At 45.3% G+C, this 115,343-nt stretch carries 90 protein-coding genes (2 of these 90 running past the window's edge); 17 read left to right on the top strand and 73 right to left on the bottom strand.

Annotated elements, in window-relative coordinates:
* On the bottom strand, window positions 1-1,559 hold the 5' portion of the coding sequence (locus BP97_RS35530; protein ID WP_051620421.1) for a glycoside hydrolase family 97 protein. It extends 271 nt beyond the left edge of the window; the window shows 1,559 of its 1,830 coding nt (coding positions 1-1,559); it begins with the start codon at window positions 1,557-1,559; its stop codon lies beyond the left edge, outside the window.
* Window positions 1,560-1,670: 111 nt separating this feature from the next.
* Entirely contained in the window at window positions 1,671-3,035 is a 1,365-nt protein-coding gene (locus BP97_RS0106785) for an MATE family efflux transporter (protein ID WP_028548419.1), read from the bottom strand.
* Window positions 3,036-3,242: 207 nt separating this feature from the next.
* Between BP97_RS0106785 and BP97_RS0106780 the strand changes: the two genes are divergently transcribed.
* Both BP97_RS0106780 and BP97_RS0106775 read left to right on the top strand, forming a co-directional pair.
* On the top strand, window positions 3,243-4,157 hold the full coding sequence (locus BP97_RS0106780; protein ID WP_028548418.1) for an aldo/keto reductase: 915 nt from the start codon (window positions 3,243-3,245) through the stop codon (window positions 4,155-4,157).
* 236 nt (window positions 4,158-4,393) lie between these two features.
* The gene (locus BP97_RS0106775; protein ID WP_028548417.1) at window positions 4,394-5,284 is read left to right on the top strand and encodes a cation diffusion facilitator family transporter; all 891 of its coding nucleotides are present in this window, start codon (window positions 4,394-4,396) and stop codon (window positions 5,282-5,284) included.
* 72 nt (window positions 5,285-5,356) lie between these two features.
* Here the strand turns inward: BP97_RS0106775 and BP97_RS0106770 are convergent, their stop codons facing one another.
* From BP97_RS0106770 to BP97_RS35515, 17 genes are all read right to left on the bottom strand, one after another.
* Window positions 5,357-6,490, bottom strand: a complete 1,134-nt coding sequence (locus BP97_RS0106770; RefSeq protein ID WP_028548416.1) for a glycoside hydrolase family 88 protein — start codon at window positions 6,488-6,490, stop codon at window positions 5,357-5,359.
* Window positions 6,491-6,502: 12 nt separating this feature from the next.
* The gene (locus tag BP97_RS0106765) at window positions 6,503-8,365 is read right to left on the bottom strand and encodes a heparinase II/III family protein (RefSeq protein WP_028548415.1); all 1,863 of its coding nucleotides are present in this window, start codon (window positions 8,363-8,365) and stop codon (window positions 6,503-6,505) included.
* Window positions 8,366-8,445: 80 nt separating this feature from the next.
* Entirely contained in the window at window positions 8,446-10,059 is a 1,614-nt protein-coding gene (locus BP97_RS0106760; RefSeq protein ID WP_028548414.1) for a response regulator transcription factor, read from the bottom strand.
* Window positions 10,059-11,882, bottom strand: coding sequence for a sensor histidine kinase (locus BP97_RS0106755; protein ID WP_028548413.1), 1,824 nt, complete (start codon window positions 11,880-11,882; stop codon window positions 10,059-10,061). The genes BP97_RS0106760 and BP97_RS0106755 overlap by 1 nt, the downstream gene beginning before the upstream one ends.
* A 112-nt stretch (window positions 11,883-11,994) precedes the next feature.
* Entirely contained in the window at window positions 11,995-13,362 is a 1,368-nt protein-coding gene (locus BP97_RS0106750; RefSeq protein WP_028548412.1) for an ABC transporter substrate-binding protein, read from the bottom strand.
* A gap of 136 nt (window positions 13,363-13,498) precedes the next feature.
* Window positions 13,499-14,332: a carbohydrate ABC transporter permease gene (locus tag BP97_RS0106745; RefSeq protein ID WP_028548411.1), complete on the bottom strand. Its 834-nt coding sequence runs from the start codon at window positions 14,330-14,332 to the stop codon at window positions 13,499-13,501.
* Between the two features lie 39 nt (window positions 14,333-14,371).
* Entirely contained in the window at window positions 14,372-15,304 is a 933-nt protein-coding gene (locus BP97_RS0106740; protein WP_028548410.1) for a carbohydrate ABC transporter permease, read from the bottom strand.
* Window positions 15,305-15,475: 171 nt separating this feature from the next.
* Window positions 15,476-16,162: a class I SAM-dependent methyltransferase gene (locus BP97_RS0106735; protein WP_028548409.1), complete on the bottom strand. Its 687-nt coding sequence runs from the start codon at window positions 16,160-16,162 to the stop codon at window positions 15,476-15,478.
* Window positions 16,163-16,331: 169 nt separating this feature from the next.
* Complete coding sequence (locus BP97_RS0106730) at window positions 16,332-17,681, bottom strand: Nramp family divalent metal transporter (protein WP_028548408.1); 1,350 nt, start codon at window positions 17,679-17,681, stop codon at window positions 16,332-16,334.
* A gap of 255 nt (window positions 17,682-17,936) precedes the next feature.
* Complete coding sequence (locus BP97_RS0106720) at window positions 17,937-18,209, bottom strand: hypothetical protein (RefSeq protein ID WP_331281302.1); 273 nt, start codon at window positions 18,207-18,209, stop codon at window positions 17,937-17,939.
* A gap of 86 nt (window positions 18,210-18,295) precedes the next feature.
* Window positions 18,296-19,612, bottom strand: coding sequence for an MFS transporter (locus BP97_RS35525; protein WP_036745591.1), 1,317 nt, complete (start codon window positions 19,610-19,612; stop codon window positions 18,296-18,298).
* Complete coding sequence (locus BP97_RS35520) at window positions 19,609-20,721, bottom strand: DUF58 domain-containing protein (protein WP_036745590.1); 1,113 nt, start codon at window positions 20,719-20,721, stop codon at window positions 19,609-19,611. The genes BP97_RS35525 and BP97_RS35520 overlap by 4 nt, the downstream gene beginning before the upstream one ends.
* Window positions 20,718-21,683: an AAA family ATPase gene (locus BP97_RS0106705; RefSeq protein ID WP_028548406.1), complete on the bottom strand. Its 966-nt coding sequence runs from the start codon at window positions 21,681-21,683 to the stop codon at window positions 20,718-20,720. The genes BP97_RS35520 and BP97_RS0106705 overlap by 4 nt, the downstream gene beginning before the upstream one ends.
* A gap of 125 nt (window positions 21,684-21,808) precedes the next feature.
* Window positions 21,809-22,627 (bottom strand): tryptophan synthase subunit alpha, encoded by an 819-nt coding sequence (trpA, locus tag BP97_RS0106700; protein ID WP_231506234.1) that lies wholly within the window; start codon window positions 22,625-22,627, stop codon window positions 21,809-21,811.
* Window positions 22,569-23,804 carry a tryptophan synthase subunit beta gene (gene trpB / locus BP97_RS0106695; protein ID WP_028548404.1) on the bottom strand — a complete coding sequence of 412 codons (1,236 nt, stop codon included), beginning with the start codon at window positions 23,802-23,804 and terminating at the stop codon, window positions 22,569-22,571. Before trpB ends, trpA begins: the two co-directional genes overlap by 59 nt.
* A gap of 22 nt (window positions 23,805-23,826) precedes the next feature.
* The gene (locus BP97_RS0106690; RefSeq protein WP_028548403.1) at window positions 23,827-24,789 is read right to left on the bottom strand and encodes a sugar-binding transcriptional regulator; all 963 of its coding nucleotides are present in this window, start codon (window positions 24,787-24,789) and stop codon (window positions 23,827-23,829) included.
* A 168-nt stretch (window positions 24,790-24,957) separates the two neighbouring features.
* A complete protein-coding gene (locus BP97_RS35515; protein ID WP_051620419.1) occupies window positions 24,958-25,458 on the bottom strand; it encodes a YhcN/YlaJ family sporulation lipoprotein in 501 nt (166 codons plus the stop codon).
* Between the two features lie 179 nt (window positions 25,459-25,637).
* Here BP97_RS35515 and xerS point away from each other — a divergent pair, with 179 nt between their 5' ends.
* Window positions 25,638-26,723, top strand: a complete 1,086-nt coding sequence (xerS, locus tag BP97_RS0106680; RefSeq protein WP_028548402.1) for a tyrosine recombinase XerS — start codon at window positions 25,638-25,640, stop codon at window positions 26,721-26,723.
* A gap of 65 nt (window positions 26,724-26,788) precedes the next feature.
* Here xerS and BP97_RS0106675 read toward each other — a convergent pair whose 3' ends face one another.
* On the bottom strand, window positions 26,789-27,871 hold the full coding sequence (locus tag BP97_RS0106675; protein WP_028548401.1) for a rod shape-determining protein: 1,083 nt from the start codon (window positions 27,869-27,871) through the stop codon (window positions 26,789-26,791).
* Window positions 27,872-28,202: 331 nt separating this feature from the next.
* Between BP97_RS0106675 and BP97_RS35510 the strand changes: the two genes are divergently transcribed.
* Both BP97_RS35510 and BP97_RS0106665 read left to right on the top strand, forming a co-directional pair.
* Entirely contained in the window at window positions 28,203-28,538 is a 336-nt protein-coding gene (locus BP97_RS35510) for a hypothetical protein (RefSeq protein WP_051620418.1), read from the top strand.
* Entirely contained in the window at window positions 28,525-28,992 is a 468-nt protein-coding gene (locus tag BP97_RS0106665; protein ID WP_028548400.1) for a type II toxin-antitoxin system VapC family toxin, read from the top strand. The genes BP97_RS35510 and BP97_RS0106665 overlap by 14 nt, the downstream gene beginning before the upstream one ends.
* A gap of 71 nt (window positions 28,993-29,063) precedes the next feature.
* On the opposite strand, the gene BP97_RS0106660 is transcribed toward BP97_RS0106665, so the two are convergent.
* From BP97_RS0106660 to BP97_RS0106630, 6 genes are all read right to left on the bottom strand, one after another.
* Window positions 29,064-31,130 carry an acyltransferase family protein gene (locus BP97_RS0106660; protein ID WP_028548399.1) on the bottom strand — a complete coding sequence of 689 codons (2,067 nt, stop codon included), beginning with the start codon at window positions 31,128-31,130 and terminating at the stop codon, window positions 29,064-29,066.
* Window positions 31,131-31,488: 358 nt separating this feature from the next.
* Window positions 31,489-33,168, bottom strand: a complete 1,680-nt coding sequence (locus tag BP97_RS0106650; RefSeq protein ID WP_028548397.1) for an ABC transporter substrate-binding protein — start codon at window positions 33,166-33,168, stop codon at window positions 31,489-31,491.
* Between the two features lie 52 nt (window positions 33,169-33,220).
* Window positions 33,221-34,117 (bottom strand): carbohydrate ABC transporter permease, encoded by an 897-nt coding sequence (locus tag BP97_RS0106645; RefSeq protein ID WP_028548396.1) that lies wholly within the window; start codon window positions 34,115-34,117, stop codon window positions 33,221-33,223.
* 19 nt (window positions 34,118-34,136) lie between these two features.
* Window positions 34,137-35,060: an ABC transporter permease gene (locus tag BP97_RS0106640; protein ID WP_231506244.1), complete on the bottom strand. Its 924-nt coding sequence runs from the start codon at window positions 35,058-35,060 to the stop codon at window positions 34,137-34,139.
* Window positions 35,061-35,302: 242 nt separating this feature from the next.
* On the bottom strand, window positions 35,303-37,615 hold the full coding sequence (locus BP97_RS0106635; RefSeq protein WP_028548394.1) for a helix-turn-helix domain-containing protein: 2,313 nt from the start codon (window positions 37,613-37,615) through the stop codon (window positions 35,303-35,305).
* Between the two features lie 177 nt (window positions 37,616-37,792).
* Window positions 37,793-38,362: an FAD-dependent oxidoreductase gene (locus BP97_RS0106630; protein ID WP_028548393.1), complete on the bottom strand. Its 570-nt coding sequence runs from the start codon at window positions 38,360-38,362 to the stop codon at window positions 37,793-37,795.
* 178 nt (window positions 38,363-38,540) lie between these two features.
* Here BP97_RS0106630 and BP97_RS35505 point away from each other — a divergent pair, with 178 nt between their 5' ends.
* Window positions 38,541-39,026 (top strand): hypothetical protein, encoded by a 486-nt coding sequence (locus tag BP97_RS35505; RefSeq protein ID WP_051620417.1) that lies wholly within the window; start codon window positions 38,541-38,543, stop codon window positions 39,024-39,026.
* A gap of 122 nt (window positions 39,027-39,148) precedes the next feature.
* Here the strand turns inward: BP97_RS35505 and BP97_RS0106620 are convergent, their stop codons facing one another.
* The 9 genes from BP97_RS0106620 to BP97_RS0106575 all read right to left on the bottom strand — a co-directional run bounded on the left by BP97_RS0106620 (window position 39,149) and on the right by BP97_RS0106575 (window position 50,314).
* A complete protein-coding gene (locus BP97_RS0106620) occupies window positions 39,149-40,165 on the bottom strand; it encodes a zinc-dependent alcohol dehydrogenase family protein (protein ID WP_028548392.1) in 1,017 nt (338 codons plus the stop codon).
* 91 nt (window positions 40,166-40,256) lie between these two features.
* Window positions 40,257-40,523, bottom strand: a complete 267-nt coding sequence (locus BP97_RS0106615) for a YciI family protein (protein WP_028548391.1) — start codon at window positions 40,521-40,523, stop codon at window positions 40,257-40,259.
* 87 nt (window positions 40,524-40,610) lie between these two features.
* Window positions 40,611-41,489 carry a helix-turn-helix transcriptional regulator gene (locus BP97_RS0106605; protein WP_028548390.1) on the bottom strand — a complete coding sequence of 293 codons (879 nt, stop codon included), beginning with the start codon at window positions 41,487-41,489 and terminating at the stop codon, window positions 40,611-40,613.
* A gap of 235 nt (window positions 41,490-41,724) precedes the next feature.
* A complete protein-coding gene (locus BP97_RS0106600) occupies window positions 41,725-42,951 on the bottom strand; it encodes an MFS transporter (protein ID WP_231506233.1) in 1,227 nt (408 codons plus the stop codon).
* A gap of 133 nt (window positions 42,952-43,084) precedes the next feature.
* Window positions 43,085-44,251: an iron-containing alcohol dehydrogenase gene (locus BP97_RS0106595; protein ID WP_028548388.1), complete on the bottom strand. Its 1,167-nt coding sequence runs from the start codon at window positions 44,249-44,251 to the stop codon at window positions 43,085-43,087.
* 212 nt (window positions 44,252-44,463) lie between these two features.
* A complete protein-coding gene (locus BP97_RS35500) occupies window positions 44,464-46,317 on the bottom strand; it encodes a family 8 glycosyl hydrolase (RefSeq protein WP_064745672.1) in 1,854 nt (617 codons plus the stop codon).
* Between the two features lie 263 nt (window positions 46,318-46,580).
* Window positions 46,581-47,765, bottom strand: coding sequence for an acyl-CoA dehydrogenase family protein (locus BP97_RS0106585; protein WP_028548387.1), 1,185 nt, complete (start codon window positions 47,763-47,765; stop codon window positions 46,581-46,583).
* Window positions 47,766-47,978: 213 nt separating this feature from the next.
* Window positions 47,979-48,746 carry a metal-dependent hydrolase gene (locus tag BP97_RS35495; protein WP_051620416.1) on the bottom strand — a complete coding sequence of 256 codons (768 nt, stop codon included), beginning with the start codon at window positions 48,744-48,746 and terminating at the stop codon, window positions 47,979-47,981.
* A gap of 176 nt (window positions 48,747-48,922) precedes the next feature.
* Window positions 48,923-50,314 (bottom strand): MATE family efflux transporter, encoded by a 1,392-nt coding sequence (locus BP97_RS0106575; RefSeq protein ID WP_028548386.1) that lies wholly within the window; start codon window positions 50,312-50,314, stop codon window positions 48,923-48,925.
* 242 nt (window positions 50,315-50,556) lie between these two features.
* Here BP97_RS0106575 and uraA point away from each other — a divergent pair, with 242 nt between their 5' ends.
* A complete protein-coding gene (gene uraA, locus BP97_RS0106570; RefSeq protein ID WP_028548385.1) occupies window positions 50,557-51,825 on the top strand; it encodes a uracil permease in 1,269 nt (422 codons plus the stop codon).
* A 59-nt stretch (window positions 51,826-51,884) separates the two neighbouring features.
* Here uraA and BP97_RS0106565 read toward each other — a convergent pair whose 3' ends face one another.
* A complete protein-coding gene (locus BP97_RS0106565) occupies window positions 51,885-53,231 on the bottom strand; it encodes an MFS transporter (RefSeq protein WP_051620415.1) in 1,347 nt (448 codons plus the stop codon).
* Between the two features lie 194 nt (window positions 53,232-53,425).
* A complete protein-coding gene (locus BP97_RS0106560; protein ID WP_028548383.1) occupies window positions 53,426-54,661 on the bottom strand; it encodes an S-layer homology domain-containing protein in 1,236 nt (411 codons plus the stop codon).
* 398 nt (window positions 54,662-55,059) lie between these two features.
* On the opposite strand from BP97_RS0106560, the gene BP97_RS0106555 reads away from it, so the two are divergent.
* Window positions 55,060-56,046, top strand: a complete 987-nt coding sequence (locus tag BP97_RS0106555) for a metallophosphoesterase family protein (protein WP_028548382.1) — start codon at window positions 55,060-55,062, stop codon at window positions 56,044-56,046.
* Window positions 56,047-56,065: 19 nt separating this feature from the next.
* Here BP97_RS0106555 and BP97_RS0106550 read toward each other — a convergent pair whose 3' ends face one another.
* A complete protein-coding gene (locus tag BP97_RS0106550) occupies window positions 56,066-56,458 on the bottom strand; it encodes a hypothetical protein (protein ID WP_028548381.1) in 393 nt (130 codons plus the stop codon).
* A gap of 213 nt (window positions 56,459-56,671) precedes the next feature.
* On the opposite strand from BP97_RS0106550, the gene BP97_RS0106545 reads away from it, so the two are divergent.
* Window positions 56,672-59,971 (top strand): DEAD/DEAH box helicase, encoded by a 3,300-nt coding sequence (locus BP97_RS0106545; RefSeq protein WP_028548380.1) that lies wholly within the window; start codon window positions 56,672-56,674, stop codon window positions 59,969-59,971.
* A 52-nt stretch (window positions 59,972-60,023) separates the two neighbouring features.
* Here the strand turns inward: BP97_RS0106545 and BP97_RS0106540 are convergent, their stop codons facing one another.
* The gene (locus tag BP97_RS0106540) at window positions 60,024-60,839 is read right to left on the bottom strand and encodes an SDR family oxidoreductase (protein WP_051620414.1); all 816 of its coding nucleotides are present in this window, start codon (window positions 60,837-60,839) and stop codon (window positions 60,024-60,026) included.
* Window positions 60,840-61,095: 256 nt separating this feature from the next.
* On the opposite strand from BP97_RS0106540, the gene udk reads away from it, so the two are divergent.
* The gene (gene udk, locus BP97_RS0106535; protein ID WP_269321903.1) at window positions 61,096-61,791 is read left to right on the top strand and encodes a uridine kinase; all 696 of its coding nucleotides are present in this window, start codon (window positions 61,096-61,098) and stop codon (window positions 61,789-61,791) included.
* Between the two features lie 334 nt (window positions 61,792-62,125).
* On the opposite strand, the gene BP97_RS0106530 is transcribed toward udk, so the two are convergent.
* The 6 genes from BP97_RS0106530 to BP97_RS0106505 form a co-directional block, all read right to left on the bottom strand.
* Window positions 62,126-64,432, bottom strand: a complete 2,307-nt coding sequence (locus tag BP97_RS0106530) for a thiamine pyrophosphate-dependent enzyme (RefSeq protein ID WP_028548377.1) — start codon at window positions 64,430-64,432, stop codon at window positions 62,126-62,128.
* Between the two features lie 47 nt (window positions 64,433-64,479).
* Window positions 64,480-65,490 (bottom strand): 2-oxoacid:acceptor oxidoreductase family protein, encoded by a 1,011-nt coding sequence (locus tag BP97_RS0106525; protein WP_028548376.1) that lies wholly within the window; start codon window positions 65,488-65,490, stop codon window positions 64,480-64,482.
* Window positions 65,491-65,595: 105 nt separating this feature from the next.
* Window positions 65,596-66,153 carry an NUDIX hydrolase gene (locus tag BP97_RS0106520; protein WP_028548375.1) on the bottom strand — a complete coding sequence of 186 codons (558 nt, stop codon included), beginning with the start codon at window positions 66,151-66,153 and terminating at the stop codon, window positions 65,596-65,598.
* A 138-nt stretch (window positions 66,154-66,291) separates the two neighbouring features.
* Window positions 66,292-67,815, bottom strand: a complete 1,524-nt coding sequence (locus tag BP97_RS0106515) for a flotillin family protein (protein ID WP_028548374.1) — start codon at window positions 67,813-67,815, stop codon at window positions 66,292-66,294.
* A 14-nt stretch (window positions 67,816-67,829) separates the two neighbouring features.
* Window positions 67,830-68,363 (bottom strand): NfeD family membrane protein, encoded by a 534-nt coding sequence (locus BP97_RS0106510; RefSeq protein ID WP_028548373.1) that lies wholly within the window; start codon window positions 68,361-68,363, stop codon window positions 67,830-67,832.
* Window positions 68,364-68,432: 69 nt separating this feature from the next.
* On the bottom strand, window positions 68,433-69,326 hold the full coding sequence (locus BP97_RS0106505; RefSeq protein WP_028548372.1) for a LysR family transcriptional regulator: 894 nt from the start codon (window positions 69,324-69,326) through the stop codon (window positions 68,433-68,435).
* 123 nt (window positions 69,327-69,449) lie between these two features.
* Here BP97_RS0106505 and BP97_RS0106500 point away from each other — a divergent pair, with 123 nt between their 5' ends.
* Window positions 69,450-70,166 carry an ankyrin repeat domain-containing protein gene (locus BP97_RS0106500; protein WP_028548371.1) on the top strand — a complete coding sequence of 239 codons (717 nt, stop codon included), beginning with the start codon at window positions 69,450-69,452 and terminating at the stop codon, window positions 70,164-70,166.
* Window positions 70,167-70,206: 40 nt separating this feature from the next.
* Window positions 70,207-70,668 carry a nucleoside deaminase gene (locus BP97_RS0106495; protein WP_028548370.1) on the top strand — a complete coding sequence of 154 codons (462 nt, stop codon included), beginning with the start codon at window positions 70,207-70,209 and terminating at the stop codon, window positions 70,666-70,668.
* Window positions 70,669-70,690: 22 nt separating this feature from the next.
* Here BP97_RS0106495 and BP97_RS0106490 read toward each other — a convergent pair whose 3' ends face one another.
* On the bottom strand, window positions 70,691-71,584 hold the full coding sequence (locus BP97_RS0106490; protein ID WP_028548369.1) for a LysR family transcriptional regulator: 894 nt from the start codon (window positions 71,582-71,584) through the stop codon (window positions 70,691-70,693).
* 116 nt (window positions 71,585-71,700) lie between these two features.
* Between BP97_RS0106490 and tkt the strand changes: the two genes are divergently transcribed.
* Window positions 71,701-73,719 carry a transketolase gene (gene tkt / locus BP97_RS0106485; RefSeq protein WP_028548368.1) on the top strand — a complete coding sequence of 673 codons (2,019 nt, stop codon included), beginning with the start codon at window positions 71,701-71,703 and terminating at the stop codon, window positions 73,717-73,719.
* Window positions 73,720-73,797: 78 nt separating this feature from the next.
* Here the strand turns inward: tkt and BP97_RS0106480 are convergent, their stop codons facing one another.
* The 4 genes from BP97_RS0106480 to BP97_RS0106465 all read right to left on the bottom strand — a co-directional run bounded on the left by BP97_RS0106480 (window position 73,798) and on the right by BP97_RS0106465 (window position 75,924).
* Window positions 73,798-74,607: a hypothetical protein gene (locus tag BP97_RS0106480; RefSeq protein ID WP_197035417.1), complete on the bottom strand. Its 810-nt coding sequence runs from the start codon at window positions 74,605-74,607 to the stop codon at window positions 73,798-73,800.
* An 85-nt stretch (window positions 74,608-74,692) separates the two neighbouring features.
* A complete protein-coding gene (gene fucU, locus BP97_RS0106475) occupies window positions 74,693-75,127 on the bottom strand; it encodes an L-fucose mutarotase (protein ID WP_028548366.1) in 435 nt (144 codons plus the stop codon).
* Between the two features lie 135 nt (window positions 75,128-75,262).
* A complete protein-coding gene (locus BP97_RS0106470; RefSeq protein ID WP_231506232.1) occupies window positions 75,263-75,685 on the bottom strand; it encodes a spore coat protein in 423 nt (140 codons plus the stop codon).
* A gap of 11 nt (window positions 75,686-75,696) precedes the next feature.
* Window positions 75,697-75,924 carry a hypothetical protein gene (locus BP97_RS0106465; RefSeq protein ID WP_028548364.1) on the bottom strand — a complete coding sequence of 76 codons (228 nt, stop codon included), beginning with the start codon at window positions 75,922-75,924 and terminating at the stop codon, window positions 75,697-75,699.
* Between the two features lie 147 nt (window positions 75,925-76,071).
* On the opposite strand from BP97_RS0106465, the gene BP97_RS0106460 reads away from it, so the two are divergent.
* The 3 genes from BP97_RS0106460 to BP97_RS0106450 all read left to right on the top strand — a co-directional run bounded on the left by BP97_RS0106460 (window position 76,072) and on the right by BP97_RS0106450 (window position 79,035).
* Window positions 76,072-77,304, top strand: a complete 1,233-nt coding sequence (locus tag BP97_RS0106460) for an NAD(P)/FAD-dependent oxidoreductase (RefSeq protein WP_028548363.1) — start codon at window positions 76,072-76,074, stop codon at window positions 77,302-77,304.
* Between the two features lie 78 nt (window positions 77,305-77,382).
* Complete coding sequence (locus tag BP97_RS0106455; RefSeq protein WP_051620413.1) at window positions 77,383-77,964, top strand: class I SAM-dependent methyltransferase; 582 nt, start codon at window positions 77,383-77,385, stop codon at window positions 77,962-77,964.
* Window positions 77,965-78,048: 84 nt separating this feature from the next.
* A complete protein-coding gene (locus BP97_RS0106450) occupies window positions 78,049-79,035 on the top strand; it encodes a YpdA family putative bacillithiol disulfide reductase (protein ID WP_028548361.1) in 987 nt (328 codons plus the stop codon).
* A gap of 136 nt (window positions 79,036-79,171) precedes the next feature.
* On the opposite strand, the gene BP97_RS0106445 is transcribed toward BP97_RS0106450, so the two are convergent.
* The 8 genes from BP97_RS0106445 to BP97_RS0106410 form a co-directional block, all read right to left on the bottom strand.
* Complete coding sequence (locus tag BP97_RS0106445; RefSeq protein WP_028548360.1) at window positions 79,172-80,485, bottom strand: ABC transporter substrate-binding protein; 1,314 nt, start codon at window positions 80,483-80,485, stop codon at window positions 79,172-79,174.
* Between the two features lie 17 nt (window positions 80,486-80,502).
* A complete protein-coding gene (locus BP97_RS35490) occupies window positions 80,503-81,339 on the bottom strand; it encodes a glycerophosphodiester phosphodiesterase family protein (protein ID WP_231506231.1) in 837 nt (278 codons plus the stop codon).
* A 195-nt stretch (window positions 81,340-81,534) separates the two neighbouring features.
* Window positions 81,535-82,335 carry a hypothetical protein gene (locus BP97_RS0106435; RefSeq protein ID WP_028548359.1) on the bottom strand — a complete coding sequence of 267 codons (801 nt, stop codon included), beginning with the start codon at window positions 82,333-82,335 and terminating at the stop codon, window positions 81,535-81,537.
* A gap of 161 nt (window positions 82,336-82,496) precedes the next feature.
* Window positions 82,497-83,483, bottom strand: coding sequence for a LacI family DNA-binding transcriptional regulator (locus tag BP97_RS0106430; RefSeq protein WP_028548358.1), 987 nt, complete (start codon window positions 83,481-83,483; stop codon window positions 82,497-82,499).
* A gap of 152 nt (window positions 83,484-83,635) precedes the next feature.
* Window positions 83,636-84,364: a phosphonate ABC transporter ATP-binding protein gene (locus BP97_RS0106425; protein WP_028548357.1), complete on the bottom strand. Its 729-nt coding sequence runs from the start codon at window positions 84,362-84,364 to the stop codon at window positions 83,636-83,638.
* A gap of 78 nt (window positions 84,365-84,442) precedes the next feature.
* Window positions 84,443-86,242, bottom strand: coding sequence for a copper amine oxidase N-terminal domain-containing protein (locus tag BP97_RS0106420; protein ID WP_028548356.1), 1,800 nt, complete (start codon window positions 86,240-86,242; stop codon window positions 84,443-84,445).
* Between the two features lie 49 nt (window positions 86,243-86,291).
* On the bottom strand, window positions 86,292-88,073 hold the full coding sequence (locus tag BP97_RS0106415; protein WP_028548355.1) for a stalk domain-containing protein: 1,782 nt from the start codon (window positions 88,071-88,073) through the stop codon (window positions 86,292-86,294).
* A gap of 60 nt (window positions 88,074-88,133) precedes the next feature.
* Window positions 88,134-89,270 carry a glycerate kinase gene (locus BP97_RS0106410; protein ID WP_028548354.1) on the bottom strand — a complete coding sequence of 379 codons (1,137 nt, stop codon included), beginning with the start codon at window positions 89,268-89,270 and terminating at the stop codon, window positions 88,134-88,136.
* A gap of 268 nt (window positions 89,271-89,538) precedes the next feature.
* On the opposite strand from BP97_RS0106410, the gene BP97_RS0106405 reads away from it, so the two are divergent.
* Window positions 89,539-93,405 carry a hypothetical protein gene (locus tag BP97_RS0106405; RefSeq protein ID WP_231506230.1) on the top strand — a complete coding sequence of 1,289 codons (3,867 nt, stop codon included), beginning with the start codon at window positions 89,539-89,541 and terminating at the stop codon, window positions 93,403-93,405.
* A gap of 239 nt (window positions 93,406-93,644) precedes the next feature.
* On the opposite strand, the gene BP97_RS0106395 is transcribed toward BP97_RS0106405, so the two are convergent.
* The 15 genes from BP97_RS0106395 to BP97_RS0106325 all read right to left on the bottom strand — a co-directional run.
* Window positions 93,645-94,754, bottom strand: a complete 1,110-nt coding sequence (locus tag BP97_RS0106395) for a Gfo/Idh/MocA family protein (protein WP_051620411.1) — start codon at window positions 94,752-94,754, stop codon at window positions 93,645-93,647.
* A gap of 21 nt (window positions 94,755-94,775) precedes the next feature.
* Window positions 94,776-96,029: an extracellular solute-binding protein gene (locus BP97_RS0106390; protein WP_028548351.1), complete on the bottom strand. Its 1,254-nt coding sequence runs from the start codon at window positions 96,027-96,029 to the stop codon at window positions 94,776-94,778.
* A complete protein-coding gene (locus tag BP97_RS0106385) occupies window positions 96,026-96,481 on the bottom strand; it encodes a MaoC family dehydratase (protein ID WP_028548350.1) in 456 nt (151 codons plus the stop codon). The genes BP97_RS0106390 and BP97_RS0106385 overlap by 4 nt, the downstream gene beginning before the upstream one ends.
* Window positions 96,482-96,485: 4 nt before the next feature.
* Window positions 96,486-97,643: a CaiB/BaiF CoA transferase family protein gene (locus BP97_RS0106380; protein WP_028548349.1), complete on the bottom strand. Its 1,158-nt coding sequence runs from the start codon at window positions 97,641-97,643 to the stop codon at window positions 96,486-96,488.
* Entirely contained in the window at window positions 97,640-98,806 is a 1,167-nt protein-coding gene (locus tag BP97_RS0106375) for an extracellular solute-binding protein (protein ID WP_028548348.1), read from the bottom strand. Before BP97_RS0106375 ends, BP97_RS0106380 begins: the two co-directional genes overlap by 4 nt.
* A 106-nt stretch (window positions 98,807-98,912) precedes the next feature.
* Window positions 98,913-100,262 carry a four-carbon acid sugar kinase family protein gene (locus tag BP97_RS0106370; protein WP_028548347.1) on the bottom strand — a complete coding sequence of 450 codons (1,350 nt, stop codon included), beginning with the start codon at window positions 100,260-100,262 and terminating at the stop codon, window positions 98,913-98,915.
* A 51-nt stretch (window positions 100,263-100,313) separates the two neighbouring features.
* Window positions 100,314-101,567: a ribulose-bisphosphate carboxylase large subunit family protein gene (locus BP97_RS0106365; RefSeq protein WP_028548346.1), complete on the bottom strand. Its 1,254-nt coding sequence runs from the start codon at window positions 101,565-101,567 to the stop codon at window positions 100,314-100,316.
* The gene (locus BP97_RS0106360; protein WP_028548345.1) at window positions 101,564-102,241 is read right to left on the bottom strand and encodes an aspartate/glutamate racemase family protein; all 678 of its coding nucleotides are present in this window, start codon (window positions 102,239-102,241) and stop codon (window positions 101,564-101,566) included. Before BP97_RS0106360 ends, BP97_RS0106365 begins: the two co-directional genes overlap by 4 nt.
* Window positions 102,242-102,261: 20 nt before the next feature.
* Window positions 102,262-104,253: an alpha/beta hydrolase family protein gene (locus BP97_RS0106355; protein WP_028548344.1), complete on the bottom strand. Its 1,992-nt coding sequence runs from the start codon at window positions 104,251-104,253 to the stop codon at window positions 102,262-102,264.
* A 20-nt stretch (window positions 104,254-104,273) separates the two neighbouring features.
* Window positions 104,274-105,584 (bottom strand): Gfo/Idh/MocA family protein, encoded by a 1,311-nt coding sequence (locus tag BP97_RS0106350; RefSeq protein WP_028548343.1) that lies wholly within the window; start codon window positions 105,582-105,584, stop codon window positions 104,274-104,276.
* A gap of 147 nt (window positions 105,585-105,731) precedes the next feature.
* Window positions 105,732-108,914 (bottom strand): hypothetical protein, encoded by a 3,183-nt coding sequence (locus BP97_RS0106345; protein ID WP_028548342.1) that lies wholly within the window; start codon window positions 108,912-108,914, stop codon window positions 105,732-105,734.
* A 285-nt stretch (window positions 108,915-109,199) separates the two neighbouring features.
* Entirely contained in the window at window positions 109,200-110,933 is a 1,734-nt protein-coding gene (locus BP97_RS0106340; RefSeq protein ID WP_028548341.1) for a glycoside hydrolase family protein, read from the bottom strand.
* Between the two features lie 50 nt (window positions 110,934-110,983).
* Window positions 110,984-113,893, bottom strand: coding sequence for an ABC transporter permease (locus BP97_RS0106335; protein WP_028548340.1), 2,910 nt, complete (start codon window positions 113,891-113,893; stop codon window positions 110,984-110,986).
* Window positions 113,894-113,905: 12 nt separating this feature from the next.
* Window positions 113,906-114,940: an efflux RND transporter periplasmic adaptor subunit gene (locus tag BP97_RS0106330; protein WP_051620410.1), complete on the bottom strand. Its 1,035-nt coding sequence runs from the start codon at window positions 114,938-114,940 to the stop codon at window positions 113,906-113,908.
* A 195-nt stretch (window positions 114,941-115,135) separates the two neighbouring features.
* Window positions 115,136-115,343, bottom strand: the final stretch of a protein-coding gene (locus BP97_RS0106325; RefSeq protein WP_028548338.1) for an S-layer homology domain-containing protein. 1,193 nt of this gene lie beyond the right edge of the window; 208 of the gene's 1,401 nt are visible here — the last part of the coding sequence; its start codon lies beyond the right edge, outside the window — the gene reads right to left on this strand; the stop codon is at window positions 115,136-115,138.

Here is a 115,343-nt window from a genome sequence, read left to right as displayed (position 1 = left end):
ACATAACGCCCCGGATACCCTTCCAGCAGAAGTGTTTGATCCCAAGCAGCGGGTACCTGTGACAAGAACGGCTTGCCAGCACTCTCGCGATAAGCTTCTATCGAATCAGCAAAGTTTTGCACGGCGGATTCAAAAATGACCGATAAGGCGATTTGATGGCAATGCCCTGTACGAGTTACCCTTGATAGCGTGACTGGCGTATAATCCATCGCACCAATGACATTGCGAGTAAATGGAACCGTGCAGTTATGAACCGCGTTCGGACCCTCGTTCAAATCGTTCTTCCAATACTCGGCACCGAGAATACCTTCCCTCGTCATAACATGAGGCCAATGTCTTTGTTCTCCCGAAGGCTTGGTTGAGCCGTGATAGTTAATCATCAGCTTATTGTCCATTGCAACCTTTGCAATCATATCATATACCTGAATTCGCTCTTGTGAATCGCTGTCGAAGAAATCGACTTTGATCCCCTTAACTCCCCAGTCCGCCCATAATGCAAGCTTGCTTCGGCATTCCTCTTCATCCTTAATACGCTTATAGTGCGTCCACAGCCAGATGCCTACTCCTTTGGATTCGGCATAGCGGACTAACTCAGGCACATTCGTCGTGCTTTCCTCCCTGTCCCAACCGCCATCCACGAGTGAGTATTCCCACCCCATCTCTGCTGCAAAATCAACGAATTGAACCTGCTTCGCATGGTCCTTACATGATTGACTGTCGGAGTGCCACGACCAAGCGGAGCGGCCAGGGCGAACCCATGACGTATCTTCCAACTCTGATGCTGGATTGAGATTGAAGACAAGCGTAGATTCAACTATTGAAGCAAGCGTTGATCCTATAATCGCCGTTCTCCAAGGGGTCGCAAAAGGCGCATTTGTCAGATTAGGCCCCGTCTGATCTGGTGCGAAAGCAAGCTCGAGCGTACGCGATTTTGTACTGCTTACCTTCAAGTGAGATGCACAGTAAGTACCGTACACAGACGCTTCTGTCAACAATACCCATCCGTCATTTCCTAATTGAAACAGCATCGGGAAAGCATAATCGACCTCATCCATTGTCTCTAACATACCAAGGTCATATGTACGCTCGTAACATTCCATCCATTTTTGCGACCAGACATTGACTAATGGCTCTTGCGGGAAAACGAATTCGGTTGGTTCTGCTGCGATTTCCAACACACCGTCCCCGGGGAGCTGGTAACGAAAAGCTATTCCATCATTGTAAGCACGGCAAATGAGTTGAAGCACATGCCCGTTTTTTATAAAGAAAAGCGTCAATTCGTTAGCATGATTCACATAATCTCTAGTCTTGCCATGCGGAAGGGTATAAGACTCGTTAATGACAGCTGATAGTTTCCGACTAAATGTCAGTCCTTCCGTAAAGTCCTCCTGCTGTGTAACTATCCCTAATGAAGAACGATCCAGAATGACTTGTCCCTGTCTAAGTACACGATACTGCACCGTTCCCAACTCAGTCATCTCCACATGGAACTGGATGCTTGAATCCGGTGAACTTAGTGCCCAGTTTAGTTTGGAATTCGTTTCAATCGATTGTTTCATGATGAGCTAACTCTCCCCTTTTCAATTAGATCAATCCAATAACCATAAGCAAAGGAATGCAGCCTATCTCATTAGTTCTCATCCTATGCCAAATCACAAACCATCTCAATGCTACAAACTCACTTGTTTTTGTACCAAACTAACCTCATCTTCCTGCATTTTAAGACGCCCTCTTTTCTTCCAGCGAATAGCTACCAGAATGCCTCGAATACTTTCATCCATAATCATAGCCATATAGATGCCGACGATTCCCCATCCCAAAGCAATTCCAAAATAATATGAGCATGCTGCAGCAACCAGCCACATGGAGCTCATATTGGTTACCGCGGTGAAACGGGTATCGCCGACTGCGTTTAGTGAGAATGCAAATGCTTGATTAATCATTTTCAAGGGCTGAAGAATGACGTTCACCGCAAGCAAGGGTACTGCAATCTTTAGCACTTCGGCATCCGACGTAAACCAACCAAGCGCAGTCCGGCCGACAAGCCACAATAACAGTGAGGTAACAAGTACATAAGCCAATCCGGACCATAGTGCAGCGAAAGCGCTGCGGTAGCACGCTTCAAAGTTTCCCGCACCATATAAATGCCCGACACGAATTTGCGATGCCATGGCAACGGACATGCCTACAAGCCAAGGCAGCGATTGAATGGTGTTCATATAAGTAAAAGAAGCTAACGAAGCTGCTCCCATGGACGCCACCATCGCGAATATTATGGCTTGTGAATAGTTCCACGATGCGGCATTAATGGACATAGGCCATCCAATACGCCACACTTCCTTCACAAGCTTCATGTCGAATCCCTGCCAATCTCTTTTAACAAATCCCGGATTGAACGCTCTGTACAGAACTATAAGACTGAAAACAAGCGCTATCGTGCGGCTGATGACCGTGGAAATGGACACCCCGAAGATACCCCACTCCGGAAATCCGAAAGCCCCGTAAATGAAGACATAATTCAACAGTAGATGGATTATATTCATTCCCATAACGATAAGCATAGGCGCTCGTGTATTCCCCGTATTACGAATAATGGCTGATGTCGCCGTATACAAAGAAATCACAATCGTATTCGATCCTACAATGCTCAAGTAAGTCGCCGCCAAAGGAAGCACTTGCTCTGGCGCTTGCATGAAGCCTAGCATCCACTCGGCGTAAACAAATAAAAACAGACTTAATATGGCTCCTACTACCAAATTAGCTTTCACCGTTATAGCTGCTGTGCGACGCGCTTGTTCTACCAGCCCTGCCCCCAGCTTTTGGGCGATAACGATACCTGCTCCAGAGTTAATCAGGGTAAACATTACACTGGTCGCATTCAATATTTGATTAGACAACCCGACTGCTGAAGATGCGTAATCTGAAATATGGCTAACCATCAGTGTATCAACACTACCCATTAGAAACTGCAGCAGCATCTCGACAGCTATTGGCCATGCCAAATACCATAAAGACAATTGTTTCTTTTCTGCCATTTCTCCGCGCTCCTTTTGTCTTTAACAAACCTCTCCAGTATAAAGAGGTCCAGATTGATTATACATAGCGATTATTCACCTTTTTTTGTCGTATACTCGGCTTGATATTGCCGCTTTAATGCAGTAATGTGAGATTGATGTATAATAAAGATGTCTGTGAAGCAAAACTACAGCTGCAAAATTGGAATCCTAAAGGAGTGGTGATCGATGATTTATCGCAGTTTTGGTCGTACAGGATGGCAAATATCCGCAGTAGGGCTTGGCACTTGGAATATTGGCAACCAATGGGGTGACGTTGACGATGCAACCGCCTTCGCTACAGTACGTGCGTCGATAGATCAAGGAGTTAATCTGTTTGATACCGCAGAATCCTACGGAATACCTAATGGATTGTCTGAACAGCGTCTTGGTAAAGCGTTAAGCGGAGAAAGGCATCAATCCTATATTGTTTCTAAAATAGGCAACTTCGGTAAAAGAACCGGACAAGGGGTACCATTAACAACCCCTGATATGATCCGTCTGTGCGCCCATGCATCACTTCATCGGCTGAGAACGGATTGGATCGATGTCATGCTCTGCCATATCGGGGACATTCAGGACCCATCTGTCTTCTTGGAAGGCTTCGAAATCTTAAAGCAAAGCGGAGAAATCCGGGAGTACGGAATATCGACTAACAATCTGGAGGTTCTCAAGCGCTTCAATGTCAATGGAACTTGCCGGGTTGTTGAAGCAGACTATTCATTAATTAACCGTGAACCGGAAAAAGAGTTTCTCCCTTACTGCGAGGAGAACGGTATCGCTGTACTTGTACGCGGGCCTTTGGCTATGGGACTCTTGTCGGGCAATTATACTGAGGAATCTGTATTTACAGATAGCGTTCGCAGCGCATGGAATGTTGATGGAGCCGGTCGTAAGCAGTTCGAGGAACGGATTCGTAAAGTCAGCGGGATCAGGAGTGTATTAGAACATGGTGAAGACATGGCGGAAGCTGCACTGCGCTTCGTCATTTCACGTCCTTCGGTTGTCGCGATTCCAGGTGCTAAATCTCCGGAGCAAGCCGTTCAAAATGCGCAAGTCGGGAATCAATTGTTTACTAGAGAACAGATGATGAGATTTGCTTAAATAAACACTTATTAATGACAAGTATAATTAACTATATTAACTATTTTCTTAACCGACCAGGTTACCTGCCTTTGCATATTCCTTCGCTCTAATGGTATAATTGGAAAAAAATGATAGATCAAGAGCGGAGCTAAGCAAGGAAGTTAGTTATTTCAAAAAAATATCCAACCCTTGCCCGGAAACGGTCAAGGGTTTTTGTTTCCTTCGGGAAAAAGTTCTGGTGGGGGTCATAAATGATGAGTAAAGGTAACCGTTCTTCAATCGTTGCTGCATGGATTAGCTTGGTTAGTAACGTCGCCTTGACGATGATCAAAATCATAGTCGGTCTATTGACCAACAGTCAAGTGCTCTTGGCTGACGGAATCCACAATGCGGGAGATGTTATAGCAACCGCCGCATCGCTGACCTCGATGAATATATCGAAGCGTCCTGCAGATGAGGATCACCCTTACGGTCACGGCAAGGCGGAAGTATTAAGCTCTGCTTTTGTCTCCATCATTCTGGCTATCGCCGCTCTGTACATTGCCTATGAGGCGGTAATGGCTTTCTTCGAGGAGCCGAGGAAAGCGAGCTATATCGCCTTAATTGCAGCACTGGTCTCCTTGATATGGAAGCAGGTACTTTATGCTTATACCATTCGAATCGGCAAAAGAGTGAACAGCAAAGGCTTGATGGCAACGGCTTACGATCACCTTGCCGACGTCTATGCTTCTATAGCTGCAGTGGCCGGGATCGGGCTCGCATTGATCGGAGAAAGGTTCGGACTTCATTATTTAGCTTACGGCGATCCCCTCGCGGGTATCATCGTCTCTATCCTCGTGATGAAGCTGGCCTATCACATGGGACAGGAATCGTTCGACGTACTGATGGAAAAAGCAGTAGATCACGCACAACTGGATGAATACGCATCTTTGATTCGCTCGGTCCCTGAGGTCAAGAGAATTGACCGTATTAGAGCCAGAGAGCACGGACATTATGTCCTAGTCGACGTTCGGCTCAGTATTCCCGGGCAAATGACCATTCAAGAAGGACATGATATTTCCCGCAAAATCAAACAAACGATTATGGATAAGCACCCTAACGTTGATGAAGTGCTTATTCATATCAATCCTTGGTACGAAGCCTAAATCAAAGGAAAAAGCCATCCTCAGGATAACTTCCCATGGATGGCTCTATTTTTTTCAGAAGCTAGACTGTTCTTACCAGAACTGCTTGGTATGCCCCTTTAATCTGCTTAACCCCTCGACGTAAAAATAATCGCCGTAGATCAGCGGCACATCCATATTTTTTTGCTCCGGATAATGGCTTGTTCCGTGCAAAATCAAGCCCTCTTCGTTCTCATTATCCCAAGCTCCATAATTGGTGTATAAGGAATTTAGAATCGCTTCGCCCGCTTTAAAGTAAGAAGCTCCCTCCAACGGAGAAACCAGATCGGCAAGCAATAGAAGTCCGCAAGCCGCGCAAGCTCCTGCTGAGGAGTCACGGTACTTGGCAATGCCTTCAGGAAGTCTGAAATCCCACAACGGTACATGATCTTCAGGAAGCTGGGAGATAAAATAATGAGCAACCTGCTTCGCCGCATTCAAGTATTTCTCTTCCCCTGTATGCTGGTAGCTCAATGCCATTCCATACAGTGCCCAGGACGTTCCACGGGACCACCCTGACTCCGGCGCAAAGCCTTGTCCTCCCAAGGCTTCTACTCGTTCGCCAGTGTGTTCATCGAATCTGACAATATGATAGACGGATCCGTCAGGGCGAATGAAATGCTTCAACACGGTGTCGGCATGCTCTTGAGCCAAATGCTTGTATCTTGGGTCACCTGTGACTTCAGATGCCCAATATAGAAGCGGCAAGTTCATCATGCAGTCGATAATGACCCAGCCCGCATTGTTCTCCCCTTCTTTCCAAGGATTCCATGCGCGAATAAAATTCCCTTTCACATTAAACCTCGCAGCTAGCAGATTCGCAGCAAGAAGTCCGCGACGTTTGGAATCATCCGCTTGCAGCAGCTTATAGCGAGCTACACTGGTTAATGTCCACATAAAACCGATGTCATGATCTAGCTTGTAGTAGTCTGTTATAACGGAATCCAGTTGATCTTCACATTGCTCTGCCAATGCTTTAAAGTTATCATTCTTCGTATCGCGGTATAGCAACCACAACAAGCCTGGCCAAAATCCTGCGGTCCACCAAGAAGCAGGTTCAAGAACATACGTTCCATTTACACTAGCGTGCGGAAACTGTGCTCCAATACGTTGGCTCGTTTTGCTCACTTTATCAACAGTATCCTGCCATGCTTGATCTACCCAAGGACCTTTTACAATTACACTCATTATTGAGTCCTCCTACACTGTTTTAAATTCAAAAATAAATTGTGCCGAGCATTGCTGTTCCAGCTGCAGCAGCTTGAAGTCAATAGCATATACGACCTTTACAGCACCGAAGTGATCGGTGTATTCCAGCTTCTCAATGTGCGGCTGTAGAAGAGCCGAGTCAAAGCGAATATGCAAACGCTGCTCCGCACCCGCTATATACAGATCATCTCCAGAGAAGGTAGGCTCGATCATTGTTATAAATCTCTCCACAATCTCTGTTGGGGCTTCCGTAAAATCAAATGTATCTAACAGCAGTAATTGCGGCAGTTCCTTCTTAGTCCATGTGAAGCTGCGAACCAAATGTCGAAGCTGAGGTTCATCATAAGCGCCTGATAAATCCAACTGCATTTTCTCCATGTTCGCTTCCGTTGTAACCTGCAAATCCGTAGCCCGGTGATCTGATCCTGGCTGCTGCAGCCTTCCGTTCAAGATAGGCACTGAGTGCCCGCGGGAGCTGTTGCACAAATACGTATAACGCTCAGGTCCGAAGTACTCCTTCGTATACATCCCGCAGCCAAGATCGGCGAGAAACGTTTGGCCTTGTGAGTGAACTATAAATTGACCAACATCATTATGATTATGCGGCTCGTTATTATGCCCACCCTTGGCCGCGAAGCAGTAAGTGCCATTCTCGTTAACATATCTTGAAACGAGCCATTGTGCATCCTTTAGATAATAAGAGGCAGTGTCCCACGGCCCTCCGGTAATTGCTTTTTCCTCACGAAACCATAGAATATTGCGTAGTGCAGTGGCCCAGCGGTTACAATGATCTTCCGTGTAGCTCGTCCGCAACGAGAAATCAGGAATAACTACATCCGGATAAATCCGGTTCAAATAATGGGTCAATCCCATGTGAATGCGCGCTTCCGGAGTAGAATCAGAGAAGTTGACGACGGCTGTTCCACTCATGAAGCATTTTTGTTGGAACAAGGCAATGCGATGGATCTTCTCATCCGAGAATAAATTGATGGACCCCGCCGTTCTTTTCTTTAGCAAATCAGCGAAGAAGACGAAAAATCCAAAACCGTAGTACCAATAGCCATAGCCTTCCGTCGTCGCCCCGTCTTCTTCAAAGCCCTTCAGGTAGCAGTTCATCGTCCCGAGAACCTTTTCCAGAATGGCAGCCAAATCTTCTTCGTTTTTCATAAGGTGAAGAGCAGCGGCCCCGATCGAGCCTGCACAGACTGCAGCCCAGTTGTGAGTCGCCTTTTCCCAATGGAAAGGTCCTTGATGAATATAAGGCCAAAAAATTCGTCTATACAGTTCATGAATGATTCGATTACGCAGCAGACGCGGCAGCTTATGCTCCGTCAAACGCAGCACTTCGCTTAGAGCAAATCCGGTCTCAGCCGAAAACAAATCAATAATATGTGCGTTCCCCTGTAGATCGGCGGACGGAACTTGCAGTGAATACGAGCTTTCCCCGGTAGTTTCGGGTGTGTTCCCTACATGAGCAGGCAGACACCACGTATATTCATTACAAATAGACCAGATTGTTTCCTCGAGCGCTTGCAGATAATCGGAACGTTCAGGTTCCAATAGCGTCATAATAGCAAACGTGTTCAGTCTTTTTCTCATTTCAAAGTACACACGTTCATACTCGAGTCTCGTACCGCTTTCCGCGAATATGCGGAATAATGTGAACGATCGCTCTGGATCTTGCTGTCGAAGCAGCTTTTCCGCTTCTTCACGAACTTCGTCTACCATCGGTCGGTAGGACTCCGACTGCCTCACCATGCTCCACCATGCCTGTTGATCTTCTTCATGCAGCAATAACAAGGATGCGTCTAATGATGGATTGTCCAACAATAGCTTTATTTCATTACGGTTCATAATGCGCCTCCGTAGTGTATAGATTACTTTCTCTATCATACTACTGAATGGCCGTGGGAAATGATACTATTTTGACTTATTCAAGAGGTTTTTTGACCTCTGTACTCCATGGGTGTGACACCTGCTAAATTTTTAAATATTTTTATAAAATAGCTTTGATTGTCATAACCGAGCATCTCGCATATTTTGCCTACCGGATGGTTGGTTTGATCTAACAGCTCCTTGGCTCGATTCATTTTCATACGGGTTACGTATTCTATAAAGGTTTCCCCAGTTTCTTTCTTAAATAGACGGCTGAAATAGCTGCTGTTCAAAAATAAGTGGTCTGCAACCTCCTCCAGACTGATCCGCTTGTCCAAATGAAGTGATACGTAATGGCAGGCCTGGACCACTTCCGAACGTTTTCCCTGTTCTCCTATTTCACCGGCAAGAGCGATCACGGATTGAAAATGCTCGACCAGCCAGTTCTCCAGCTCGAATAAGGAATCGATCTCCAATATTTCTTTATGTAAAATATCGACTTCATACGTGGAGCGAAAATATTGGAGTGATTGCAGCTTAAGCTTCAGATCAAGCAGCAACTTCAAAACCCAGTCCTTGACCTTCTCAGGTTCAAATGCATGCTCCTTCAAAAATTCCATCCAATGTTTAACCGTTGGCACAATGATCCCTGTGTTTTTCTCCAGAATCATTTCCTTCAGCTCGGTACTTGCTTGATCGTACCATGAGAATAAATCCATATTTCCTTGAGGCAGAGGGCGTTTCTTAGCAATACTGCTTTCCTCCATATAGAACCTTTGAACGGAGCTAGCCCTCAAGCTAATCAGTGCCGCTTTGATATCTTCCGGATGATGGCAGACCTCTCCTATAATGAAAGACATCGATATTTTCAAAAATTTGCGGAGCGCATTTTGAATCTGCTTCATTCTTGCCGCGACTTCGTCGAACGGATTCATTTTCAATGTCGAATGAAAAGGGAACAGAAAGAACGATTCCTTACTCCCATAGGCAAAATGGACAGCACGCAGCGGCTCGCGCGCACTCACTTCCCCAATCACATTATCGACAGCAAACCGGAGGATATCGTCGGACATGAAACGCTGCTTCGCTGATCGGTATCCATCGATAATCCCGAGTATCGGCAAGCAGGCCATTCCCTCTAATGAAAGATCGAAGGATCTCGCTTCCTCCAGCCAATCTTTTGGATCCAGAATGGGCTGCTGCAGCGTTCTGCGGATGAATTTTTCCTTGAGCAGCTCCTTATTGCGGTCTACCATATGCTGAAGCTGATGCTGATGCGTCTGTACACGTTCCTCCTGATCAAGACTAGCTTTGAATTGCAGCAGAAGCTTTTCTAAATCCTCGGGATCAAGCGTGTCCTTCAGGACATAATCCTGCACGTTCAGCTTGACGGCTTGTTGCGCGTAATAGAATTCGTCATGACACGATAAAATAGCAACGCGGAGATTCGGCTTGCGTTCTCTCAGCATACTGATCAGATCAAGTCCGTTCATTTTGGGCATACCTATATCTGTAATTAATATATCCGGCATTTCCTGCTCCGCATGCTCTAGGGCTACTGCTCCATTCTCGTAGCACCCTTGAAGCTCTAGATCGAAATCATTCCAATGAATAGCCTCTGATAAAAATTCAAGGACTGGGTAATCATCGTCCACTAGCATAACTTTATACATCAATCCTTCACCTCCAGTCTTGGAATGATCATTGTAATTCTCGTCCCTCTATCCAATTCGCTCTCCATCTGCATGACAAAATCATCTCCATACGTCATACGCATCCGTTCATTCACATTTGACAATCCGATACTGGAAAAACCGCGATGCTTCGCCATTTCGGGATGCTCATGGTCTATATTTTTTCTTAATCTATCTCGGATCTTGTTCAGGGTTTCCAATTCCATTCCCGCTCCATTATCCTCTACATAAACGATAAGCTTGTCTTCCTCCACCCATGCCTTCACTCTAATCATGCCTCCGGATTGACTTAATCCATGTATCAGAGCATTCTCAATTATGGGCTGAAGAAAAAACCGCGGCACCTTCTCCAAGAGGGCATTAGCTGAAATGTCCGTTTGCAGCAGCACTTTTTCTTTTTGACGCATATTCATCAACTGAGTGTAGTCCATCACGATTTCAATCTCTTCATGCAGTGTGATGAGACCTTTGTCTTGATTAATCGTCATTCGCAGCAGCTTAGAGAGTGAGCCGATCATTTCAGCGCTTTCCTTATCCCCCCGGAACATGACCTTCATTCGGATAGAATTCAATACGTTGAACAGAAAATGAGGATTGATCTGTGCTTGCAGCATATCCAGCTCCGCTTTACGCTTACGTGTCTGGGTGAGGGAAACCTCCTCGATCATTTCATTAATCCGATCAAGCATCTGGTCGAACAAATAACCTAGCCGTCCGATTTCGTCTCCTCCGCGGATTCGCGAACGGATATCGAGATTGCCTTTCTGCACGGTCATCGCTACTTTTCCTAATCCTACAAGAGGCTTGGTGAACGTTCGCAGCAAGTAAAGCAGCAGCAGTAAGAACACTATAAAAGATATGAGCTGGAACACAATTACATTGGTAAAGATGGATTTAATCTTATCGATGGCTGTCTGGTAAGGAGTTAATGAGACCAGCTTCCATCCTGTAAATAATGATTCCTGAGTCAGTAAATAATCCTCTTTCTCTCCATGTACGATTTGAGATGATATCTGCTTGCTCGTTGAGCTGCCGGTTGGAAAACGAAAGGTTTGTCCAATTTGGTTAACATCGTTATGCGACATGATCACATTATTAGAATCGAGAATCATAAATTCCTGGCTGTCTGACAGCTTTTCGAAATTTTGGTTCATCTGATTCTCCATAATGGTGACAATCACGTAACCATAGATTTGAAACCCTTCCTTCTCTCTCAAGGTTCTTACTACGGAGAGCTGGTAAGCATTTTTTTCTTTTTCGGACAAAAATACTGTTGGAGACGCCCCTACCCAATAAGAATTGAAGCCATACAATTGATTTAACTGAGCAAACCAAGGTTCTCTCGTCATATCGATCGGGTTATAATCATAAACGGAATAACTGGAATAATACGCCCCATTGGATAAAATTATGGTGACATAGCACTGTTCCCCGCCAATAGTAATATTTTCAATAGTATTCCTAATTTTACTTTGGTCGTTGAACTCTTCATACTCCGCATTAGGACCAGTGTAGGTCTGACCCGTTGCTTTACGTTTCATAATGGAGCTCAGCTCTGAGTCCATCTGAATTAAGTTGGCTACATTGAGCATATATTTGAGCGAGTTGGTAACATAGTTGTTCACCAATAGCATGGATTCCTGAGAGTTGGAAATAGCCTGCTGCTTAACCGCATCCTGGGTTAAGTAATTATACATAATGAGTGTAAAGCAACCGGGTATAAGAATACAGATAATAGACGTAATCATGAGCTTAAAACGGAACGAGCGGGACGATAACCATTGACGAATCTTTTTGTTCATAAAAGCGGCCTCCCGCCCTTTCTTCTATGTATTGAATCTGATTTATGTACAACGAACAAAAGAAGAGGTAGGCTTGGAGCCACCCCTCCTTTTATTAATATGACCGGATTGCTTACTTTTTATTGGACGCGATAATGCTATTTACCCGTTCTTGAGAAGCTTTAACTGTAGTATCGATATCTTGTTTACCCAAGATCAGCTTCTCGAATTCTTCGTTAACTGCTTTGTACACCTCAGCTTGGTAAGATACCGGTGGTACGATTGCCGAGGACTTGGCATTGGAAAGCACGCTAACCAAAGATGCTTTGTCGACTTTCTCAGGGTTTTTCGTTGCACTCAAAATGGTTTCAATAATTTTACCAAGGTCTTCTTGTTTCACTTTGCTCCAAGATGGAACGTTCTTTCCTTGAACCAATTGACCGTCTGTAGTCATCCAACGAATGAATTTGTAAGCTTCATCTTTATGTTGGGAAGCAGCCGCTACGGACATATAGTCAGTAGTAACGGTAGCGTAACCGCTTGGATCGCTTGCGTTATTTTTAGGGAATGGAGCAACAGCCACATTAAAGTTCAATGGAACTTGATCGGTACCACCCAATTCAGTATTCATCCAGCTGCCTGTTACGATCATAGCCGCTTTTTGATTAAAGAATTGAGTACGGTAGTTTAATTTCTGAGAAAGCATATCTGCGTAAGGAGTAGCCGATTTATCTTCCTTCTCCATTTTCACACGAATCTCAAGCGATTTTTTGAACAACGGGCTATCCATGTTGGAAGATCCGTCCGCTTTAATAAACTCTGGATTTTCCGGTTGGTTTTCCATAGCTAACTTAGCGTAGTCGAGCCAGCCACCATTTTGCGGTCCGTGGAAGTACGTTCCGTAAACTTTGTTAGCTCCTTCGCCTTGCGTCATTTTCTTAGCATAATCCATGAAGTCATCCCATGTCCAATCCGTAGGGACTTTCAAGCCTGCTGCATCCAGCATGTTTTTATTAAGCAGTACGTACCAAGGGTTGAATTTACCTGGCAATGCATAATACTTGCCGTTCAGCTTCGTATCTACTTTATATTCATCATTGACCTTATAGCCGTCTTTATTGATATAATCATCGATCGGAGCAACCATTCCAAGAGCTACACGCTGTGCATAGCTGGCAGCGTCACTGAACATAAGAACGTCCATGGCTTCGCCGGATGCTGCTGCCAAGTCAAGCTTTTTCAAAGCCTCTTGCGTATCGCCTTTTTCGCTCAAACCGATCAGGTTGATTTTAATTCCTGGATTTTTCTCTTCATAAGCTGCGATAGTTTTTTTCCAGTTGTAGTTGCCTTCCGTACCGAATGTATAAAATCTTAGCTCGGTTGTTTTACCCGCACCGCCTTGGGCATCTTTTTGGTCTCCGGTACTACCGCCGCCGCAGCCTGCCAGTACGCCTAGAGCCATTACACTGGTCAATACGCCAGCGCCTATTTTCTTGTTCATCTTTAAGTACCCTCCTTGTTTTGAAACTCGCTATGTTGGTTTCATCAAGCTTACTCTGAGATTGTACCAATTACTGCATGTCGATCCATACGCGGATTTTGACTTTTTTACAATTTTTTTGACTTTCCAAGTCGAATTATCCTTTAACTCCGCCCATTGCAATGCCTTCAATAACACTTTTTTGACCAATGATGAAAATAATAAGCAATGGAAGAATCGCCGATACCGCAGCAGCCATGATTAGGGAGTAGAACTCACCGCTCAAGGATGTAAACTTCTGCATAGCTAATTGGATCGTGAACAGCTTGTCCGTACGCAAGAAAATCAAAGCGTTCTGATAATCGTTCCAAGTCCAGATAAAACGAAGGATAGCATATGTTGCTACTGCAGGACGAACCAATGGTAATGCAATGTTCCAGAAAATTTTCCAGTGGCCCGCACCATCAATCTTTGCAGACTCAATAAAATCATTATGAAGACCCATAAAAAATTGTCGGAGCATAAAGGTTCCTAGAACGCTAAAGCTTCCAATAAGGATAAGCCCGATATGATTGTCAAACAATCCGATGAAGCGGTACAAAATAAACTGTGGAACCAGTACAGCTTGAGACGGGACCATATAGGTTGTAAGAACGATAAGGAACAGCCATTTGCTTGCTGCAAACTGCACTTTGGAGAATCCATAGGCAGCCAATGCTGATACAGTAACCGAAATAATCGTTGTCACGACAGTAATCTTAATAGAGTTCCAGTAATACAGATAAAACGGATATTGTCCGAACCAAACTTCCTTATAGTTATTGATTGCGTTCCAATGCTTAGGGATCCAATCGATAGGAAAGTTAAATACGTCGGATTCCATTTTGAAGGATGCAGAAAGCATCCAGAAGAACGGCATTAGAAACAATAAACTGACTGCAAACATGATGATCGTAACGATCAATTTTTTGAGGCTCAGCGGCTCCCTCATATTATTCCCACCTTCTCTTCGTTCAGTAGCTTATGTCGATTAATAATTTACCCATTTTTTCTGACCGATCCATTGAAGGAACGTGATAATTAATACGCAGAAGAACAGTACGGTCGCCATAGACGATGCATATCCAATTTTCAAATTCGTAAATGCCGTATCATACAAGTACCATACAATCATGCTTGTGGATTGAATAGGTCCACCTTGCGTCAATACTGCGATCAAGTCAAACACTTTAAATGTAGAGATGATTCCTGTAATAAGCAGGAAGAATGTAGTTGGCGATAGCATAGGCAGTGTAATGCTTTTGAATTTAACCCACCCGGATGCGCCATCAATATCAGCAGCTTCATACAAATCCTTAGGAATCGATTGCAAACCTGCAATATATACAATCAAATTAAATCCGATGGAAATCCAAACCGATATCATCATCACGGAAATAAGCGCATAGTTAGGATCTGCAATCCATTTCGGAGGATTCGAAATCCCGATCGACATTAAAAATTGATTCACAGGACCAGCCGAAGGATGGAACAACACTTGCCACACGATGGCTACAGCAACAACACTGGAAATATAAGGCATGAAGTAAGCGACTTTGAAAAAGCCTTTCCAGTACACTTTTTTATCAATCAGTATGGCTAGCACCAAGGAAACAATTAAATAAATGGGGACCGTCAGCAAAAATATTGCGTTATTTCGGAAAGACTTTAAAAAAGTCATATCTGTAACTAATTTCTGGTAATTATCCATACCAGCCCATTTGAAGCCTTTAAAGCCCATAATAAAATTCCAATCCGAAAAGCTAAGTACGAATGTTGCAAGAATCGGAAGCAGTACCAAGATCGTTACCCCGATCAACATTGGACTTACGAATAAAAATCCCGCTAGCGTTTCCCGATTCTGAAGCCCTCTCTTGCGTCGTTTATTCTTCTCCACCGCAGCAGAAGCCGAATTAGTATTCATGATGCAATCACCTCAACTTCAATAATGTTGAGTTTATTATAATCAAAGCGACTGGGATATATTTAACGGTATTTTGATTACCTTGTCGACAATTTTGACTTTTTGCACAAATAAACGTTATTTTCAGCAAAAAAAACCGCGAGGCTCCCCTCACGGTATTCTTGCTTCATATTAATCCTCCACAGGCTTTCTTGCATGGAAAATGGCAAAATCATTGTATTTATAAACACAGTCAACGTCTAAGAACCCCGTTTCTCCTAGCCAAAGGATTTGATCCTCAACTGTAGCATTAATATCCAGCTTCCTTCTTTCAATGGACGCCTCTACCGCTTCTACTGAGAGACCATTGGAACGAATCCACGCTTCCCACTGCTTTTTGTATGAGAGATCGATGAATGGAGTAAGTCCCATCGCTTGATCCGCATTGATAAAAACTCCACCCTCTTCCAGTAGAGTGTAAAGTTTATGGAAAAGTGCTTTCTTATCCTGATGCCTTAAGTGATGAATGGATAAGGATGACACGATAATGTCATATCGTCCATCAAATTCGTACTGTGAATAGTCAGCAACAATGTACTCTATTCTGCGGTTATCAGCAAAACGCTGTCGTGCGGTTTCAAGCATTTTGTCACTCAAGTCAACCAGCGTTAATTGCGCATGAGGAAATTTGTGAAGGATACCTGCTGATAATAGTCCTGTACCCGCCCCTAAATCCAATATCCGCGGTGATTCTTTGGTCGAGTAAGTCCATCTTATAGCCGTTTCGTAAAAATCATCAAAGCATGGAATTAATTGCTTTCGCTGCTGATCGTACTGCTGGGCCACTTCGTTAAATAAGATTCTCACATTCTCATTCATCGTATCCCCCTCAATTCCTCATGGTTATTTTCTTCATTATAGAGCAGGACTTTTAATTACAATAATATATAAATTCTATGGTCTTTATAATGCTTACCTATAAGATCTAATAAAAAAGAACCAAGCCATTTATCGGACTTGATTCCAAAACTTTATGATTGCTCAACCATTAAAGAAAAAAGGTTTGAATTAGTAAATAAGCATTCAGTATGGCAATAATTCCAGCTACGAACCAGGATAACCATTTCAGCCATTTCGGATTTACGAATTCTCCCATTTTCTTTTTATCATTCGTAAATTTCACCAAAGGAATGACTGCAAAAGATAATTGAAGCGATAAAATGACTTGGCTTAAAATCAGCAGTTGAGCTGTACCTTTCTCTCCTGCAATTGCGGTTACGATCACCGCTGGGATGATGGCAATAAGACGGGTAATGAGACGACGTAACCAACCAGGCAGCCTGATGTTAAGGAACCCTTCCATTACGATCTGTCCTGCTAAGGTACCGGTCAATGTAGAGTTTTGCCCGGAAGCAAGCAGCGCCACCCCAAACAAGATACTTCCAATCGTTGTTCCAAGCAGAGGTGTAAGCAATTGGTACGCATCCTCAATATCCGCTACTTCTGTCATTCCAGCTCTGTGAAACGTTGCGGCAGACAAGATCAGAATCGCTGCGTTGATGAATAATGCGAAAAATAGGGCAATGGATGAATCCCATGTCGCGAATTTAATCGCTTGACGTTTGCCTTCCCTTGTTTGTTCAAACTGCCGCGTTTGTACAATAGATGAATGCAAATATAAATTATGCGGCATGACGGTTGCACCTAAAATACTTATGGCGATATATAGCATCATCGGATTGCTTATAATTTCGGCTGATGGGATGAACCCTTTAGCAATCCCGCCGATTTCCGGCTTGGATAAGAACATTTCTGTTAAGAAACAGCCGCCGATGGTTACTATAAGAACAATGACTAAGGATTCAATGAAACGAAAGCCTTTATTCTGAAGCAGCAGCACTACAAGAACGTCCACTGCCGTGATCATAACACCGTATAAAAGCGGAATACCGAACAATAGCTTTAACGCTATAGCTGACCCGATGACTTCAGCCAGATCACAGGCTGCAATTGCCAGCTCACACAAGATCCATAATGTAAAAGCGATCGGTTTATTATAATGATCTCCACAGGCTTGAGCCAAATCTCTGCCGGTCACTATGCCCAGCTTGCCAGCCAGAGCTTGCAGCAAAATAGCCATTAGATTGGAAATTAGAATGACGGATAGCAAGGAATAACCGAACATCGATCCGCCCGCAATATCCGTAGCCCAGTTCCCCGGGTCCATATAACCAACGGCAACCAAGTAGCCAGGTCCTGCAAAAGCCAAAAACTTCTTTAGCCAGCTTCCAGTCTTCGGTATTTTCAATGAACGGTACGCTTCTGGAAGTGAAGGTCGTCCTCCGGTTAATCTCCAGCCACTTTCAGCAACATTTTTTATTTGCGCTTTTTCACTCATACAGTATCACCTCATCTATTATAACGGCATAATGCGCCAAGCTAACTTTTTTGTCCCAGGGCAACATTTATCGTGCAATACCCCACATCTCTTTCTCAAGTATATGATGCCACAAAATAAATGTTCCTATGTTAGTGATTGTACTCGGCAAAATATTTTTGTCAAGGGAAACATTTTGAGCCTCCGGAAAGAACAAAAAAACTGCCGCCTTATTAAGGACAGCAGTTTCAAAAACTTCCAATGATAAATACTCATTTACTTTTGCAGCTTGCTCTTGGCCGCTTCTACAAGAAAGTCGTACCATTCATCATTTTCTTCGAGCAAATCCTCTACGGCTAATATCTCATCCTCGCTTCCGGATTCATTCAGAAAAAATAATCCGTAGCTCCATTCTTTCCCGTTCTTACTGTAAAGTGTTATCTCATAAGGCAGCTTATGATCCTGGACCTCAAATTCCACCTTGCCGACATACCCGTCTTCCTTGCTGTATGTCATTGATGCTGCTAGTACATTAATCAGCGGACTCACCCTTCCATCTATCGATCGTGCTCCAGAAATTATAATGGATAAGTCCCATATTTATCAACATTCCATTTCATTAATGAAAGAGTGCTTTATTTCTTCTTGTCGAGATTTAGTTTCTCACTCTGTATTTCGTGATCCTCAATGTCTTTGTCACCGTATCGAACTCGATCATATAAGGTTACCAATGAATCCAAAGAAAAATTAGATTTCTTCTCCCATTGTTCGATTTCCGAACCTGTTTCTTTCGGAGTTAGGAAGCTTTTAAACGTGTATCCCCGCTGCATGGATTGGTGGAGCCAGCTTCGATAGAGGAATCGAATCCGCTGTTTATTGTCGTGAAGCTCTTCCCATTTCTCCCGAGGACCGTTCTTTGAGAATAATCGCTTCCACTTGGAAAAGAGCTTATCATTCAGAGTATCCCAGTCCATTAAGCTTTCGACGTCGTCCTCGTAGCCGATTTTGCCTATTCGTTTATCCTCGGAGTACAGCTTGCTAGCCAGCCAAGCGAACAATCGTTTAGCCAAACGCGGCACCCTTCTCGCGATGAGATAAATCGCCAGCAAGAAGGCTGCAACTATTAAGGCCCCAACGAAGTAATATAACAATTTCTCCAACCAGACTAGCCACCATGCAGGCTCTTCATTACCTGAAAGATTCATAGGCATTGGCGGCGGCGACTTCGCTGGCTCCTTAGCAGGGGGAGGAGACGATCCGCTAAACAAGGCCTGCAGTAAGTAGATCAGCAGGTTTTTCAACCAAATCAGTGCCTCCCCCAGCTTGCGGACAGATACGACAAGAACGATGACTAACAGCAGCAGGATGACTAGCAGCCGATTTTTCCACATCATCTCAGATGCGATGACCGGTTCCTTCTCTCCCGATAATGACTCCTGCTTCATATTGGATTCATTAGACATAAGGAGAGTGATGACCAGAGCGACAAGTCCTCCCCACGTCAACAGTGTCATATATGGCTGAAACGATTCCACAAAGTGAAGCACAACAGATGCTACAAAATACAGTATCATTCCGAATACATAAAAATTAACCGGGAAAAAGACATCCCAAGGGATCCATACGAGACGTATCCCGCGGTATACTACGATGAAGCTGATGATAGCCGGAACCATTGCAGCGTATGTGCTGCCGAACATCCAATAGGAATACAATACACTGATGCACAACGAGACCAGCAACTGCTGATACGATTGTCTTAGGGGCATTAGGCTATTAAGTATGAATCCGATTGCATAGCCTAACGGGAGAAAGACAATCCATAGCATCCTATGGGATTCAGGCAAGATATACACTGCGGCTGCCAACAGGAGTGGAAATGCCAGCAGCAGCTCGATACAGCCCTTCAGTATAACGATCCCTGTCCGAAAGCTTAAATGTGGGGCTCTCATGCCGGCTCACCTGCCTGTTCTTCCGGTTGATCGAGCGCCTTTTCAAGAAGAAAAGTATCCACCGCGTTACCCTGATAACGAAGCTGCTCCATAGGTGCTCTCATTTTATCGCTTACATATGCAGAAATAATAAGAATATCCTGGTTCGTGAAGCCGTTAACCGCTTCTTCATCAAGAAGCGTATCGAATGGAATGCTTCTTGCCACAACGACCTTGGCCATCGTTTCCAGCAGGTAGGTCATGTGCCCTGCCCCATTCCTTGGCTCGACTCTGACAGGCTCCTTGGAGTCTACAGAGTATGCGTTGGTGCTGAAGCCAACTTCCATCCCCAGTTCAATCGCACGCTGAGCTATGGCCGCCGCAATGGACAACCCTTTTTCGAATAATGCTTCGTCATTAACCTGGTTCCACATCTTCTCATGATCCTCGACATTCAAATAAATCATAAGTCGATGGTCCGCAGTATAATCTCTCTGATGTACCTGCAGACGTCCGCTTCTTGCTGTTGCTTTCCAGTTGACCCCGTTAAGCGGATCGCCGTAGCGGTACTCTCTTGCCCCTGAGATCATGAATGGATCCTCAACGATCCACCGGCGCACACTCCAATCCCCTTGCCAGCTGTGGGACGGCAGCGTCATTTCATCAAGTGACGCAAGCTTGGGATAGACCAGGAGTTCCGTATCCAGTGAGAGCCTTAATGTATTGCGGTACAGACCGACCAAATCCCCATACGTGAGTGACGCGGTATTCAGCCGGTAACAGCCGCGTTTACTGCAATAAATTCGATGCCGCCTTGTTATTTGCGTGTAAGGCATAAGACTGAACAGGCTTTTATGGTTTTGAAATAATTGACCATTGTTAATATCTAGATTAGCTTGACTATAAAAACGCAATCCGGCATGAATTAACGACTCTAGCCTAAGCCAAGGAACCGGAATGAGATTACGGTTCGCAATTCGTTCAACCATCTCGGCTTCTTCACCTTCGAAGCAGCCCTTGGCACTAAAGTATCTTTCATAAGTCAAGCCTTTATGACCAAGGGCCTTAAACACAATTACCTGAATAACCAGAACGAGAAGTGTAATAAAGAGCAGCCCATGCACGCTCATTCGTAGTTCACCAGCTCCGGTTCGGTTGGTACAGTAACCTCCTGTAAAATCGAGTCAATAATCGATTCCGCCGCTTCATACCGTGCACGATAGGAGCCTTTAACCATAATCCGATGGGCTAAAACCGGCTTGGCCATTCGTTTCACATCATCCGGCGTTACAAAATCGCGCCCTCTCAAAATCGCATGAACTTGTGACGCCTTCAGGAGCGCTTGACTGCCACGAGGACTGACTCCTGTAGCTACCTCGCTATGCGTTCTTGTTCTCTCAACGATCTTAAGCAAGTAAAACAATACCTCATCACTAATTGCTACTTTGGAATAATGCTGCTGAGCAGCGATGATTGTGTCCGCCTCGGCAACGCTTGTAATTTGGTCGAGCGGGTTGCCATCTTTGAAACGCTTCAGAATATGCAACCCCTCTTCAGTCGTTGGGTACCCCATCTTCACCTTGAACAGAAACCGATCCAGCTGGGCCTCAGGGAGCGGGAACGTTCCTTGATTTTCAACCGGATTTTGCGTGGCGATCACAAGAAACGGACCCTCCAGAACTCTCGTCTCCCCGTCGATACTAACCTGTCTTTCCTCCATACACTCCAATAAGCTCGATTGCGTTCTTGGCGTAGCTCGGTTTATTTCGTCAGCAAGTAAAATATTAGTAAACAACGGTCCCGGACGAAACTCGAATTCAGATTGCTTCTGATTATAATAATTGATACCGCTTAGATCTGAAGGAAGCAGATCAGGGGTGAATTGTATGCGCTTAAAGCTGCAATGTAACGATTTGGCCATCGCTTTAGCCAGAAGTGTTTTACCCGTTCCTGGAACATCCTCGAGCAGAATATGACCGGATGCAATGATTGCGATAAGCAGCTTCTCGATGACGTCTTCTTTACCTACAATAACATTGCTGACATTGGCGCTTAAGGTCTGTGCCAACGTTTGAATTTGTGTTAACTGCATAGTGTCATCCTCCTACTACTCTAACTTGATGGTGAGTGGAATCATTTTCAAGTTTACTCTACCATATTAGGAGCAGGTTGGATATTCGCTTTTATAAAAATAATACCTACGGAAGCGGCAAAACTCTATTCAATTCGTGATATGGACTGCAGAAAGCTCTTGACCCCTTGCAAACCTTCCGATTCAAGCACCTTAAGGAGTTGGCTTCCTACTATAGCAATATCGGTTTTGCCGACTAAATAACGTATATCATCTGGATGTTGAATACCGAAGCCCACGCCTATCGGGGTCTGTGCATATTGTCTGCATCGAGCTAAGAATACAGAGGTAGCGTCATCAAATTCCGTCTTGGAGCCTGTCAAACCTTTTCTGGCGACACAATACAAAAATCCATCTGTCTCGTTAGCTACGTAAGATAGTCGTTCATTGGAGGTATATGGAGTTGCAAGCAAAATAGGTGCTATCCCATGATCACGACATGACCTTAAATAATCTTCACTTTCCTCCGGATAAGCGTCCGGAACGATTAAGCCTGATATGCCAATAGAAGCGCAATCTTCTGTAAATCGCTCAATGCCATATTGATATACAATATTAAAGTAGGTCATAAATAAAAACGGCATGTCAAAATCTGCTGCAACCCTACGTGCAAACTCCATGCATTGTTCCACCGTAGTGCCTCGCTCCAACGACTGCTGATTCGCTTTCAGAAATACGGGACCATCTGCAATTGGCTCAGTAAATGGAATTTGTAGCTCCACCAGATCAACTCCGCATTCATGAAACAATCGGATCATCTCGTAGTTCGTTTCGAAGTCCGGATAACCTAATATTTGATGAGCCATTAGCAGGATGGGTTTGTTCTGTCGTTTACGCTGAATATGTTCAGCGAGCACGTTCATATTGCGCTTGCTTCCGTCCGATAAAAGCGGTCCATTCGTCATCCTTCAATCCCTCCGCAATGTTAAATATATCTTTGTCTCCGCGTCCCGACATATTGATGATAATACTGTCTTTAGCAGCATTGCTGCTCATCTCGCGAAACGCTCCGGCAAAAGCATGCGTCGATTCAAGTGCCGGTACCAAGCCTTCCTTCGTCATAACAAGCTTCAGCGCCTCAATCACTTCCTCGTCCGTTACTGCTTCGATTCTAACCTTCCTTGTCTCCGACAAGTTGGCGAGAATCGGTGAGATCCCCGTATAGTCCAACCCCGCGGCAATACTGAAAGTATCTAACATTTGACCTTCATCATTTTGCAAAAACAGTGTTTTATAGCCTTGCGCGATGCCTATCTTTCCCTGCCCATAAGCTATTCTGGAGGCATGAGCGCCCTGTTCGGGGCCTCGTCCCCCCGCTTCCACCCCAACAAGCTCCACTTCCGTATGGTTCATGAACTCTTGAAACATGCCAAGCGCATTGGAGCCTCCACCTACACAAGCATAGACTCGACTTGGCAGACTGCCTTCAAGCTCCAAAATTTGTTCCTTTGCCTCTTTGCCGATGATGGATTGAAAGTAGGCTACAAGTGCAGGAAACGGATGCGGTCCCGAAGCCGTCCCCATTAAGTAATGGGTCGTCTCAAAGCTGGATACCCAATCGCGAAGCGCTTCATTAATCGCGTCTTTCAAGGTTCGGGAACCGAAATCGACCGGCACCACCTGAGCACCGTATCGCTTCATCCAGAACACGTTAGCATACTGTCGCTCCATATCCTCGCGACCCATGTAAATGGTGGCATCTAACCCAAGCTTGGCAGCTACGATAGCGGTCGCGACTCCGTGCTGGCCCGCGCCAGTCTCGGCTATGACACGGGTCTTCTTCATTTGCTTCGCCAAGAGCGCCTGCCCTAGCGCATTATTTATTTTGTGAGCGCCGGAATGATTTAAATCCTCACGCTTAATATAGATTTTGCCGTGTCCAAAATACTCTGTGAGCCCTGCTGCAAAAGTAAGCGGTGTAGGCCGACCTGAGAAATTACCAAGAATTTCATTATATCGATTCCAAAACCCAGGATCAGATTGAATTTGCTCAAAGTGCTTTTTCAGCTCGCTTATGGCTGGATACAGTATTTCCGGAATAAATGTACCCCCGAACGTTCCGTAATACCCTTCGGTGTTCATCATGCATCCCTCTCATTTCTACTTAGTTATTCTTATGAAACTCAATTACTGCTTGAGCGGTAGCTAAATCCGTAACAAGCATATCCACCCATTTGCCGCGAAGCGTAGCTGTAATGGCCTGCACCTTCTCTAGACCTCCAGCAATTGCAATAACATTCGGAATTCCTCGAAGCTCGGGAGCTGTAGTGCCGATCATTCTGTTCTTGGCGGGAAAATCAATCACATTCCCCTGAATGTCTAGAAAAGAAGCGCATAGATTCGCCGCAGCATGACCGTTCTGCACACTGGTCAGATCTTCTTCTGAGAAATATCCCGACTCCATGATGGTCGCTTTGTCGGATACTTGGCCAATGCCCACAATCGCAATGCTGCTTCGCTGAGCCAATTGCAGCACACGCGATATTTCAGGCTCATTGACAAGCAGTTCCTTGGTTTCTGGTGAAGCTACTACTGCTGGGGCATGAAGAAGCCAATATTTGGCCTTCAGCTTCTCAGCGAGCTTACTCACATTCGAATTCGCATGCCAATCTGCTCCTTCAGAGCCCCAACCGCCTACAAGCGGGACAAGCTGGAGGCCGGTTCTCGGAAAGTAATTCAGCTCTTCGCCAAGCGAAGCAATTGCACGACCTGCCATTACTCCGACGATGTCTTGATCCTTCAATACCGACTCCAGAAGAGCGGCACAAGTGCGACCCAGCTGAAGGTAGCTGCTCCGCTCATCCGCTTCACTTGTATTAACCACCAAAGCATCATGGATGCCGAATAACTTGATCAGCTGCCGCTCCACCTCCTGCTCCGCGGAGAATGGATTTTTAATGGAAATGTGCACAATACCTTCACTTCTTGCTGAGGTCAGCATTCGGCTGACATGAGGACGCGAAATACCGAATCTCTGCGCGATATCCTGCTGATTCAATCCATCCTCGTAGTATAATTGACTAATCTTAACAAGCAGCCTCATTCTTTCCAGATTTATATCTGACATTAAGATCCCTCCATTCGTGTACATATGTACTTATATAGCACTTTTGTACATAGATTATATAACCCTTCAATGCTTTTTACAATCATCGTTTTTACAACAACCAAAAAAAGCCCGAATGACAAGGGAATTGCACCTTGCCGTTCGGGCTTAACAATGCTTAAGGACTCATTAGTGAGCGTTAGGAAAAATTCGTTTGATCATTTCGCCAAACTCCTGTACAAAGCCAGTAACCGGTCTACCTTGACTAACGTCCATAACATAGTTGTTAGCACGTTGAACAAAGTCAGGGTTGGTCGATACATAAACATTATGAATATTATTATCGGTGGATTTTACCTGCTGCGCTATTTGTGATTCCATGTCCTGTGACAAATGACCGCTGCGGTCCTTCAAAATAGCCGCTACGTACGCATTGTGACGAGATACAAGCACCGTTGCGCTGCTTACACCTGGCAGTTGTGTTATCTTTTGCGCCGACTGATTAGCAACCTCGATACGATCTCCTGGAATAGCAGACGGCGTTGGATTGACTGCTTGCTGCCGCACCATGTTATTCGTGTGAGGCGCCGGCTGAGCGGCTTGATTATTTTTGCTGCAGCCTGCTGCCGCCCCTACAAGCAAACAAGCAGACAAAGCATAAATCATTTTTTTACTGTGATTATGTGTCATAAGTCTGTCCCCCTTTTTTATTATCAAAGGTTAGTATGGATTACAGACTCTTTATTCATTCAATGTTGCTAGTGTAGGACTACACTTCATTCTGGATCTGTTCTATACTAAGGTTCTAGGATGAAATGGTTTCTTTTTCTAATTACATAATCATGATTACGTGATGGAGGTACGCTAACGTGAACATATTGAAGGTAAAAGACCGCCAAGAGCTGGATAAACGAGTACCTTCCATGCCTTGGTATGTGGAAAAATTTATTAATTATAAGCTTCCGGACTTATCACCGTCCTCCCTGCTAGAGTATGTAAGGGATTACGAAACGTTTCTTTCATGGCTTCTGGCTGAAGGCCTGGCTCAAGGAAATTCGATCAGAGAAGTACCTATAGAAGCTTTGGAAAAACTTCATATGGAAAGCATCGACAATTTTCGTATGTTTCTTTCCACGAGGACTGAGAATACTAACAGCAAAACCACCATTTCACGCAAACTCTCTTCTCTGCGATCGTTGTTCCACTATTTGAGCCAAATTGCTGAGGACGAAGAATTTTACCCCCTCTTGAAGCGGAATGTCATGGCGAAAGTCGAAATTAAACGGACGCATAAACCAAAGGATACAGCTGCCAAGCTGGAAGGTAAATTGCTTCAGGAGGAAGAAATCCACGAATTTATTGCGTATGTTCACCGCGGTTATGAACAGGATGTATGCAACAATAAACAGGCACTCTATTCTTACCATCAAAATAAAGTTAGGGATGCCTGCATCGTAACATTAATACTGAATTCCGGCCTGCGTGTGTCTGAAGTCGTGAATTTGAATGTAGAAGATATAGACCTTAAGAAAAAGCTAACTCACGTGTATCGAAAAGGTAAGAACGATGATACCTTCAAAACACCTGTCTATTTCCGACAAGAAGCGATTGATGATCTTACCTCTTATTTGGAGCTGCGCCAAACTCAATATAAAGCTCCTAAGAAAGAAAAAGCCCTCTTTCTGGCTGTAGCCAACGGAAAAAAAGAAGGCGAGCGCATGACGAAGCGCGCGATCCAGGCGATGATTATCAAGTATGCCAAATATTTTGGAAAGCCGTACTTATCTGTGCACAAGCTTCGCCATTCCTTCGCGACGGACTATTATTTACGGAATGACTTGTACAAAACCCAGGAGCAATTAGGCCATGCTTCTCCTGAGACAACACAAATTTATGCTCACCTTACGGATAAGACGATGGCTGAAGCGATCGATTTCCGTAAAGCACAGGATTAACCCTATATAGGATCCTTAAATTAATAAAGAGCAGTATCCTTATAAGGATGACTGCTCTTGTATATTTATTCGGCTGCCTGTTGATTCACAGCTTCCTGATCTTGATAGTTCACGTTCGAAGCAGCTTTCCAACTGCTGGAGTTACGGTTGCTCCGCGGAGTTCTTACATCGAATTCAAGCATTTTCCCTGCTCCCAATGCAGTGCATTCCTGGGGGCGATCGGCAAGATGAATCGGGATGCTCGTTTCCTTTTGTAATCGTGGAGCAAGTCCACTCAGCAAGGAACCTCCCCCACACAATATGATTCCCTGCTCTATAACATCACCTGCAAGCTCTGGAGGGCAATCCTCAAGCGTGGATCGAATCGTTTCCACCATCGTGACGATGAAGCTATCGAGCAATGTGTATATTTCAGTCGCGGTAACGGTTACCGTTTTGGGTAAGCCTTCAATCAGATCCCTGCCGCGAATATCCATCCGGAGTTCCGGGTCTGGCTTCTCAACGCTGCCAAGACGTATTTTAACATCCTCTGCAGTTCGCTCCCCGATCTCAAGATTATAGGCCTTCTTCACATATTCGATAATATCCCGATCAATGGACAGCCCACCTCTGCGAGTTGTTCTGCTCGATACGATACCGCCGAGAGACAGGATTGCAACCTGTGCCGTGCCGCCCCCGATATTGAGAATCATATTCCCCATCGGCTCGTCTACCGGAAGACCGGCGCCTAGCGCAGCTGCGAGAGGTTCTTCTATGGTAATGGCTCTATTGGAGCCTTTATGCAATACCGTTTCTTCCACTGCTCTTTTCTGCACACTAGTAATACCGCATGGAATAGAGATAAACACCTTCGATTTGCGCATCCAAGAACGGGCTTGAATTTTTTTCATAAAATGCTGAAGCATGGCCGTAGACCAATTGTAGTTGGAAATAACTCCTTCCTGCAAAGGGTAAATGATTTCGAGACTTCCTGGCGCACGACCTATCATCGCTTGCGCTTCAGCCCCGATAGCTTGAATTTCCCCCGTTTCATGTCTTACGGCAATAACAGAAGGCTCCTGAAGCACGATGCCTTTTCCATGCTGATAAATAATTGTATTCGATGTCCCCAAATCGATCCCGAATTGAAGCTCAAGTCCATTAAACATTATGTATCCTCCGTTTCAAACAGGTTATCGAAGCGTAGGATTAGGAATCCCAACTATACTTTCTGCGGATGGTGCTGCTGTGGTCACTTAGCATGATTTGTTAATCTATGGTCATGACCTGACGCCGCTAGCTCCGAGTGTTATACTCTTCGTCCTTGTATCCGATCTTTCGGGGGTTTTTTAGTGGTATATATTTACAACTAGAATCCATCTGTAGAAAATTGGCGAATCTTGCCTTCAGCCCCATTAAAATGTCGGTTCCTCTCGAATACTATAAGATGGCGACGAAAAATACATAAGCCGTAACCAATTACAACGGAGGTGCAAGTCCATGGGCAATTCCAAAAGACTGCTGCAGCGCCGGCTGGAACAATGGAAAAGTGCGGCGACACAGTTTATTGCCGGGCCGGAAGAGACTGAAGATGAACTATCCCTAGAGCTAGACCCGGTCTTATTAGAAAAATGTCAGCAAATGGCTGATACGCAGCAAGTTTCTGTCAACGAAATCGTCAATCAAATTGTGGAGCAGTACTGGACTCTTAAAAGCAGCGAGCTTCTCGTTCCTATATCTAGAGAGCAATTAGATCGTAATCCACTTCTCTATTTGGATGCCTTGTCGGAGCGAAACATTAACCTTTATGGAGATACGAAATATGAACAACCATGAACAAACCAACCTCACACAAGCGGTATTTTTAGATCAAACAGCATTCATGTCTTTTATGAATCCACAAGACCCTTATTACACCAAAGCACGCACTTTATTTCTTGATCTTGATGATATGGACAGAACCCTCATAACAACGAACTATGTATTGTTTGACACGCATCAATGGTTAAGAAACAAATACGGATTTCAGCAGGCTCAGTTTTTCCTCGAAACCGTGGAGCAGGCTGTGCAAAAAGGAACCTTAACCATCATTTCAGGCTGTTCCGAGTTCGAGCAAGAGTCTAAACGACTGCTTGTTGATTGTCCTGATTTACAGCTCTCATTGAATGAAGCTATAACTGCCGTCGTCATGATTACTTATCAAATCAAGCGGATTTTCACTTTTAATCCGAGCCACACCTTTCTTCCCAAGCTGGATTCATCGATTAAAGTGATGCCTAGCGTGTGGTAAATCCTCACTATAACGCAAGAAAAAACCTGCATCCCTCTTCATTTTGAAGTCGGATGCAGGTTTTATTTATATTATGAATGCGATTTAAGTGCACCAGCAACGAGTGATGCATAGTACTCGGAGCCTTCCGCTTCAAGATGGACACCATCGGGTGCAAAGAAGCTGCTTTTCCCTTCGCTTGCCGTATACCAATCAACTAAGGTGACCTTGGAATTAGAGCGGGCAACCTCGGCCAGAACCGAGTTCACCTCGTCCTCCCATTTACGTGGAACTCGAGTGTTCACCAAAATAATTTGTTTCGCTCCATCGAGAGAATCAAGCAAAGCTTCCAGCTGTTTTTGGTTAAAGGGGCCGTTGGTGCCAAGCTCTATAATGACTCTGCTTCCCAGAGTCCCCTCTTTTCTATGCTGGTCTAAAATATCTGCGGCTTCGTTGAATTGTCGTCCGATTTTACCATCCACTACAATGCCGGGGAGAAGCTTCTCCAAATACGGCGCAATATCCAGCATAACCGAATCGCCAATAGCTGTGATACCTTTGCCGGTTTTCACTGTCGGAACTATAGGGATAACAGGCTCTTCTTTCTGTTTCGTATCATCTGTGAGACTATCTGTCTTAGTCGTCTCGGTTGTACCGTTATCATCCTTATGATTCACAGTTTCATCTTGTTCCTCGGACTGGCTTCTATGTTCGTTTGACGAAGGATCACTATCTGTAAGTACGCCTCGTTCATTCCCGGCGGTGGAACTTAGTGGGGGCACCACAGCGTCCGGTTGTTTATTAGAGACCGTTGGTGACGGTGTATAAGTTAAATCGGGCACAACATTACCGATAACGACTGCACTGTAAACCGCACTGACTGCCGTCTCTGACGGTAATATCGGATCGGTTGGTCCTGCCACCTCAGACCCTGGTGTTGCATCCGTTACACGTTGTAACAAACCAACGAATAGAAATCCAATTAATAACACTGCACAAGCAAATGGAGTCCAGCGCACCATAGACAATCGTTGCCGCATGCGTCTGCTGACACTCGCTTGAGACACCAGGCGATTCCACGAGCCTCGACGGATCGGTTCTTCCACATACCGCCATGACAAGGCGGAAATTAAGATCGTTGCAACTACTTGTATGGCGGCGCGAACCAGATCCACCTTACCACTGCTTGCAATAGGAGTGCTCATGACTATAATCGGATAATGCCATAAATAGATTCCATATGATCTAACACCAAACCAACGAAGCGGCTTGCTTCCTAACACCTTACCCAATAGACTGACCGGGTGAGCGAGCACCGCTACAACCACTGCCGCCGCAAAAGACAGCAGAACGAAGCCGCCAGGGTACAGAAACTCATCATATTCATTCGTATTCCAAATCATAAAGCCTATGAGCAGCAAGGCAGCAAATCCCATTGAATCAAGTACAATTTGCGCACGGAGCGTCACACGAGATGTTAACTTGCGGCTTTGCCAAACCATTGCAAGGGCTGCGCCGATAAGCAAAGCAAATACCCTCGTATCCGTTCCATAGTACACTCTACTCGGATCCGTACCTGGATCATACAGCCATACCATTACTAGCACGGAAACTAAGGCTCCGAACAGCGTGACTCCAACCAATGGTCCTCTTCTCGGCAAGCAACGAATGGCAAACAGCAGCACCACCGGCCATAACAAGTAGAATTGCTCCTCTACAGCTAACGACCATAGATGGCCTAAGGGAGATGGCAGGCCAAAGCTTTCAAAATACGAAACCTCATGAAATATCAGCCACCAGTTGCTCACATACAATAAACCTGCCCCTACCTCTTCTCGCAATGTTAGAAGACGCGACTTGTCAAAAATCGCTAGCCAGGCAACGATTGCTACTAACATGAGCAGCAGTGCAGGGAGAAGCCTCCGTGCACGCCTCAACCAAAAGTCCTTCAAGTCCACAGTACCCTTATTTCTCCACTGGGCAATAAGTTGATCTGTAATCAAATAACCGGAAAGAACGAAAAAAACACCTACGCCCAAGAGACCACCCTGAGCCCATTTCATATTCAGATGGTAAGCTATGACGGCGAATACGGATATTGCACGGAGACCATCCAGCCCTGCCATATATCTTCCTTGACCAATAACCGGTTTAGGCATTTCGAGCGCCCCCTTTAGTTAATGGGGCTAAATGTTCAAATTCAAAGCATTTAATGTCATCAATCCTGCTACTCCGCATCTTCAACATAACGATTCGGCTCATCTGTCTTCTGTCCTTTCGATCGCACAAGGGGCGCAATTCATCTCAGCTGTACCTTTACTATACACAGTCGCGAAATGGAAAACGTTACGAAAGGATTACATCTTTTCTTTCACATTCTACAGACTCCGAATTCAGGCTCATTTATCTTATTACGCTGTTGGAAAGGAATCAATTGGAACTTTTGTTCGCAATTTTTGCTAAAAAAACTCGCCCGCCAAACACCGAAATTCAGTGCTTGTGGGCGAGCTTAATCCATTATTTTTTCTTCTTAAAGTTTGCGTCATATGCAGTTTGGTAAATTTCCAGGTATCTCTTCAGATTCATATTATCCAAGTTCTTCACATAGGCGTCCCAGTTCTTATCAATATCCGAATCACCTGTAATGAAGCGTGCCATCATCTCCTTCGCATGATCGAGAATTGTCTTTTCGAGATCCGCTAGTTCCGAGGCTTGATCTGCAGTGAAGAATACTGGAGGCATGACTTTATCGATTGGCATTTGCTTCGGTTCCATCTTCGTTTTGGTTTCGTTATACAAGATGACCTCAAGTGGCTGTTCTGGGTTAGCAACCTCTCCCAAGCGGAAATCGTTAGAACGATAGTTCGGGCCGGTTTGGCTCCAGTTCACATTTTGCACTCCGCCCCATGGGGTCAGCTGTTTCCAAATGGCTGGCTTGCCGTTAATGCCGATTTCCCCTTTTTCCGCATAACGCCATTCGACACCTTCTCGACCTGCATACCATCTTAGCGTAGTATCCGGAGTGTTATATAAGAAGTCAGCTAAGCGGAAGGCCGCTTCAGGATTCTTAGCATTTTTAGTAATGACATATTGACCATTACCTACAACATAAGGATGGTAGGCTGCGTTCTGGAAGCCATTCGGCCCTTTCAACGGTGGCACCGCGACATAAGTTAGCCATCTGCCGCTGCTTCCTCCTAATGTCGTGAGGGAGCCCATGTTATGTCCAGAGGAAGCACCTAAGATAACGGTATCAGGATTCTCACCCAATTTTTTCAATTGGTTGTTATCTTGTGTTAAAGCTTGTGGATCGATTAATCCTTCGGCATATAGCTTACGAATATATTTCAAGCCTTCCTTCCACTCCGGCTTGTTATACGGTACAGTAACTTTTCCATTCTCGAGATAGAGCTTTTTATCACCGTGATCGTAAATAAATGCGTTCATGATGAACGAATCCAGCATTTGCGTCGAGAACAAGTTGCTGCTGGATGCTTGGATCGATCCGGAGAGTGGAATTTCGTCTGCTTTCCCGTTGCCGTTCGGATCTTTTGTTTTGAATGCTTTCAATACTTCATAGAACTCATCCGTTGTGGTCGGCATTTGGAGGCCCAACTTATCGAGCCACGGCTTTTCAATCCACATTCTTTGCTGGTACATACAGTGATAGCACTCGTTAACCTGCGGAAGCGCGTAGATTTTGCCGTCCGGCGCCGTGATCAAATCCTTATAAAAAGCGTTCTCCTGAAACATCTCTTTCATCTCGACGCCATACTTATCGATCAAATCATTAAGGGGAAGAAACACACCTTGAGTGCCGTAAATCATCATTTGTGTCGGAGAAACACCAAAGCCCATGATAACGTCCGGATAGTCGCCGCTGGAGAGAACCAAATTGAGCTTCTCCGTCGCCGATTTCTCTGGAGCTACTTCCCACTCGATGTGAATATTTGTTTTTTGCTCGAGCCATTTCGTAAATTCATTGGTTGCAAAATCTTCAACCGACGAACTGCCTTTAACCAATACCTTTAGGGTCGTTTTTTCGTTAGTGATAGGAAATTGTCCTGCTGGAGTAACAGCGACTTGAGATGGTTTGGAGGTATCCGGCGGTGAGGCATCGTCCTTACCGGAACAAGCGCTTAATACAATCCCCATACTTAAAATCAGCGAGAGCGTGATGAGTGTTATTTTTCTCAAATTAACCCCTCCTAAGAGTTTTGCCTTTTGGCAAAACTGGTGTCGTAAGTATCTATCCCTTCAACGATCCAATCATAATCCCCTTTACGAAATACTTTTGCACAAATGGATAAACAACCAATAGAGGCACCGTTGCAACAACAATCAACGAATATTTCAGCAGCTCCCGCAAACCTTCCCGCTTCGCTTGTTCGGCAACGTCGACAAGCATATTCATATCCACATCATTTTGGACAAGAATGTCCCTCAGAACAAGCTGTAGCGGGTACAAGCTTTGCTTTTTCAAATAAATTAATGCGTTAAAATATGAATTCCAGTGCCCTACCGCATAGAACAGAGCGATAACCGCTATGATAGGACCTGAGAGCGGCAGCACGATTTTCCAAATAAATTGAAAGTCCGTACACCCGTCAAGCTGCGAAGCCTCCAACAACTCGTCAGGAATCGTCGTTTGAAAATATGTCCTAGTAATAATCATGTTCCACACACCCAAGGCTCCAGGTAAAAGCATCGACCAAGTCGTATTAAGCAAGCCCAAATCCTTGACCAGCATGTAGGTTGGAATTAAGCCTCCGGAAAACATCATGGTGAAGACGAACAGAAACATAAACACATTTTTGCCGTAGAAATCTTTTCTCGATAAAGGATACGCTGCCAAAATCGTCATAACCACGTTAATAAGTGTCCCTGCTACAGTATAGTAGATCGAGTTCATAAACCCGCTCCAGATCAGCTTGTGCTTGAACACAGCGCTATAGCCATCCAATGACGGATTAACAGGCCAGAGCCACACTTTACCGGATATGACGGCTTCCGAGCTGCTTATTGAAGCGCTTACAACATAAATTAACGGATAAAGGATCGTAATCAAAAACAACGATAGTATCGTGTAGTTAATAAAAGTGAACAACTGATCGCTTTTCGTCTCTTTAATCGTCGTATGTTCCAATGCATGCTCCTTTCCCCGCTTACCATAAGCTGGCCTGTTTTGTTTTTTGGGCAATTTTATTAACCATAATAAGTAAAATCAGATTGATGACCGATTTAAACAATCCTATAGCCGTTGGATAAGAGTAATTCAGCGCCTGGGACGTCAACCCCACCTTATACACATAGGTATCAATCACTTCAGATGTTCGAAGGTTAAGCGGGTTTTGCATTAAGAGCACTTTCTCAAAGCCTACATCTAGCATATGCCCGGTATTCATTATCAGCATTATGATCGCTATGGGCATAATCCCTGGGATATCGATATGCCACATCCTCTGCATCTTGGTAGCGCCGTCCACAACTGCCGCCTCATGTAGGGATGTGTCGATGCTTGAGAGAGCGGCCAAATAAATAATGCAGCCAAAGCCTACACTTTGCCATATACCTGACCACACATAAATCGATTTGAAATACTCAGGAACTCCCATAAAATTAATTGGGTCCAGCCCTATTAACTTTATAACATTGTTGACAATCCCATTCCTCGGTTCCAGAAGCTCCAAGATGATACCAACCATAACGACCACAGAAATAAAATGCGGAGCGTAGGTGATCATTTGGACGGATTTTTTAAAAAACTGATTTTTTACGTAATTCAAACTTAACGCAAGGATAATAGGAAATGGAAACCCAGCAATCAAGCTATATAAGCTCAATACAATGGTGTTGCTCATCAGCCTCCAAAACTCATAAGAGTTAAAAAAACGGATGAAATGCTTGAACCCGACCCATTCGCTTGCCCAGATCCCCTTCGTTACGATAAAGTTTTTAAAAGCAATTTGAGCGCCGTACATCGGAACATACTTAAAAATAATAATGTAAATCAGCGGGATTGCTATTAATGCATACAGCCTCCATACTTTTCGAACTTTGGTCAAAGGTGTTCGAGTTTTTGTCCTCACGCTAACGCCGGATTGTGCTCCTGATGTTTGCTTAAGCGCTTCCAATTGCTCACCTCCCTCATTGGTTGCTTCTTTCACTTACTGGCATCTTTATTCGAGCTCGGCCCTAACAACTGCCTTGGTTTCACAATAAAGAGTGCAGCTCAAGAAGTAAATGGGATTGTGTGCTGCTCGATGTGCAGCTCTTAAGAATCGCTCATGTGCATTTCTCTTTATGATTTGCATTTTTGCAGAATGCGCTTTCAAATGGCTTTGGAGCCGCGAAATGCTGATGTACTGACACCATTGATACGTTTGAACGCACGGCAAAAGGTGTTCGAAGAGCTATATCCGACCCTCACAGCAATTTCAAATACGGGTAAGTCTGTCTCAGCTAGCAGCTCCTTGGCCAATGTCATCCGAAGATCCTCTAAATAATCAGAGAAGTTGATTCCCATCTGCTCTTTGAAGAATTGGGATAAATACCCCTTGGAAATCCCCATCTGCTCCGCTACTGAATCTAGACAAATATCCGGATCAGCAAATGCCTCTTGAAGCAAGGAAACGATATTCTCCAGCAGCTGTACATTTTGACTTTTTTTATGATCGTTCACGAAGCTGCACACTTGGTGATATATCTGTCCCAGCGACTTATAATTTTTCTCCAATCCTTCATAAGAGGTCATTTCCGTTGATAATTGCTTCAATCGTTCGACCAGTCTCGCGTCGTTAAGTGATACCTGCGGCAGAAGCTTGACCACAGTCCCTACCATCTCGTTCATAAACAATTGCAGCATCGGAACGGATAAACGTCTCTCTTCAAAATTGATTTGATGCAATTCGTGCAGCACGGTTTCTATAGCCTCGAGTTCCCCGGCCATAGCCAGATTACTCAATCGCATCTCCAGGTCTGATGGATAGAAATAGCCGTTGTTTTCCCTAGGCAGCTCTTCATAATGCGCAATTCCATTCTGATTTCTCCACGTTAAATACTGGAGTGTCAGCCGCGATTCTTCATAAGAACGGGAGATATGTAGCAGTTCCTCATAAATGCCTCCAACGGCAAATCGCGTCAAAACATTTATCTGCGTATGAATGAATTCGCTTATACTTGGCAGCGCTTCTCTCAAATAGGAGAGGCCCGACTCAGAACTAATCGATTCAAATGCAAATAGAAGCGCAATCTGATCTTCAGCAACATCATGCCAGTAAAGGTTGACCTGCAGCTCTTTTCTCAATATTTCCTTTATCATGACCCGTTTCATATCGAGCTCCTCCAGAGAAGAAGGGTCAAATCCTCCCTCGTATCCCCGAAGTTGGACAATCGCTACTGCATAAAAACTCCCCTGAGCCTTAATACCGACATGCTGCAGCAGCACGGACGTATCTTTAGCGGACAAGAAATCCCCCTTCAGTAATCTCTCGAACAAGGCCGCCTGCAAATAAGGTGCGTGCTTCTTCATCTTATCCTGCAGCTCATGATTATTATCTATAAGTCTTGAAACCGATTCTTTTATAAACCGATAGGCGTCGGGCCCGGTGTCCGGTTTGCCATCCATCCGTTCCATAATGGTTTCCATGATCGTTCTTAGCGGACGGCTGTTCCGATAAGCAATGAGATAAGCTATCAATAGACCGAGCGCCAGAAAAATAAGGGCTAATGTAAAAATGATGTTTTTGATATAGAGCACTTTTTTCAGTACAATATGCTCCGGTTGTGCAACCAAATAGGTCCAACCGTTGTATGAGGATGTTGTATAGGTGACCCTCATTTGCTGCTGATCCATCTGCTGTAGCATGCTTCCTTGTTTGCCTTTAAGGTTGGCGTTCTGAATCCAGCTTATTGGGGCGTCCGATGCCGTAGAGCTAATGATTTTGCCATTCTCATCGATAATGTAGGCCCAGCCCCCACCAGACAAGTCCAAGCCTCCCATTAGCTTTTGTACCTCTCTGTTGTCTACAGTAATGACTACCGCTCCTTGCGGATAGCCTGGGTAGCCCAAAGAATGAATGTAAGTGAGAAGCGAATATACATTGGCGTTGACAAGCACCTGCTGTGAAGGCAGCATTTTACGCTGCTGGTATGCACCCAGGATCATATGCTTCCAACTATCAGTATCTAGACCTATGTATCGGAATGTATTATAAAATTCAAGCAGCTCATATGTGGTGTTCTCCGTAAATACGAGCTCGCTATTCTTGAAAATGACAAAATAATTAAAAATAAAATTATTAGTCAGACTATAGTTTTGAATACTCTTGCGAGTATCCCAAATACGGTTAATATTTGAGCCTTGAAACGGTTCCCTTATATGCTGAAATTGCATAATTCTCGTATCGTTCACAAGCTGGATAGCGATGGATGAAATTTCAGACAATCGGCGGTCCAATATATCTCTGCTTTGCTGGAGCACATTCATATTGCTTGCGGTAACTTCCTTCTCCATCTCATGAAGCGTCTTATAGTAAATAACCCCTCCAACAAGAAGCGGCAGTAGAAGGAATAACAGGTTTGGTATTAATAGACGCACAAATACGCGGTGACTTCCGCCTCTGCAGCGTTTCAACCTCCACATTTCGAATCTCCTCCATGCCCGAGACTTGACTCCATTGTAAAGTACTTTACACGGGCCGACAACGAAAGATAACGTCGAATGCTGGTTGGAGTTTTGTCGAATAACTATAAAAAGGCTGCTCGAAAGTAGTTAAAAACTACGGACGAACAGCCTTTGTGATGTTTTGTACTAAATTATTTAAGAACCTTTTTTCACGACATCATGATCGACATAACGCTCACCGTTCAACTCGCTGATGACATTAATCGCTACTTTAGCTCCATCGCCCGCTGTAACGATCGTATGCACACTGACACCTGCAGCAGTACCTGCAGCCCAAATGCCTGGAATGGAAGTTTTCCCTTCAGGAGACGCATCAATCACTGTTTTGATTCGCGGTTCGGTGCCGTCTTTCGTTTGCAGCCCGATTTGCTGAGCTAAATCTACTAACACACCCGTAGCCAGGATCACATGCTTGCCTTCATAACGATCGTTTTCCGTCTCAATTTGAAAGCCTTCCCCTGACTTCGTCACATTAGATACCTTGGCCTGAACCAATTCAGCTCCGAATTTGACCGCTTGTTTCTGACCGATATCAACAAGCTCAGCACCTGTCAGTTCCATAACACCATAATGGTTCTCCAACCAAGCGCGTTTGGTCATGCTCTGATCGCTGTCAATTAAAAGCGTTTTCTTACCTGACTTTGCTGCGAACAATGCAGCGCTGCCACCTGCCGGTCCTGCTCCGATTATAACGATATCATACATATTCGATACTCTCCCTTCGTTTTATCAATTGAATGGTAAGGTACTTGTCCATCATTTATAATGCTACACAAGTTGGAATGGATTGTCAAAACGAATGGCTTCATCTCTTTAAATCCCAGCAATAATATGCTAAATTAGTGACAATCTACCCTATTCTATTAAGAGGAGATCGAATTCGATGAACCGGAATCATTGGCAGCATTTAGAGAACGGGATATCTGAAGAAGAACTTGTTTTATTTAAACAATCGATAGACGAAGGCGGTTACTCTGCCTTTCACATGCTGTTGGAAGGTTTTAAGCACAAGCTCAAGCAGTTTCAAGAAAGAGATGAAAAGTCCACATTCTCATGGATTGCCAAAGCGCGCCAGTTGTTTCCTAACCCAGAACATTTCAGTCCCTCTTGGTCTAATGTTTGGGATGAAATGCAGGAAATAGCCTCGATCAAAACAAAGCTTCTTCGTACCATTTCACCCGAAGAGCGTGACGGGGAATGGCAGCTGATTCTGGATAATCCCCACACGATTCAAGAGGTTGTATGCCACCCCGGATTAACGTTTGACGAAGCTTCTTACTTATATAGCTATTTCCGACCGGGTCTGCAGAAAAATGAATACATACGGCTGCAGAAAATTAAAAGCATGGTCATGGAGGTTGGCTCTTAGCTGCCCAATACTGAACGTTGAAGTTATAAAAAAGCGCATTTCTCTCGACAGCATCCGTGAAGTCCTTATTGGAATTCAACACGAAATGTCGAAGGAAATGCGCTTTTTATCGAGTCCTGCGCTTACCCGGGAAATGAAGAATCATTGGGGAAATAATTCTGAAAAGTCAGTGAAGTCTTACCCGATTTCCCATTTGCCGTTGCGGCAATTACAGCCTCACGAATATTGCTTAATTCAAATCTTAACCTAGGTGGATCCAGCTGTAATTGGCTATTTTGGATAAGCTCTACGATGTGTCTGAACGGTTCATGCCATTCCTGGGCTGACACACGTGCTACCCAATGGCGCAGCCAGTATAGGGCAGGCTTAACTCCGGTTTGTCTAGCAATACGTGTCCAATCGACCGGTTTTCCCGATAACAAACCGATGCTCAGTACAGTGCCTCCGATCTGTACACACTGCGCCAGCTCTTCAGCCGCTGAACCTCCGATCGAGTCAATGCCAACCTTAACCCCTCTTCCCTGCGTTATTTCCATTACAGCCTCTTGCAAAGAAGTTGTTGATGTATTAATAACATGTGACGCTCCTAATAGAAGCAAATCTTCTGTTTGCAGCTGGTTACGAGTAACCGCAATGACTTGGAAACCAATCACTTTGGATAATTGAGTAAAGATTCGACCAATTGATGACCCACAGGCATTGATCAAGACGATATCATCGGAAGCTAGATATTGCTTACTTATGAGCCAAGCGGTAACCGGGTTGATGTATAGCTGGGATGCCGTGTCGTTATGAATCGTTTCAGGCACAGGAATAGCCAGCTCCGCAGGCACACGAACAAATTCCTGCCAGGTTCCTTCTCCTCTCAGAGCGAGCACACGCTGTCCCAGCCAAGTTGATGAAACGTTCTTACCGACTTCAGTAACGATGCCGACACCCTCATACCCCGGGATCATCGGCAATGCAATCCGATGCGCATAGGCACCGCTTACTGGAATCAAATCGGAAGGATTAATTGGACTAGTCAACATTTGAACCAGGAGCTCGCCGGGCTCGGGCCGCACTACTTCTTTGTACTGAACCTGAAGAACATCCTTTGGATTTCCGAAGCGAGTGCAGGTTATATATCGAGCGATCATGCTGTTCATTCTCCTCATAGGTAGATCGATATAACATAAGCCGACTTCTCTGCGCACAGAAAAATCGGCCATAAGGAATTTCTCAAAAGTTTTAGTCGGCAAGCACCATGTCCCACTCATGAATTTCATAGCCTCTGGCTTTATTCACAACATAGGGATCCTTTAAAGCAAAAGCTTCTACTGCCTCAAACGACTCCGCTCTGTAAATGACCATTCCTCCGGCTCCGTCAACAAAACGGCCATTGGCAAAGATATGGCCTTGATTCCGCATGTCCGCCAAATAATCGAGATGCTGCGCTCGATACGTTTGGCTTTTCTCTTCATCAAGCATTGGCAAGAATACAACAAAGTGCTTCATCATTCCAGCTTCCCCTCACAACTCTTATAATAAATGCTTATCATACCATTATAAGACAATCCTTGGTGAATTTCTAATGTCTGCTCATCACTGTCCCGCCGCAGCATGATCAGCCTCCAGCCAAACGTCCGATCTTAATGAATACACCGCCTTTTTGCGGAACTGGGACGGAGAAATGCCTTTCTTTTGATGGAACAAACGAGAGAAATAGGACGTAGTCCAGCCCAGCTTTTCGCTGATTTCTGTTACGGTCCAATCCGTATCCTCCAAGTATTCCATAGCTTTTTCCAGTCGCTTTTCTTGTAAATACTGCATGGGGCTCATGCCGATATGGTCATTGCATATTTTGATAATATAATGAGGGTGAAAACCGAAATGATTGGCTATATCAATCAATGACAGCTTATCCGATAAATGCTCGCCAATATAAGCGGCAATAGGGAAATCCGAATAGGTGCCCAGCTTGGACCTTGTGGTGCCTCTGCTTTGAACAGTTCGCAACCGGCTTTTTTGCAATAGCGAAAGCAGCGTCCCTTTGAAGCCAGAATCGATTCGGTACAACGTTAAGGGCTCGGGCATCTTTCTATATTCCATTGAGAGCTGAAACCAATGCTTCAAATCAGCTAAATCATCACTACTGCAGGGTCCATAAGTCGGATAACCCGCAATGGCGTGATTCAGACCTTCATCATAGAGCTTGAATTTATAATCAACTGCGGTAGATTCTTCGTTGAAATAAAACGCATGCCTGGATTGCGGTGGAATCAAGTAAAAGTAACGGCCTTCTACCGGATACAGATGATCATTCAACTGCATCTCGCCGCTTCCTTTATGTACGATGACCAACTGGTGGTAATGTTCATGCACATGAGGTGAAATTCTTTGCTGTTCCGAATAATCATTTCGAGCAATCTGCAGCACCGTTAACTGAGCATCTCTCAATAATTGTTTCGCTTCAATGGTCATCTTCATGTCTCCTTCTACCCGTGTGGTCTGAATTGTTCGATGACTTAGTGCATTATGAATTTTGAAAAGGGTTTCAAAAATTATCAATTTGGGAGTTGTTCTTAAACTAATGATAGGACGACTGGACACATTTGGAAATTGGGAAACTTATTGTAATGTTATGCTTTCTTATGGTCATGAACTTAAAAAAAGACATCTACCCCGAAGAGCAAATGTCCCACTTGAGTCTATTCAGTTACATTTGAGCGGATGCATCTCTTCCTTTTGAATTCCTATTAGATACGGATGATTTCACCTCTGCACGGCTCCAAATCAAGGTTAATACAGCGGCGACTAGTCCTATTAGTCCAGCGAAATAAAATCCGCTTTTCAGACCACCCCATTCATTAATCCATCCTGCAAGGAAAGGCCCTGCGAACATCCCTACGGCATATACAGCCTGATAAAACCCCATCGCCGTCGCCCGTTTCTCCGGATGGATCTTTTGAATTGCCAAAGTCAGCAGCAACGGGAAATAGATTCCTTGAAAAAAGCCGTTAAGCATTTGGGTGTACACAAGCCCTGAAAAGCTGCTCACCATTGATATCGCCGTAGTACAGGCTGCGCTGCATAGAAAAGCTATAAGCACAAGATTCCATGAACCGAACTTAGGCACCAGCCATCTCCCGGAAATATAATTACTGAAAGCATGCGGCACCATGAATGCAAATACCAGAAGTGTCAAATCCATCTGACTGGCTCCTAATGCAAGTGCATGTGATGGAGTAAAGCCAAACATCGTAATGAACAGGATACTATGAGCTAATATGGATAATGTCGACACTTTTAAAAGGAGCGGCTCTCTCATGACCTGAACCAGATCCTTCAGTTCAATTGGTTTTCGCGATATGCCCTGTTTGGGCTCATAAATGAAGAAGCTTACAATAAGGCCAAGCATACCAATGATGCTGCCAAGCCAGAAGGTAGAGCTCCAACCCCACTCCTTAACCAAGTATCCGCTAACGCTCATCCCGATTAACTGCCCGCTTGCCGTCAAAAGGCTGATTAAGCTCATGGCCCGAGTCGCCTGCTCTTGACTGAAGTAGCTGGCATACAATACCGTGAACGCTGCCCAAGTAGATGCCCCGATTCCGGAAATAATGCGTCCGGTTAACATCCAACCGAGATGTCCCCCAAGTGCGAAGCATAAGCAGCTTAATGTAGTCCCAATCATACCTATCATAATATAAGGCTTTCGTACTTTCATCCTGTCTGAAGCAATGCCAAGAGGCAGTCTCAGCACAATTTGAACGAAACCATAGCTTCCGAGCACTAATCCAGCAAAGCTATATGTCGCGCCTAAATGATCCAGATAGGGAGATAAAATCGGAATATACGTATACAACGAAGCCCAGTAAAATAAAGTCACCAAAATAAAAATAAAATGATGCCAGCGAGTTGGCATAGCTTGGTTTGCGTTCATGCCGAATTCTCCTCTATGTTTTGCTATCCAAACTATAGTACGGTTCCCTTTGATTGTAAACCGTGTTTATTGCAATCTCGAATAGGTTGAAAAAGCCGGCATCCCTAAGGATCACCGGCTATCTCTATTAATCCTATAAGCTCATTTCCAGAATACTGCGGACATCGGATTCATGCAAAGGCTTGAACGAGCCGACAGGTCCGAATCGCACCGTTTCTTTGGCCATCCGTTCCACTTCTGCTGCGTCAATGTTAAGATCGCTCAAGCGGCTGGGCGATCCGATTCTTGTAAAGTAATCACGAGTAGCCTGGATACCTTCTAGAGCTATCTCATCATCGGACTTGCCTGACGGATCAACCTGCCATACCCGAACGGCATACTGGACGAACCGATCAATTCTTTCTTTATACACATACTTCATCCAATTCGGAAACAGGATGGATAGCCCTTCCGCATGCGCGATGTCGTACACAGCGCTGACCTCATGTTCAATCATATGAGTTGCCCAATCGTTCTGCATCCCGACACTTATCATGCCGCCGTTTAGCGCGTAGGTTCCGCAAAGCATAAGATTAGCTCTTGCTTCATAATGGTTAGGATTATGTATCGCGTTCTCTCCGTTTTCAATAACGGTTTGCAAAATGGATTCGCAGAAGCGTTCCTGAAGAGGTGTCTCCGTTGTTTGGCTGAAATACTGTTCGAAGACATGCGACATCATATCGACAATTCCGTTGACGGTCTGATTTTTAGGAACCGTATAGGTCAGGGTAGGATCCAATATGCTGAACTTCGGATAAATGTGAATGCTTCCAATTGCTTTCTTCAGCTGATCCTCCCAGTGGGTAATAACTGAGCTCCCGTTCATCTCCGAACCCGTTGCCGATAAAGTTAGGACGGTTCCTAACGGGATAGCCGATTGAATAGCCGCTTTCCTCATGAAAAAGTCCCACACATCGCCATCGTACGGTACTCCGACAGCAATCGCTTTTGCTGCATCAATGACACTGCCTCCGCCGACAGCAAGAATAAACGGGATGTCGTATTCCCGACAAAGTGAGATCCCTTTTCTAACTGTACTTACACGAGGATTAGGCTCTACTCCCGGCAGCTCATGCACCTCAATATTTACTTGCTGTAACTGCTTCACAATTCGCTCGTAGAGGCCGGTCGATTTGATGCTTCCCCCACCGTATACTAGCAACACTTTGGTTCCGTATGAAGATATGGCACTGCCTAGCTGCTCCAGCATACCATTGCCAAACATGATTTTAGTCGGATTCAGGAATTGAAAATTATTCATTGTTGTCCTCCTTCATTTGGTACCAACCCATTTGATCTTGAGTGATCATGACTGGCTTCAGACCTATTATATCTCCATGTTAGATTGTTGAAAATAACTGACGACAAGCCCCCTTACTAACCCACTCGTAACTTACTAACGAAAACGTTTGTATCGTTATCCATATAAAAAACCACCGAACCCATAGAAAAGTCCGGTGTTTTGTCGTCGTATTATGGAGTCGTTATATTGACATCATCAATGTACATCGTACCTGTTCCTGTAGAATGTGTGATCAGCTCAACACTGTCGATCGCAGTTACGCTGTTTCGGAAGGTTCCGCCGGTAACAACGGAAGTTCCATTTACATACACATTAGACTTGTTCGTTGCCACATCCGCTTCGATTTTAATGGTCAACCATGTATTCGGAGAATAGTTAGCTATGGTAGACATAGTCCCGTCCCCGTTCCGATAACGAAGAGTTCCATCCGAGTTAGACTGAATCGTTGATGCGATGGTAGAGCCCTGCTTTAAATGAACATACAGGTTATTCACTGCTGAAGGCAGCATGACCTTGTATTCCATTGTCACTTTACCGGTTTGAGTGGCAAAGCTTTTGTTCGCTTTCACAGAATTGGTCGTATCTGTATCATTAAGCTTAATGCTTTTGTTGGAAGAGCTAGGCAAGTCCTCAATCGTTACATTGCCGCTGGTCGTGTAACCGGTTGGCGCTGCTCCTGTAGTCATGCTGTTGAAATTATCATTAACGAGGGTTGTAGAAGTCGATGGAGGAGTCGATGTGGAATCAGGTGCCCACCAGTTACCGGAAACCGTAATCATGACAAGAAGACGGATGCTGTTCTCAAAATATCCGATGCTCGATGTAGACGTATTGGCCATTTTTGTCCATAAGCTGTTGAGCCAAGTTTGATTGCTGGAATTGATCATGGCACTTACCGCAAATGGAGCAACGAAAGCCATTGAATTTTCTGTTTCACCCGAGATGACCGTACCGTTCAGATTGTAACCCGAAATAATATTGTTTGGATTAGAAGAGGTCTTCGTTTTCACCCAGTTATTTAACGTTGTTAATTGCCCTATTGCCCGGGTATCGCCTGTCAGCAAATAGTCTACAGGGATGCGCCAAGGAGTACGCGAAGAGTTGTAGTAGTATTTACCATCATTCACATCCTCCAAATACTGGGAAGGTGCCGGTACGTAGCTGCCAGAGCTGTATACGGCAAAATCGGGCATTAGTCCCGTACTAAGACTGTTATTGTTATACAAGGTGTTAATGATGGAATATGACTTGGTCGTGACATTCGCCCAATTCGCGTCCGTAGTAGCTGTTTGGAAAGCCTTGAGATGGCTTAACATGTAGTCGGATAAACGCGTTCCTTTTCCGTATTGGGTATCGCTATTACTCGCCCAGTCCCCCATTTTCAATAGCCACTCGCTGGAATTAACATCTTTAGCCATAATAGCATTAATGAGCGATTTGGCTTGGTTCAAGTAATTGATAGTGCCGCTGCTTCCCCATTGTTTATCAGCCAATAACAAGGAGTACGCAATATCCATGTCTCCATCTGTCGCAGAGTCATTCCCACCGTCCGGATTGTCGATAATATTGCCGCTGCTATCTTTTATTTGCTGCCAAGCCATTAAATTGCTGTTATTGACGCTTGGATGAGCTTTATAGAATTTATATAGTCCGTCAAAATAGGTTTTGGCATTCGTATCATAGCCGGCCATAAGGACAGCTGCCAGCATTCCATAACCATGGCCTTCCGAAGATGAAACTGCATTTGCTGGATCTGCTTCGCCTTCAAGGTTATAGAAGACGTAATATTGGTCGGACGCTTTCGGATTTTGCTTCAAGTATCTGGCTTTCCACTCATCGTATATCCTTTTAACATCGTTATCCAGTTGGGTTTGGGTTACATGATTGGGTTTGATGGTGCCCGAATAATACGTCGTGTGCTGTGGGAACGGTTTCAATTCTCCTGCAGCAGAAGCGGTGAATGCTTGAAACGGTAGTATAGTAGATATCAAAAGTATTGCGCCAAGAACTCGGCCTTTTCTCATTAAATCATCTCCTTTATTGTGGATATGCTTGGATAGCTGTGATCCAAAGCAGGAACGCTCGATTCGATTTACTACCACATCTCCTTTTAATGTGAATTGTCTTGGCCTCGACAATCACAGTATAAGGAATCGAACGACTGTCCACAATGAAGGAAACTCAACAGTTTTTGCTTAAAATTCATTTTTCTACCATTTTTTATATCCTTAAATTTTGTTTATATCATTAATAAATATGGTTGTTGTTACTATGTGGTCATCCCTTGTCATTCCCATTCTGCCAACGCTCTGCGAGCAGCATTTTTCAAAACAACGTCATCCATAGGGGGATTATGCAGACCAGCTCGAACATCCCGGTACATGCGCTCCAAAGGAAGTGTTCGAGACAAGCTGGCTCCTCCAACAATTCTCATAGCTCTATCGACAATTTGCTGGGCACTATTGGTTGCTAGGTATTTCACGATGCCAAAATCAGGCTTCAACGCGCTTCTTTTATCCGGCTGCTCATCCCACCGTGCTGCAACGGAATACATTAGGGTTCTGGCCGCAGTCAAATCCACCTCCATTAATCCAATGAGCTGCTGAATATGAGGAAGCTCTGCTATAGGCCCTGGCAAGCTGTTCGGGCGGTAGCGGCTAGCGTACTCTACTGCATAGTCACGAGCTGCATAAGCAATGCCCAAGTAACACGCTGGAATATGGAGCATCCATCCGCCTCCGTCATCTTGTTTGGGATATTTGCGATCTACATCCATTCGGGAGATAAAGTCATCATCCGGTACAAAAGCGCGGTTCAGAACGAGATCGTGGCTCCCTGTCGCACGCATCCCAAGCGTATCCCAGGTCTCATTAATGGTGATTTGCTCCGAACGCGTAACTAAGAATTCCCCGTTACGTTCTTCATTTGCAATAGCAGCAGATACGATGAAGTGATTCAAAATCGGGCTCAGCGTACTGTATGTTTTTGTACCCGTAAGCAGCCAACCCCCGTCGACTTTCTCTGCTACGGTCTGTGGCTTGCCTCCTCGGCTCGGACTGCCCGTTGCCTTCTCACTTGCAAAGCTGTTGATCATGGAGCCTCTTTCCACTACTTCTATGCAGAACCTTTCAAATAAAGCTTCCGGCCACGGCCTAGCAGCACGATAATGAAGCATATGCCCCATATGCCAACCTACAGCCAGCGCTGTCGAGCCATCTCCCCTTGCCAATCGCTCCTGCAGCAGCACCAGCTCATACAGACCGATTTCCTCGCCGCCATATTCTTTAGGAACAGGGAGCTTCAAATATCCAGCTTGTTTCATATCTTCAAAGTTATCGAAAGGAAAATCCCCTTCTTTATCATGCTTCGCTGCCCTCAAAGCAAATTGTGCAGCAAGTCGATCGGCTAAAGCGGCTAACTCGGCTTCTCTTTCGTTGCGAATGAAGGGGTCCAACGTCGGCATTATAGTCATGATCTCACTCTCTCTTTGGAAAATATTAGATAGCTCGTTGTTTTCATTATACAGAAATTGCTCCGTACAACCAGCTTCTACTGAAGAGATTTTATTTTGAAATGCCTCACTCCTCTCTTCATTGAGGCTGCAAAAAAACAGATCGCTCATTTACCGCTAAGTGAATCAGTAAATGTCGATCTGTTTCATTAATAATTCCGTGTATTCAGCAGATTATCCTATAATTGCAGTCTTGACTTGTTCCCATAACCCGAAGCCGGCATATCCCATGGGCACTATGAATGCATTCCATATAAGAACGAAAGTAATCGTGATGCAAATGCTCTCTATTATAAACCCGCTGAATTTGCCTGTACTCATAAGAGGGATGACCAGCTTCCACTTCGAGGGAGGAATCGGATGAATACCTTGCTTTGTAAGAACATCACAGGCTAAATGCAGCGAGTATGAAATGGCACCTGCCATCCACAAGTTCATGCTGAGCATAACAGAAGCATAATACAGCAACCCTCCCCAGATGAGAATCCCGTAGATGGAATGAGTTAACCCCCTATGCGGAAGTACCGCACATACCATCAGTAGAGCCCCGATAGTCCCCCACCAAGGTCCAGCCGATGCTCCCAGATAAAGCATTAGCCCACCTAATACAATCATGAGCAATTGGCGGAACGCCCTCTGATTGACTAAGCACATCAGAATTAATAATGCTCCGGCAGCATAGCTAAAGGGCGTATAAAACGATCGCAGGTATGCATAAACGATAAACCCAATGCCCATGATCGCAAACAACCATCTCAGCTTCGTAAGCAGAGATTTCGGCAATGTTTTTTGCAGCAGCATACTGTTAGGCTCGTCGATATCAGGCAGCAGCGAACTAACGAGGGCAACTGCACAAACGGGCAAGGAAATACCTTGACCGGTTATTTGCAATATAGACAATGTCACCCCTGTGCTGACAACTAAATGGGTTCTTCCCGTCATAACCTAATTGAACTCCTTTTCATTTCCGTGAAGTATTCAGCAAAGATGCCTTTCTATATTGTACCATAAATAACATTCTCATGCGAACAAATGTACGGTGTCCATGAAATAAAAAGAAGCCCTTACTTAGAAGGACTTCTCTTGGATCATATACACAACAATGATGGCATGAAGTTTTAGCGAGCTGCTTGAGTCTGTTTTCCAGTTAGCATTTTGGCTTGCTTCCAATTTCCCCACACGTAATAGCAAATGGATAGTACAATACCGATAATAAATCCTACAGGAAAGCTCCACCAAACAGCATCCAGACCGTATTTGGCGCTTAAGTAGTAAGACAGCGGAATTCGGATACACCACAATGCCAAGAAGGTTGTTAACATTGGCACCATAACCGCCCCGGTTGCCCGAACCACTCCGGATACGACGAAGGTAATTCCAAACAATATAAATGCCCACAGAGTAATCAAGTTAATCCGCATTCCGATCGTAATTGCTTCAGGATCTTTGAGAAATAGCCCCAATGCTTGTTTATTGAATAAATAAATGATACCTACCAATACGCCTGTCATAATAAAGTTGATCATAATACCCATCAATGTCGTCTTGTGTACGCGATCCCACTTACCCGCTCCCACATTCTGGGCAGCCAATGTCGAAACCGCACCGCCTATTGCCATGGCAGGCATCTGAACGTAGCTTGACAGCTGCATCGCTGCACCAAAGGCTGCCGTTGCAACAGATCCGTAGCCGTTAACAAGATTGATGACTGCGATAGCACTGGTCGAAACGATTAACATTTGCAAGCCCATCGGCACGCCTTTTTTGATAAGCGATCCGATGATTTGACTGTCGAATCTCAGATAAGGCAGATCCTCGCGAGTAATTCTGAGGTAATGCTTCTTACGGTATAAAAACACAATAAGACAGGCCAAGCTTACAAATTGTGCGATAACCGTAGCCACTGCCGAACCGGAAATTCCAAGTGCTGGTACTGGACCCCACCCGAAGATGAACAAAGGATTAAGCACAATATCCAGAAATGTGGATATTAACAAGAAATAAAACGGAGTCTTGGCGTCCCCGGCACCGCGCATGATCATCATAATAAAGTTGTATCCATACATAAAAGGCAACCCGATAAATATAATGCGCAAATACGATGTGGCAAAATCCATTGCGTCATGAGGCGTATTCATACCTCGTAGTATCATCGGTGAGAATACCAAACCTATGATTGTAATCACTAGAGCCAGCACCAAGAAGAACAACGCGCTAGTTCCAACTACTTTTTTCGCTTGTGTCTCGTCCTGTGCCCCGACGCTCTGTCCGATCAAGATCGTTGAAGCCATGCCGATACCAAAAACAAGACTTAGCAAAAAAAACATTATATTGTTGGCGTTGGATGTAGCCGCGAAGGCGCTTTCTCCTAAGTAATTACCAACCCAAATGGCATTGATCGTTCCGTTAAGCGACTGCAGCACATTCCCCATCAATAGGGGCATTGCAAACAAAATAAGCTTTTTACCAATATGTCCTTCCGTTAGTGATGCATCCATTTGATAGGCCATCTTCTCACTCTCCCAGCGCAAAGGGCAGCCGCGGCTGCCCTCAACTTCTTTTACACGCAAATAATTTACCAATAAAAATAATTATATCCAAACGGACACCTCACGTAAAGTCCATGTACTTTGGAGTGATATAACATGAAATGTGACAAATATTTTAAAAAAGCGATTCCAAACGACACTTTCTTCTGATACTATAATGAAAGTGTTTTTTTTGAGATTTTATTAAAATGAGGAGTGTAACCATGCTGCAACGCGAAATTCAAGTCAACGAACGTCCGCCGCTGCTTCAAAGCATCCCGCTAAGCTTACAGCATCTGTTTGCGATGTTCGGATCTACGGTGCTTGTGCCGGTACTGTTCAAGGTGGATCCAGCCACCATCCTGCTAATGAACGGGATAGGAACCCTGCTCTATTTGTTTCTTTGTAGAGGACGTATTCCCGCTTTTCTCGGGTCAAGCTTCGCCTTTTTATCACCTGTCTTCGTCGTACTGGCAACCCAATCGTACGGAGCGGCGCTCGGAGGCTTTATCGTTTCCGGTTTTATTTTCATCCTGGTGTCATTGTTAATCAAATTCATCGGTACACGTTGGCTCGACGTCGTCTTTCCTCCTGCAGCTATGGGAGCCATAGTCGCGGTTATCGGTCTTGAGCTGGTTCCGACTGCTGCTGAAATGGCTGGCTACATTAAGCCTGCAAATGCGGCGGCAAATTGGAGCTTCGATCCCAATGCGATTCTTATTGCTACGATCACACTTCTTGTTACGATAATAGGTAATGTGATGTTTCGTGGCTTTCTCAAAATCATCCCTATCCTTGTCGGTATCGTATGCGGTTATATAGTCGCTTATTTCCTTGGATATGTAAATTTCGATGCAGTAGTCAAGGCACCTATGTTCTCTCTGCCTACCTATTACAAACCAGAGTTCAGCAGCAGCGCTATTGCGATTATTGTTCCTGCCGCTCTTGTAGTCATCGCTGAACATATTGGACATCTCATTGTAACAAGCAATATTGTCGGTAAAGACTTATCCAAAGATCCAGGGTTATTCCGTTCCTTGCTTGGTAACGGGATCTCAACGGTCATTTCCGGTTTTGCCGGCTCCACTCCTAATACGACTTACGGCGAGAATATCGGTGTCATGGCGTTAACTCGGGTATATTCCACTTGGGTTATCGGAGGAGCTGCGATCTTTGCCATTGTTCTCTCGTTCTTTGGCAAATTGGCAGCGTTGATTACGACGATTCCAACTCCTGTTATGGGGGGCGTCTCCCTGCTCTTGTTCGGTGTTATTGCTGCTTCTGGTATCCGAATGCTCGTTGAAACCAAAGTTGATTATTCCAAAGCAACTAACTTGATTCTTACCACCGTCGTATTGGTTATCGGAATCAGTGGAACTACGGTTACACTCGGGGGCTTCTCACTCAAAGGGATGGCACTTGCTACCATCATTGCGATCGTTCTCAGCTTGTTCTTCAAATTGATCGAGACTTTAAAGATATCCAACGAGTAACCAAAAATAAAAGACATGCCTCCCACACTTCGAGTGAGAGCGCATGTCTTTTTTATATCTTAGGTGTGCTTTGCCTTAATCATGAATGAGGAAGCGAGCGCAAACAAGCTAACAATGAAGCCATATAAAAACATATTGGATATACCCAAGTAAAAATCGGTTGTTTTGACCAAAAAGGCTCCCATAATCGTAACCCCGATGGCTGTTCCAATGTTCCGCGAAAATAGCTGCAGCGAAGTCGAGATCCCTTTCTCATGTGGCTTAACGAGCTGTTGAGAACCGATAACAGATACGGTTGCTATCATTCCGAAAGCCAAGCCCTGAACGAACATAGCGAATGAGGCATACCAGAAGCCGGTTCCTTCACTTAAAAATAGCAGCATAACGCCCGACAGCACCAAGAATATATTTCCGATGATTAACAGACGACCGTATCCCCATTTGACAATCCACTTCCCTGCTGGTACCGCCATGGCCATCCAGCCGAACGACATCCCAAGGAGTGCAACACCGCTAATGAATAAAGAGTAGCTTTCCTTTTGCAAAAACAACGGTATGTAGTTAGACGCACCGAACAATGAAGCGCAAGCCAAGAAGGAATTGACAATCATCCATGCAATCGGTGGATTTTTCAACAAGGATAGCGGAACAATAGGTGATTCGTGACGTTTCTCGTAAGCTACGAAGAGACCCATTAACACAACCCCAAGCAGTGCATACACATAGACGTTGCTTTCCACAATGGTTGTTAATAGCAGCAAGCTTACACCAACAGCAAAAATGAAGGCTCCAAGTAAATCCACCTTTGATTTTTTCGGCTGATACACTTCTTTATAAAAGTACAATAGTGCAACTGATACAATACAAATCGGGATATTAATAAAAAATATCCAGCGCCAGTTGGCGTATTCAACAAACATGGCTCCAAGCATAGGGGCAAGGATAGCGGATAATCCCCACATCGCCGTAAAGAAAGCCTGAATCTTCCCCCGCTTCTCCACCGGGAACAAATCTCCCGCAATTATTGCAGGAAACGGCATCATAACCCCGGCACCAATCCCTTGAACTGCACGGTAAATAACGAGCTGCAGCATCGAATTGGAGAAGCCGCACAGCATAGAGCCTAACAAGAACAAAATGATACCTACTGCAAAAATCTTCTTTCTGCCGAATAAATCGGATATCCGACCAGCGACCGGCGATACGACGGTAGACATAATCATATACGAGGCGAAGCTCCAAGCGTAGAGCTCGAATCCTCCTAATTCCTCTGTTATGACCGGCATCGTCGTATTGGCTATGGTCGTATCCATGGAAGCAACAAGATTAGCCAGTACGATACTAACCATGACTGGCATTCTGCTGGATGCAGTTGTCTTCACCGCGGCGGGCGCACCAGTAGTCATAATAACTCCTCCTTAGAGTTTTCCGAAGGAAAACTAGCTTCGTAAGCAATCACTTTGAGTTTTCCGATGAAAAACTAACAATAATACCAAAAACATACATCAAACAGATTAACACAAGCTGCTCTAATTCGGCAAAACAAAAAAAGTTCAAAAAACGCTTGTTCCATCAACAGGAACAAGCGCTCACTACTCATTTATTCGTTTTTCTCCAAAATGGAAAAAACAATCGTTTGCCCATCGCTTTCGACGTGAATCTCAACCGCATAGGCTCCGATCTTCACCGTGTGTGTCTCCACCGCTTTTCCCATTACAACTTGATTATACACTTGCAAGAACAAATCATCGAAGGCCAAAGCATCGACAGAGAACAAGTAATTGGTGAATGTTTTGATCGCCTCTTGATTTCTTGCCAGCATCCCTTCTTGGACATGTACTGTAACTCCATACGTCTTGTATTCAGGCTCCAGCCATAAGGAAGCTTCTTCTCCCGATTGAGCAATTGCGCTAGATTTGTTCAAATCTTTAGCTTTTGTTTCCGCATCCTTATACAGCTTAAGCGTCGTTTCCTCCAAATCGTAATTGGTTCCCCGTCGCTTAGCCGCCTCCTGCAGCACATCGTAAGCTTTCAACATCTTCTGGTTAGGGAAGATCAGCTTTTTGTAACTGCCATCCTTAGTAGGCACTATCTTCTCCAGTCCACTATCCGCTGTCTTCACACTGATTCGTTTGTCCTTATGTACAATGCGTTCCAGAATAGTTAGCGCTTCCGCGCGAGTGACTTCTCTGCCAATACCGAAGTACCCGTTGGGATATCCCTCCATTATTCCCTTCGCGAACGCTTCTGCGACAAATTTCTGCTCACGCGGCTTCGCACTCTGAAGATCACCCATCACAGCGGCGGCTGCCAAGCTGTATTGCTCATTTTCCAAATATTCGGTTTCTTTAGCTGTGTAATATATAACCTCAGCCACTTGCTCGCGCTTCAGCTTCGCTTTGAAATCCGGAAATTGGCTTTTGCTAATAAATTGCAAATCACTTGCCAAATCGATATATGGCTTAGCCCAATAGCCGACCGTACTTGGCTTGAAATCAAAGGTACGATAATCCTGCTGCAAGATGTTGCGGTTCATCGCACTCAACGATTGTGTGAAATCATTCGTCCATTTGCGCTCGCCATTCGGATACAACTGCGTATAGGACAAGAGCAGCATTTTGATGAACTGGTCTGCCGTTACCGAGTCGTTAGGACGGAAGGTCCCATCCGGAAAACCGTCCAAAATTCCTTCATCCACTAATCGTGTAATCGTTTTCTCCGCCCAATGACCTTTTACGTCCTGAAAAAGCGGTTTTTCAACCGGCTGACCCCATGCAGTACCTGACAAACCAGTGAGTAACGCAATTGACACTGCTATCCAACTTAACTTCTTCATCCAGCCATACCCTCTTTTCTTCTCTGTGTCGAAAAATGTTGCTTTATGTACTTAGACCATTATTAAGAATAAAGGCAAATCGCTGAAAATGGTATTCAACTTCAATCCTAAATCAAACGACAGAAGAAGTGGCGAACGTTAGTTCGAAAGTCTTTAAGTCCGTGATTAAAGTCTCAAAAAAAGTACTTTTTTCCTTATTTCTATCACCCAATAATCCAGGAAACACTATCCATGAGTCAAAATAACCATATAATTGAACCTTTTTTCCTCTTTATTCTGATTCATAGAAACTCCATGTGCAGATAACCTTCCGTAAACATTCGAACGGTAGGCTAAGAGAGAAAACGTTTCTTTCGGCAAATACTACGGTTAATAAAGGGGCATAAGGAGGCGGACCAATGAAAAAATGGACTTTAACTATGCTACTGACCGTCGGAGCATTATTTTATGGTCTCCCACAAGCGATCTCACAAGCGGAAGAAAAACCGGATTTGACTTTTTCCGTACTTAGCGACTTGCACATTCAAGCCTGGGACACGCATTCGCAAGATAAATTTATAAACGCACTGAACGACCTGAATCAAATAAATTCGACATCAGACGCTCTCATTCTTAACGGTGATTTAACAGATGGCAGACAGGAGGATTACGATAAGCTTAAGAAGCTGCTGGATCGCTCCTCTCATCCTCAGGCTGTTTATTCCAATATCGGGAATCATGAATTTTATCAAGCGTGGCACGGGTCAACACGTCAATGGAGCGAAGCGAGCTTCCCTAACGGAGAAACGGAAAAGGATTCTATAGAGAGGTTTTTAAAATTTAATGGGGAGTCCGAAGTTTATTACGAGAAGCAATTACAAGGCTATTCGTTTATTTTTCTTGGATCTGAGCAGTACCGTCAGTCCAATGCGGACAATCTTGAGGATGCCTACTTATCCCAAATACAACTGGAATGGCTGAAAACTGTATTAAAAAAAGCGGCGGCAAGTGAAAAACCGATTTTTGTCTTTTTGCATCAGCCTCTTCCCAATACAGTGTCAGGAACAACCGCTTGCTGCGTCAATAATCGAGGCGTTATCCAGCATGAGGAGTTAAACAAAATATTATCAGCTTACCCCCAAGTGATTCTGTTCACAGGGCATACACATTGGGAGCTTAAACTGCCTAAAGCATTTGTATACAATAAGTACTTGATGGTTAACACCTCTTCCGTAGAACAGCCATGGACAGGAGATGCCAGCGGAGCTGAGAAGCCTCTGGAGCCTGAAGCAAGCGAAGGCTTGTACGTAGAAGCTCGCAACAACTCGGTCACAATCAGAGGGCGAGACTTCAACAAGCAGAATTGGATTCCAGAGGCTCATTATGTCATAACTTATAAGAAATAATGGCTGAATGCAGTAAAAGTTAAATAACGGCGCTGAGTCCGCTGTACTTGGATATGGCAAAAAGAAGATCTTGGTGAATTGGTAATATAAATTGGGCCGAGCCCAGGGAGAATATGCCGCTGAGATTATGCAGAATTGCTTTTTGAACATGGATTCTGTAATGGGGCATACCAGATGACATATTCATCAGCTCACTCCCCGAATTACGTCGGTTATTGAACGTAATTGCCTTCAATTCGGCTGTATCAAAAGGAATGATACTTACTATATCCTCAAGCTTGAGGTGGTAATTGACATGGGGCTTCTGGAACACTAATTCCTTCGTGGATATGGTGATGCCGAAGTCTCTTTTCTTATGAACCAGCTTTAAATCTCCGTCAATGGACTTGATATGAATAAAATTATCATTCATTCGTAATCCCTCCTTAGGCTAATGGGCATCGGATCGAATATCTTCTTCCTGATGGCTCAAGGTCGAGAGCGTATTATTAAGCTTTCAAGAAGCATACCACAATCACGGCTTGTTCGCCACGCTTGACGAACAGAGAACATCCGTTCTTTTCATTCTCAAGATTTCTGATATGATAGGATATAACGATTCTGGAACCGAAGAAAGGATTTAACAATGAGCTTACAGTTGACAGTTAAGGTCATTAAACAGTTGTGCGGCCAGCTCTCTTACGATAAAGGAGAGGCTTTTTACCGGGCCGGAAGAGTATCCTTAATCCATTATGACCCTATAACTGCGCATTACGAAGCCGTAGTTATTGAGGATAAGAAAAATAGGGAAGAAATAACCCTCACCTTTGACCGACACGGAGATGTGAATGCTAGATGCACTTGCCCTACTCTGCAGTCGTACGATAAATATTGTAAGCATATTGCCGCGGTATTACTGTATATACAAGCTGCTCATCGTGATGGAACGGTTGCACTCGAGCCCCAAGAGGTTATTTTACAGGAGGACGCTCCAGCCGCTCTATCTTTATCAACTGGTTCGTCCGCGGCAGACGTTCAGCTAGTCGGCAGCCTGCTGGGACTTTTTACAGCCAAGCCTCTTCGCACCGTTCGTACTCGCACTCTAGTGGATAATAGAGATCTTCTGCTAATGGAAATCACCTGTAAGCCTTATTCTTATGGTTATAGGAAAGCTATGATGGGCATTGAACTCAAGCTTGGTCCCAAGCGATTATACATCGTTCAGCATATCAGAGAATTTCTTGATCGCGTCGATCGAAGAGAAGCATTTGAATTCTCAAGACAGTTCACCTACGATCCGAAGCTTCACAGCTTCCTCCCAGAACATGATGCCCTATTGCGCCAGTTAATCCAGATCTATCAGCATGAAAAGATGTACCGTCAAACGACCCATTGGAATGTCAGCGCTGCACCAAACAAAAATGACGATCGGCTGATTCCTATTCCGCCCTTTTTCTGGGAATCAATCCTTCCACTTCTTATATCCGCTCCCTCCGTCCAGCTCGAACTAGGTGAGGGAACATTCGAAGGAATTCGTCTTGCTGATGTGCCTCTTCCGCTGAAATTTGAATTTGACCAGGCAGCTACGGAAGAATTTCAGTTGGTCATTCAAGGATTGGAGCAAATTACGATAATGGAAGCCTACGATCTCGTCATATTTGATGGGAAGCTATCGAAGCTGGACACGGAACAATGCAGAAGACTATCGGAGCTCAAGCAAATGCTCGAGGCCTCCCGCAAGCAGAAAATCCAAATACATCGTCAGCAAATGGAGCCCTTTATGGAACAAGTCATTCCGGGATTAATGAAGCTCGGCAATGTCCATATTGCAAAAGCTGTAACGGAACAAATTATGCAGACACCTTTAATAGCCAAGCTGTATCTGGATCGGGTTAGAGATCGCCTTCTTGCCGGTTTGGAGTTTCACTACGGCGAAATTGTCATTAATCCGTTAGAGGACCCTAACGCCAGACGTGCTTCCGACCCTATCCTTCTGCGTGACGGTGAACAGGAGCGTCGAATTCTAGAGCTGATGGAACAAAGTTCCTTCTCCAAAACAGAGAGCGGTTATTTCATGGACGATGAAGAAGGCGAGTATGACTTTCTATATCACATCGTTCCTCAGCTAGAGCCATTGGTTCAGGTTTATGCTACTTCAGCCGTCAAAGTAAGGCTACTCCTCACGAATCCTCCTCCTAAAATCATGGTCGATATCGATGAGAAAACTAATTGGCTGGAGTTCAAATTCGATATGCAAGGAATTCCTGACTCGGAAATTCGTCAACTGCTACAGTCTCTAGAGGAGAAGCGCAGATATCATAGACTTCCTAACGGTGCATTATTACCATTGGAATCCGAGGAATTTCAAGAAATCGTTAATTTGCTTAATGAAGTTGGCATTCGGCAAGGTGATGTTCATGGCTCTATCTTCAAGCTGCCAGTTACTCGCGGACTCCATATGATCGATTCCCAAAGACAAGGAAATGCGGTTAAATTGGGGAAGTCGTTCCGAAGATTGCTGGAAAATATGCGTAACCCGGATAACCTAGAATTTCACGTGCCTGATAATTTGAATCTTATTCTTCGGGATTATCAAAAGTACGGGTATCAATGGATGAAGACGCTAGCTCATTACCATTTCGGCGGTATATTGGCAGATGACATGGGGCTAGGCAAAACACTGCAAAGTATCGCCTTCGTGGTTTCTGTTCTTCCTGATATCCGCAGTCTGAAGCAGCCTGCCATCATCGTTTCACCGGCGTCACTTACTTACAATTGGCTCAATGAGTTAAGCAAGTTCGCTCCTGACATTCGAGCTATCATTGCGGACGGGAGCAAAACGGAACGCAGCCGTATACTAAAAGGAGCTTCAAAATACGATGTAATCATTACTTCCTATCCGCTGCTGCGTAGAGATATTTCCATGTATGTGGAACAATCGTTTCATACGATGATTCTGGATGAAGCTCAGGTCTTCAAGAATCATACGACCCAAACGGCTCAAGCGGTCAAAGAGCTTCAAGCTAGTTACCGGTTTGCGCTTACAGGTACGCCTGTAGAAAACCGCTTGGAAGAGCTCTGGTCTATTTTCGATGCTGTATTTCCTGAGCTGTTCACGAACAGACGAGCATTTAATGAGTTGTCTCGTGAAAAAGTAGCTAAGCGCGTTCGACCATTTCTATTGCGCAGGTTGAAGACAGAAGTATTGAATGAGCTTCCTGAAAAGATCGAATCCTTGCAAGCCTCTGAGCTGTTACCTGAACAGAAGAAGCTGTATGCGGCCTATCTCGCTAAGCTGCGTCAAGAAACCTTGAAGCACCTGGATGAGGATGGCTTTCAAAAAAGCCGAATCAAAATACTCGCTGGCTTGACTCGACTTCGCCAGCTTTGCTGCCACCCTGGTCTCTTCGTCGAAGACTATCATGGAAGCTCAGCTAAGCTGGAACAGCTGCTGGATATCATAGAAGAATGCCGAGGTGCGGGAAAGCGCCTGCTCATTTTTTCCCAATTCACTCAAATGTTAGGCTTAATAGGCAAAGAATTAGGTTATCAGGGAGTGCGCTATTTTTATTTGGATGGAGACACCCCTACTCGCGAGCGTGTAGAGCTATGCAATCGTTTTAATGAGGGAGAACGCGATATGTTTCTCATCTCTTTAAAAGCAGGGGGTACAGGCTTAAACTTAACCGGTGCGGACACGGTTATTCTTTATGACCTATGGTGGAATCCCGCAGTCGAGCAGCAGGCTGCTGACCGTGCACACCGAATCGGCCAAAAGAATGTAGTACAAGTTATTCGTCTGGTAAGCCGAGGGACTGTAGAGGATAAAATGTACGAGCTCCAGCAAAGAAAGAAGAATCTGATCGATGAAGTCATTCAGCCTGGTCAGGAGTCTTTATCTACCTTAACTGAACAAGAAATTAAAGAAATATTGATGATAGGATGACAAAAAAATGCCTTGCCTGAAAGTTTCAGGTCAAGGCATTTTGGTTATTTTCTTAAATTAACGACTCCGCCCCGTCGATAAACAGCTCAGTACCCGTTATGTGGCTCGAGGCATCTGATGCCAGGAACGCAATAAGATCCCCTACCTGCTCGGGTTGACCGGCAGCATGTTCTAAAGGCTGATTCCCTTCCGGGTACTTGACGGGAATCTTGATTTTATCCAAATCCGGCGTAGGGTGTGTGCTTTCACTAATATGTGTTTGTATGGAACCTGGGCAAATGACATTTACACGTATTTTGTATCGTGCCAACTCCAATGCGGCCATTTTGGCAAAAGCCATTTGACCTGCTTTGGATGTGCTGTATGCGGACATACCAAAGTTAGAAAACACTCGATTACCATTAATCGAACTAGTGACAACAATGCTGCCTCCCTGCTCTTTCATATGAGGGATCGCGTATTTTACTGTTAGAAAAGTTCCTTTCAAGTTGGTCGAAAGCGTATGATCCCATTCTTCCGGTTTCATGCTCTCGATTGGTGCCAACACCCCGTTAATCCCTGCATTGGCAAACACAATATCAATTTTTCCCCATTGTTTAGCGACTGCTTCAATAGCTTCCTGAACCCTATCAGGATCGGAAACGTCGACATCTGCGGTTATAGCCTGAGCATTTAACGATTCAATCTCCTGCTTCACCTGCTCCGTTCGGCTATCCTTTAAATCCAACAATCCCACCTTCACCCCTTGCGAGGCTAAAGCAATAGCTGCCGCTCGTCCAATACCTGAGCCTGCACCGGTAACAATCGCCACTTTATCCTTCAGTTCAGGATACGTCGCTTTGGGTTTTTGCATTGTTTGCATATTCATCTCTAACACCTCGATTCTTCGTAGTAAACTGACTTTAAATCCATGCTTATTTTGCCATGTTCTACAACAATTATGAGGTTCTCGTAACAAACGCTTGTTTATGCTACAATACTTGAGTTGCACTAACTCGTTCGTTTATTTTTACCCAATCTGGAAGCGCTAGAAACTAGGAAAATGGCAACATTGTTCTGCGGATTCAACGTACGGAAAAAGCCAAACTCTGTTTCCAAAAGTTCAGCTTCTAGACCATCTTTTTTTGCTTCGCAAACTCAGTTTTAGCAGCCGCGTACACTCTAAGGAGGATCAACCAAACATGCTTATCATCGGTATTGCAGGAGGCACAGGATCCGGGAAAACAACTGTTGCCCGATCTGTCATTGACAAGCTTGGCAATCAAGTGACTTTTATATCTCAAGACAACTATTATTGTGATCACAGTCATCTCAGCTTTTCCGAACGGGAAACGATCAATTATGATCATCCCCTAGCTTTTGATAATGCTCTATTATTAGAGCATTTGAAGCTGCTCAAGCTCGAGCAAAAAGTAGCGTCACCGAACTATGATTTTTCAACTCATTCCCGATCCGTTGTAACAAGAGAGCTTCTTCCCAATCCGATTGTCATAATAGAAGGACTACACGTATTGTCGGATGAACAGCTAAGAGGTATCTTAGATATAAAAGTGTTCGTTGATACGGATCCTGATGTACGAATCCTGCGTAGAGTTCTAAGAGACATACAAGAGCGCGGTCGTACAATTGAATCTGTCTATGACCAATACTTGACCACAGTTAAGCCGATGCATGAAGCTTTTATTGAACCTTCAAAAAAATATGCCGACATCATTATTCCCGAAGGCGGTCATAATGAAGTCGGCATCCAATTGCTTACGATATTGACGGAGAAGTACTTACACTCATCTTCTGTGTTTCCTCATCCCATAAGAGGCTAAGGCGCGGATCGTTTTTCAGTTTCACATTGCAAAGCTTCAGCTCATTATCCGAGAGCTCGAATAACTGCCATCTCTCGATATCATTAACAGCTTGAGAACGTAAGAAATCGGAGTAAGCCGACCGAGCTTCATCCTCATCTTCCCAAAACTTAGTTCCATAATAAGCAAGCTGGTAATTATTTATAAGCATACAGGTAAAGATTTGGGAAGTCTTATCGTGTTTTAATACGAATGGCAATCGGTTAGCCTCCTTTCATTTTACACTGCTGTTCCTCTGAATAGAAAAGGCACCATCTCCATCGGAGATGGTGCCTTTTCTTCTTATGAGTATATTTTATAGATAAGGGCTCTCGTGCTTCGCTTTCAACATGTTCCAGCGACGTTCCACTTCATGCTCGAACATTTTATAAGATTCTTCATATTCCGGTTTCGTCATATGCTTCGTCTTACCCATCGTCTTGAGCCAATCCGACAAGGGAACCTTCTTGCTCTTATCTTCCGGATTGTACGTAATATTAGTGACTCCATGCTCGACCTCATATAGCGGGAAGAAGCAGGAATCTACCGCGGCGCCGACAATGTTAGAGCCTTGTTCGTCCTCAGACAGCCAATTCAGTGGACAAGCGATAAGAATTTTACCGTAAACCAAGCCTTCATTCTGTGCGTACCATTGCGCTTTGGCCGCTTTGCGAACAAGGTCTTGCGGGAAAGCTTCTGAGCCTGTAAATACATACGGAATATGAGTCGCTGCCATAATTTGCGCCGTATCTTTATGATGGAATACTTTACCGCCCTGTTTGGAGCCAACGTTAGAGGTAGAGGTTCTATGCCCCATCGGAGTCGAGTAGGACAGTTGAGCACCTGTGTTCATGTAGCCTTCGTTATCGTACTCCAAAATAATCATTTTGTGGTTACGAAGCGCAGCACCGATAGCAGGCCCCATGCCGATATCCATCCCGCCATCACCTGTAATCATAACGAATGTGAAGTCATCTTTAAGATTGAACTCATCCAATTCGCCTCTGCGTTTGCGCTCCCAGAACATTTCCACTACACCGGATAAAGTGGCAGCACCGTTCTGGAACAGGTTATGAATATATGTCGCTTTATGAGCTGAGTAAGGATAGCCCGTAGTTACAACCATCGCGCACCCTGTATGGAACAAAGCCACGATATCGCCTTCGATACCTTTGAAGAACAACTCCAAACCGGAGAAGATACCACAGCCCGGACATGCCCCATGTCCCGGAGCAATCCGCTTCGGTTTCTTGGTCAAAGAGCGCAGAGGCGGAATCCTTACGTTCAGCTTACCTGTGGCATCATCAGGTGTAACCGTGATTAGACCTGTTTTCAAATCTTCATATTTCATCGGGTTCAGAACGCGTTTCGGCGCTTTGGCAGGATCGCCTGGCGTATGACCGTAGTAATCGAACGGTACCTCCACGGTGCCTTTTTCCAGAGCTTCGATGGCGAAACGGAACATGTTATGCCCGTCTTCTGCATAGAAGTCCTTGCCCCCTAAGCCGTAAATACGGCTGATAACCATCGTATCGCGGTTGCCATGGGTGAACAGCGCCGCTTTGATCTCATTGACCATGTTTCCGCCATGACCGCCGTAAGAATCCGCTCTGTCGCCAACAGTGACTGCCTTGACGTTCTTCAGTGCTTCAGCGATCGCTTTTTGCGGGAACGGACGAATCATGTTAGGTGCGATGGACCCTGCTTTGATCCCTTGCTCACGCAGTTGGTCGACAACATCCTTGATAATTTCAGACGCCGAGTTCATTAGGAACACGGCAACCTCTGCATCCTCCATTCGATACAAATCGAGGATTGGATAGTCACGCCCAGTCAACACCTCATATTCTTGGCGAATCCGATCGTAAACATGCTCCGCATTGTACATGGCCATGGACTGCTGGTAGCAGTTGTTGATGTAATCCGGCTCGTTCATGTATGGACCGACGGTGATCGGATGATCACGATCCAACGTATCCGCGAAGCCGGTCGGTGGTCTTTCTCCAACAAATGCGTGTACGTCCTCACGCTTTGCGAAGGTTTGGACACGACGTTTTTGGTGAGAAGTGAAATATCCGTCCGAAGCAACCAATACCGGTAGCCGCACTTCCGGATCTTCCGCCAGCTTCAACGCGATGATGTTCATATCGTACACGGCCTGAGGATCACGACACATTAGAATCGGCCAGCCTGTATTTAATGCATAGTACAAGTCGGAATGATCTCCGTGAATATCGAGCGGACCCGATACGGAGCGACATACCAAGTTCATGACCATTGGAAAACGTGTTCCGGATTGCACAGGCATTTGCTCCAGCATATATAAATAACCGTTGGCGCTCGTCGCATTGAATACGCGTCCACCTGCAGTTGAAGCTCCGTAGCATACGCCAGCCGAACCATGCTCGCCGTCAGCCGGAATCAGCTTAATATCGTGCTGTCCGTTCGCTTTCATCAGATCCAGGAATTGCGCTACTTCTGTGGATGGTGAAATTGGAAAGTAACCCATGATGTGGTAATTGATTTGATGCGCTGCATAGGCTGCCATTTCATTGCCTGACTCATACACAATACGCTGTTCCACTGTACCTTGAGAAACCTCTTTTTTTATCTCAATTGCCAACTGGAATTCCACCTTTCAGGTAAGCTTTTACTTGATTGACAAGTGCTTCATCCATTCACAGCCAGATCAAAACGATGCGGTACACGATGCTGCTCAGCGTAACCTTCAGCTTCCCTCGCACTCGACAGAGCTTCTGTTGGGCATGCCTGTACACACTTCAAGCAGCCTTTGCAGTACTGATAATCAATGCCTTGCAAAAACATTTGCGGGCGCCCCTTCTTGTCGGCCTGTTCGTCCCATACAAAGCAAAAGTCCGGACAGACCGTATCACAGGCAGCACAGTGAATACATTTGTCATCCTCGAAATGAGGCATCATTCCTGCACGAGAAATACTTAAATCTTTTAAAATGCTGTTTCCCGGATTCGTAATGACTCCTCCCATAGGCTGGGTCTCAAATCCAAGAACAGGAGTATCCTGACGTACAAAAGAAGGCATTTGCTGTCCTTCCGGAAGGGCGAAGGTTTGGAACTGAACCTCATTGTAACCCCTTTCAAACGTGTTTAATGCCGGTTGAACTGCTTGCGGGTATTTTTTCTCCAGAGACTTGCGGATTACGTTCTTCATTGTGTCCGGGTTCAAAAACGGGCATAGCCGGAACAATGCACCTAACATCGCCATATTAACACGGTTCTTCTCTTCGATCGAAATGCCGATGGCGTCGATAACCGCAATGGTACCGCCCATCATTTTCAGCTTTTCCTTGAGCTCCTCGGGAGCTTTGGTGGAATTGACCAGTACAAGACTGTCTTCATATATTCCACTAACGACATTTACCGTTTTAGACAAAGATTCATGAAAAATCCCTACCACATGAGGTCGTTCCACTGGCGAAGTATCGCGTATATTCGTGTCGATATCACAGAAGCGAATATGCGCTTTCACGGCAGAGCCTTTTTTCTCGGAACCGTAGGAGGAGAAGCTGACACCGTTTAATCCGGCCCCTACAACTCCTGCTTCAGCGAGCATCTTTCCTGCCAGGTTGGCACCAAGTCCCCCAATAGATTCCAGACGAATTTCAAAAAAGCCAAGCTCGTTCTTTTTAGGTAACGTAACCATTGCATGACTCCTTTCGAGAATAGACTGCAGCAAGTAGTTTTCTAAATACTATTTATATTCTAAATAGATCGACAAATTCCTCTCTTGCCAAAAACTTTTTTCCAGTTATACCCGAAATAATCCATATCCGTTCAATGGAATGTCCGTTTCCTTATCCGGAAGCAGTCCGTTGCTCTTTCCATTCACCGCTACGTCGACAAGCCACTTGGTAAAATTGGCGACCTGCATCGTCTCCATTTCCTCCAACGAGAAAAATCCAGCTCCATCGACCTCTATTCCGTCGGCCTTGGGCTCTCCATCCACATAGTCCATTTCAAAGGCGATGTACACATTATGAATATTGCGGGGCTGATCACGCAAAGCAACAATCCCTTTAACCTTGGTATGGACTCCGGTCTCTTCCAAGACCTCACGCACAACGGTTTCCTCTATCGGCTCCAGCTGTTCGATATAACCGCCGGGGTTCGTCCAATTTCCTTTGCCCGGCTCCTGTGCTCTGCGCACCAGCAGCACTTTGTCATCTTTAACGACAAGCGCTCCGACACCGATGCTGTAATTCCCCCAATGAACTGCTTCGCAATTCGTGCAAACCCGCCGATCGACTCCGTCCATTTGACGTGTCTCCATCGGATGACCACAGGACGAGCAGTAATTTACCGACATGTTCACACACCTCCTTCGTTATGTATCGATACCTGTCTATTAGCAGGTTAGTAAACAGTATTACTATAGCTCGTTTAAGACGAAAAATAAACCCGGATACCGTACAAAATCGTACGATATCCGGGTTGTTTCCGAAGTTTATTTCGACTCGTTGGGCTGATCTTGGACCGCTGTAGCCGCCGTCTGCTCAACGGATTTGAATGAAGAATTATCGGTTCCACGCTGTGTCAATCCTTTAACCAGCTTCTCGAGATCGATGCCGCTGACGCTTTTCAGCATTTCTGGGGCTGTTGCCATAAGAGAAGTCACATAGTTGCTGACTCTCGCAGCGCCTTCTCCGTGCCCCGTGTCTACGACGGTCAGCTTGTCGATGCCCTTGATTGGCTCTGCCACCTTGCCTGCCAGCTCCGGCAGCATCTTCACGATGATATCGAGAACCGCGGCTTCGCCGAACTTCTCGAATGCTTCGGCAAGCTTCTGCTTTGCTTCCGCTTCTGCCAAACCGCGCAGACGGATAACATCTGCTTCCGCGGTACCTTTGGCGCGTTCCGCGTCTGCCACAGCCAAGCCTTCAAGCCGTTTTTGCTCGGCATTCGCCTTCGCTTCGGCTTCAATTCGGTACTTCATGGCATCAGCCTCATAAATTCTTTTAGCTTTATCCGCCTCAGCTGCTTGCTCAACAGCGTAACGGTCAGCGTCCGCCTTCTTTTTCACTTCGGAGTCATATTGCTTTTCACGACGAAGAATTTCTTTTGTTTCCAGGTCGATCTCACGCTCTTTACGAACAAGCTCAACCTTCATTTGTTCTTCCACCACGCTTTGCTTCGCACGCGCTTCATGAATATGGTACGCTTGGTCCGCTTCCGCACGGGCTGTATCCTGCTCCCTCTTAAACGAGGCGATCTTCAGTTCCTTTTCCTTAGAGGCTTCCGCAATGTTGGTATCTCTCACCAATTCTGCCTTCTGCCCATCTTCCTCTGCTCTCGCTTTCTGAACACGAGCGTCTCTCAAGGCTTCCGCTTCTGCGATTTCAGCGTCCCTTTTGACCGCTGCAATACGTGGTTTACCCAGAGCATCCAGGTAGCCATGCTTATCACGCAAATCTTTGATTGTGAATGAGACAATTTGAAGACCCATTTTTTTTAAATCCTTGGCTGCAACGCCCTGCACTTCTTGAGCGAATTTATCGCGATTTCGGTAGACCTCTTCCACCGTCATCGATCCTAGAATAGCACGCAAATGTCCTTCAAGAACCTCCTGCGCTTCTCCCTTCAACGCTTCTGTCGGCTTGCCCATAAATTGCTCGGCCGCCGTAGCTACATCTTCTACAGAACCGCCAATTTTAATGATAGCGACACCGTCCGCCATGACAGGTACGCCTTGTTCTGTGTATACTTCAGGTGTGGAAACATCCAGCTTATGAGACAGCAAAGATAAAAATTGCGATTGCTGGAATATCGGTAAAATAAATGCGCCGCCTCCCCGGACAATTTTGATTTTGCGACCTGAGTCATCCGTCATTACGTTTTTAATCCCTAAAAAGGAACCTGTCACGATCATAGCTTCATCAGGGCTTACCGTTTTATAGCGGGCCCAGAAAGCAAGACCGAGCACAATAATGACACCTACTACAATAGCAGGTACTACTAATGGTTCTGGCATTCGACATATCTCCTTTATTCCAATTTATCTAAACGGGCGACGAGCAGCGTACCGTCCTTGACTTCGACAGTAACGACTTTCGTGCCGGTTTGGATTTCTTCCCCTTCATAACTGGCTGCAATCTGATTCGTATTCCCTGCTCCCATCCGCAGCAGCACTTCGCCATAACCTACAGAAGGTATGGTGACGGACACCTCTGCAATTTTACCTACTGTATCCTGCATAGAGTAGGCAACTGAATTCTCACTATTTTTCATCGGCTTAACATATAGGAAATAAATGAGTACAGACATGATGACAGCACACAAAATGGAGCCCGCAAGTACCGCAGTTGTCCCCCATAGGGTGTACTTGGTCATTAATATGCCTACGCCCCCCCATACCGTCAGTCCGCTGAAAATAACCATCGGTTGAAACGCATGCATATGATGTCCGGACATAAAATCGAACACGCCATCCAAGGCGCTGCCGAGCAGGTCTCCCAGGACTACCGTCACTAACGCGAACAGCACTCCAGTGATGAGAAAGCCCCAATATAATGAAAGCATAAGCATTCCCCTCTTCAGATCATTTAGGTTAGCTCCATAAATTAATACGCTTTGAGGACAGTAAAAGTTTCAAATCATTTCCTTTTTTTCTTTATCTTCTCTCCAAAGCTCGATAAAATGCTTTGCTCCCTGGGAAAGATAATGATCCTTCAGCCAAATAAAACCTGAGGAGGTTGTCCATGCGGAATCGGCAATCGGATAAATATGAATATCATTTCTTTGATGTAGACGTAAAACAACCTCAGGAAGAATTGCACTTCCAAAGCCGGTTGCTACAAGCTCCATCAGCATCGCTATATCAGAGCATTCGCAGAGTATATTGGCTTCCAGCCCGCTTCGTGACAATTGATCTACGATCATCTGATGCAAGCCCAATCCATCCGTACTTGGAATAATAAGAGGAAGGCGACCAATTTGCTGGTACGTTATTTTATCCGAAAGACCTGTCAATGCTTGAGATGTTACAAAATAAAACGGCTCCGTTTTCATATGCAGGTAACTGAAATCACTCAGATCGATTGGGAATCGAATAATCGCCAATTCAATTGTTCTTTCTTTAACGAGCTTGCACAGCTGAGCGGATTCATTTTGTTGAATTTTGTAAGTGATATCCGGATAACGGGCTTTGAATTGCAGGAGCAGCTTCGGAAGCTCTTCCGACGACAGCGTGTTTACACCTACGGTAAGTCTCCCTCTCAAGCCTTTTCCCGTTTCCTTCACCTCACGTCGAGTATGATCCATGCATTTTTCCATGTTCAAAGCATGCTTGTACAAGACCTGCCCTGCTTCCGTCAGTTCCAGTCCGCGAGCGTGACGAATTACTAGAGGCACCCCCAACTCCTCCTCCAAATGCTTCAGCTGCTGGCTGAGCGGAGGTTGAGCCATATGCAGCCTTTTGGCTGCTCCTGAGATTTGTTTTTCCTCTGCAATGGCAATAAAGTATCGCAGCTGCTTCATATCCATCTGACATTACACCTCACAATATATACGTAGAAAGTTATATTAGCTAATTTTATTAATATTTTTCATATAGATGACCTCATGGTACCATAAGAAAAGTAAAGAGCAAAGCGAGGTTGACGATAGATGAACCGGTTAATGATTGTCTTCATGACGATGTTGTTTACATTAACAGGCTGCGAAGAGCCTTCAATGTCGGAATCTCTTAACAATGGAAAGGAGAATGTTCAGCCTATGGTACAGAATCAAGCTATTGAGCAATTAACAAGCTTCGCTGAGCAAAGCAATCAAGCAGGAGTTGAGGAGCTACTTAAACAGGGTACGGACATTAACGGACAAGATAGTGCAGGGAGAACAGCAGTCCTGGCCGCAACACACGGACGTAAGGCGGGTATGGTGAAGTATCTCATTGAGCACGGAGCCGACATCAATATTCGGGATAACCGAAAGGATAATGTACTGCTTTATTCTGGGGCGGAAGGCTTGCTTGATATTGTAAAATTAGCCATTGAAGCCAAGGCCGACACCCGACTTACTAATCGTTATGGGGGTACGGCTCTCATTCCCGCTTCAGAAAGAGGTCATTTTGAAGTAGTCAGCGAGCTTCTTGAGCATTCCGACATTCAAGTTAATCACATTAATAATTTGGGATGGACTGCGCTAATGGAGGCTGTTGTGCTAAGTGACGGAGGCCCCAAGCATCAGCAAATTATTCGTAAGCTGCTCGAACACGGAGCCGATCCTGCCATTCCCGATCGTGACGGAATTAGCGCATTACAGCATGCAAAGTCGCGAGGATATAAAGAAATTGAACGTATACTACTCGAGGCTGAAGCGAAATAATGTATACGGACAATAGCCTAATAAAGGAGTATTAACATCAATGAAATCGACTGAATTTATGCAAAAAGCGATTGATCTTGCCTACGAAAACACATTACACAACGGCGGAAAACCATTCGGAGCAGTTATCGTCAAAAACGGCAGCATCATCGCCACCGGGGTCAACGAGGTTCTCTCCACGTATGATCCGACTACTCATGCAGAAATGCAAGCGATTCGCGAGGCATGCCGTACCCTGAATAGTGCCGAACTTACAGATTGCGAAATCTATGCAAGCGGCCAACCATGCCCCATGTGTCTAGCTGCGATCTATTGGTCAGGAGCCAAAGCCGTATATTACGCATACACCGAAGAAGATGCGGCACAAATCGGTCTTAGCACCAAGCATGTATACCATCAGTTGTCCCTCCCACTAGATGAGCAAACGCTTCCGATTACAAGAATAGTGCCTGCAGCGTCTAACAATCCTCTGGAACTATATAAGCTGAAAAACAACTTGTAATGTGAGTCCATGCCTAAATGATTTAAGACAGCTCGACATGGAGGTATTGCTGAAAGAACATTTGAGCGGCCGCGGATAGACGGCGATTCTTTAATAAAGCTATTCCGATCTTACGTTCGGGAATTTGTTCTTTCAGCTTTATCTCTGCCAGCTTGCCGGATTCCAGCTCCGATTGAACGAACTGCTTGGTTACAAAAGAGATCCCTAGTCCAGCCTTCGCAAACTCGATTAGCAGGTCGACACTGGCCAGCTCGATTTCCGGTTCCATAGTGATTCCATGAGCTTGAGCAAAATCTTGAATAAACCGGCGGGAACTGCTGTTCTTAGAGAACAGGATGAGCGGATTGGCTGTGAGCTCAATTAAAGACATTTCCTGTCTAGCTAAATGAAAATATCTTGGACCCGCTACAAAGCAGTCCTGAACCGTTATTGTCTCCATAATTTTCAGAGTGCTATCTTCAATCGGTAAACGGACAATACCAAAATCGATCCTTCCCTCCTTTACATTTTGAATGATTTCCGGTGTTGTGCCATGAACCAGATCAAGACGAATTTGAGGATAATCATTGCAAAAAAGGCCCAGGGACGGCAGCAGAAAGTATTTGCACAGCGAATCACTGCTCCCCAGCCGCAATTCCCCTCTCATCAGGTTATTGAACTCCGCAATTTGCCTCTCCCCCGTTTCTATGAATTGAAACGCCTTCTCTATTTGTGAAAATAATAGCTGTCCCTCCTCTGAAAGCCGAACTCCCTTTGCTCCGCGATGAAATAGAATGACGGCAAGCTCTGTCTCCAGCTGCTTGATGGCATGGCTAACACTAGGCTGTGTTATATACAACCGCTCTGCCGCACGTGATAAATTTTGCTCCTTAGCCGTCCAATAGAAGGCACGGTACAGCTCCAAATTCGCAATCATGTCATTACTCCCATCTATAGGTCGTATGTATAATATCGATTTCATATATATCTTTGTTTCCCATTATAATCATAGTTGAGCACAACTTCTACTTACTTAAGGAGGATGTTTAACAAATGACTTTGATTCATACTACGATTCAGCAAAAAGCAGTAAACACGATTCGGACACTTGCTATCGACGCTATTGACAAAGCTAACTCAGGCCATCCCGGCATGCCGATGGGCTCCGCTCCAATGGCCTATGAGCTTTGGACGAAATTTATGAAGCATAACCCTGGTAATCCCAATTGGATTAACAGAGATCGGTTTGTTTTGTCCGCAGGACATGGTTCCATGCTGCTGTACAGCTTACTTCATCTCTTTGGCTATGATCTTCCACTGGAAGAGTTGAAAAAATTCCGTCAATGGGGCAGCTTGACTCCGGGTCATCCGGAGTATGGGCATACGGCCGGTGTCGACGCAACAACCGGTCCCCTAGGTCAAGGTGTTGGGATGGGAGTCGGAATGGCTCTGGCTGAAGCGCACATGGCTGCAACCTACAATCGTGAAGGCTTCGATATTGTCAATCACTATACTTACGCGATTTGTGGCGACGGCGACATGATGGAAGGGATCACTGGGGAAGCAGCCTCTCTTGCTGGCCATTTGCAATTAGGCAAATTAATCGTACTATACGATTCCAATGACATTTCATTGGACGGCGACTTGAGCCTTTCCTTCTCTGAGGATGTACAGCAGCGATTCAGCAGCTACCGTTGGCATGTCCAACGGGTTGAGGATGGCAACGATCTTACTGCCATTCACCAAGCTATCGCAGCAGCTCAAGCAGACCCTCGCCCATCCCTGATCGAGGTTAAAACGGTGATCGGTTACGGAAGCCCGAACAAAAGCGGCAAAGCGGGAGAACACGGTTCTCACGGCGCACCCTTAGGTAAAGCTGAAACGGCATTGACCAAGGATTTTTATGGTTGGCCGAATGAACCCGATTTCCATGTTCCACTGGATGTCCAAGAGCATTTCGCCCAATTCCAGCAGGAAGGCGCTGCACATGAAGCAGACTGGAATGCTAAATACGAGCAGTATCGTCAAGCACATCCAGAATTGGCGCAGCAGTTCGATACCGCAATCAGCGGACAGCTACCTGAAGGCTGGGATGCTGATCTACCTTTCTATACAAGCAGCGACAAGGCTATCGCTACACGTTCCGCTTCCGAGAATGCATTGAACGGCCTTGCGAAAAATGTTCCTCACCTGCTAGGAGGTTCTGCAGATCTGGAAACCTCCACAAAGACGAACATCAAAAGTTCAGGTCGGTTAACTCGGAATGATTACAGCCAGCGCAATATTTTCTTCGGCGTTCGGGAATTCGCAATGGGTGCAGCTTTGAACGGAATGCAGCTTCACCAAGGCGTTCGCGGCTTTGTAGCTACCTTCTTCGTCTTCTCCGACTATCTGCGTCCGGCGATTCGGCTGGCATCGATTATGAAGCTTCCTGCTATCTACGTGTTCACACATGATAGTATTGCGGTCGGTGAGGACGGTCCAACCCATGAGCCTATCGAGCAATTGACAGCTCTGCGCTGCATCCCTGGCATCACCGTGATTCGTCCGGCAGATGCTAACGAAACCAGCATAGCTTGGAAATATGCCGTGCAGAATCAATCTGGTCCAGTTGCCTTGATCTTGACTCGTCAAGCACTGCCGATCCTTGAAAGCTCAGCTTCCTTGGGAGCGGAAGGCTTAGGAAAAGGTGCTTACGTAATCTCTGATGCCGTGAACGGCAAGCCGCAGGCACAGATTATCGCGACGGGCTCAGAGGTGCAGCTTGCTATTGGAGCGCAACAGAAGCTGGCTGAGGAAGGCATCGATGTCCGTGTCATCAGCATGCCAAGCTGGGAGCTCTTCAATCAACAAACACAAGAGTACAAAGATTCCGTCATTCTTCCAGATGTCGAAGCAAGACTATCTGTAGAGATGGCTTCTCCACAAGGCTGGCATCAGTATGTCGGTACTAAGGGAGACATCATGGGCATTGACCGCTTCGGTGCTTCCGCACCAGCTTCCCTCGTTATGAAAGAATACGGGTTTACTGTAGAGCATGTCGTCGCTCGTGTTAAAGCTCTTCTAGGTTAAGTAAAATGAAAAGACCGATAGTTCCTAATGTGGAACTATCGGTCTTTTCACGCAGCATTTGACGGTTCTCTTCCCTGCTTATTTTCTTTTCAAGGCTAGCATTTGGTATACTTCCCGCGAGTCGCCCTTTAATACTTTTTGTGAGGTATTCATTTGACTGGAGCCATCTCCGTCAAGGAATATGCCGTCTACCAGTCGACCTTTCCCGATCTTCTCCACGACAGCGGCACGGAATTGCTCAACTGTACAAGGCTTATCCGTCACAACGAGCCATACATTTTGCCGGTCGTCGTAGACTGCACCCGATCTCAGTCTTGCTTCATCGAAAGCAGGCATATCCTCCGATAGGGCCTGATCAACCCAATGAGCGTCGCGACCGAGAGACATACTAACTCCACCCTGCGCCCAGTAATGCTGCTTATCTGTTACCTTGATTTGATGGGCGTCCTGCACTACTTGAACGGAAAAATGTCTCGTTATCTCATCCCATACAAGCGTACCTTTAGGATAATCAATATTGTACCAGCCTGAACCATAATCGTCCTGCTCGCCTTTCAAGGGCTGATCGTTCATGACGGCAATGCTAAGCAAATCTCCGTTCCAAAAAAAACCACCGTTAATCCCGTAATCCGCTGTAAGTGAAACATTTGATGTGATCGGCTTCAATACGATATTTTGCGGGACAGTCTGAATAGAATACAACCTGACTCCGTTGGATGCCATCGTTTCCTGATATGTATAGTGCTGAAGCAGTTGAAAAGTAGAGGATGGCTGGACAACCGAGAATAATATGGCAAGCAAGTTTCCTAGTAGAAAAGCGGCCAGTAACATGGGAAGATGCGACCTGACCGGCCAACCGATGACACTTCTTAGCATTCGCGCAACCATACCGATGGCTCCTCCGTCATTCTTAGCATTTCATAGAATCAATCAATCTATTGTTCTATTCTATGAACCTTTGAATGCATTCATGCTAGGATTCAACGACAACGCCTTTTTTCAAAATGATATTGGCGTATAACGCCTTTTCTCCTGTCGCGATCACAGCATAAGCCTGCTTGGCACGATCGTAAAAAGCAAAGCGCTCTACCTGCCTTAGCTCTCCTGCTTGGGGATCGTGTTTGTCGATCAATTCCCTGTATTCATCCCAAATGACCGGAACAGCAGGATCTCCAGGAACAACCTCCATCAAGGCTACGGAATGATCCGCATAGGTATCGAGTGGAAAAAACGTCAAGATCGCATCCAGTAACTCGGGAATCGCGTGTCCGTCGCAACGAATTAATCGCTGTGCATGACTTGCTCCCGGAAAATTGCCGTCTGCTAACACAATCTCGTCACCATGACCCATTTCCATAAGTATTTTCAACAAATCCGGGGAAAGAATTGAAGGAATTCCTTTTAACATATCGTTTTTCTTCCTTTCTATTAGCAACTAATTCTCATTTATCCTAAACGGGAAAATAAGAGCTTGTCAATACATACCAAAAAGACGTCCCGGAAGCATTGCTTCACCCCAGAACGTCTCATTTTCAAGCAAGCATTACATCATATAAGGCTGCTGCTGTGTATTCCCGTATCCTGCGCTCCCGGAGGAGTAACTGGAGTATGGAGAAGGACCATGTAGTGCATTGTTAATGAATTGGTTCGTTTGCTGCTCATCCTGCTGGTGTTTGCGGATCTGTTTCTCAATATCTTGACGCATTGCTGAGGATGAAGTGTTATACATATACTGCTGAGACATCAATTGATAAACACTGCCCTGCATTTGCAAAGTGCTGTGCAGTAAGGAAGTAAACATTTGACGCACTCCCATACAATTAGCTTCCGTTGCTGCGGTCGTATATTCGCGACTTGTTCTTTTCAAGTCACACAATATTGTGTAGAGCAGATCTTTTTCAGGTAAAGATGCATGCTGCTGCGACTGACCGGAATATGGGGTAAAAGACATGGATTGTTGCAACATAATCACCTCATTTAATTGGTTTGCGGCTGCATTGGCGCTAGCTGCATATGCTGATGCAAGGATTGCATTAGCGACTGATAGTGCTGCTTATGTAAGGATACCATCTCCATACATAACGAATGCGTTGCTGGATTATGCGTTGTTGAAGTAAGCACTGCGCATTGTTTAATCAATAAGTCTTCATTAGACATGGAATCCACAATGTAATCCAATTCCTTAGAAGTTAACGGCTGCTTCATGGGTCATTCCCTCCTTGATCATCAATTAATCAACCCGATTTATAATGCCCACTCATCAAGAAAATCTATTCACCTTAACGTTGAATAATAAAAGAAGCAGGTGAAAGCATATTAGAAACAACCTAATTTAGAAGAAGGAGCCTTATTATGGATTTATTTACTGGAAAGCTTTTATGGCCGGATACGCTGCCTAATCCTCCCGCATACCCAGCTTTAGATGACGATATTGAATGTGATGTTCTGATCATAGGGGGCGGAGTAGCCGGTGCGCTTTGCAGTTACTACTTAACGAAGCAAGGAGTAAAAACAGTCCTTGTAGAGAAGAGATCCATAGGGGCGGGAACTACAGCAGCCAATTCCGGCATACTTCAATGCAGCAATGATAAAACGCTGACTTCATGCATTAACTCCTTCGGTGAACGAAACGGGGTAAGATTTTACCAGCTGTGCAAACAAGCCGTTAGCGAGCTGGGAAGAATATGCTCAGAATTGAATTTGGATGCCGATTATCGAAATAGAAACTGTCTTTATGTCGCATCCAAAGAAAAAGATATCGGATCGTTGCAAAAGGAATTTGAGCTGCTGCAAAAGCACGGCTTTTCAGTAGGTTATTGGGGACCAGAGCAAATATCCCGTCACTTCTCCTTCAGTAAACCCGGCGCAATATTCAGCGAGGGCGATGCGGACTTTAATCCCTACAAGCTATCCAATAGACTGATTGAAGCGCTTTGCAGTCAATTCGGACTCCGTGCCTATACTAACACGGAGATCATAAGTCATATTGCCCATGAGAACCATCTTGTGTTTCACACCAAGAATCGAAGCACCATCACGGCAAGCAAAGCCATTATTGCAACTGGATATGAAGCACAGCAATTGAAGCACAATTCCAATGCATTTTTAGAGAGTACATACGCAATGGCTACCCAGCAACTGGAAAGCTTTCCAGGTTGGTTTGATCAATGTCTGTTATGGGAAACGGCAAGACCCTATCTATACTTACGTACAACAGTCGATAACCGCATAGTCGTCGGGGGGATGGATGAGGGTACGAACAATCCTAAAGAGCGAGACTCCATGCTGCTCAGAAAGAAAGATCTGCTGTTAGAAGAGGCTAAGAAGCTTTTCCCAGAACTCGGAGAGCTTAAGGCTGAATATTATTGGTCAGCTACTTTTGGCTCCACACATGATGGCTTTCCACTCATTGGACCGCAGGAAGCGTTCCCCCACTGCTATTTTGCTTTGGGCTACGGTGGCAATGGAACGGTCTATAGTACGATTGCCGGACAAATCCTAAGCTCTCTCATCACTAACGGGTTTCATCCGGATGCTTATTTGTTCCGTTTTGACCGCCCTTCCAGACAACTTTCGCATTCTTAAGAATTTTTTCAGCTAAGTTTCATGTTATGCCTCCTAGTTTAAGATATAATTGGTATATCTGAAAAAGGAGGACAAGGAATGAATGCCAATCTGCCGTCTGCGGCTATGGAAAAAGTAAAATTCTTTTATCAATTTATTCGTACTCCCAGATCTATCGGCAGTGTAACTCCAAGCTCCCGATTTTTAACTAACAAAATGATAGACAATGTCCCTTGGAGTGAAATCGGCAGTGTAGCTGAACTGGGCTGTGGAACCGGGGTCATCACCCGAGCAATCCATGAAGCGATGAAACCGGGAACAACAGCGTTCCTATTCGAAAGGGATCCTTATTTGCGCAAGCAGCTCACGTTTCAGTATCCTGACTCAAACACCTACTCCGATGCGTTAAGCTTGTCTGCATCCATTCGAAGTGAAGGCATGGAGCAGGTCGATTGCATCATTAGCGGTTTACCGTTTGCCAACTTTCAACCGTCGCTTCGTGAATCACTTGTAGAACAAATTTACCAGTCCTTAAAACCAAACGGTTATTTCATTGCTTTTCAATACTCACTACAGATGAAAAAACAGCTTCAATCGCATTTTGACATATTATCCATCCAATTCGTCATGCTGAATATTCCTCCTGCCTTCGTCTATGTATGTCAAAAAAGGGGTTATTGACTTGGCATCCTTACTCTTGATCGGTTACTATAAAAGTGTAATGTGCATACGCATTAACGTAATCGACAAGCGAGGTGTTTCCCTATGGAGGAAGTTATTATCGTCGGGGCCGGCCCTTGCGGTTTATCCGCGGCTATCGAGCTGCAGAAGATCGGCATCAACCCGCTCATCATTGAAAAAAATTGCATAGCGCATTCCATAAGCCTATACCCGACTTATATGCATTTCTTCAGTACGCCGGAGCTGCTGGAAATAGGCGGAATTCCTTTTACGACACCCAACGAAAAGCCTTCTCGCCTGGAAGCGTTGAATTATTACCGAAGCACGGCTCTGCGCAGCCAAGTAAGAGTGCAATCCTATCACAGTGTGGACGCTATACGTAAAACAGAGGATGGATATTTCGAGCTTACTGTAAGTGACCGATTCGGAAGCACATATGCGGCTCAAGCACGATATGTTATCGTGGCTACGGGATATTTTGACCATCCGAACATGCTTGGCATCCCTGGAGAAGACAAAGCCAAAGTAACTCATTATTACCGCGAGGCACATCCTTACAGCTGCACGAAGGTCGTTATTATCGGAGGCAACAACTCTGCCATTGACGCAGCAATGGACCTCTTACGAGTAGGAGCAGAAGTCACCGTTGTATATCGAGGGGAAGCGTACTCGCCTAATATCAAGCCTTGGGTACGGCCGATTTTTGAAAGCATGGTGAGCAAAGGGAAAATTACGATGATGTTCAATTCTCGAGTTGTCTCTATTGATGACCGATTTGTTACCATTCTGGAAAATGGTACAGAGAAGCAGCACGACAATGACTTTGTACTCGCACTTACCGGCTTTCGACCAGATCGCTCCATGCTAACCGATGCCGGAGTACAATTAGACGAAGCCCAAACGGCGCCGCTCTATGATTCTGACACGATGGAAACGACTGTAAAAAGCTTATACATAGCTGGTGTTGCCGCTTCAGGCAGCGACGCTAACGAAGTGTTTATTGAGAGCGGTCGGCTGCATGGCGTAATGATTGCCCAGCATATTGCATCACAAGCTCATTCGACTACATAAGCTAACCATTTCACGAATAAAGTATAAGAAACGGCCTACTCGGAGCAAACCGACGGCCGTTTCTTTTTTGATTATGATTCAATCTGCAGCAGACAACCTATCTACTATATCCAATTGGGGGACAATTCCGCTTTATTTACTTCTTCAATTCCTCTATCTTTTTATCGAAAGCTTCTGAAGCTTCTCTTAATACCGTATTGGAGTCCTTGCCATTCTTGATAGCACTCGTTAATGCGCTCCTTAATGCGTTGATTCCCTCTTTATCATATTCAGTCTGAGGATAAGGATTTGCCGGTGTCATATTAACCGCACGAATGTTTTTCCCCGCCATCCACGTCAAATCTTTACCAAACGCTTCTTTAATTTTAGCATCTTTTAACACGCTGTATCTTCCCTGCTTGGACATGTCCAACTGCACTTCATCAGATAATACAGCGGACATTACGCGAAATGCATCATCCTTCTTCGTGCTTGTTTTGGTCAACACCATTAAGTGCGCATCAATTCCAGGACTGACACCCGGAAGATGATTCCATGTAGGAAAAGAAGCCATATCCCAATTTAAATCCTTAAATTGACTTAGATCACCGAATAAATTAATGTCAGGCAGCATAGCTAAGGTGCGTTTATTATAAAACAAGTCAGCGGCCTCTTTATTATACAAAATCTGCTCGTTTCCAGAGATCGAATGAATCGTAATCATCCTATCCATGACTTGCTTCCACTCTGTTGAATTTAGTGTCGATTTTTTTGTTTTTGGATCAACGAACGGTAATGAGAGCTGTGAAGCCAGTCGTTCCGGTACATTGGGTTCAAGTCCACGAAACTGGGTTCCATTGTCATGCCGCGTCAACAGCTTGGCAAGATCCGTGACCTGCTCCCAAGTCATCCCGTCCTTTGGATACGGTACTGCAAACTTATCGAATATATCTTTGTTAAAATACAATGTCTGAAAATTTCTTGAGTAAGGAAGAGCGGCAAGATCCTTCATTAGCGTTGCAGCTTTTACAGCTTCGATAGCCTGAGGTTCGATTTTAGTTACATCAAATTTGTGATTTTGGATCAACTCCGTAAGTGGAGCGGCAAGATCCAATTCAAGAAATTCTGGCATTCCATTAACATTATTAGTAATTACAATATCAGGCACATTTCCCGCAGCGACAAGCTCCGATAGTTTGGTACCTTTAGCGTTGTAGATGACTTTCTCCACCGTTATCCAGGGATATTGTTTTTTCACAGGTTCGACAATGTAACGATTAAACTCCTCATCCGTTAAATATCCTTGAGTTTTGATCCCGACAGAAATGGTAACAGGCTGATGATCCGCCGATTTTCCGACTGCCGAAGCAGTTGAATCCTGAGTATTTGATGAACAGCCGTTCAGAAGAGTTATAAGTACAAGGGGACCTAACAGGATTGATCCTAGTCGATTAAAGCCCGCTTTAAGCATTTAAGATTTCCACTCCTTCAATTCGTATTAACATTAATGCTTGTTTGTTCCAAGTATTGCTTCAATTCTAGCGGCCAATCCGTTTGAATCATATTAAATCCATAACGGACCATCCAATCCCATCCTGAAGGAGTGTCTTCGTATCCTCCGCAAAGCTTTTTCTGAATGGCATTAACCCATATTCGATGCTTTCCGTTTAGTTGTTTGAAATTTGCCACAGAGATCACAGGACTAGCTTCAGTGGGATAAACAAGCTCCAACGCTTTTGGTTTAACTACGCTCAACACTTTACCTAATTGATCCACATTAAATTCTTCGATTACGTGCATGTACTCAGGTCGAACCAGCTTATTATTCAAAAAGTCCTCTACTTCCTCATAGTCTGAACTGCTCTTGAATAAACCTTGTGACAGTGTATCCGTTTTTACCAAAACATCATAGACCTCTTCTCTGACATCCCAACATTTATCAAGGTTAATCATCATTTTTCCTTTAACAAGCAGCATGATCTCCTCAAGTGTAGCAATTTTCCTACTTGTTAACTGTGCTTCCCCACCTCCCTTACCGTCATAAAGAAACAACTTTTGTATTTGTTCAAGTGTTAAATCCGATACCTTTCCCGAACCATTGGTCATCCGGTCCACTGTTTTGTCGTGCATAAGCACCAAGTGACCGTCCCTAGTTCTACGGACATCAATTTCTACCATGTCTATCCCCATATTTATACAAGACTGTACAGCTGCTAACGAATTTTCAGGATAATGCCGCCAATCTCCTCGATGTGATACCGTCAAGGTACGCGCACTGGGGTCATTAAACAATGAGTACACTTCAGCAAATTTATCTTGTGTCATAGTCGCCATTCTTCCTTCCTCTATTGTTCATAATAAAGTAATCGATTACTTTTTGACTTAAAAAAAAGCTGGTACTTCTTTAGGCTTATTATTCAATGAGCTAATATTTTATCACAAAAGATTAATCGATTACTTTAATGAAAACTAAGATACTTTTATAAGATATACTCAAAATGTTATGGGAGTGTCATCGCATTATGAATTATTCGTAAATCCGCATGATCTATTGGTTTTCTTTCTTATAAATGTTGCCATGTCCGTCATCCCATATAAACTAATGCCTGAGAAGATTATCCGCTGATCTTTCAGTTCCTGTTCAAGCACTGCATTTAATTCTTCTATTGCTTCTTGTGATTGGGCCCCTTGTTCCTTGTTAGCGAAGTAGCCGACCGAAACATGTGGCTTATACACAGCAGTCGCTGTAGCAAAACCGAAACGTTTCTGAACATATTGATTCAATGTGTCCCTATTCTTTTCCATAGTCTTTAGTTTTGCAGCCGATTCAGAATCGGCAGGCTGAACCCTCGCAACGACCCCGCTATTGTTCCAGTTTTCAAGCATCTCGAACTTAAATGTTATGCTTTCAGAATTCATCAAGCTAGTCATAGCATCAGAGTCTAGTAATGAGCTTTCCATCAAGCTTGAGTATGGAAGAGATCGTAATAATTCATCTGCTTCTTCTTGATCTTGTCCCGACAGGTTGTGAACATTATAATCATTGATCCCATCCCAAACGGTTACATGATAAGAATGCAGCGGCAAATGACATAACAGGAACTTGTGGGACAAATGCTTAGCATTTCCCACTACATTCCAAAGCGAACTATATAAAGCGGTCTCGCTTTCTCCATATTGACAATTAACTCTCTCGAAATTCGAGCCATCGTTCAGTGTAACATAACTATGCCCAGGATTATCAAATAAAAGCGAAAATCCATTGAAAGGCGCCCACACAGGTTGGAACCCTTGTACTTTCCGATTGGTGATGTTAAACATATGAATCCTAACCTCCGTATCATTTTCATAAGTTGGATGATTTAATCAACCATTTGGGATCAAGTTGCTCTCTAAACAAAATTTCAAAAAAAGTCTGCCCCTTTGTCATCCACCCCCTCAAAAAAGTAATCGATTACTTTTCAGTATAAAAAAAAGAAAGCCTATGTTTCCCTTATTGTTAATTGATGGTCCAGGATAAGCCTTCCACTTTTATTTATCTCTTTGTTTTGTATCTTTTGAATTAACAAATTTACAGCAGAGAATCCCAAATCAAACGCCGGCTGAACAATAGTAGTTAAGCCTGGATTTGATATTTCCGCAAGAAAAGTGCCATCAAAGCTAATTAAGCTTATATTCTTGGCGAGATGAATAGCATCCTCTCTAATTCCTTTTAAGATATAGGCTGCCATCAAATCGGAATGAGTGAGTAAGCTGTCCACTTCTATTCCCTCATTCACGAGCTCATTTAGCATAGCAATCATCTGACCATCTTCTCCATGTCCTTGGGTCAGCTTAATGATTAATTGCGGATTGTACTCGATGCCAGCTTCGTTCAGAGCCTCTTTGTATCCCTTTAATCTATCATTGACGGAGCTAGACTTCTTGGAGCCTGCAATGTATACAATGTTTCGGTGGCCTCTTCTAATCAATTCACATGTAGCGTCATAGCCTGCCTTTTTATTATCGATAGAAACGTACGTGATGTTGATATCATCATAATACTCATTACACATTACAACAGGGAACTGTTCATTTAAGCTTTGAATCGTCTTCTTATTCGCCCATGATGACAAAATAATAATTCCGTCCACTTGACTTGTGCTGAGCATATTCTCGTAAGTGGTGGCTTGCCATTCTGTTGTCCCAATGATCATATTATAACCGCTATTGCGAATAGCCTCTTGAGCGCCTCTAACGATGCCTGCATAAAAAGGGTTTGCTATTGTCGTCATGACCATTGCGATCGTATTACTGGATTGCTTTCTTAAATTTTTAGCAAGTATGTTTGGTTTATAATTAAGCTCCTCTATGGCCTTCATAACTTTTTGTCTGTAGTCTTTTTTTACTGAGGGATGATTATTTAATACCCTGGACACCGTTGCTACTGATACTTTTGCTCGCTCTGCTACCTCTTTAACTGAACTCATTATATTCCTCGCTATCAAGTAATCGATTACAAAGTTAGATTAGCACATCATTTTTTTCCAGTCAAGATCACTCTAACGATTTTGCTTATAGAAAAGGGACCGCCACTCAGTCATCATCGATGTCTTGAGGACAGCCCCTTACTAGGGTCCTGCTAAAATATAAGTTCCTTTTCCCTTTGGGTCAATCTTCTGCCTGCGATGTCCACTACAAGCCTGCCTCCGGATAAGCCCCAGATGCGTGAACCGAATTTCTCAGCCAGCTCCAATTGATGCAAACTGCAGAATACCAGGACTTTGTCTTTCCGGCAAATATCCTTCAAGTCTTCCAGCACCTTGATAGCAGCTTCCGGGTCCAGGCCGGAAACGGGCTCATCCGCATAAATAACCCTGGCACCCCGAATTAACGCTTTAGCAATGGCGACACGCTGCTTCTCCCCACCACTCAGCTTCTCTACTGGTTCATGAGCCTTGTCCAACAAACCGACTTTATCCAAATAATCCATCGCTGTCATATGATCATCGTTAGACGTGGTTCCAGAGAGGATACGCCACCAAGCCTTGTGAAGAAATAAGCCGCTTAATACATTTTTCAAAGCGGATTTCCGCAGGTTCAAGCTTGGCTTCTCCTCCAGATAAGCCCAATCCTTACGAAGCTTTAACTGCTCCAAGCCGCGCACACCGGAGATATCCTTCCCCTCATAGATGTACTGGCCCTCGTCCCACTTCATTTTCAAGGACAAACAGCGAAAAAGGGTTGACTTACCGCTTCCGCTAGCCCCTACCAAAGCAATAAGCTCTCCTTCGTCTGCTTGGAAACTAATCTTTGACAATATTTGATGATCTGGCGGAAATGATTTCGATAAATTGCGTACAATAATCATCCGTTCGCTTCTCCTTCTCCCACCTTAATCCAATCGCTGCCTATAGTATAACCTATATTTGCCATACAAAAAACGTGTTTATTTATCATCCAAAGGATAAAAAATGACATCCACAGGAAATGCCGAGCCAGCGGCAGGAGTAAATTCAATATCCAAGGATGGTTCCGTACCATCGGTTCTGGCCAAAATGGTATATCCTTGGTAATCCATCATAACTCCTGACGGAGGTGTTTGAACAATGCGGCCATTTACTTCAAACGGACCTTTGAACACACCGCCTCGCGGCAGCAGCAGAACTGACATTTTGCGCGGGTTATCGATATGAATCTTATAAACGACGCCATAGTTGCCCAGATTCAACGAGTCATGCTTTCTGAAAAAGTCGTCGCCAGTAACAAATGGATCTGACGTTCCATCGCCAATGGCCAAGCTGGACGGCTTGGTGAAAGATTTGGCATCCACGTTCCAAGATACATCAGATCCGTCAAACGTACCTCTTACATTGCCTGTGTAGTCCAGACGGTCGTACATTCCGATAGAACTCAAGTCGGCTCCCGCATCCATCGCTACGAAGGAGAAATATACTTCTCCATCTGTCTCCACATCATACATCACATTCATCCCTTGACCCGGGAAAAATTCAGGCATTTTCTTATAATAAACGGTTTGATATGGACCTACTGTGATTGTTTCCGGTTTATTGCCTTCATCTTGCAAGAATTCAATGGAGGCTTCGTTCCCTATCAAGTTTGCATAGATAGAAGGGTATACTTCCCCCGCTCGCGTTGTTGTGACCTTGACCGTTTTATCTGGATTCGGATTACGAACCACGATAGCGAACTGGACCTTCTCATTCATCCCATTAACATGGTCTGCATACAATCTAGCTTTCCCGTTTACCTTCTCTTGATATAAAAATCCCTTCTCCGTAAAAGTCTCCGGGCTATCGCTCACAATGAGTGGACGATCCTTGGACAGCTTGGCCACGTTAGGCAGCGACGGGATGTCTCGTAAATATTTACGAAGCGTCGCCTCTTCATCCTTCACAAAGGTTCCTACTGGCTCATGGTACACTTTGTACTCAAACGGATCGAGATAAGGCTCATTTACGATCTCAACATTACGGGAAAACGTTTCACTCTCCGTACCTTTGCTATCCGTCACTTGAAGCGAAACTTTAAATAAACCCGGTTCGAAAATAGCCTCTGCCTTCCCTGTCCAATTGACGCTAGTAATCGCATCCCCATCCGGATCAAAGCTGGTATCGGAATAAATAATAGGCTCACCGAGTCGATATTTCTCCTTATTTACGGAAAACTGTGCAATGGGCTTTGTATTCGGCATGGTGTCATTATGAAAGGCTCCATCAGCCGGCATTTGAATGTACAGCAGATCGATTCTTTTGAGCTCCTCGTTAACGGACGCTTTAAAATTGATATAACGCTCCAGCCATGCCATTGAAATGTATAAGCGATCATTTATCAGAGTAGCCGCTTTTTCAAAGCTGGCTGTGCTTCCATTGACTTTCAATTGCTTACTTGGAAGCTGAAACTCGGCAAATGCGGAGGGTGTTATCAGATGAACGCTTTGGGTAGACTCCTCCCATTGCACTGAAGCCCCAAGCAACGAAGGTAGGCTCACTGCAGGAAGATAAGCTTGTCCTTTCACTTCCAACACCGGCGCTTCAAGCTTCAAAGGCTTTCCATTCAAAAAAGCCTCATCTTTACCAATATATAACAATGATGATACACTGCTTGGCACAGCCTTTATTACAGCCGTTTCCGATGCGGCCCACGCGGACGAGGAAGCAACTGGCAGTGATGCTGTCGATAACATTAGCGCAGTACATAAAACATACCATTTTTTTGCAAACAACATGCTGATTAAGAACTCCTTCGATATAAAGTTTGAATAAAGTATGAAACAATTATTTCGTGTTCAATGGATACAGCACCAAATCAAGCGGGAGCTGAGTATTTCCAGCAGACATCCATTCGATTTCAACTTGTTTCTCCGTACCTGTTGTCCGATACAGCAGCAAGCCGTCATTTGTGGTCAATCCGCCTGCTGGAAAGGGCACAACGTTCCCATTCACACGAACAGCTCCTTGGACGAATCCATTTCTTGGATGTATGGCAATCGCAGTCTTCTCTGAGTTATCCAAATAAATTCGGTAGCGGACTCCTGAATTGCCCTCATTTACACGGGATTCCTTGGATAGTGAATCAACACCTGTTAACAAAGGTTCGAATGAAGAGTCTCCGATTCCGAGCTTCGTCATTTCCTTTAAGGTGCTTTCATCGATCTGCCATGAAACCTCAGATACCGGGTATGTACCACTTACAGATTCCTGTTGTGATATGACTGGATAGCTGCCTAAATCATAAGTAGTGTCGCCAGGCTTGATCATCAGATAGGATACACTGACTTCCCCATCGGTCGTTACATCGTACAGGCCTTGGTAGACTTGACCAGGATCAATGTCCTTGCTTAACGTGTAAAAAGCAGTAGAACCGGCTTCAACTACCATTTCTTCATCCAGCGGTTTGGAGCTCAAAAAGTCCTCCGCCGTTTTATTCGATCTCACAGCACCATAAATGGATGGATTCGGTTCCGATTTACGGGTTGTTGTTATATGTACAGCTTTCTCGTTATTGTTGCGGATCGCGATTGCAAAACGAGTAGTCTTGTCCGTTCCGTTCGTAAACTGCGGATTCAACCGTGCCGATCCTTTGACTTTGTCCTGATACAAATAGCCTAACTGACTAACAGGATGGACGCTTCTCCCCATGATTAGCGGACGGTCTTCGGGTTGACGAACCAGTGCCGGCAGCTTTCTCTCGGAATTGGCAACTGGGCTGAGCAGAGCTTTGCCCGCTTGAAAGACAGTTCCTCCGTTACTGTAATAGTAAGGAAACGCTTCACGTTCAAGATAAGGTACATCCAATACGGTTACCGAGCGTGTGAAGGGCTCACTGACATTTCCTTTACCATCCTTAACACGGAGCGTAACAGGATAAGTGCCAGGCTTATAGAAGGCCTCTTTATTCCCTTCCCATTCATAGTCGGGTAACCCCTCTGCATCCGGGTCATAGCTTAAATCAACATAATCGATCTTCTCACCCAGCCGATAAGCCGATTTACCAAAAGCGAACAGTGCAATCGGTTTCGAATTAGGCTGAGCATCGTCTTTTATCAAATCCGATTCCTTATACGCCGTCGATGGTGTACCGATGAAGCTTAACTCCGCGCTTTGCATATCCGATGCCAGCTTGTAGATTAATCCGGTATAATCCGCAATCCAGGATAACTGAACGAGCAAGCGATCATTACGAATTTGTGCTGCAGAAGCAAAATCTTCCGCCTTGCCGTTCACTTGAATCAAGCCGTTAGAGGCGTCAAACTCGATAAATGCCTTCGGAGTAAGCAGTCCGACCTTATTCGTGTCAGCATTCCAATCAAGCTTTAATTGAAGCGTTTCCGCGAGCCATCTTACCGGGACATAGAAACGATCGTCAATGAGGGCCGCTGGCTCTTCAAGAACCTGCGGTTGTCCGTTGACGACAATACCGGTTTTCTCTGTGAACAATTGAATGTGCTGCTGAGAAACTGAAACGGCTCCTGCCGATGTGGGAAGCATTAATCCTACTGCAGCTACTGTGCTAAGTAAAGCTCCTGCTTTGAACGATGAAGTAATATGACGAAGCATGAATAAATAACTCCTTTTTATACCGTGATAATAATTAACACTATAAATAATTAATATACCTTATTTTCTTCCTCCGATAAATAGCCTGACCACTCTCTCCGCTGCATCGGCAGCCAATCGTGAGGCTTCTTGCATGGATTGCTCAAGCGCCATTGGCTTATCTACCATGGAAAATACGCTGATAACACCGCTGTCGTACAAACACTCGATTCCTTTACCTATGGAACCCGCAATCAAAACACAAGGTACTCCGTTACGTTGAGCTGCTTTTGCCACCCCATAAGGGGTTTTTCCGCGTTCCGTTTGAAAATCGCATTGTCCTTCACCAGAGAGCACCAAGTCAGCACCTTTTAAATGCTTCTCAAGCTGAGCTGCCTCGATTACAATTTCCACTCCTGGCTTAAGCTCTGCGTTCAAAAAAGCGATTGCCCCGCCCCCCATTCCTCCAGCTGCGCCTGCACCAGGAACGTTAAGGATCTCTGTACCGACATCTCTCCGTACGATTTCTGCAAACTTCATCAAACAGGAGTCCAGGCGGGTCACCATCTCAGGAGTAGCTCCTTTTTGCGGGCCGAATACGGCACTTGCTCCATTGGAGCCACAAAGAGGGTTATCGACATCGCATGCTACAATAAAGCGGCTATCTTGAACTCTAGGGTCCATCTGACCTATGTCAATCGCATCTAATTCTCCCAAAGCATCGCCGCCAAATCCAATAGGCTGACCAGCCTTGTTCAACAGCTTCACTCCTAACGCTTGAGCCATTCCGGCCCCACCGTCGTTAGTTGCACTGCCTCCAAGACCAATAATGAAAGATCTGCAGCCCTGATCGAGGGCATGCCGAATGAGCTCACCCATACCATACGTGGTAGTGAGCAGCGGGTTTCTATATTCTTTATCAATCAAGTATAAACCTGAGGCTTCGGCTACTTCTATAACGGCTGTGCTTCCATCCCCCAGTATACCGTAAACAGCTGAAACAGGCTCCCCTAATGGACCTTGAACGGAAACCGTATGCAGAGAACCCTCAGTAGCGTCGACCAAGCTTCTCACAGTTCCTTCGCCGCCGTCCGCCATCGGTACCTTCACAATATCGCAATCGGGTATTGCTCGGCGAATCCCTAGCTCCATCGCATCACAAGCGTCTTTAGCGGACAGGCTTCCTTTGTAAGAATCTGGAGCCAAAACAATTCTCATTGCTGCGTCCCCTTTCTTTCTCCTTTTTTCCATAGCCTTATTATGCCATGTATTAAAACAGCGCGTCCATACCAACCGCCAAATCTATCCTGCAAAAATGAGTTATTACCAATATTGTCATAAATCAAGCTGTCATCAGAAGGATAATCAGGATGGATAGCCGTTAAAAGCTACTAAATGGCATGATCCTCCCATAGATTGGCCTACCGCCCTTTATTATGATAAAAGACAGGGATACTCAATAGGAAACAAAGGTGTGGTGATAACAATGATCTTGTCTGAACTGCAAAAAAAGTTCGCCCAAGCCGATCCCCGATTCGGACCTGTTCCCTTCTGGTGGTGGAGCGCCGAGGAAGTAACGGAGGAACGGGTTCGCTGGCAAATGCGCAAGTTCTGGGAAGGCGGGCTGCGGAACATCGGCATCATTAATCTGGCGCCTACTGGTCCGCAATATGGTTCTGTTAGCGATCGTCCTTCGTTTGCAAGTGAGGATTGGTGGCGCATGTTCGAGGTTGCGCTTCGAGAAGCGGAACGCCTCGGCATGTACCTTTGGTTTTACGACCAAATTGGATTTTCGGGCTCGAACATGCCTGCTCGAATCGTTACCGAGCGACCAGAAACAGCCGGATATCAGCTTCGCAGATTTTTGCACGATGAAGAAATTCCCGCGTGTTCGGAAGTGTTGCACGAAGCTGGGGATTACGTGTACGCGGCGGTTAGGCAAGGCTTCAACTGGCTGGACCCTGCCGCAACGAAAGAATTAATCAATCGTGTTCATGGGGAGATGGATCGCCGTTTTCCCCATGATCTCGGCAAAACAATAGCAGGCAGCTTCCAGGATGAGCTCCCCCCACTTCCCTTATGGACACCAGAGCTTTCTTTCCTCTATAAGGAACGATTTGGTGAGGAACTGGGACCGCTTCTTCCAGCGTTATATGAACCTCTGGACGGATACGCCCATCTGCGCCGTCGAGTGTACCGTCTGGCTGCAGAGCTTGCGGAGCAATCGTTCTTTATTCCACTTGGAGCATGGCACCGTGAGCGGGATATGCTACTGTGCTGTGATCAAGCGGGTCCAGCGAGAAGAGCAGACCCTCACGGGGCTCAGCGGCTTTATTTGGATTATTTTCGGACTCATCGCTGGTATAATGCACCAGGAAGTGACATGGACGGCGAGATTAAGCCGCATTCGTCGATGGTTCATTTGCATGGCGGCAACAGGGTATTCCTGGAAGCATTCCATTCAAGCGGCTGGGGCGGCACGCTGGAGGAAACGATGCACTGGCTAATCCCGTGGCTTCAAGCCGGAGCTACGGTATATAGCCCTCATTCGATTTACTACAGCACGAGGGGCGGCTGGTGGGAGTGGGCTCCCCCTGACACAGGATGGCGTCAGCCCTATTTCGAGCACTATCCAGTCTTCGCGGATACGATCAGCCGCCTTTGCTTCATGCTGAGCGAGGGAACGCACGTCTGTGATATTGCAGTCCATTACCCTTCCTATGCGGTTTGTGGACATTTATCTTTGGCCGACGGGAAAAAGAACGAGCACCCGATGGGAATCTCTAACCGGGACCCAAATGAGGAAGTAACCCGGATTCAAAATATCTACAAACAAATAACTGGAAGCTGGAGCCGTCGGGATCATAATCAACCTGGAGCACTGCGAAAAGCACAGCTTGATTTCGATATCGCAGACGACAGCGCGTTGCAAAAAGCGATCCCTGAGGGCGATAAGCTGAAAATAGCTGAGGAGCGGTTTGCTGCCTTGCTATTATGCGGAACGACCCTTATGGATGATGATGCTCGATCCCGTATAGAAGCCTGGTTGCAGGGAAACGGCTTCGTCATCGCGGTAGGAGTGCCGGAAGCGGAGCAGGATTTGGCGGGAGCGATCTATGTCGATTCGGCGGAGGAGGCAGTCGCGCTGATCGAAGCGCGTGTGCCTAGGCGAGTGGAGGGTCAGGGAGAATCTCTGCACCGCAAAACGACCGACTCTGAAGTATACCTGCTGCTTCCGGAGAACGGATCATTGTTAAGAATGCATCAACCGGCAAGCCCGGATACGATATTCCCCGAATCAACCGTATATCGTTTAAGAACTGACAAAGTGCCACAGCAGTGGAACCCTGTCAACGGCGATATGGAACCCCTCGATTATAAAAGAGAGGGTGAATGGATTGAATTACAGGTGTCCTTCCGTTCATGGCCAGCGGCATTGATAGTCTGCGTGGAACCGAGTACCGTAGGTGAGGCTATGGATCCAGGCATAGCAAATGATATAGTCTTCCCCTCCCCGTTTCCTGCCATAGTCGGCAGGACTGGAAATGTGAGCGAAAGCATGGAGCTGCCTCATGAGGATTGGCGCATCCGCGTAGAACCCACGTTGGATAACCGATACGGAGATTTTGACTTGCATGGAAGCGGAAATGGATATGTACCCATCGAACGCCGCAGCATGAGTGTAAGATTGGAGAAGGAATCTATCGAAGGGGAAAGCTCCGGATGGCATCTGCCTGGTTTGGATGAATCCGATTGGCTTACTAGACTTTGGAGTGAAGCCGCTTATTGGCAGGTGTGCCGAGGCGAGGAATTCAATGAAGCACATTCCGTACTCAAAGTATACAGCAGTGTGTTCGGTGATCTATCCATGCGCTCCTGGGCTGGTCGGATGGGACGTGTTCCGCGGCGTTTTCTTAATTTGGGCGAATTTGTTAAGGGGGAGTACGTTTGTGCCAGAACATTTGTTATTGCACCAGCGTCTGGCCGTTACTGGATACGTACAGAAAGTAATTCGAATATGACAGGGACTGTCAATGGCAAGGAAATCGACTGGAGCGGAGGACCTGAGGAGCAGACTGCGTGGATTGATTTGCAAGAAGGGCACAATGAACTGTTGTTAAAAGCACAGGCGATCGGCAAAGGCTTGTTAAGGGCTGCGGTTGAAGTGAACGAGTCAGCACATCCCCCGTTACCCAAATGGCTGTTCACTCGAAATCCAAATTTTCAATCCAGTTTAACAAAGCATATCGAGTGCAGTATTGACTGTCCAATCCAACGTGTGCGTATCGTATTCGCAGCACGCGGCAGAGCAGTGATGTACGTAAATGGAGTCAAAGTAACCGAGCACGGTGATTTCAACCCTTATATCCGGCAAGGTCAAGAAGAGGTTGATGTAACCGAATGGTGGAAAAACGGAGTAAATGAAGTTCGATTTGCATTGCCCGAAGGCAAAGGTGAAGTATTTGCAGACGGTGTAATTGAGCTTCTCAATGGCGATACGGTAAGTTTCTTTACTGGAGAGGATTGGACGGATGAACAGGGCCATGCTCCAGGTGTTCATCATTTCTCCGTCCTTCAGTTTGCAGAGACAGAGTCCCTGTGGATCACACCGAGGCCTCATCCGCTTCCGCGAGTTGGCTGGCTTATGCCCGAATCCGTTCCCGATACACAGCCGCTCCCCTTTGTCGCTGACCAGGATAGTATCAGCCGCCCGGTCTGGCTTCGCTTCCCTCTTCCCACAGGTGCGAGGAAAATGCGGATAGAGTGTACCGGAGACCTGTGTGTATGGATCAATGGTGTTGAGACTTCCGTGCGCGATGGACTCATCGAGTTCGCTGTACAACCAGCTGGGGCTGCAGCTGCCATCCGAATCAATCCTGTTGGCTCGAACACAGAAGCGGCTGTTCTGCTCGCACCGATACGCTTCGAGACGGCCCCTGCGCAAGGAACGCTGGGGGATTGGCGAACGGCGCTCCATCTTCCTCATCACAGTGGAGCGGTAGAATACGAAACCGTAATTAACAGTACGGCGCTCCATGGTGCTGAACTGGACCTGGGACATGTAAGAGGTACCGCTGAAGTATGGGTGGACGGCCAACCACTAGGTGTACGCCTCTGGAGACCCTACCGGTTTACATTGCCCTCTTTGCATGAAGGTGAGCATCGAATTCGGCTTCGGGTGACAAATACATTAGGCACTCACTATGAAATCGGCAGGCCGACCAGCTTGGTGGGCGGAAATCCTGATGTTATGTATTGGAACCGGGAGCGGACCGAAGAAGAGCTTGGCTGGCAGGAATGGTTCCCGAGCGGCGGTCTCTACGGCCCCGTCAAGATTGTGAAGCATACGTAAAAGATATATAGTTAATAGCGCCCTAATAGAATTATCCATTTATTTCCATATTGAATCAGTATAAAACAAAAGACGACCAATCTAATTTAGATAAAGGTCGTCTTTTGGCCCGTCTATATTAACATCCAGTAAAACTAAATTATTGATGTTTGTCCCATCCTTCAAACGATTGAGCACACCGAATCCTTGCATGCTGGGATTATTTCTTTTAACAGTTAATAATATGGTTCCTTCCAAGTTCATTCTAAGATTTCCTGCAAATAGACCGGCCTGTTTTCGGCCATGGAGCGGTACGCGGCAAAAACCGTTTGTAGGGTAATCAAATTATCTTTGATACTATTTTCCGGCTCTCGGTCTTCTTCAATGGCCCTCATCAATTCTCCCATTGTTCCCATAAATGCATGAGGAAACCATCTGCCTTCCAGCTGTGGCGTGTACATACAGCCCCGTTGCAATCGGTTGCTGTACAAGGATACCGTGTCTTCACGACCTGAAGGATAATTGTATAAAGCGCCATTCGTCCCTTTGACCGTCCCCTCCGTCCCTTCAAATCGAAATGTCGCGTACCAATCGTCTTGGGGCATTCCGTTATTGTGATTATCATGGATCAGCGCACGCGCATCTCCTGGAAATTTAAGATGGATCATGGTACGGGTTTCCCCCCGATACGGTTGATTAGGGAATCGGGCTCCGTCCGCATATACATATTCCGGCTGCAGACCGAGCACATAACGGACGGAATCCAAATAATGAATGCTGTGGTACATGATCTCCAAAGTAGCTATTTGAGTTAGCCATGGCCAGTTCTCCCATGGCGTACGGACATTTACTTGAATAGAAGCTTGAAGAGGCTCTCCGAGCCATCCCCGCTTCACGATAGAATGGCTTGCCTGAATACCTGGAGACCACCGCATCTGCTGATTGACGGCTGCTTTGATGCCTGAAGAGGAGCATACATCAACTAAAGTCCGGGCTTCTGCATAGCTTTCCGCTAAGGGCTTTTGACAAAGAACATGCTTGCCGAGACGAGCCGCTTTTTTGGCAATGTCCGGTTGAAATTGGGCAGGCACTGCAATGTCCACGATCTGCACCTCAGGATGATGGAGGAGCTCTTCCAACGTCGTAAACACGATCATTCCCGGTACATTGCGGACTGCGGTCTCCGACTTGCGCCGATCCGTATCGTATATACCTACTACACGAAATCCGGCCATCTGATAAGCAGGTAAATGGGCTTGAACGACAATTTCTCCAGCACCTACAATGCCAATCCCTCTAGTCAAGTCTGTCGGCAGTTTTGGCTTATACTCTATGTCTAAATGACCTTCTGTCCCGTCATTCAACTTCATCTCATCCGCCTCCATTTCTTGTCATCCGCAATAACCTGCTCGAGCCAAAATGTTATCCACCTGTTCTGCCGCATGAGTTAAAGCCTCCTGTACCGGAGCCCGAAGTCGCATTGCGTCGTCAACCATTTGAGACAATACCTCATTAATGGCCGGATACTCCGGAATCGGGAGCGGACTTTTGACATTCCGATGCACGGTCTCCAGATGCTCGTAATACGGAAACTGCTTTCTTACCTCCTGATCGCGCCAGGTAGACAGACGCGTCCCATTCCCGCCGCACAAGGATGTAGCTTTATCCATCTTCGCTGATGCGGTTTCCTTTATAAACTGATATGCCATATGCCTGTTTTTACTGCCTGCAGCTATTGCCAACACCCAATAGATGTTCAACGACATATGAATGCCTTGCGGTCCATCTCCTCGAGGAATAAGCCCTGTACGGACTTTTCCCGCGATCTTAGACATGCCCGGCATTTCTGCAACGGCGGCGAACCCGGCCCAGTTCCACATCATCGCTATCCCGCCCTGCGCAAAGTAGTGCCCGCTCCTTACGCTGTCCATATCCAAAGCTTCAATAGGGACAACTTGATGCTTGTGGATCAAATCAACCATAAATTGCAGGGCTTCTTGACCGGCGGTTTGGTGAAAAGCCGCTTTCCAATCCTTGGTCAGCAGATCCCCGCCTCGACTCCATAGGTGGATCAAAAAATCATATACGTTATTATGACCATCAGGAAATGAAGCCGTTAACGCCCCGTACATCCCAGCATCCGGGCGTGTAAAAAAATGTGCGATATCGATAAATTGGCTCCATGTTGCAGGTACTTGAAGAGGATAACCAAATCGCTTCGCAAAATCCTCCTGTTCCAACGGATCATCGAACAGATCGCCGCGATAGATAAACATTTCCGGACCGTCGTGGTAGGCTAAACCGTAAATGCTGCCGTCCTTGCCTGTTTGTAGCCCCTGCATGCTGGAAGCCCATGCTTCCGGCCAACCTTCAGGCGGATCTTCGCTTAGCAACTCGTCAAGAGGAAGCAGAAGACCTTTTTGAATGGCTTCAGGCAGCCAGTCCGTGACACACAGAAACAGGTCATGTGTTCCTGAAGCGGCTTCCTCTCCGGTAACCATACGATCATAGAGCCGATGAATTTCTTCAAACTCTCGATCTACCTGCCAACCGGTCAGCTTTTCAAAATGTTCGGCCTGAACGGCAAATGAGGCTTCAAAGCCTTCAAATTGACGCGAGATGAGCCTCAACCGATTCGAATTCATGCTTCGGTGCCTCCCCGCTTCTTAACCATCAGCAGATGATCGCATACCAATACCATATCCCCATGCTGGTTAAACGCCTCACACCGCTCGCTGACGATCCCAAATTCGCTGCGTCTCGGATGATCTTTCTTCTCATGTACGGTCACTCGCACGCATATCGTATCTCCTATAAAGACCGGCTTAATAAATCGGAGACGATCATACCCGTACGAAAATGCTTCGGGATTCACTTCTGAGGCCGTCATACCTACCGCTACACTAAAAATAAGTGTCCCATGGGCAATTCTTTGACCAAAATCCTGCTGCTTGCACCATTCGGCATCCATATGATGAGGATAAAAATCACCTGTTTGTCCTGCGTGCATGACAATGTCCGTTTCGGTTATCGTTCTTCCGAACGACTCCCTTGCCGTGCCGGTCTCATACTCTTCATAGAACAGGGATCGAATCATTCGCTTATAACACCTCCGCTTTGATTCTGCTGTTATGCTCTCCGATTTTGGGGGCACCTACTGAAGAGAGCAGAAGATTGCCGTCAATACGAATCGGGCAGCGCGTGGTCGTAAGCTGTGCCCCGCTGCCGTTCACTGTCTGTTGGGTCATATTCAGCTGCCGGAACGCTTCGTGCTCCAGCAGCTGTTTCCAGTTCAGCACATCAGCGCACCAATAATCCGCCGGTTCCAGTCGGGAAATCCAGAACGCTGTCGGACGGTGTATCAAATGGTTTTTCAATATGTCTTTGATGTTGTCCCGATAAGCAAACCAGCTTGATGGATCCTTGAATGGTTCAAGCTGCTCACATTCCAGCAATTGACCCAGCTGTACTACCGAACCCATTGCCAAAGCCATGTAGCCGTCTTCCGTTTCGTATATTCCATAGGGAGCACCTAAATACGCATTCGCATTGTTCACCGCACTCCGCTCGGGAAGCTTACCCCCATCGTTCATATGGGTCGTTAACACCTCGAACTGAACATCGAGAATAGATTCCAGCAAGCTGACCTCGACAAGTCCGCCTTTCCCCGTAACGGATCGCCGAACTAAACAAGCTAGAATGCCTTGGACCAGATGAGCCCCTGCGAACATGTCGGCTACGGACAGCCCGAACGGAACAGGCGGCTGATTCGCGTCGCCGTTCAACCATGCCAGACCAGAAAGCGATTGAACAAGCAAATCCTGCCCCGGCTTGCTGCTCCAAGGTCCCGTTTTGCCATATCCAGTAATCTCGCCATATATAAGACGCGGATTCCACTCTCTTACCACTTCATAGTGTAAACCGATCCTTTCCATGACCCCAGGGCGGAAATTTTGTATCATGACATCCGCTTTCTCGATTAATGTACGTATCAGCTTTAAATCGTCGGGATTTTTCAAATTAGCGGAGATACTTTCTTTGTTGCGGTTAATAGAATGAAATAAAGTGCTGTCTCCATCCAGCTCCAGGTTAGAGACATAGAGCCGCCGGCAAAGATCGCCTCCATCCGGCCGTTCCACTTTGATTACTCTTGCACCGAGATCGGCTAAACGCAAAGCAGCGGAAGGTCCTGACAAAAACTGGGCAAAATCAAGCACAAGCAGCCCTTCCAATGGTTTGAACGAGGAAGTCGTTGTCATCCTAACCGCCTCTCTTTCGAAATGGTCAACGATTCACGATACAACCGGTTCATAAGCTCCCATATTCGTCTGGTATCTCCGCCCTGCATCATATATTCCTGGACATGATTCCCAGCTTGATCCTGAAAATGCAAATAACCGTTATAACGCGGTCTTACGTAGGCTCTGTCAAGGGCAGGAAGCGTTTGGCTAAAGTAAGACTGTGTCCAAAGGTTCGCCTCTTCATCGATCCATGCTTTTCGGTGGCCTGGCTGACCTCCGACCATCATATACATCGTACGCTGTATTTCCTCACTCGCTACGTATTGCGCATATCGCACCGCTAGCTCCTTATGCTTGCAGGCTGCCGAGACCGCGAGCCCCGTTCCTCCAAGTGTTGAACACAGAGGACCGTAATCCCCGTAAGTTACCAAATCTCCGAAGGTCAACGGCATTCTGCTGTAACCTGATCTGGCATAGTTAGAATAGCCGTAGGCGAACGGGCAATAGCCTACATCATTCCACTTAGTCATATGCTCATATACGGCAATTGGATTCATACGGAAAATTTCGGAACGACAGTTAGAAGCAAGCCCTCTTAAAGATTCCAATGCCGCTTGCCCGCTATCATACGAAACCACCGTTTCGACACTGCCAAACGGCTCTTCCCCATGGGCCAAGCACAGCATATAAAAATTCATAAGGCTGTCGATCGGAATAGCCGGAAAAATGACTAGGTTTTTTCGGGCAAGGTTTAGTAGTTCCTCCCAGGTAACGGGCACTTGCTCCTCTTCCCGTTCCAACACGTCGAATCGCCAGGAAGCAACAGGGGTGGCCGCATCTATCGCTAAAGCAGTCTGACTGCCGTTGAAATTATAACTGAGATGAGAGTGGCCTACGGAATTCGTCGCTTGGTTCTGCATATAATCATCCGGCAAATATTTATTCAATGACAGCAGCACACCGGACTCGGATGCGTAGCCTGCCCAAGGGTGATCTATAACTAATAAATCGTATTTATCCGTCAAAGCTTGTATTGGCGCGTCGGCAAATTGCTGCAAAGATCGTTTTTCCCAAAGAATGGTCACTTCCGGGACCAGCTCCGCAAACCTCTGCGAAGTAGCTACCATCGGGAGATAACCGCGCGTATGATCCCAAGTAATGCCTCGTAATACGATGCTCATAGTGTCCTCCTGGTATCAGTAATGTGAAAACAAACTAAGACTATCAACTAAACCTGAAAGCGATTTCCTTTTGTTCCATGCAACAACCTTTTCTCTGGCTGCCCATTTAAGCATATCCTCTTCGCACCTTCTCAAAAAAGTCAGCGGGACCCACTTGCCCGCCTTTAAGCACAAGCTCCAGCCCGTCAATTCGCTTATCTTCCGAGAAGGCTCTACATAGTGGTCCGCCTGGAACTGTGGATGCGATCATTTCCAAAGCATAAATATTCAATTGCTTTACAGCGAAGCCTGAGGTGTCTCCCCCTGCAAAAACAACCCGCTTTAAGCCAGTTAAAGCTATAAGCTCTCTCGATAAGTCACCTAAACATCCACCTATTACTTGCCCGCTTATTGCTTTGTCGTGACCTTGTTCCTTTAATATACTTTGCACTAAATCAATGGATTCATCGTTCGGTCCCATTGCCGTATAGAGGATGACGCTTTTTCCTGCTTTTAGCATTAGCTCAGCCTGCTCTAATAGCAGAGTGATCTTGTCTGACGAACGATCCAGCATATAAGCAGCAGGAATGCGAATCCCCTCATAGCCGTGTCGCAGCGCCCATTCGATTTGCTCGTGTGTCACCGGTGAGCAGCTGCCTGACACAACTAGAAGTTGCTCTACAGTTTCTGCTTGTTTGGATAATGGGTCGGGGTTCATGCTGCCTTTTCTATTCCAATGCTCAACAAGCGCGTATTCAATTCCTGAAGAACCGACCACAAATAATGGAGCCGCTTCGCTTTCGCGTGATATAATACCACCGATTTTACCAAGATGCTCTTCTGTTAGCACATCAAACAGCAAAATATCCGAGTTTTGGCTCAGTACCTGAGCATACCGCTCCTCCAGTAGAGAACCGTGCTGCTCCAAATCCATTACATTCATAAGTCCGATAGACTGATTAGTTTGCTTGCTTAGATGAAACCGTAGATCCGCTTCATTCATCGGAGTGATCGGATGTTTGCATAGGTTCGGATGGCGATCCAGCCTGACGATCCCATCTCCCGCAGCTGCAAAGTGATTTCCAAATACCGTATAGCGCCCTAACACAGGTGAGCCCGCCAAAACAGGAGTATAACGCTGCTCTGTAAACACTTCCCTTGCGATGTCGATAACTTTTCCAATACTTCCAGACGTAGGAGAAGAATCAAAGGTCGAGCATACTTTATAGTGCGTGATTGACGCGCCGAAGGCACGGAGCTCGGCCAATGCCGGCTTCAAAGTCATCTCCAATTGCTCGGTCGACAAGGTACGGGTCACACCGGCTACCCCGAAGCCGTCATACTCGGCGAACTTCTCATTCCATAACGTTAGCTCTGGTATATTCATGAATAAAATCACTCGCAGACCACCAGTCGTCAGTGCTTCCAAGACATCCGTGGAACCTGTAAAATCGTCTCCATAATAACAGATTCGCAATTTTGCTACCCTCCTCCATCCCTGACCTGTGCTGCTTAAGACTAGCTAAGATTAGCCTAATGTATCCAATGCCTGCTTCAATTCCGAATGGGTCCGTCCATATTCTTCCAATGGAATACCGGCAAGTGTTGCTTCCCAGCCCTGAACAAAGCTGCGGAAGCCGGCACCAAATCCGCCTGGGTGTCCATGAATCCCTCCGCCGGCTATATTTATCAAATCAACAGTCTTCATTTCTCGATATGTTTCAGGAGCGGAGCCAGCCCATTGTTTTGATGATAATACTGGGAGTGCTGTATCGTTCGCCTCAAACATGGGTGTTAAGCACTGCTGCACACCCTGGATGACAGAAGCATTATCTTCATAAAACTTATTGTTAAGTCCATTCACATGAAGATGATCCACCCCGCTCAACCGGCACAGCTTTTGATATGCCGAAAATGACATGCCCAGATACGGGTAGCGCGACATCATCCCCCATTGGTTACGATGTCCGTGGATGCACACTGGAGCATGCTTCCGTAAGTGAGCTACCCCTGCAAAACCAACACTGTTAATGCTCACCATGACGCAGTTACCCCCATACTGTACAACGGTTTCCAGATGGCGAAGCATCTGATCGATATCATCCGTAATGTTAAAGGCATACATGGTTTTTTTGCCGGTCCGATCCGCAGCGCGTTCAATTTCCTCCATGGCAGCTTTGACCCTCTCGGATAACGGCGCATAAGTCGGATTGCCATGGACTTCATCATCTTTTATAAAATCGATTCCTGACAAAGCTAACTCTCGAACGATTTCTCTTAGTTGCTCTGTCGGTAATCCGATATTCGGTTTAATAATAGTGCCGATAACAGGTCTCCCATATACGCCTGTAAGCTCTCTAGTACCCGCAATACCGAATCTTGGCCCTTCATACCTGTCTCGAAATGATGAAGGAAGTTCTAGATCAATCAGTCGTATCCCCGACAATTCTTCCAACTCATACAAGTTGCCTGCCACAGTAGCTAACAAATTCGGGATGGAAGGACCGATATTGTCATATGGAAAAGCAATCTTAACTATACCGCGATGATACAAGCCTTTGCTGCCAACTGGAACTTTAGCCCCAGGTAGTGCTGGGAAAGGCGAGCTCTCCAACGGTTGTATAGACAAAATCCGAGCGCGATGCCTCTCTTTCAGACTCTCCGTTTCATTGGCCAAAGGCATAAAGGTACCGGTGGATTGCTCGCTTACAATGATTTCACTGGCTTTGTCCAAGGTAAAGGCCGTCTCTATCCAATAGGTAGCGATGACTTGATCGTTCACGGTATGGCCACCTTCCCCAATCGTTCCAGCTCGGTTCTAACTGCCATTACGCCTAAACGTGGACTCGAATAAACAGGAAGACCTGTAACCTGCTTCAGCGCTTCTTCCATCCTGACCATCGAGCCTTGTGCCAACACAAGGACATCCACATGCTGTGCTACCGATTTGGCAGCTTCAAGAATTAAGCGATCGTGCTCCTCCGGCTGTCCAGCTACCAGTGCTTGGTACGCCCCCTCGGCTAGTGCATCTACTACATTAACGACACGATTCTGCCTTTGGGCCTCTTTATGCAGCAACCGTTTAGTCGGGTCCAAAGTCGTAGGCAGAGTGGCTAATACCCCTATGTTATGAAACTGCCAAGTCGCCTGCGAAGCCATAGCTTCATCAATTTTTATAATGGGAATATCGATCATAGGTCTTGCCCAATCCGCTACTTCTCCTACCGATGAACAAGTATTAAGAATGACATCTGCCCCAATCTCTTCAGCATGGCGATAATATTGCACAAGCCTACGCCTTACCGAAGGGACAACCTTACCATTCTGAATCACATCAGCAATAATACTGTCATCGATAATACTAACTAATCGGCTGCCCGGCATTTCTTCCCGAAATATCGGTTGAATACGTTCCGCCAATCCTTGTCCTGTATATATTGCAACTACAGTAGCCATATAGACTTCCTCCCTTTCGCTTAGCTTGCCGAATGGCTTATTAAAAGCTCAACATCGGACAGCCGTCTATCATCCTTAAGCCATTTATATACATCTGGAAGATCCAAATGACGAAGCATTCCAGGAATAATAAAGCTTAACGAATCCGTTTCATCGTAAAAAGGTTCTTTTATCCAGTCAGCGATGCTGCTCATGCAGTTCTCCAATCGGATACTGCCTACTCTCGAGTCCAATAAAGCCGCTAAACCGGCATACATCGCATACCGCCCGCTTCCATAAAGACGGATGTCACTGGAATCGATATTTTTCATTACAAACATTAATTGGATAGCCCGCAATACATCGTAAGTTCGTATGGCAGCCATACTATCTCCAAGCCACATCATTTCGTCCGTATGTCTATCCATAATGCCAAATCGTTTAAACGGCTTATCCGTTGACGAATTCAGATGAGGCAGAAGAGGCCCTATCCCTGTTGGATTTAACACCATGGCTATTCGACCAGAAGCACATGTTTCCTCAATCCATTGCGCATGTGTTTCAAGCTGGCTTGTCCCCCCATCCCAAACTCCAATAGTGACAGGAAGCCTTTGTCCATGCAGCTTTGAATCATAAAATTGCAGAGCATGATTCAACAATCCCGGCTGACTCCACCAAATCTGACGAAGTACCCATAGATGCTCTACTTCTCCACCTCCGGACGGGCGGGGATTGAGGTCGCAATTCTGTCTGTTATAAAATACGGTTTTCTTGAGCCATGCCATGGCTCGGTTTTTTCGTTCGATATCGGAAACCGACTGGCGAATATTCTCGAACTCTGCGAGTCTTTGCACATTTTCTGCAAATACGCTCTTGGCATGCGGCATTTCGCCGATGACTTGACCGCTGCGCGTACACCAAAGCTGATCGTTAGGAATCAATTGGATTTGATCATCCGATGGCGTTACAGCGCAGCTCAATAAATGTTTGGAAAAAAAAGCTGCAGCAGCCCGAGCCAGCGGTAGTGTAAATCGGTGAACATTTTCATCTTCAAAAATGCTCAGGTCGTTGCTGCGGCCATGCATTTCCCAAAATCGGCGGTTAATAGCTATGTTATGTCGTGGCCCTTCAATAGGAACCGAATCGTAGGTTGTAGCAAGTACAAGGACGGGACGTGGTGCCATTGCCAGCACGATGTCCTCATGATCGAAACCGTATGCAGAGAAGCCAGGCCATTTTTGCTCTGCATCCTGTGCCTTGCCGGTAAGTAAAAAGTATGGACGGTTCATGATGAACCCACCAGGTGCGGCTGCAGCGATTCGCGTGTCATACATCATCATAAGAGAGGTTTGCGTACCTCCACCTGAATGCCCGGTTACCCCAATGCGATTCGGATCCACATCCGGCCTTGTACATAAATAATCAATAGCCCGCACAGCATCATGGAGCATATATCGTGCAAGGCTATCTCCCAACGGCATGCATTGGCGACCGACGTTCTCATGCTCAGTTACGCTAGTCATCGGGGCTTGTTTCGTCTCGGGATCGTAGTAGCCGAATCGTTCCCCCTGTCCTACTGGGTCCAAGGCCATGACGATCAATCCGGCATGTACCAGGTAATGGCATACCGTTTGATATTCGTCACAGTGCTTGGCCTGTTCGCGATGTCCGCATAAGAGCAGTACTGCCCCCCTTGGTGCCGTTACGTCATCAGGAATGTACACATTAGCTGTGGCATAGGCTTGAGGTCTCGGTTCAAAGATGATTTTCTCTATGCGCAATCCGTTCCCTATAACCGTACCCATGAGTTGCGAATTCAACGGAGTATTACATGGAGGCATACCGCCTATGCATCGCTCCAATCCTTCACGAATTTCTTGCTGTCGCTGCGCTAGTGCTTGCTTGTCTTTAATAGCCGAGCGTGCTTCCTCTCCCTTTTTTGCTGCACGCATGGCCGATTCATAAACCCATCTTGGCAGCTGACTTTTTACGTCGAAGTGGGCGATGCCCACATTTTCCAATTTATCATACACTTCCCTTTTTCCCCTTTCGATCATTTAGAATATTCTGCTTGTTCCGGCTCTTGTGAGACCAGCAGGTCTGTTATGCGTATCGGAACGCCCGATTGGGCCGACTTCCAGATAGCCTCACCGGTCAGTACTGAATAAGCTCCTGCTTCAGCACCAGCCATAATATCATAAGCACGAAGCGGATCGGCACCCAGGAATAAATCTTCCAAGAGCAGCGGGTCACCCCCACCATGACCTCCTGCACGAGGAACTACATGGATTGTTTCTTTTCCCCCGAATAAAGGGAAGTAATCAATCGTTTGCTCAGGTACGTGATAAGAAGCCCTCTTGGACATGACTTCCTGAGTTTCAATTCTCCCTTTGGTCCCGTTAATAGCTAATCGGTATCCTTCATACGGCAGCGAAAAATTGACCGAGTAGCTGAGTATTGCGCCCTTATCATACTTGATGACAGCTGCATATGTATCCTCAATATCAATCTCCGAATCAAAAATACAGCCGTCTGCCCGATATCCGTTATAAGCACTCGGCTTCTTATCGATTTGAGTCAAATGATCGTCTTCGGGTACAATCTCTTTACTTCGTGTGGACCATCGCATGAAATAAGTACAATTATGTTTCAGACGACAGGTTCCACAAAAGCGTCCGTCTTCTTTGGCGGGGTTGAGCTCACCTTCGGGACCAAAATAGTTAAGGGCCCCATAGGCGAAGGCCTCGATAGGCTTCTGATCAATCCACCAATTGATCAGATCGATATGATGCGTACTTTTATGAACGGACAAGCCGCCGGAGTGCAATCTTTTGCGGTTCCAGCGTTTAAAGTAGCTTGCACCGTGATACGTATCGAGGTACCAGTTCAAATCAATTGAAGTGATTTTACCGATTTTACCTTCTAGGATGATTTCTTTGATTTTAGTATGAATGGGGGAGTAGCGATAATTAAAAGCAACGTACAGCCTTCCCCTGCTGTTATTCTGCGCATCCAAAACGCGCTTGCAATCCTTTCCAGTCGTTACCATGGGCTTCTCCGAAATAACATCCAGATGATGTTCCAGGCCTTGCACAATATAATCGGCGTGGCTGTGATCAGCACCCGCTACAATCACAACATCCGGTTTCGTTTCCTCTATCATCCGTTCGAATTGCTCGGGAGCATACACAGGCAGCCCGCTTAGTGAAGGAAACTTGCGGAAGCAGTTGGCGAACCTGGCCGGATCCGAGTCGAGCAGCCCAACAATTTCACAATAAGGCTGGAATGTATCCAGCATGGAGCTGATAAACATTCCGTTCGCTCTGGTGCTGACACCGCAGATAACATATCTTTTTCTTGCCAAGTTGTTCTACCTCCCATCTTCTCTAAAGTATACAAAATGGGCGAATGCAATAAATTAGTAAATCCGATCTTGATTATAGGCTGATTTAGCCGAAACCTTGTAGTATTAAAAAGGCCTCTGCCGAAGTCTCGGCAAAGGCTTAGCAAACTATTTCACACTAAAGATGAAATTTTTAGGCTTATTATTTGGACCGTCGCCAACAATTGTAAAGCTTTGCAAATTCACTTTACTAGCGTCATAAACTCCGCTCTTCGGTTTAAATACGACCTTATAATCATCCGTCATGTAGAAAGTGTCCTTATCCTCCTCTTTTGTTCCTGGTTTATAGGTAATATCCTTAATAGTAAGAGATACTCCGAATATTCCTATGAATGGTGTAAGTGAGGTACTTTGAGTGCCTTTATCAAAATCCGCTTTGTTCGTAAAGCTATTGTTAGTCGTATCGGTTACTGTAACCTGTTTAACCAGCTTATCATCCCAAATATAGCGGCCATCAATGGCTTTGGGGTCAACGTTCGTCACCGAATTCTCCTTAAGCGTCCCCCCCATCTTTAATTCCCTGAATTCCAATTCGGAAGCAAATGAACTAAAATTGGCTTTTACGATTTTTGTACCGACCGGTGTATTCACGATAAGTATGGCATCCGTGCTTCCCGGATTCAGTCCGACGATCTTGGTTGGATTATCAGGTTTGTCGAGCGCAAACAGATTCGTATTGGTGAAACTCACTCTTGTAATCACTGGGGCAGAGCCTTTGGGGAAAGTGATTTCATTTCCTAGTTTATCTTTGGCAGCAACTTCAATTCCTTTGTTTGCCATTTCAGGCTTGTTTTTAAATATATACTCCCCATCCTCCTGGGTAGCTTTTTTATCTTTTCTAGAATTATTATTTTTGTTATCTAGCAAACCATGGTCTACAAGATATTTTCCAACGGCAAACAAGCTCGTATCCGATTTTACAAAGTAGGTCAAATCCTCATCAATTTCCTTTAACGTGTAGCTTTGTGCCTGTGCCGATATGGTTTGGAGCTCCGTTTGAATAGGCCATTTAGTTGGATCGGCCTCCTTAGGATCTCTCTTTGCTTTTAACAATGTCGTGACCACTTTATAAACACCCAGTTTTTTGGCATCCGCCATCAAAAAAATACTATTATTGCTAACTTGGCTTGCTTTTACTCTTATGGTAGGATTCGCGTCATTCAGCTGAAGCTTCGTGTTTCCATTAAAGTTTCCCGTAAATGCACCTGCTTCTCCACTTACTTTTTGGAGCCTGAATTCTACTTGATATTCATCGGGGGCGGTCTTAAATTCTGAATCATATTGGTCTTTGATAGCGTATTTTATAGTTTTAATAGGATCTGTTACTCCTTGTATTACCGTGATTGTTTCTGCCGGTTCGAACCCTGACTTCTCTAAGCTTTCGGCCACTCGCGCAGACTGAATTGTATACTCAGCTGTTGCCCTTTGATTGGAATCCTTCAACAATACGTCGATTGACGCTGATCCAGTTTTTGTGGCTTGAACGACCACCTTGCCCTTGTTGGATCCGCTTAGGCCAATCGTTTCGCCGTCAGCAATAGACCCCAATTTAAAGACTCCAGTACTCCGCACTTGAATCTGTCCCGCATTATATAATGCTGCGATTTCATCTGCTGTAAAACTATACCCTTCGGCATCTCTTATTTCCAAAGTGATCCCTACGTCCGCATCCCCCTCTGCCAATTGGGAGGTTAAATCCGCGATTTTAAGACTAGCTGCTTGTTTGGGGGCGAACACGGCAATCTCTTGCTTAACAGTCTCACCGGAGCCTAATGCCATTAAATTCAGGGTAGTGCCCTTGTCTTTGTCGAAATCGTCCCTGGCAACGAGCTCCAGCTCAGGGTAATTGTCATTATCGTAGTCGACGAATACCTTGTTCTTAACATTTTCAAAGAGCGATTCGCCTTCAAATCTTGTAATAATCCCTCGGTCCAATTCCTCGACATCATCAACGAGACATCCATATTGATCATACGCCTTAAAGGGTAAGTACACTTTCCCCCCCGGCTGCAGCTGCTTATTGTCTTTATAAATCAGTTTGCCCAATTCGATCTTTGAGACAAAAACCCGGTCTCCGACCGTGAAATTCTTGCTTACCGTCAAATTATGCTGTCTATCATATATGGAGATAAAAACGGCAGAACCACGTCTTTCTTGGCTTAGATCAAGCCTAAAGGATTGTTGGCCCGGTACATATTGCATGCCGATTCCTGAGTTGACTCTAATATCAAAAGCTGCAGCAGGGAGATTAGTTTGTTCTCCGTATTGGTTTATCTGCTTAAAATCAACGATCACCTTCGAGCGGGCCAATTGGTCCGATGAATTCGTAAATTTGAGTTCTTTGATTGTTTCATCCTCCACTGAAAAATCCGCTGTCTTTTTTAATACGGCTGCTTCATCCACCCCCGACAATTCAACGCTATAGCTTCCTTTCGTCAATTTTGTCTCCAATATTATAGTCGCACTTTTTTTATCTGCAGACCATTCCGTTGTTCCTAAGATAGCGCTGCCATCTTTCTTGACGGATAAAATGGCTTTAGCTGCATTTACCGCATCTACCGCAGTTTCAAAGGTCACCGATACTTTGCGTGCCCCGGTTGCTTTTGCCTCTGTGATAGTCACTTTGCTCGTTTCGCTTTGCCCCCCCAGAACCTTTCGTGTTTCAAAAGCGGACTCTACCAGTGTTCTGCGGGTAACAACCCGGTCCGTACCGTGAAAACGACTATCATCGAGATTCTGCATAATCTTCAACTGCAAAGCAAGTGTGACAAATCGGCTTGCCGCTTTATCCACCTTATCCTCATCTCGGACACTATCATCCGTGATCGGTGTAACATTTCTTGCTTCATCTACCTTGCCGAGCCCGTAAATCAAGAATTTGGCAAGATCCTGCCGGCTTACGAATGTTGTCGGATCAACCGCCATTCCATCTTCATTGATAAGCCCCAGTGCTCTAAAAGATTCCACATATTCATCTGTAAGCGCTTTATTTTCATCTCCGGAGAAAATGATTCTTGACGCCTGAACGAAATCATCTCGGGTAACCGGCAGGTTAAATCCGTAAGTGTTCTCCGATTCCGGTTTCAGGACACCGCCTTTAATAAAGAGATCAAACTTGTCCTTCAAATCCTGGGGCATCATTTTTAGATCTTCGTAATCATCGGACGTTTTTATTGCTTTAGCTTCATCTGCCGTTACTTTTGCAGCTTCATTCTCTGCGTAAGCAAGCGGTAAAACCGATGTCGACAAAAGGAACAAAGATACTGCACATGCGATGTATTTGTTGTTCATACAACACACCTTCCTTCTTTGATTTAGAAACCATTTTTATAAATCCCTCTGGACTACATGAATCATGACTTCAATCTGATCACCCCCAATGACTCCATATCGCTTCATAGCATCGTTTTAATAACGAGTGCCTTCTGTTATTAATAAAATAGTATGAAAACGAATTTGCGTTATAGGGGATTAACAGCTAATTTATAGGCATATGTTTTCCTGAATGAACCGTTGAATCTTATAGTAAGAAGACAGCCGCCCTTTCGCAGCAGACGGCTGTCCACATCTTGCTTATTACCAATAGAACTCCTTCTCCAGCCTGCGATATTGTCCTGATTTCATAGGCGCTTGATTCCCTATTTGACGATGATTGTAAAAAGGATGATGTGTCCCTCCAGGACTCAGATGAATCACATCGTCTCCACGCCACTGAGTAATGAACTCCTCACCTACCGCTTTTTCAACCGTCTGACGTTGGCTTACTGGGAATGTCACAGTAATTTTCTCGCCTTCTTGCGCTCCCCCCAAGTTAAGAAATCTTTGATTTACCCATATGCTTGGATCGCTCCCAGCTTGAGTCCGCACAGTGCCTCCTTGCTCGCGTCGAATCAATACTTTCGCATAACCAGCCCATTCAGGGATACGAATCAACAACCTCGACACATTCTGATGAATTTCCAAATCTACTCGGCCCTCATGCGGAAGATGGCTGCTTACATCCAGCCAGCGAGAGCCACGATTGAGTAAAAAGTTCACGCTTACCGTGCCATTATGTTCCGTAATGGTATTGCTCCAGCCCATAAACAGTCCTCGCGTTCCCGAACCGATGCAGCATGTTTGCAAGTCGCTTGTATGCCCCCTGCCCCCACTCACATCGCAGCAAAAATCATTCGGAGCGGAATACCCAGCAAACGCACCTCGCGTCCTATTAGCCACTTTAAAGTAAGATTTTAAACCAACATCATCATTTGCCTTGTTATCAGAATCAACGACCCAGTCCAGGTTAAGCAGCTGCGATTCGGTCAAGTGGTTGCGTAAGAACCGTTCAACGACGCCCCAATACTCGGTATAGCCACTTAGAGCTAGAGTAATCCCAGTTGAAATTAGATCGACTAAAGAGCATGTTTCATGCTCAAAAGCCTGATCGTGTATGTCTCCGGGAGTCCATCCAAAAGCAGTGGACCAAGTAAGAGCCCAATCATAGCTCTTCTTGACAAAATGGGTGATGGAGGCATCACGGGTGTGCCAAGCATAACGAGCTAATGCATCCAGTGTTCCGATTCGGGTATGAAAATGTCCGCTACGATAAGCGAGAGAGTCATTGAAGCTGCCATCTGGGTTAAATACTCCGCTGCGACGAATGATTAATGCCGTAAAATATTGACATAGCTCATATGCATCGGAGTTCCCCGTCAATTCGTAGTATTTCAAAAGCGGCATGATCAGTCTTCCGCTGAATGCAGCAGGATCTGGTGCTAGCCTAAGTTGAACCGCATTGGCGGAAGGCCAACCGTTTACGGTGTATTCAGATGCCGGGTAATACCAGACATCTCTTTCTTTGATTGCAATTCTTTTGAGTGCGGCTACATGTTTGTCTGCAACCTGCTTGATTTGGCGATCCCCGGTCGACATATACCATGAAGTTAAGGCGAGAATAACCGCGCGTTGATCAATTAAATTCGCAGTTGGCTCCCAAGGTGCTTTCGGATTTTTCAACCGGTAGCTTAGGCCGTCTTCTTTAAAGAAGCCCAAGAAGTTTTCCCGATATTTGGCCTCAATGTCCCTCCCTCTTTCATCCCCGGTCATATGTCTGGCCAAGATGAGCGCATCGATTAATCGTCCATGACTTGAACCGTAATCCCAGTCTCCATGCGTTAAATAAGCCGGTTGCTCCATTAAATTCGCTGCGAAAAATGGAATATACCCATGATCCTCATCCGCCATACCTATGATGGCTCCAAGAACGTGTCCCGCTCGCTCCTCTAACATAAGGGTATCAGGAATTTGTTTTAGCTCATTCGTGTTCATTCTTTGCACTCTCCTTTTCTGTAATAAAATTTCCAAATTGATGCTGGTGGTTAATCCTCACCTAGCTTGACAGCCTGATGTATCCGGATTCGCGAGACGATGTGTGAGAGGATGATCAAGCCGGTCGTTATCATTACGGCAACAACCCAATAGAGCCGAACCTGATCATGAGGATCAAACGTCACTTTAAAAGGCGGTACCTGAGTTTTCGGGTCAAAAGACATTTCGAATAATGGCACGAACAATTGACTCGCAATACCCCCTGTAGAGATTCCGATAACGATGGCTGCTCCAGAAATTAATACTTGTTCCCCTATCAGTATCACGAGCAGTTGGAAGAAGGATATGCCCATTGCTCGTAAAATACCGAACTGAAGCGTTCTTGCGTGAAGTGACAACACCCAATATAAGAGGAAACCGAAAAAGCATATGCTTATCGATATTAAAAAACCTAAGGTCATGACGCCGTTTATAGCCATCTGGAATGGATCCTTAATCGCTTTAATCTGCTCTTGCTTCGCATCCCTTAGGGCTTCGATCTGATATCCGTGGTCCATAACCGCTTTATATACCGCTTGACTGCTTGCATCCGGCTTCAGCTTCAGCCATACCTCGTATGGCTCCAAAGCCAAATTATTCTGGATATATGGCAAATGCCCGATTACGAGCATTGGTTTTTTTACTTTTGTCGCTGTCCCTGTTTTGGAGGACACGGTTATCGTGTCGTTAGTTCCAGGGTTAGGATTCCATGACGGCCAGTAATCAACCATGCCGTACACAGTGAACTGCGCTCCTTCTATACCCGACCAACCAAGTGTTATAGTATCTCCAGACTTTAGATTGTACTCCTCTGCCATCGATTTCGATATTAATACCGCCGAAGGTTTGGCTGCTATTAAGTTTAAATAATTATTCATGTGATGATCGAGCAGCCCTGCGCGCATCCAGCTTGTTTGACCGAATTCCTTCGTATCGATCCCCATAAGCTGGACCGTATCTTGTGATTTACTTCGAGTAAAGGTCGCATCTTTTTTAATGAATACTTTGGCGGCATGCTCTACACCTGGAAGCTGGGTGAAAGGGAGAAAGGACGGCTCCGTATACTGTGTCTTGTGTGGAGCGGGAGTCCCGAAATCCGTGTTTTCCTCTTCTTCCTCACCTCCTTCCTCCACTGACAATCCTGTCAATATAGCTGGAGGCGCATCATTTTCCCATCGTATTTGCATCGTAATATCCGCACCGGCTGAATACCGGATTTTATCCGTTGTGTTTTTGTTAATAGTCCTGGTAGCGCTGGCACTAAACAATCCGGTGGCTATGGTAATGATCAAAAATACCATAATAAATTGATACTGCAGGGTTGATCGACTGACTTGGATTAACGTGAAATACAGTGCTGGAGACCACCATCGCCTACCCATTCTGTAGATTAGTTTCATGAACCATGGATAGAGTCGAAGCACAAGTAGTCCCATCCCCAATATGAAAATGGCAGGAATAAAAAACAATAGTGGATCCACCTTCAAATCACCTGATTTTAAGCCGAGTGACAGTAGATCTTTTATTCGTGTTTTGTAGGTATATAAACCATACAAGGAAATGCCGATCAAGATGATGTCGATAAAATAAATGTGCCAAAAGGAACTCTTCTCCTGGCGTGCCGACTGCTGTTTATGCCCTACAATCGTAACCTTTGTAGCTAGAAAGACAGGGATAAGTGTCATCACTAATGAGCTTCCGACAGCAATCAGAGCATACAAGAATGCATCCTGATTTAGAGATACATCCAGCTTTGCCCTCTGTACAAATTCTAGGAACCCGCTGGAGGCACCCAATACTTTGGTTAAATACATACCTACATACGGACCAATACAAAAGGCAACGGAGCCCAACACCAAGCTCTCCATAACATAACCAAAAATGATCTGCAAACGGCTCGCACCGCGACTTCTCAAAACGGCAATTTCTGTTTTCTGGCGCTCTGTAATCAGATTGGCTACCATGTACAAATAAAATCCAAGCATTAGTACCACGGGCACGTTCAGCGACCAGAGCATCATCTTCAGATTCGCTTCTTTAACGTAATAGTTGCCAAGGGTTTTTAACGCCGGCGCGTTATAATTATGCGTTTCGTAACGCTCATCCATATGCTTGTCGATCATAAAGTGCGTTGAAATGAACGAGTTGACGGTTACTAGTTTCATTTTTTTATAATCCAGTGCCCAGTACCAATAGCTTGACTGCACATGGAGCTTGCCACCGTTAGTGAAATTTTTTTCAAACAATGTAAAATCAATTAAAAAGCTGTTCTTGTAGCTGCTTGGAATGTTATACCAGAACACATCCGTGTAATCCTTACGATCCAATACGCCTACGGGCTTAATTCGTATCGCCTCATTCGTATCTTCGTCTTGGATTACAAAGACTGTGTTAAGCACCATTCCCAATTCTGTCAAAGCCTCGGGCACGACAAGTGCTTCGTAGACCCCGTCAACAGGTTCCTTAACCGGCATATGTCCGTCTACAAGTTTTATATGGCCTTCAATACCGTCAATTGCAGTAATATCTGCAGAACGTTGCCTGCTCATATCCACTTTATCAGGTTCGGCTGGCGTAACATTGTATCTTTGTGAGGATCTTTCGCGAACATAGTATTGCTCGGGAATACCGAATCGGTTTCCTATTCTTTTCAAAAAATCATCGGTTTCCGAGAGCTTGACTTTCTTATCCTTGTCCTGCTCAGCAGGCAAATTCACCGACAGCCAATAAATCCCTGGATATTGACTGCTGCTCGTCTGCATCTGCTGCAGCTCTTGAACAAGCAATCTTTGCAGTATCGCATTAGTATAAATAGGCATACTGCTTGTAAGTGCCACAGACAATATCAATCCAAACAGCAGACTAAGCTCTAGCCATTTATTATTGATCATCTTGCGCAGGATCATGATAAATATTGCCACGCTCTTAGCCTCCTAGTTTGCAAGAATAATTTTCTGCCCCTCACTTATTCCTTTGCGTATTTCCACTTCCGTTGCAGCTACAATCCCTTTCTCTACATCAATCTCTTTGCGGCTTTCCCCATCCAGAACCTGTACATAATCACGCCCCATGTAGCTGCGCAGTCCGGCTCTCGGTATGACAACGACTTGTTCTCTTTTTTCCGTAACGACCGTAATGTCCGCTTGAGAACCTATAGTTATTTCTTCAGGCAATTCTCCTTCAACATTGATAACCAATGATTTATTGTTTTTATCTTGTAGGGTTTTATTATCGCTCGGTGTGGCGGTCATAGGGGTTTGAACGACCCTCCCTGTATACGTCTTGTCTTTGATCTTCACCGAAGCATCCATATTGATTTCTACTCCTGCCAGATCATTCTGACTTGCGGCCGTATAGATAAGCTTCATCTGCGTAGGATCGGAAAGCGTCACCATTTGTTTGTATGCAGCAACCTCTTCTCCGGGTTTAATAGAATCAACGAAGGTTACGATACCATCGGACTTAGCTATAAGTTTGGAATTTTCAAGCTGAGTTTGCAGTGATTTCAACTGGATTTGTGCACTTTCCATATCTAGCATTTTGAGCTGTACGGATGGGTTGTCCGATCCTTTGTCGGCTACTTCCTGCACCAGCGATATCTTTGCCTTTTCAATCGCAATTTCCTGTACGCGTATCTTCGTTTCCAGCTCGCCGGTTTCCGTGGATGCGATGAGATCGCCAGCATTCACTCTATCTCCGAGCTTTACGTTTATCGATATCAGCTTCCCTGCGGAGGTTTTGTAATACAGGTAATCCGTCTTATCCGAGGCAAAAGTGGCAACCCCGGTAATTTGCTTCACAATGTCCGCACGTTTGGCCTCAAAGATACTTAGCGTTTCCTTGACAGGCTCAACAAGTGGAGGGGCTAGTTCTTCTTCTTCAACCGGCAATAATGAGCATGCGGTAAGGGACATCAGCATACCCGAGGTACACATCACAATGATAAATTTAGCAATCCGCTTTGACATCTTAACCATCCCCCAGTGACACACGTGGCTGCAAATGACACGGAATCGTTTGAAATTTTGTTATCCCCACCTTACTATGAAACCGTTATCTGAATTTAGGGGATTTATTTCATTTTTATAGGTTATTTGTTTCATCTACCGATGGATGTAAAAAACTCCAGCCCGTAAGCTGGAGTTTCGTCCTTCAGTAATATCTTATGGATTTTGGATGGCCCACAATGCTTGTGCGTCGAACAGCTTCCACAATTCGTTAGTAGCATTTTCCTTCATGGAGGATGAATTTGAACCGAAAGTTACGGTACGGGCAGCTACAGGTTCTCCCAGGATATTTTTCGAACCTTTCTCATAAGCGGCAATAACTGGTTTGGAAGAATCGCCTGCGGCTGTTGCGATAATGATAGCA

The organism is Paenibacillus sp. UNC451MF (assembly GCF_000686845.1).
Lineage (GTDB): Bacteria > Bacillota > Bacilli > Paenibacillales > NBRC-103111 > Paenibacillus_S.
Note: the sequence above shows the minus strand (reverse complement) of the source record. Positions and strands in the feature narration are given on the sequence as shown.

Bases quoted from the DNA above. Each gene is read 5' to 3' on its own strand.
- BP97_RS0106785 (WP_028548419.1), bottom strand. From the start codon at position 3,035: ATGGCAGAAAAGAAACAATTGTCTTTATGGTATTTGGCATGGCCAATA.
- BP97_RS0106780 (WP_028548418.1), top strand. From the start codon at position 3,243: ATGATTTATCGCAGTTTTGGTCGTACAGGATGGCAAATATCCGCAGTA.
- BP97_RS0106775 (WP_028548417.1), top strand. From the start codon at position 4,394: ATGAGTAAAGGTAACCGTTCTTCAATCGTTGCTGCATGGATTAGCTTG.
- BP97_RS0106770 (WP_028548416.1), bottom strand. From the start codon at position 6,490: ATGAGTGTAATTGTAAAAGGTCCTTGGGTAGATCAAGCATGGCAGGAT.
- BP97_RS0106765 (WP_028548415.1), bottom strand. From the start codon at position 8,365: ATGAACCGTAATGAAATAAAGCTATTGTTGGACAATCCATCATTAGAC.
- BP97_RS0106760 (WP_028548414.1), bottom strand. From the start codon at position 10,059: ATGTATAAAGTTATGCTAGTGGACGATGATTACCCAGTCCTTGAATTT.
- BP97_RS0106755 (WP_028548413.1), bottom strand. From the start codon at position 11,882: ATGAACAAAAAGATTCGTCAATGGTTATCGTCCCGCTCGTTCCGTTTT.
- BP97_RS0106750 (WP_028548412.1), bottom strand. From the start codon at position 13,362: ATGAACAAGAAAATAGGCGCTGGCGTATTGACCAGTGTAATGGCTCTA.
- BP97_RS0106745 (WP_028548411.1), bottom strand. From the start codon at position 14,332: ATGAGGGAGCCGCTGAGCCTCAAAAAATTGATCGTTACGATCATCATG.
- BP97_RS0106740 (WP_028548410.1), bottom strand. From the start codon at position 15,304: ATGAATACTAATTCGGCTTCTGCTGCGGTGGAGAAGAATAAACGACGC.
- BP97_RS0106735 (WP_028548409.1), bottom strand. From the start codon at position 16,162: ATGAATGAGAATGTGAGAATCTTATTTAACGAAGTGGCCCAGCAGTAC.
- BP97_RS0106730 (WP_028548408.1), bottom strand. From the start codon at position 17,681: ATGAGTGAAAAAGCGCAAATAAAAAATGTTGCTGAAAGTGGCTGGAGA.
- BP97_RS35525 (WP_036745591.1), bottom strand. From the start codon at position 19,612: ATGAGAGCCCCACATTTAAGCTTTCGGACAGGGATCGTTATACTGAAG.
- BP97_RS35520 (WP_036745590.1), bottom strand. From the start codon at position 20,721: ATGAGCGTGCATGGGCTGCTCTTTATTACACTTCTCGTTCTGGTTATT.
- BP97_RS0106705 (WP_028548406.1), bottom strand. From the start codon at position 21,683: ATGCAGTTAACACAAATTCAAACGTTGGCACAGACCTTAAGCGCCAAT.
- trpA (WP_231506234.1), bottom strand. From the start codon at position 22,627: ATGACGAATGGACCGCTTTTATCGGACGGAAGCAAGCGCAATATGAAC.
- trpB (WP_028548404.1), bottom strand. From the start codon at position 23,804: ATGAACACCGAAGGGTATTACGGAACGTTCGGGGGTACATTTATTCCG.
- BP97_RS0106690 (WP_028548403.1), bottom strand. From the start codon at position 24,789: ATGTCAGATATAAATCTGGAAAGAATGAGGCTGCTTGTTAAGATTAGT.
- BP97_RS35515 (WP_051620419.1), bottom strand. From the start codon at position 25,458: ATGACACATAATCACAGTAAAAAAATGATTTATGCTTTGTCTGCTTGT.
- BP97_RS0106675 (WP_028548401.1), bottom strand. From the start codon at position 27,871: ATGTTTAATGGACTTGAGCTTCAATTCGGGATCGATTTGGGGACATCG.
- BP97_RS35510 (WP_051620418.1), top strand. From the start codon at position 28,203: ATGGGCAATTCCAAAAGACTGCTGCAGCGCCGGCTGGAACAATGGAAA.
- BP97_RS0106665 (WP_028548400.1), top strand. From the start codon at position 28,525: ATGAACAACCATGAACAAACCAACCTCACACAAGCGGTATTTTTAGAT.
- BP97_RS0106660 (WP_028548399.1), bottom strand. From the start codon at position 31,130: ATGCCTAAACCGGTTATTGGTCAAGGAAGATATATGGCAGGGCTGGAT.
- BP97_RS0106635 (WP_028548394.1), bottom strand. From the start codon at position 37,615: ATGTGGAGGTTGAAACGCTGCAGAGGCGGAAGTCACCGCGTATTTGTG.
- BP97_RS0106630 (WP_028548393.1), bottom strand. From the start codon at position 38,362: ATGTATGATATCGTTATAATCGGAGCAGGACCGGCAGGTGGCAGCGCT.
- BP97_RS35505 (WP_051620417.1), top strand. From the start codon at position 38,541: ATGAACCGGAATCATTGGCAGCATTTAGAGAACGGGATATCTGAAGAA.
- BP97_RS0106620 (WP_028548392.1), bottom strand. From the start codon at position 40,165: ATGATCGCTCGATATATAACCTGCACTCGCTTCGGAAATCCAAAGGAT.
- BP97_RS0106615 (WP_028548391.1), bottom strand. From the start codon at position 40,523: ATGAAGCACTTTGTTGTATTCTTGCCAATGCTTGATGAAGAGAAAAGC.
- BP97_RS0106605 (WP_028548390.1), bottom strand. From the start codon at position 41,489: ATGACCATTGAAGCGAAACAATTATTGAGAGATGCTCAGTTAACGGTG.
- BP97_RS0106600 (WP_231506233.1), bottom strand. From the start codon at position 42,951: ATGAACGCAAACCAAGCTATGCCAACTCGCTGGCATCATTTTATTTTT.
- BP97_RS0106595 (WP_028548388.1), bottom strand. From the start codon at position 44,251: ATGAATAATTTTCAATTCCTGAATCCGACTAAAATCATGTTTGGCAAT.
- BP97_RS35500 (WP_064745672.1), bottom strand. From the start codon at position 46,317: ATGAGAAAAGGCCGAGTTCTTGGCGCAATACTTTTGATATCTACTATA.
- BP97_RS0106585 (WP_028548387.1), bottom strand. From the start codon at position 47,765: ATGACTATAATGCCGACGTTGGACCCCTTCATTCGCAACGAAAGAGAA.
- BP97_RS35495 (WP_051620416.1), bottom strand. From the start codon at position 48,746: ATGACGGGAAGAACCCATTTAGTTGTCAGCACAGGGGTGACATTGTCT.
- BP97_RS0106575 (WP_028548386.1), bottom strand. From the start codon at position 50,314: ATGGCCTATCAAATGGATGCATCACTAACGGAAGGACATATTGGTAAA.
- uraA (WP_028548385.1), top strand. From the start codon at position 50,557: ATGCTGCAACGCGAAATTCAAGTCAACGAACGTCCGCCGCTGCTTCAA.
- BP97_RS0106565 (WP_051620415.1), bottom strand. From the start codon at position 53,231: ATGACTACTGGTGCGCCCGCCGCGGTGAAGACAACTGCATCCAGCAGA.
- BP97_RS0106560 (WP_028548383.1), bottom strand. From the start codon at position 54,661: ATGAAGAAGTTAAGTTGGATAGCAGTGTCAATTGCGTTACTCACTGGT.
- BP97_RS0106555 (WP_028548382.1), top strand. From the start codon at position 55,060: ATGAAAAAATGGACTTTAACTATGCTACTGACCGTCGGAGCATTATTT.
- BP97_RS0106550 (WP_028548381.1), bottom strand. From the start codon at position 56,458: ATGAATGATAATTTTATTCATATCAAGTCCATTGACGGAGATTTAAAG.
- BP97_RS0106545 (WP_028548380.1), top strand. From the start codon at position 56,672: ATGAGCTTACAGTTGACAGTTAAGGTCATTAAACAGTTGTGCGGCCAG.
- BP97_RS0106540 (WP_051620414.1), bottom strand. From the start codon at position 60,839: ATGAATATGCAAACAATGCAAAAACCCAAAGCGACGTATCCTGAACTG.
- BP97_RS0106525 (WP_028548376.1), bottom strand. From the start codon at position 65,490: ATGGTTACGTTACCTAAAAAGAACGAGCTTGGCTTTTTTGAAATTCGT.
- BP97_RS0106520 (WP_028548375.1), bottom strand. From the start codon at position 66,153: ATGTCGGTAAATTACTGCTCGTCCTGTGGTCATCCGATGGAGACACGT.
- BP97_RS0106515 (WP_028548374.1), bottom strand. From the start codon at position 67,815: ATGCCAGAACCATTAGTAGTACCTGCTATTGTAGTAGGTGTCATTATT.
- BP97_RS0106510 (WP_028548373.1), bottom strand. From the start codon at position 68,363: ATGCTTTCATTATATTGGGGCTTTCTCATCACTGGAGTGCTGTTCGCG.
- BP97_RS0106505 (WP_028548372.1), bottom strand. From the start codon at position 69,326: ATGGATATGAAGCAGCTGCGATACTTTATTGCCATTGCAGAGGAAAAA.
- BP97_RS0106500 (WP_028548371.1), top strand. From the start codon at position 69,450: ATGAACCGGTTAATGATTGTCTTCATGACGATGTTGTTTACATTAACA.
- BP97_RS0106495 (WP_028548370.1), top strand. From the start codon at position 70,207: ATGAAATCGACTGAATTTATGCAAAAAGCGATTGATCTTGCCTACGAA.
- BP97_RS0106490 (WP_028548369.1), bottom strand. From the start codon at position 71,584: ATGATTGCGAATTTGGAGCTGTACCGTGCCTTCTATTGGACGGCTAAG.
- tkt (WP_028548368.1), top strand. From the start codon at position 71,701: ATGACTTTGATTCATACTACGATTCAGCAAAAAGCAGTAAACACGATT.
- BP97_RS0106480 (WP_197035417.1), bottom strand. From the start codon at position 74,607: ATGGTTGCGCGAATGCTAAGAAGTGTCATCGGTTGGCCGGTCAGGTCG.
- fucU (WP_028548366.1), bottom strand. From the start codon at position 75,127: ATGTTAAAAGGAATTCCTTCAATTCTTTCCCCGGATTTGTTGAAAATA.
- BP97_RS0106470 (WP_231506232.1), bottom strand. From the start codon at position 75,685: ATGTTGCAACAATCCATGTCTTTTACCCCATATTCCGGTCAGTCGCAG.
- BP97_RS0106465 (WP_028548364.1), bottom strand. From the start codon at position 75,924: ATGAAGCAGCCGTTAACTTCTAAGGAATTGGATTACATTGTGGATTCC.
- BP97_RS0106460 (WP_028548363.1), top strand. From the start codon at position 76,072: ATGGATTTATTTACTGGAAAGCTTTTATGGCCGGATACGCTGCCTAAT.
- BP97_RS0106455 (WP_051620413.1), top strand. From the start codon at position 77,383: ATGAATGCCAATCTGCCGTCTGCGGCTATGGAAAAAGTAAAATTCTTT.
- BP97_RS0106450 (WP_028548361.1), top strand. From the start codon at position 78,049: ATGGAGGAAGTTATTATCGTCGGGGCCGGCCCTTGCGGTTTATCCGCG.
- BP97_RS0106445 (WP_028548360.1), bottom strand. From the start codon at position 80,485: ATGCTTAAAGCGGGCTTTAATCGACTAGGATCAATCCTGTTAGGTCCC.
- BP97_RS35490 (WP_231506231.1), bottom strand. From the start codon at position 81,339: ATGACACAAGATAAATTTGCTGAAGTGTACTCATTGTTTAATGACCCC.
- BP97_RS0106435 (WP_028548359.1), bottom strand. From the start codon at position 82,335: ATGTTTAACATCACCAATCGGAAAGTACAAGGGTTCCAACCTGTGTGG.
- BP97_RS0106430 (WP_028548358.1), bottom strand. From the start codon at position 83,483: ATGAGTTCAGTTAAAGAGGTAGCAGAGCGAGCAAAAGTATCAGTAGCA.
- BP97_RS0106425 (WP_028548357.1), bottom strand. From the start codon at position 84,364: ATGATTATTGTACGCAATTTATCGAAATCATTTCCGCCAGATCATCAA.
- BP97_RS0106420 (WP_028548356.1), bottom strand. From the start codon at position 86,242: ATGTTGTTTGCAAAAAAATGGTATGTTTTATGTACTGCGCTAATGTTA.
- BP97_RS0106415 (WP_028548355.1), bottom strand. From the start codon at position 88,073: ATGCTTCGTCATATTACTTCATCGTTCAAAGCAGGAGCTTTACTTAGC.
- BP97_RS0106410 (WP_028548354.1), bottom strand. From the start codon at position 89,270: ATGAGAATTGTTTTGGCTCCAGATTCTTACAAAGGAAGCCTGTCCGCT.
- BP97_RS0106405 (WP_231506230.1), top strand. From the start codon at position 89,539: ATGATCTTGTCTGAACTGCAAAAAAAGTTCGCCCAAGCCGATCCCCGA.
- BP97_RS0106395 (WP_051620411.1), bottom strand. From the start codon at position 94,754: ATGAAGTTGAATGACGGGACAGAAGGTCATTTAGACATAGAGTATAAG.
- BP97_RS0106390 (WP_028548351.1), bottom strand. From the start codon at position 96,029: ATGAATTCGAATCGGTTGAGGCTCATCTCGCGTCAATTTGAAGGCTTT.
- BP97_RS0106385 (WP_028548350.1), bottom strand. From the start codon at position 96,481: ATGATTCGATCCCTGTTCTATGAAGAGTATGAGACCGGCACGGCAAGG.
- BP97_RS0106380 (WP_028548349.1), bottom strand. From the start codon at position 97,643: ATGACAACGACTTCCTCGTTCAAACCATTGGAAGGGCTGCTTGTGCTT.
- BP97_RS0106375 (WP_028548348.1), bottom strand. From the start codon at position 98,806: ATGAGCATCGTATTACGAGGCATTACTTGGGATCATACGCGCGGTTAT.
- BP97_RS0106360 (WP_028548345.1), bottom strand. From the start codon at position 102,241: ATGGCTACTGTAGTTGCAATATATACAGGACAAGGATTGGCGGAACGT.
- BP97_RS0106345 (WP_028548342.1), bottom strand. From the start codon at position 108,914: ATGAACAACAAATACATCGCATGTGCAGTATCTTTGTTCCTTTTGTCG.
- BP97_RS0106340 (WP_028548341.1), bottom strand. From the start codon at position 110,933: ATGAACACGAATGAGCTAAAACAAATTCCTGATACCCTTATGTTAGAG.
- BP97_RS0106330 (WP_051620410.1), bottom strand. From the start codon at position 114,940: ATGTCAAAGCGGATTGCTAAATTTATCATTGTGATGTGTACCTCGGGT.